Annotated in this window: 103 protein-coding genes and 3 tRNA genes (1 of these 106 only partly in view); 59 read left to right on the top strand and 47 right to left on the bottom strand. The window is 36.1% G+C overall.

Annotated elements, in window-relative coordinates; all coding sequences use genetic code 11:
- The 3 genes in view from HX004_RS03940 to HX004_RS03930 are tightly spaced (at most 6 nt apart) and all read left to right on the top strand, a layout consistent with a single transcriptional unit that may run on beyond the window.
- Positions 1-362, top strand: partial view of a hypothetical protein gene (locus HX004_RS03940; protein WP_286441002.1) — the final stretch only. The gene continues 529 nt to the left of window position 1, outside the view; the window shows 362 of its 891 coding nt (coding positions 530-891); its start codon lies off the left edge, out of view; the stop codon is at positions 360-362.
- A 6-nt stretch (positions 363-368) separates the two neighbouring features.
- Positions 369-2255, top strand: coding sequence for a zinc-dependent metalloprotease (locus HX004_RS03935; protein ID WP_286441001.1), 1887 nt, complete (start codon positions 369-371; stop codon positions 2253-2255).
- A 3-nt stretch (positions 2256-2258) separates the two neighbouring features.
- Entirely contained in the window at positions 2259-3098 is an 840-nt protein-coding gene (locus tag HX004_RS03930) for a hypothetical protein (protein ID WP_286441000.1), read from the top strand.
- A gap of 65 nt (positions 3099-3163) precedes the next feature.
- On the opposite strand, the gene HX004_RS03925 is transcribed toward HX004_RS03930, so the two are convergent.
- Entirely contained in the window at positions 3164-4513 is a 1350-nt protein-coding gene (locus HX004_RS03925; RefSeq protein WP_286440999.1) for a saccharopine dehydrogenase family protein, read from the bottom strand.
- A gap of 420 nt (positions 4514-4933) precedes the next feature.
- On the opposite strand from HX004_RS03925, the gene HX004_RS03920 reads away from it, so the two are divergent.
- Positions 4934-5332 carry a DUF423 domain-containing protein gene (locus HX004_RS03920; RefSeq protein WP_286440998.1) on the top strand — a complete coding sequence of 133 codons (399 nt, stop codon included), beginning with the start codon at positions 4934-4936 and terminating at the stop codon, positions 5330-5332.
- A gap of 67 nt (positions 5333-5399) precedes the next feature.
- Positions 5400-7019, top strand: a complete 1620-nt coding sequence (gene pckA / locus HX004_RS03915) for a phosphoenolpyruvate carboxykinase (ATP) (protein ID WP_502888457.1) — start codon at positions 5400-5402, stop codon at positions 7017-7019.
- A gap of 128 nt (positions 7020-7147) precedes the next feature.
- Here pckA and HX004_RS03910 read toward each other — a convergent pair whose 3' ends face one another.
- Both HX004_RS03910 and HX004_RS03905 read right to left on the bottom strand, forming a co-directional pair.
- Entirely contained in the window at positions 7148-7891 is a 744-nt protein-coding gene (locus tag HX004_RS03910) for a uroporphyrinogen-III synthase (protein WP_182647267.1), read from the bottom strand.
- 14 nt (positions 7892-7905) lie between these two features.
- On the bottom strand, positions 7906-8577 hold the full coding sequence (locus HX004_RS03905) for a DUF4271 domain-containing protein (protein ID WP_286440996.1): 672 nt from the start codon (positions 8575-8577) through the stop codon (positions 7906-7908).
- 103 nt (positions 8578-8680) lie between these two features.
- Here HX004_RS03905 and HX004_RS03900 point away from each other — a divergent pair, with 103 nt between their 5' ends.
- Genes HX004_RS03900 through HX004_RS03890 form a run of 3 tightly spaced genes read left to right on the top strand, consistent with a single transcriptional unit; the run spans position 8681 to position 11269 of the window.
- Entirely contained in the window at positions 8681-9400 is a 720-nt protein-coding gene (locus HX004_RS03900) for a polyprenol monophosphomannose synthase (protein WP_286440995.1), read from the top strand.
- Entirely contained in the window at positions 9400-10737 is a 1338-nt protein-coding gene (locus HX004_RS03895; RefSeq protein ID WP_286440994.1) for a dihydroorotase, read from the top strand. The genes HX004_RS03900 and HX004_RS03895 overlap by 1 nt, the downstream gene beginning before the upstream one ends.
- Positions 10738-10750: 13 nt before the next feature.
- Positions 10751-11269: a DUF4296 domain-containing protein gene (locus tag HX004_RS03890; protein WP_286440993.1), complete on the top strand. Its 519-nt coding sequence runs from the start codon at positions 10751-10753 to the stop codon at positions 11267-11269.
- A gap of 14 nt (positions 11270-11283) precedes the next feature.
- Here the strand turns inward: HX004_RS03890 and HX004_RS03885 are convergent, their stop codons facing one another.
- Positions 11284-12282 (bottom strand): NAD-dependent epimerase/dehydratase family protein, encoded by a 999-nt coding sequence (locus tag HX004_RS03885; RefSeq protein WP_286440992.1) that lies wholly within the window; start codon positions 12280-12282, stop codon positions 11284-11286.
- A gap of 182 nt (positions 12283-12464) precedes the next feature.
- On the opposite strand from HX004_RS03885, the gene tyrS reads away from it, so the two are divergent.
- From tyrS to HX004_RS03865, 4 genes are all read left to right on the top strand, one after another.
- Positions 12465-13757: a tyrosine--tRNA ligase gene (tyrS, locus tag HX004_RS03880; RefSeq protein WP_286440991.1), complete on the top strand. Its 1293-nt coding sequence runs from the start codon at positions 12465-12467 to the stop codon at positions 13755-13757.
- Positions 13758-14182: 425 nt separating this feature from the next.
- The gene (locus HX004_RS03875; RefSeq protein WP_286440990.1) at positions 14183-17278 is read left to right on the top strand and encodes a SusC/RagA family TonB-linked outer membrane protein; all 3096 of its coding nucleotides are present in this window, start codon (positions 14183-14185) and stop codon (positions 17276-17278) included.
- A 4-nt stretch (positions 17279-17282) separates the two neighbouring features.
- The gene (locus HX004_RS03870; protein ID WP_286440989.1) at positions 17283-18800 is read left to right on the top strand and encodes a RagB/SusD family nutrient uptake outer membrane protein; all 1518 of its coding nucleotides are present in this window, start codon (positions 17283-17285) and stop codon (positions 18798-18800) included.
- Positions 18801-18926: 126 nt separating this feature from the next.
- The gene (locus HX004_RS03865; protein WP_286440988.1) at positions 18927-19586 is read left to right on the top strand and encodes a response regulator transcription factor; all 660 of its coding nucleotides are present in this window, start codon (positions 18927-18929) and stop codon (positions 19584-19586) included.
- Between the two features lie 34 nt (positions 19587-19620).
- Here HX004_RS03865 and yihA read toward each other — a convergent pair whose 3' ends face one another.
- Both yihA and HX004_RS03855 read right to left on the bottom strand, forming a co-directional pair.
- Positions 19621-20241 (bottom strand): ribosome biogenesis GTP-binding protein YihA/YsxC, encoded by a 621-nt coding sequence (gene yihA, locus HX004_RS03860; protein ID WP_286440987.1) that lies wholly within the window; start codon positions 20239-20241, stop codon positions 19621-19623.
- Positions 20242-20245: 4 nt separating this feature from the next.
- The gene (locus tag HX004_RS03855) at positions 20246-21010 is read right to left on the bottom strand and encodes an alpha/beta fold hydrolase (protein WP_286440986.1); all 765 of its coding nucleotides are present in this window, start codon (positions 21008-21010) and stop codon (positions 20246-20248) included.
- 719 nt (positions 21011-21729) lie between these two features.
- Here HX004_RS03855 and mraZ point away from each other — a divergent pair.
- From mraZ to HX004_RS03785, 14 genes are all read left to right on the top strand, one after another.
- Complete coding sequence (mraZ, locus tag HX004_RS03850) at positions 21730-22188, top strand: division/cell wall cluster transcriptional repressor MraZ (RefSeq protein ID WP_286440985.1); 459 nt, start codon at positions 21730-21732, stop codon at positions 22186-22188.
- Complete coding sequence (gene rsmH / locus HX004_RS03845) at positions 22181-23092, top strand: 16S rRNA (cytosine(1402)-N(4))-methyltransferase RsmH (RefSeq protein ID WP_286440984.1); 912 nt, start codon at positions 22181-22183, stop codon at positions 23090-23092. Before mraZ ends, rsmH begins: the two co-directional genes overlap by 8 nt.
- Positions 23089-23448, top strand: a complete 360-nt coding sequence (locus HX004_RS03840; RefSeq protein ID WP_286440983.1) for an FtsL-like putative cell division protein — start codon at positions 23089-23091, stop codon at positions 23446-23448. The genes rsmH and HX004_RS03840 overlap by 4 nt, the downstream gene beginning before the upstream one ends.
- Complete coding sequence (locus HX004_RS03835; RefSeq protein ID WP_286440981.1) at positions 23439-25451, top strand: PASTA domain-containing penicillin-binding protein; 2013 nt, start codon at positions 23439-23441, stop codon at positions 25449-25451. The genes HX004_RS03840 and HX004_RS03835 overlap by 10 nt, the downstream gene beginning before the upstream one ends.
- Entirely contained in the window at positions 25448-26902 is a 1455-nt protein-coding gene (locus tag HX004_RS03830; RefSeq protein WP_286440979.1) for a UDP-N-acetylmuramoyl-L-alanyl-D-glutamate--2,6-diaminopimelate ligase, read from the top strand. Before HX004_RS03835 ends, HX004_RS03830 begins: the two co-directional genes overlap by 4 nt.
- Positions 26903-26917: 15 nt before the next feature.
- Positions 26918-28129 (top strand): phospho-N-acetylmuramoyl-pentapeptide-transferase, encoded by a 1212-nt coding sequence (mraY, locus tag HX004_RS03825; RefSeq protein WP_286440977.1) that lies wholly within the window; start codon positions 26918-26920, stop codon positions 28127-28129.
- A 3-nt stretch (positions 28130-28132) separates the two neighbouring features.
- Complete coding sequence (gene murD / locus HX004_RS03820; protein WP_286440976.1) at positions 28133-29464, top strand: UDP-N-acetylmuramoyl-L-alanine--D-glutamate ligase; 1332 nt, start codon at positions 28133-28135, stop codon at positions 29462-29464.
- 23 nt (positions 29465-29487) lie between these two features.
- Positions 29488-30729 (top strand): FtsW/RodA/SpoVE family cell cycle protein, encoded by a 1242-nt coding sequence (locus HX004_RS03815; protein WP_286441131.1) that lies wholly within the window; start codon positions 29488-29490, stop codon positions 30727-30729.
- Positions 30730-30736: 7 nt separating this feature from the next.
- Positions 30737-31831 carry an undecaprenyldiphospho-muramoylpentapeptide beta-N-acetylglucosaminyltransferase gene (murG, locus tag HX004_RS03810; protein WP_286440975.1) on the top strand — a complete coding sequence of 365 codons (1095 nt, stop codon included), beginning with the start codon at positions 30737-30739 and terminating at the stop codon, positions 31829-31831.
- A 3-nt stretch (positions 31832-31834) separates the two neighbouring features.
- Positions 31835-33184 carry a UDP-N-acetylmuramate--L-alanine ligase gene (gene murC / locus HX004_RS03805; RefSeq protein ID WP_286440974.1) on the top strand — a complete coding sequence of 450 codons (1350 nt, stop codon included), beginning with the start codon at positions 31835-31837 and terminating at the stop codon, positions 33182-33184.
- Positions 33185-33188: 4 nt separating this feature from the next.
- Positions 33189-33926 carry a cell division protein FtsQ/DivIB gene (locus tag HX004_RS03800; RefSeq protein WP_286440973.1) on the top strand — a complete coding sequence of 246 codons (738 nt, stop codon included), beginning with the start codon at positions 33189-33191 and terminating at the stop codon, positions 33924-33926.
- Positions 33927-33934: 8 nt separating this feature from the next.
- Complete coding sequence (gene ftsA / locus HX004_RS03795; RefSeq protein WP_286440972.1) at positions 33935-35374, top strand: cell division protein FtsA; 1440 nt, start codon at positions 33935-33937, stop codon at positions 35372-35374.
- Positions 35375-35389: 15 nt separating this feature from the next.
- Positions 35390-37438, top strand: coding sequence for a cell division protein FtsZ (ftsZ, locus tag HX004_RS03790; protein WP_286440971.1), 2049 nt, complete (start codon positions 35390-35392; stop codon positions 37436-37438).
- Between the two features lie 297 nt (positions 37439-37735).
- Positions 37736-38455 (top strand): hypothetical protein, encoded by a 720-nt coding sequence (locus tag HX004_RS03785; protein WP_286440970.1) that lies wholly within the window; start codon positions 37736-37738, stop codon positions 38453-38455.
- Between the two features lie 32 nt (positions 38456-38487).
- Here the strand turns inward: HX004_RS03785 and HX004_RS03780 are convergent, their stop codons facing one another.
- The 7 genes from HX004_RS03780 to HX004_RS03750 all read right to left on the bottom strand — a co-directional run bounded on the left by HX004_RS03780 (position 38488) and on the right by HX004_RS03750 (position 46100).
- Entirely contained in the window at positions 38488-41217 is a 2730-nt protein-coding gene (locus HX004_RS03780) for a hypothetical protein (RefSeq protein ID WP_286440968.1), read from the bottom strand.
- The gene (locus tag HX004_RS03775; protein ID WP_286440967.1) at positions 41217-42242 is read right to left on the bottom strand and encodes a hypothetical protein; all 1026 of its coding nucleotides are present in this window, start codon (positions 42240-42242) and stop codon (positions 41217-41219) included. The genes HX004_RS03780 and HX004_RS03775 overlap by 1 nt, the downstream gene beginning before the upstream one ends.
- Complete coding sequence (locus HX004_RS03770) at positions 42239-43030, bottom strand: fimbrial biogenesis chaperone (protein ID WP_286440966.1); 792 nt, start codon at positions 43028-43030, stop codon at positions 42239-42241. Before HX004_RS03770 ends, HX004_RS03775 begins: the two co-directional genes overlap by 4 nt.
- 18 nt (positions 43031-43048) lie before the next feature.
- Positions 43049-43495, bottom strand: coding sequence for a hypothetical protein (locus tag HX004_RS03765; protein WP_286440965.1), 447 nt, complete (start codon positions 43493-43495; stop codon positions 43049-43051).
- A gap of 95 nt (positions 43496-43590) precedes the next feature.
- Positions 43591-44103, bottom strand: coding sequence for a hypothetical protein (locus tag HX004_RS03760; protein WP_286440964.1), 513 nt, complete (start codon positions 44101-44103; stop codon positions 43591-43593).
- A gap of 218 nt (positions 44104-44321) precedes the next feature.
- Entirely contained in the window at positions 44322-44882 is a 561-nt protein-coding gene (locus HX004_RS03755) for a hypothetical protein (protein ID WP_286440963.1), read from the bottom strand.
- Positions 44883-45182: 300 nt separating this feature from the next.
- On the bottom strand, positions 45183-46100 hold the full coding sequence (locus HX004_RS03750; protein WP_286440962.1) for a helix-turn-helix domain-containing protein: 918 nt from the start codon (positions 46098-46100) through the stop codon (positions 45183-45185).
- A gap of 230 nt (positions 46101-46330) precedes the next feature.
- On the opposite strand from HX004_RS03750, the gene HX004_RS03745 reads away from it, so the two are divergent.
- A complete protein-coding gene (locus tag HX004_RS03745) occupies positions 46331-46783 on the top strand; it encodes a GatB/YqeY domain-containing protein (protein ID WP_286440961.1) in 453 nt (150 codons plus the stop codon).
- Positions 46784-46795: 12 nt separating this feature from the next.
- Positions 46796-46869 (top strand) — tRNA-Arg (locus HX004_RS03740).
- 352 nt (positions 46870-47221) lie between these two features.
- Here the strand turns inward: HX004_RS03740 and HX004_RS03735 are convergent.
- The 6 genes from HX004_RS03735 to HX004_RS03710 all read right to left on the bottom strand — a co-directional run bounded on the left by HX004_RS03735 (position 47222) and on the right by HX004_RS03710 (position 51643).
- Positions 47222-47455, bottom strand: coding sequence for a hypothetical protein (locus HX004_RS03735; protein ID WP_286440960.1), 234 nt, complete (start codon positions 47453-47455; stop codon positions 47222-47224).
- 42 nt (positions 47456-47497) lie between these two features.
- Positions 47498-48232, bottom strand: coding sequence for a hypothetical protein (locus HX004_RS03730; protein WP_286440959.1), 735 nt, complete (start codon positions 48230-48232; stop codon positions 47498-47500).
- A 4-nt stretch (positions 48233-48236) separates the two neighbouring features.
- Positions 48237-48755: an ATP-binding protein gene (locus tag HX004_RS03725; RefSeq protein WP_286440957.1), complete on the bottom strand. Its 519-nt coding sequence runs from the start codon at positions 48753-48755 to the stop codon at positions 48237-48239.
- An 11-nt stretch (positions 48756-48766) separates the two neighbouring features.
- On the bottom strand, positions 48767-49165 hold the full coding sequence (locus HX004_RS03720; protein ID WP_286440956.1) for an ASCH domain-containing protein: 399 nt from the start codon (positions 49163-49165) through the stop codon (positions 48767-48769).
- Positions 49143-50192, bottom strand: coding sequence for a GNAT family N-acetyltransferase (locus HX004_RS03715; RefSeq protein ID WP_286440955.1), 1050 nt, complete (start codon positions 50190-50192; stop codon positions 49143-49145). The genes HX004_RS03720 and HX004_RS03715 overlap by 23 nt, the downstream gene beginning before the upstream one ends.
- Positions 50193-50761: 569 nt before the next feature.
- On the bottom strand, positions 50762-51643 hold the full coding sequence (locus tag HX004_RS03710) for a hypothetical protein (protein ID WP_286440954.1): 882 nt from the start codon (positions 51641-51643) through the stop codon (positions 50762-50764).
- 350 nt (positions 51644-51993) lie between these two features.
- Between HX004_RS03710 and HX004_RS03705 the strand changes: the two genes are divergently transcribed.
- On the top strand, positions 51994-52311 hold the full coding sequence (locus HX004_RS03705) for a hypothetical protein (RefSeq protein ID WP_286440953.1): 318 nt from the start codon (positions 51994-51996) through the stop codon (positions 52309-52311).
- 607 nt (positions 52312-52918) lie between these two features.
- Here the strand turns inward: HX004_RS03705 and HX004_RS03700 are convergent.
- The 3 genes from HX004_RS03700 to HX004_RS03690 all read right to left on the bottom strand — a co-directional run bounded on the left by HX004_RS03700 (position 52919) and on the right by HX004_RS03690 (position 56078).
- Positions 52919-53254: a heavy-metal-associated domain-containing protein gene (locus HX004_RS03700; RefSeq protein WP_286440952.1), complete on the bottom strand. Its 336-nt coding sequence runs from the start codon at positions 53252-53254 to the stop codon at positions 52919-52921.
- Between the two features lie 20 nt (positions 53255-53274).
- Positions 53275-55518, bottom strand: a complete 2244-nt coding sequence (locus HX004_RS03695) for a TonB-dependent receptor plug domain-containing protein (protein ID WP_286440951.1) — start codon at positions 55516-55518, stop codon at positions 53275-53277.
- Between the two features lie 83 nt (positions 55519-55601).
- The gene (locus tag HX004_RS03690) at positions 55602-56078 is read right to left on the bottom strand and encodes an HYC_CC_PP family protein (RefSeq protein ID WP_502888456.1); all 477 of its coding nucleotides are present in this window, start codon (positions 56076-56078) and stop codon (positions 55602-55604) included.
- A gap of 128 nt (positions 56079-56206) precedes the next feature.
- Between HX004_RS03690 and HX004_RS03685 the strand changes: the two genes are divergently transcribed.
- The 4 genes from HX004_RS03685 to HX004_RS03670 all read left to right on the top strand — a co-directional run bounded on the left by HX004_RS03685 (position 56207) and on the right by HX004_RS03670 (position 60489).
- Positions 56207-56668: an XrtF-associated fRMsr-like GAF protein gene (locus HX004_RS03685; RefSeq protein ID WP_286440949.1), complete on the top strand. Its 462-nt coding sequence runs from the start codon at positions 56207-56209 to the stop codon at positions 56666-56668.
- 139 nt (positions 56669-56807) lie between these two features.
- On the top strand, positions 56808-57077 hold the full coding sequence (gene rpsO, locus HX004_RS03680; RefSeq protein WP_002987657.1) for a 30S ribosomal protein S15: 270 nt from the start codon (positions 56808-56810) through the stop codon (positions 57075-57077).
- Between the two features lie 175 nt (positions 57078-57252).
- The gene (locus tag HX004_RS03675; RefSeq protein ID WP_286440948.1) at positions 57253-59433 is read left to right on the top strand and encodes a polyribonucleotide nucleotidyltransferase; all 2181 of its coding nucleotides are present in this window, start codon (positions 57253-57255) and stop codon (positions 59431-59433) included.
- A 117-nt stretch (positions 59434-59550) separates the two neighbouring features.
- The gene (locus HX004_RS03670; RefSeq protein WP_286440947.1) at positions 59551-60489 is read left to right on the top strand and encodes a ketopantoate reductase family protein; all 939 of its coding nucleotides are present in this window, start codon (positions 59551-59553) and stop codon (positions 60487-60489) included.
- 32 nt (positions 60490-60521) lie between these two features.
- On the opposite strand, the gene HX004_RS03665 is transcribed toward HX004_RS03670, so the two are convergent.
- The gene (locus tag HX004_RS03665) at positions 60522-60812 is read right to left on the bottom strand and encodes a hypothetical protein (RefSeq protein WP_286440946.1); all 291 of its coding nucleotides are present in this window, start codon (positions 60810-60812) and stop codon (positions 60522-60524) included.
- A gap of 401 nt (positions 60813-61213) precedes the next feature.
- On the opposite strand from HX004_RS03665, the gene HX004_RS03660 reads away from it, so the two are divergent.
- Together HX004_RS03660 and HX004_RS03655 are read left to right on the top strand one after the other, a co-directional pair.
- Positions 61214-62599 (top strand): trimethylamine monooxygenase, encoded by a 1386-nt coding sequence (locus HX004_RS03660; RefSeq protein ID WP_286440945.1) that lies wholly within the window; start codon positions 61214-61216, stop codon positions 62597-62599.
- A 183-nt stretch (positions 62600-62782) separates the two neighbouring features.
- Complete coding sequence (locus HX004_RS03655) at positions 62783-63646, top strand: sigma-70 family RNA polymerase sigma factor (RefSeq protein WP_002987652.1); 864 nt, start codon at positions 62783-62785, stop codon at positions 63644-63646.
- 79 nt (positions 63647-63725) lie between these two features.
- On the opposite strand, the gene lysS is transcribed toward HX004_RS03655, so the two are convergent.
- The gene (lysS, locus tag HX004_RS03650; protein WP_286440944.1) at positions 63726-65426 is read right to left on the bottom strand and encodes a lysine--tRNA ligase; all 1701 of its coding nucleotides are present in this window, start codon (positions 65424-65426) and stop codon (positions 63726-63728) included.
- Between the two features lie 198 nt (positions 65427-65624).
- On the opposite strand from lysS, the gene HX004_RS03645 reads away from it, so the two are divergent.
- The 4 genes from HX004_RS03645 (at position 65625) to HX004_RS03630 (ending at position 67950) form a co-directional block, all read left to right on the top strand.
- Positions 65625-65789 (top strand): YqaE/Pmp3 family membrane protein, encoded by a 165-nt coding sequence (locus HX004_RS03645; protein WP_286440943.1) that lies wholly within the window; start codon positions 65625-65627, stop codon positions 65787-65789.
- 10 nt (positions 65790-65799) lie between these two features.
- On the top strand, positions 65800-66504 hold the full coding sequence (gene lipB / locus HX004_RS03640; protein ID WP_286440942.1) for a lipoyl(octanoyl) transferase LipB: 705 nt from the start codon (positions 65800-65802) through the stop codon (positions 66502-66504).
- Positions 66505-66575: 71 nt separating this feature from the next.
- Positions 66576-67235 carry a ribulose-phosphate 3-epimerase gene (gene rpe, locus HX004_RS03635; protein ID WP_286440941.1) on the top strand — a complete coding sequence of 220 codons (660 nt, stop codon included), beginning with the start codon at positions 66576-66578 and terminating at the stop codon, positions 67233-67235.
- 100 nt (positions 67236-67335) lie between these two features.
- Positions 67336-67950 carry a pyridoxine/pyridoxamine 5'-phosphate oxidase gene (locus tag HX004_RS03630; protein WP_286441130.1) on the top strand — a complete coding sequence of 205 codons (615 nt, stop codon included), beginning with the start codon at positions 67336-67338 and terminating at the stop codon, positions 67948-67950.
- Positions 67951-68123: 173 nt separating this feature from the next.
- Here HX004_RS03630 and groL read toward each other — a convergent pair whose 3' ends face one another.
- The 7 genes from groL to miaB all read right to left on the bottom strand — a co-directional run bounded on the left by groL (position 68124) and on the right by miaB (position 74916).
- Positions 68124-69752, bottom strand: a complete 1629-nt coding sequence (gene groL / locus HX004_RS03625; protein ID WP_286440940.1) for a chaperonin GroEL — start codon at positions 69750-69752, stop codon at positions 68124-68126.
- Between the two features lie 39 nt (positions 69753-69791).
- Positions 69792-70067, bottom strand: a complete 276-nt coding sequence (locus HX004_RS03620) for a co-chaperone GroES (protein ID WP_060873958.1) — start codon at positions 70065-70067, stop codon at positions 69792-69794.
- Positions 70068-70220: 153 nt separating this feature from the next.
- Positions 70221-70613: a preprotein translocase subunit SecG gene (gene secG, locus HX004_RS03615; protein ID WP_286440939.1), complete on the bottom strand. Its 393-nt coding sequence runs from the start codon at positions 70611-70613 to the stop codon at positions 70221-70223.
- Positions 70614-70615: 2 nt separating this feature from the next.
- A complete protein-coding gene (locus HX004_RS03610) occupies positions 70616-71605 on the bottom strand; it encodes a tetratricopeptide repeat protein (protein ID WP_502888455.1) in 990 nt (329 codons plus the stop codon).
- A 19-nt stretch (positions 71606-71624) separates the two neighbouring features.
- Positions 71625-72128: an LptE family protein gene (locus HX004_RS03605; RefSeq protein ID WP_286441129.1), complete on the bottom strand. Its 504-nt coding sequence runs from the start codon at positions 72126-72128 to the stop codon at positions 71625-71627.
- A gap of 3 nt (positions 72129-72131) precedes the next feature.
- Positions 72132-73430, bottom strand: a complete 1299-nt coding sequence (locus HX004_RS03600; RefSeq protein ID WP_286440936.1) for a sigma-54 interaction domain-containing protein — start codon at positions 73428-73430, stop codon at positions 72132-72134.
- A gap of 34 nt (positions 73431-73464) precedes the next feature.
- Positions 73465-74916: a tRNA (N6-isopentenyl adenosine(37)-C2)-methylthiotransferase MiaB gene (miaB, locus tag HX004_RS03595; protein ID WP_286440935.1), complete on the bottom strand. Its 1452-nt coding sequence runs from the start codon at positions 74914-74916 to the stop codon at positions 73465-73467.
- A gap of 734 nt (positions 74917-75650) precedes the next feature.
- On the opposite strand from miaB, the gene topA reads away from it, so the two are divergent.
- The 12 genes from topA (at position 75651) to HX004_RS03535 (ending at position 90179) form a co-directional block, all read left to right on the top strand.
- Positions 75651-78173 (top strand): type I DNA topoisomerase, encoded by a 2523-nt coding sequence (gene topA, locus HX004_RS03590; protein WP_286440934.1) that lies wholly within the window; start codon positions 75651-75653, stop codon positions 78171-78173.
- A 14-nt stretch (positions 78174-78187) separates the two neighbouring features.
- The gene (locus tag HX004_RS03585) at positions 78188-79336 is read left to right on the top strand and encodes a formimidoylglutamase (protein ID WP_286440933.1); all 1149 of its coding nucleotides are present in this window, start codon (positions 78188-78190) and stop codon (positions 79334-79336) included.
- A 128-nt stretch (positions 79337-79464) separates the two neighbouring features.
- Complete coding sequence (porK, locus tag HX004_RS03580) at positions 79465-80865, top strand: T9SS ring complex lipoprotein PorK/GldK (protein WP_286440932.1); 1401 nt, start codon at positions 79465-79467, stop codon at positions 80863-80865.
- A 55-nt stretch (positions 80866-80920) separates the two neighbouring features.
- Positions 80921-81589 carry a type IX secretion system motor protein PorL/GldL gene (porL, locus tag HX004_RS03575; RefSeq protein WP_286440931.1) on the top strand — a complete coding sequence of 223 codons (669 nt, stop codon included), beginning with the start codon at positions 80921-80923 and terminating at the stop codon, positions 81587-81589.
- Between the two features lie 27 nt (positions 81590-81616).
- On the top strand, positions 81617-83182 hold the full coding sequence (gene porM, locus HX004_RS03570) for a type IX secretion system motor protein PorM/GldM (RefSeq protein WP_286440930.1): 1566 nt from the start codon (positions 81617-81619) through the stop codon (positions 83180-83182).
- A gap of 36 nt (positions 83183-83218) precedes the next feature.
- Positions 83219-84106 (top strand): type IX secretion system ring subunit PorN/GldN, encoded by an 888-nt coding sequence (porN, locus tag HX004_RS03565; RefSeq protein WP_286440929.1) that lies wholly within the window; start codon positions 83219-83221, stop codon positions 84104-84106.
- Between the two features lie 55 nt (positions 84107-84161).
- Positions 84162-85229: an NAD(P)/FAD-dependent oxidoreductase gene (locus tag HX004_RS03560; protein ID WP_286440928.1), complete on the top strand. Its 1068-nt coding sequence runs from the start codon at positions 84162-84164 to the stop codon at positions 85227-85229.
- A gap of 5 nt (positions 85230-85234) precedes the next feature.
- Positions 85235-87154 carry an ABC-F family ATP-binding cassette domain-containing protein gene (locus HX004_RS03555; protein ID WP_286440927.1) on the top strand — a complete coding sequence of 640 codons (1920 nt, stop codon included), beginning with the start codon at positions 85235-85237 and terminating at the stop codon, positions 87152-87154.
- 98 nt (positions 87155-87252) lie between these two features.
- Positions 87253-87822, top strand: a complete 570-nt coding sequence (locus HX004_RS03550) for a hypothetical protein (protein WP_286440926.1) — start codon at positions 87253-87255, stop codon at positions 87820-87822.
- Complete coding sequence (locus tag HX004_RS03545; RefSeq protein ID WP_286440925.1) at positions 87815-88453, top strand: alpha/beta hydrolase; 639 nt, start codon at positions 87815-87817, stop codon at positions 88451-88453. The genes HX004_RS03550 and HX004_RS03545 overlap by 8 nt, the downstream gene beginning before the upstream one ends.
- Positions 88454-88639: 186 nt before the next feature.
- Entirely contained in the window at positions 88640-89668 is a 1029-nt protein-coding gene (locus tag HX004_RS03540) for an SseB family protein (protein ID WP_286440924.1), read from the top strand.
- A gap of 73 nt (positions 89669-89741) precedes the next feature.
- Positions 89742-90179, top strand: a complete 438-nt coding sequence (locus HX004_RS03535; protein WP_286440922.1) for a hypothetical protein — start codon at positions 89742-89744, stop codon at positions 90177-90179.
- A 429-nt stretch (positions 90180-90608) separates the two neighbouring features.
- Here HX004_RS03535 and HX004_RS03530 read toward each other — a convergent pair.
- The 3 genes from HX004_RS03530 to HX004_RS03520 form a co-directional block, all read right to left on the bottom strand.
- Positions 90609-90681, bottom strand: a tRNA-Met gene (locus HX004_RS03530).
- Positions 90682-90802: 121 nt separating this feature from the next.
- On the bottom strand, positions 90803-91420 hold the full coding sequence (locus HX004_RS03525; RefSeq protein WP_286440921.1) for an NAD(P)H-dependent oxidoreductase: 618 nt from the start codon (positions 91418-91420) through the stop codon (positions 90803-90805).
- Positions 91421-91424: 4 nt separating this feature from the next.
- Positions 91425-92378 carry an alpha/beta hydrolase gene (locus tag HX004_RS03520; protein ID WP_286440920.1) on the bottom strand — a complete coding sequence of 318 codons (954 nt, stop codon included), beginning with the start codon at positions 92376-92378 and terminating at the stop codon, positions 91425-91427.
- 139 nt (positions 92379-92517) lie between these two features.
- Here HX004_RS03520 and HX004_RS03515 point away from each other — a divergent pair, with 139 nt between their 5' ends.
- Positions 92518-93348 (top strand): helix-turn-helix domain-containing protein, encoded by an 831-nt coding sequence (locus tag HX004_RS03515; RefSeq protein ID WP_286440919.1) that lies wholly within the window; start codon positions 92518-92520, stop codon positions 93346-93348.
- A 64-nt stretch (positions 93349-93412) separates the two neighbouring features.
- Here HX004_RS03515 and HX004_RS03510 read toward each other — a convergent pair whose 3' ends face one another.
- The 3 genes from HX004_RS03510 to HX004_RS03500 all read right to left on the bottom strand — a co-directional run bounded on the left by HX004_RS03510 (position 93413) and on the right by HX004_RS03500 (position 95119).
- On the bottom strand, positions 93413-94042 hold the full coding sequence (locus HX004_RS03510; RefSeq protein WP_286440918.1) for a peroxiredoxin-like family protein: 630 nt from the start codon (positions 94040-94042) through the stop codon (positions 93413-93415).
- A 205-nt stretch (positions 94043-94247) separates the two neighbouring features.
- A tRNA-Met gene (locus HX004_RS03505) sits at positions 94248-94320 on the bottom strand.
- A gap of 142 nt (positions 94321-94462) precedes the next feature.
- Positions 94463-95119 (bottom strand): CatB-related O-acetyltransferase, encoded by a 657-nt coding sequence (locus tag HX004_RS03500; RefSeq protein WP_286440917.1) that lies wholly within the window; start codon positions 95117-95119, stop codon positions 94463-94465.
- A 162-nt stretch (positions 95120-95281) separates the two neighbouring features.
- On the opposite strand from HX004_RS03500, the gene era reads away from it, so the two are divergent.
- From era to HX004_RS03485, 3 genes are all read left to right on the top strand, one after another.
- Complete coding sequence (gene era / locus HX004_RS03495; protein ID WP_286440915.1) at positions 95282-96169, top strand: GTPase Era; 888 nt, start codon at positions 95282-95284, stop codon at positions 96167-96169.
- A gap of 66 nt (positions 96170-96235) precedes the next feature.
- The gene (gene der, locus HX004_RS03490; RefSeq protein WP_158962402.1) at positions 96236-97549 is read left to right on the top strand and encodes a ribosome biogenesis GTPase Der; all 1314 of its coding nucleotides are present in this window, start codon (positions 96236-96238) and stop codon (positions 97547-97549) included.
- Between the two features lie 61 nt (positions 97550-97610).
- Positions 97611-100370 carry an outer membrane beta-barrel protein gene (locus HX004_RS03485; protein ID WP_286440914.1) on the top strand — a complete coding sequence of 920 codons (2760 nt, stop codon included), beginning with the start codon at positions 97611-97613 and terminating at the stop codon, positions 100368-100370.
- Positions 100371-100417: 47 nt separating this feature from the next.
- Here the strand turns inward: HX004_RS03485 and HX004_RS03480 are convergent, their stop codons facing one another.
- From HX004_RS03480 to HX004_RS03460, 5 genes are read right to left on the bottom strand one after another with little or no spacing between them, the layout of a single operon-like run.
- Complete coding sequence (locus tag HX004_RS03480) at positions 100418-101242, bottom strand: TPM domain-containing protein (RefSeq protein ID WP_286440913.1); 825 nt, start codon at positions 101240-101242, stop codon at positions 100418-100420.
- A gap of 6 nt (positions 101243-101248) precedes the next feature.
- The gene (locus tag HX004_RS03475) at positions 101249-101689 is read right to left on the bottom strand and encodes a TPM domain-containing protein (protein WP_286440912.1); all 441 of its coding nucleotides are present in this window, start codon (positions 101687-101689) and stop codon (positions 101249-101251) included.
- A gap of 6 nt (positions 101690-101695) precedes the next feature.
- Positions 101696-102280, bottom strand: coding sequence for a LemA family protein (locus tag HX004_RS03470; protein ID WP_286440911.1), 585 nt, complete (start codon positions 102278-102280; stop codon positions 101696-101698).
- A gap of 10 nt (positions 102281-102290) precedes the next feature.
- A complete protein-coding gene (locus HX004_RS03465) occupies positions 102291-102620 on the bottom strand; it encodes a MerR family transcriptional regulator (RefSeq protein ID WP_002987612.1) in 330 nt (109 codons plus the stop codon).
- Positions 102620-103597 carry a M23 family metallopeptidase gene (locus HX004_RS03460; RefSeq protein ID WP_286440910.1) on the bottom strand — a complete coding sequence of 326 codons (978 nt, stop codon included), beginning with the start codon at positions 103595-103597 and terminating at the stop codon, positions 102620-102622. Before HX004_RS03460 ends, HX004_RS03465 begins: the two co-directional genes overlap by 1 nt.
- A 218-nt stretch (positions 103598-103815) precedes the next feature.
- Here HX004_RS03460 and alaS point away from each other — a divergent pair, with 218 nt between their 5' ends.
- Genes alaS through HX004_RS03445 form a run of 3 tightly spaced genes read left to right on the top strand, consistent with a single transcriptional unit; the run spans position 103816 to position 108113 of the window.
- Positions 103816-106452 (top strand): alanine--tRNA ligase, encoded by a 2637-nt coding sequence (gene alaS, locus HX004_RS03455; protein WP_286440909.1) that lies wholly within the window; start codon positions 103816-103818, stop codon positions 106450-106452.
- 59 nt (positions 106453-106511) lie between these two features.
- Positions 106512-107468, top strand: a complete 957-nt coding sequence (locus HX004_RS03450; RefSeq protein ID WP_286440908.1) for a GSCFA domain-containing protein — start codon at positions 106512-106514, stop codon at positions 107466-107468.
- A 12-nt stretch (positions 107469-107480) separates the two neighbouring features.
- Positions 107481-108113, top strand: a complete 633-nt coding sequence (locus HX004_RS03445) for a DUF4230 domain-containing protein (RefSeq protein WP_286440907.1) — start codon at positions 107481-107483, stop codon at positions 108111-108113.
- A gap of 1 nt (position 108114) precedes the next feature.
- On the opposite strand, the gene HX004_RS03440 is transcribed toward HX004_RS03445, so the two are convergent.
- Complete coding sequence (locus tag HX004_RS03440; RefSeq protein WP_286440906.1) at positions 108115-109863, bottom strand: aromatic amino acid hydroxylase; 1749 nt, start codon at positions 109861-109863, stop codon at positions 108115-108117.
- 346 nt (positions 109864-110209) lie between these two features.
- Between HX004_RS03440 and HX004_RS03435 the strand changes: the two genes are divergently transcribed.
- Positions 110210-111343: a hypothetical protein gene (locus tag HX004_RS03435; RefSeq protein WP_286440905.1), complete on the top strand. Its 1134-nt coding sequence runs from the start codon at positions 110210-110212 to the stop codon at positions 111341-111343.
- A 328-nt stretch (positions 111344-111671) separates the two neighbouring features.
- Here HX004_RS03435 and HX004_RS03430 read toward each other — a convergent pair whose 3' ends face one another.
- The 4 genes from HX004_RS03430 to hutU all read right to left on the bottom strand — a co-directional run bounded on the left by HX004_RS03430 (position 111672) and on the right by hutU (position 115150).
- Positions 111672-111845: a transposase gene (locus HX004_RS03430; RefSeq protein WP_286440904.1), complete on the bottom strand. Its 174-nt coding sequence runs from the start codon at positions 111843-111845 to the stop codon at positions 111672-111674.
- Between the two features lie 269 nt (positions 111846-112114).
- Positions 112115-112183, bottom strand: coding sequence for a hypothetical protein (locus tag HX004_RS03425; protein ID WP_286441128.1), 69 nt, complete (start codon positions 112181-112183; stop codon positions 112115-112117).
- Positions 112184-112580: 397 nt separating this feature from the next.
- Positions 112581-113141 (bottom strand): DUF4136 domain-containing protein, encoded by a 561-nt coding sequence (locus tag HX004_RS03420; protein WP_286440903.1) that lies wholly within the window; start codon positions 113139-113141, stop codon positions 112581-112583.
- A gap of 20 nt (positions 113142-113161) precedes the next feature.
- Complete coding sequence (gene hutU / locus HX004_RS03415; RefSeq protein WP_286440902.1) at positions 113162-115150, bottom strand: urocanate hydratase; 1989 nt, start codon at positions 115148-115150, stop codon at positions 113162-113164.
- Between the last annotated feature and the right edge of the window lie 193 nt (positions 115151-115343).

Genomic DNA, 115343 nt, shown 5'->3' with positions numbered 1-115343 from the left:
CTACCAAATTCTTCATCGACAATAATGGAAATATTGGAATTGGTACAGAATCACCAGATGCAAAATTGGCAGTTAATGGAGATGTGCATGCCAAAGAAGTTCGAATTGATCTAACAGGATGGCCGGATTATGTTTTTGAAGAGGCTTATGTTTTACCAACAATAGAGGAAGTAGAACGTCATATTAGTGAAAAAGGGCATTTAATTAATATTCCTTCAGCAACTGAAGTGGAAAGTGGCGGTTTGCATGTCAGTGATATGATTAAAAAACAACAAGAGAAAATTGAAGAATTAACCTTGTATATCATTGAATTGAATAAACAACTACAAGAAGTTAAGGCAGCAGTTAATCAAAAAAACTAGATTTAGATGAGAAAAATATTCATACTCTTTGTATGGTGTTTGGGATTATCTGCTCTAGGTCAAGAGAATTTAATTTACCAACAGATACAAAATGAAAAGTTGAACGGAGAAAAATTCACTCCCGTTCACGGGGCTTTTAAGCCTGATAAATTAGATCCTGCTGTAGCGAAAGAGTTTAGAAACAGCAAAGAAGTTGATTTTTTTCAGTTTGATGCCAAAGCAATTTCACATAAAGAACGCTCGTTTAGTTTGGACCTACCGTTACACAATCAAACCATAACCTTAGAATTAGTAGCCGTGGATGATAGTTTCTATGACTATGAAGTGGTTACGGATAAAGGAAAAATTATTTCATCAAATCGAAGCATTAAACATTATCGAGGAGTGGTAAAAGATGATTCGAGGAGTTTAGTAGCGATTAGTTTTTTTGAAGATGGAATAGGAGGAGTAATATCTAATAAGTATGGTAATTTTAATATTGGAACGATTTCCAAAAAAGGAGTGATATTTTATAAAGATAGTAATTTAATTAAAGAGTCTGATTGGACCTGTGAAGAAGTTGAATTAAAAGAAGAGAAAGCAATAGCATCTATTAAGGATATGACTGCTAATACTTTAAATGGGAAAGAATTACTGCCTAATTGTGTAAAAATACAATTAGATGTAGCTTATGATGTATATACGTTTAATCAGTATAATTTTTTGCGTACTGAAAGTTATATGGCAACTCTTTTTAATCAAGTAGCACTTCTCTATCAAAATGAAGGAATCCGTATTGGAATTTCTAATATAAGGATTTGGACCTCGCCAGACCCTTTTGCTACTCTAGATCCCGCTAGTGGGGGACAACTGGATTCCTATCGATCTTATCTCTCTGGAAATTTTTCTGGAAATATTAGTATGTTGTTTACCAAAAGGACAAATGGAGGAATAGCATATCGTACTCCTTATAATTCAACGTTATGTAGAAGCAAATCGTGGAAAGTTGGTGTCTCTGGTATATTGGGAAATGTAAATTTGGTACCTGTTTTTTCTAGACCAGTTAGTGTCATCTCTCATGAGCTAGGACATATTTTTGGTTCTCATCATACACATGCTTGTGAATGGAATGGAAATAATTCAGCTATAGATAATTGTGGTACGGCTTATTTTGATTATTACGGAGAACTTTATAGTAATACTGAAGGATATAATTGTTATGAGGCTAATAACCCTATTTTACCTGCGCAAGGAGGAACAATCATGAGCTATTGTGATCAAGGTTTTTATGGAAGTCCAGGAGTAAGTTTTAGCGAGGGATTTGGACCACAACCGGGGAATCGTATGAGAGCGGTAGTTGCTCGTTCATCTAATGATTGGCTTTCTACATGTTTAAAAGATTGTTCAATTAATTGTATGGAAAATATTGCGGTTACTTCAACAGTATCAAATCTAATTTATGATTTAAAGCAAGCTTCTAATACTGTTACAGCAACTAATCTTATTGAACCAGGCGGAATGGCCGTTTATTTAGGTAATTCAGTTCTATTAAAAAATGGATTTAAGGCAACTGAAGGTGCTGTGTTTTTAGGGAAAGTGCTTCCATGTGCTGGAAATGCAAGAGCAACAAGCGTTGCAGTAAGTTTTACAGAAGATCAAGGAACAAATGAAGAAAATCAATCTATTATACAAATATACCCCAACCCAACTTCCGATCAAGTTACCGTAACGTCCAATCAAGCTATTGTGTACTGGGAGTTATTTAATGAAATTGGACAAACAAGTAGTAGTGCCAAAGTAAACCACCAGGAAGAGTTTAAAGTGAACCTTTCCCATTTGAAAAAAGGATTGTATTTGATTCGATTTACGATGGAAGACGGAACCAGTAACAGTCAAAAAATAATGAAAAAATAAATAATGAAAAAACTATTCCCTTACGTACTATTACTTTTTGTTGTGTTTACCTCTTGTAACACTGACGATACGGCTGTACCCTCTTACAAGAAAATTACCGCGGAGCAAAAGAAGCTTTTATTAGGCAATTGGCAATTGGTTCAGTATTCAAACCCACAAGGAGAACAACTAAATTTGTTTGACTCAGGTGTCTTGATTACGTATTCTTTTTTACCAGAAGAAAAGTTAAAGGTTTATAATCAATCAAATAAAATTGTTGAAACGATGGAGCAAACAGCTGCCTTAACTAGAACAGGTGAGTTGACTCATTTGTTTGATTATGTCAAGCAATGGGATGAAAAGGAGGATAAGAGAGAGAAACTATATATTAATTCATCTTTTAATTCAATGGCTTTTGATCTCAAAGTGACAGATAAAGAATTGATTTTATTTAATGATGCCGGAGAAATATTTGCGTTTAAAAGAATGTTAGGTGGAATGGCGTATCCTACAATTTCCGATAAAGATAAGTTATTGGTTATTGGAAAATGGCAATTGAGAAGTATTCAAGCTTTTAAAGGAACCTCAAGAGTATTTAACGTAAAGGAAGTTGTGAGATACGATTTTACAATGAGCAATAAAGTTGTGATTTACAATAGCTCTGCTGAGAAAAAAGGAGATTATTTTGATCGATATATTCAATCGAGTATTGTTAATTACAACTATCAATATGATTTTTTGTGGAACAACCAGGAGATATTAGCCATTGAGAATATGGGGCAATATGTTGTTCGCGTTACACCTGAGGAACTGATTTTATCTCACTTTGATGGTGATGTACTTAAATTTGATCGCATGGAATAAAATCTCGAGTAAAACGAAGTAATAAAAAAAGGTCTAAAGCATTGCTTTAGACCTTTTTTTATTGATTAGAATCCTTGATATTCTACTTCTTTTTCGTCGAAAACGATGCCGTTTTCTTCTAGTTCTTTTAGAATTGGAGCATACACCTCTTCTTCAATTGGCATTTGTACCCCTGGTGTACTGATGATGCCTTTGATTATCTTTAAGGCTGCAATGGCTAGTGGTAATCCAACTGTTTTAGCCATGGCTGTATACGTTTGATCATCACCAATACAAATCATCGTCGAGTCAATTTGTCTTTTCTCTCCGTTTAATTCGTAACCAATCTTGTGGTACATCACAATCATATCTTTATCTTCCGGCTCTAATGTCCAGCTATCGGCTAAGATTTTTTCTAGGATTTGTGCCGGAGTAGCATTTTTCAGTCCAATGATTTTATCTGGGTTGAATAAATCTAACTCCAATAATTTTTCCCACACAATATCATCTTGATCGATGTTCAACGCCAATCTCAATTTCGTTTCAACTGTATCTGTTGGGTGGTATGGTAAATAAAGGTTGATGAATTCACGGTAAGACATGGTTTCTGAGTTGTCAATTACATAAGTATCATCTGTAATTCCCAATTCAACAAATAAATTCCATGCTCTAGAATATCCCACACGGCGAATCGTTCCTCTAAAGATTGTTTTTGCGTCGTCTAAGCCATACACACTTTGGTATTTCAAGGAATCGCGGTTGGCATATGCTTCGAACTTGCCATATCCCTCTACATTTAAGAATTCAGTACGTCTGAAAACTTTATTATATGGAATGTATTTGTATTGTCCTTCTTGGATAAATTTAGCAGCACCACCTTGCCCTGCTAAAACCACGTTACGCGGATTCCAAGTAAATTTATAGTTCCATAAATTGGTGTCTGATTCTGGAGCCATTAATCCTCCACAGAAAGATTCAAAAGAAATTACTTTTCCTCCTTTAGCTTTTACCTCGTGAATAATTTTCATGGCACTCATGTGGTCGATTCCTGGATCTAATCCGATTTCGTTCATGAATACCAAGTTGTTTGCTTTCACTTCTTCATCTAACGCAGCCATTGCAGGGCTGATATAGGAAGCGGTTGCTAAGTGTTTCTTAAAGCGGATACAGTCTTTTGCCAATTCAATGTGCAAAGCTGCAGGTAACATTGAAATGACAATATCAGCTTGTTGAACCAATTCTTGTCTTTGTGCTGTATTAAATAAATCAAATTCCTTTGCCGTGGCATTCGGATGTCCCATTGCTTTTTTCTCTGCTAATGCCAGAGATAAATCGCAAATGGTTAAATGAAGGTTTTCTGTCGTAGATTTTTCAAGTAAATACTTAATAAGTGAAGAGGCAGAACGGCCAGCGCCTACGATTAATATTTCTTTCATTATTTTGTTTTTGGTTGTTTTACGAGTTACGAAAGTAAGGAATTATATAATGATTGAGATAAAATATTTGCTAAAAAAAGTTTTATAGTATCTAGAACAAGAATTAAATAACACCTTTTTTGAGGCTAAACATTTCAAAGAGAATTTTAGGTATTTGAGGTTTGATTTTTCTTGGTGAAAAATCAACAAAGAAATGAAAAATGACTTTTAATGAATCTTAACTAGAGTGGAAGTAGGGGGGAGTAGAATTTTTTTTGTTTGGTAAAAAACTAAAAAATATGGAAAAAAGAGATTAATATAATATAGAAATCTCAGTTTGAGAGTATTGAATAACTGCCTCGGTATGTGGTGTGTACAATTATTTTTAGGGAATCACTTAGGGGGTTTAGTGGATAAGTTGTATCTTCGGAGGAAAAATAAATGGGACGAAAAATTATTATAACGGCAACATTATTAGGTGCTTTAGGTATTATTTTGGGGGCTTTTGGAGCACATGGACTAAAAAAGATTGTAAGTGAAACGGCTGTCGCTTCCTATGAAGTTGGTGTTCGCTATCAGATGTATCACGTTTTCTTTTTATTGTTTGTAGGTCTTTCTTCTTTCTTCTCTGATGCAGTGAAAAAGAGGTTGTTTATCTTGACTTTGATCGGTGTGACTCTATTCTCAGGGTCAATTTATCTCCTTACCTTCAATGGTTTGTCTGGATTTAATGTAAAATTCTTAGGTCCAGTGACTCCTATAGGAGGTGTTTTCATGATTATAGCCTGGGTGTATGCTGCAATTCAGACCCTTAAAATAGGAAAAAGCACGAAAATCTAGTTTTGTGTATCGTTATATTAAATTTATTTCTAAGTTTGCATATTAATTAAAAAGACAACATAACATAATGAAAATGGCTAATACGCAATCAATTTCACTTGAAAAATATGGTATTAAAGATGTTGTAGAGATTGTATATAATCCTTCCTACGATCTTTTATATAATGAAGAAATTAAGTCTGACCTACAGGGTTTTGAAAAAGGACAAGTAACTGAATTAGGAGCTGTAAATGTTATGACAGGTGAGTTCACTGGTCGTTCTCCAAAAGATAAATATATCGTAAAGGACTCAGTTACTGAGAATACCGTATGGTGGAATTCTCCAGAATCGCCAAATGACAATAAGCCAATTGACCAAAAAACGTGGGAAGCTTTAAAAGCGACTACAGTAAATGAATTGTCAGGAAAAAAACTTTATGTTGTTGACGCTTTCTGTGGTGCGAATGAAAATACGCGCTTAAAAGTAAGATTCATTATGGAAGTAGCATGGCAAGCACATTTCGTGAAAAACATGTTCATCCGTCCTACAGAAGAGGAATTAGCAAACTTCGGTGAGCCTGATTTCGTGGTAATGAATGGTTCTAAAACGACTTTTAAAGATTACAAAGCATACGGATTAAATTCAGAAGTATATATTGCATTCAATTTAACCGAGAAAGTTCAAATCATCGGTGGTACTTGGTACGGAGGTGAAATGAAAAAAGGATTGTTCTCGATGATGAATTACTATTTACCATTGAAGGGAATGGCATCAATGCACTGTTCTGCTAACAAAGGTAAAGATGGTGATGTAGCTGTATTCTTCGGATTATCTGGAACAGGAAAAACAACATTGTCAACGGATCCAAAACGCGAGTTAATTGGGGATGATGAGCACGGATGGGATGATGAAGGAGTATTCAATTTCGAAGGAGGTTGTTATGCTAAAACCATTAGCTTAAGCAAAGAAAACGAACCAGATATTTATGGTGCGATTCGCCGTGATGCTTTATTGGAAAACGTAACGGTTGATGCTAACGGAGTTATCGATTTTAACGATGGTTCTGTGACACAAAACACTCGTGTTTCTTACCCAATTGATCATATTGAAAATATTGTTAAGCCAGTTTCTAAAGCAGGACATGCTACAAAAGTAATCTTCTTAACAGCAGATGCTTTTGGAGTAATGCCTCCAGTTTCTAAATTGACACCAGAACAAACAAAATACTACTTCTTGTCTGGATTTACGGCTAAATTAGCAGGTACTGAAAGAGGAGTAACTCAACCAGAACCTACTTTTTCCGCTTGTTTTGGTAAAGCATTCTTGTCTTTACATCCAACAAAATACGGTGAAGAGTTAGTGAAGAAAATGGAAGAGCACAATGCTACTGCCTATATGGTAAATACAGGTTGGAATGGTACAGGAAAACGTATCTCTATTAAGGATACTCGTGCAATCATTGACAGAATCTTAGATGGTTCTATCGAGAATGCAGAGACAAAAATTGTTCCTATCTATAATTTTGTTGTACCAACAGCTTTGGAAGGGGTTGATACCAATATCTTAGATCCTCGCAATACGTATGGTGATGCAAAAGAATGGGAAGATAAAGCAAAAGACTTAGCTGCTTTATTCATCAAAAACTTCAATTTATACACGAATAACGATGCTGGAAAAGCTTTAGTTGAAGCAGGACCACAGTTGTAATACAAAAAAAGAGAGCTAAAAGCTCTCTTTTTTTTTGGTTATGAGTTATGAGTTAACTGTTATCTGATAACTCATAACTGATAACTCATAACTAAAAAAGCCTTCCACTAGGAAGGCTTTTTTTATAACTATTTATTTACTTTCTGAATGTATTTTTCAAGAGCCATCGTCATCGATGGTGCTTCTGGTGAAGGAGCCATGATATCCACGCGTAAATCGTGATCTAAGGCTTCTTTTTGCGTTGTTGTACCAAATACTGCAATTCGAGTATTGTCTTGAGAGAAATCAGGGAAATTCATGAATAATGATTTGATTCCCGTTGGACTAAAGAAAGCTAAAACATCGTATTTTACATCGGCTAAATCTGATAAATCACTCATTACCGTTCTGTAAAATGTTCCTGCAGTCCAATCTACCTTCAATTCTCCTAAAATAGTAGGTACTTCTGCGTTTAATTGATCGGAAGCTGATAATAAGAATTTTTCGTCCTTGTATTTTTTGATTAAAGGAGCTAAATCAGCGAAATCTTTCTGACCTACATAAATCTTTCTCTTGCGGTAAACCACGTATTTTTGTAGATAAAAAGCGATGGCTTCAGATTGACAGAAATATTTTAGTGTTTCAGGTACTTTATAGCGCATTTCTTCTGCAACGCGAAAGAAGTGGTCTACCGAGTTTCTACTCGTTAAAATAACGGCTGTAAAGTTGTTTAAATCGATTTTCTGTTGTCTTACGTCCTTAGCAGGTACACCTTCAACGTGTATAAAAGGCCTAAAGTCAATTTTTACTTTATACTTTTGTTCGATCTCAAAGTATGGTGAGTTTTCTACTTTAGGTTCTGGCTGAGAAACCAAAATTGTTTTCACTTTCATAGTTTAATTCTTATTTAGGCTCTAAAGTTTTTAAATGCAAAGTATATTATAAAATAAGGAGCTATTTCAAGGGTGCAAAGATACAAAATAAAATAGAACAACTTATTTAATATCGTTTTTCGATTGTTTTTTATAAATATAACGTATAAACCGAGATTTGTTAAGATTAACGTAATTCCCAGTAGGCTAATCGCGAATTGATTGACTATATCGTTGTAAAATAAGAGCAAGTCAATACCCAAAAGATACATTCCGATGTAATTTCGATAGGTGGCTTTTTGCAAATTAAAATGGTCTACAAAGTCTTCTATCTCAAAGGTGATGCCAATAATCTTATCAATTAAATATTTTCCAATGACAAAAAAACAAGTAAAATTCAAAATTTGAATAAACGATAATAAAGTATATTGATCAATAAATCCAAAAGATCTCGCTGCGATTTGTAAGAAGAAGGTGATAGACAATAATTGGATGGTCAAAAAGGAAAGCGTAAAACTATTGCGCAGATTTGTATTGTCTTTGTATATCTTTAAATACTTATCTGAGATAGCCAAACGCGTAAATTCAGCAAATCGAACACTAAAAACAGTTCTATTAATAGCAATGATGGAAAAGCCCACAAAAAATAGTAGGGTAGCCCAATCCTTATTGGCAACAATTCGTTCAGTTAATAGTAGGTTGTCCATATCATTTGCAAAATTAGCAAAAAAATGTATTTGTATTACTTTGTTAATTATTTAAGGGAGAACTTTCTATAAAAAGGTTATTTTTGTATCCAAAGTAAAGACAATGAACGCAGGACTAGTTATTATTCCTACCTACAATGAGATCGAAAATATAACGCAAATTATTGAGGCTGTACTCGAATTACCCGAGTGTTTTCACGTGCTTATTGTAGACGATAACTCTCCTGACGGCACAGCGGCGGTTGTAGAACAATTGCAAAAAAAATACAATAGCTTGCATTTGCTTAAAAGAAGTGGTAAAAATGGATTGGGAACGGCTTATGTAGATGGATTTAAATGGGCGCTTCAACGGGATTATCCCTATATCTTTGAAATGGATGCCGATTTTTCTCACAATCCTACCGATTTAAGTCGATTGTTGGCGAGTTGTAAGGCACAGGGAGGTATGGTTATTGGATCGAGATACGTAACGGGAGTCAATGTTGTTAATTGGCCGTTAAATCGCGTATTACTTTCTTATGGAGCTTCTATTTATGTGCGTTGGATTACGCGAATGCCAGTTAAAGACACTACAGCTGGTTTTGTTTGTTATGCAAAAGAGGTATTAGAATGTATTGATTTAGATAAAATTCGATTTGTGGGATATGCCTTTCAGATTGAAATGAAGTATAGAGTCTATGTCAAGCAATTTCCAATTACGGAAGTACCAATTATTTTTACAGATCGAACTCGAGGAGAGTCTAAAATGTCAAAAGGCATTATCAAAGAAGCAATTTTTGGAGTGATGAATCTAAAAATTAGAAAACTACTAAACAAACTATAATGAGTAACTACTTAATTAAAAACGGAAACCTTGTGAATGAAGGTATCGTGCAAAAGGGAGATATCCTGGTTCAAGAGGGGAAAATTGCACGTATAGCTTCTAATATTGAAGCCACAGTGGATATGCAAGTGATTGATGCAACAGGTAAATATGTGATTCCAGGAATGATTGATGATCAAGTGCATTTTCGCGAACCGGGATTGACACATAAAGGAGATATTGCTTCAGAATCAAGAGCGGCTGTTGCTGGAGGAATTACTTCTTTCATTGAACAACCTAATACAGTTCCCAATGCGGTTACTCAAGAATTATTAGAACAAAAATATGAAATAGCTTCTTCTAAATCCTATGCGAATTACTCGTTTATGATGGGGGGAACCAATGATAATTTAGAAGAATTACTACAGACAAATCCACGTAATGTTGCGGGAATTAAATTGTTTTTAGGTTCTTCAACGGGAAACATGCTAGTGGATCGCCAAGAAGTATTAGAGAAGATATTTTCAAGTACCTCTATGTTAATTGCTGTTCACGCAGAAGATGAAGGAACAATTCAGGCGAATTTACAACGACACAAAGAACAATACGGAGAAGATATTCCGGTACAATGTCACCCTGTTATTCGCAGCGAAGAAGCTTGTTATCTCTCTTCGTCAAAGGCAATTGAATTGGCAAAGAAAACGGGAGCGAGATTACACGTGTTTCACGTGTCTACAGGAAAAGAAACGGAGCTATTCCGCAATGATATTCCGTTGAAAGATAAAAAAATAACAGCTGAGGTTTGTGTACATCATTTGTGGTTTACAGATAAGGACTACGAAACAAAAGGAAATTTAATTAAGTGGAATCCTGCTGTAAAAAAAGAAAGTGACAGAGAAAAACTTTGGGAGGCTTTGTTAGATGGTCGTATTGATGTTATTGCAACAGATCATGCTCCTCATACCAAGGAGGAAAAAGCAAAAACGTATACGCAAGCACCTTCTGGAGGACCGTTGGTTCAGCACGCTTTAGTTTCCTTATTTGAGGCAAAAAAACAAGGGCGTATTACCGTTGAAAAAATTGTCGAAAAAACAGCACACAATCCTGCTATTTTATTCCAAATCGAAAAAAGAGGGTTTTTGAAAGAAGGATATCACGCCGATATTGTTGTCATTGATCCGAATAGCAGTTGGGAAGTGAATGCAGATAATATCTTGTATAAATGTGGGTGGTCTCCATTTGAAGGAGAAACATTTTCATCTAAAGTAACGCATACGTTTGTCAACGGATGTTTGGTTTATGAAAATGAAGAAGTAAAAGAGATTCGCTGTGGGCAAAGATTGCTTTTCGAACGTTAGTAGATTTATAGAAATGAAACAAGTAGTTGTGATTTTTTGTGTGGCTTTGTTGTTGTTGTCTTGTCAAAAGGATATGAACAAGCCCAATCCATTTATCGAACAATCAAAAATGGAGGATATTCTATATGATATGGCGCTGTTGTATGGTATGCAAGCAACAAATTCATTTGCCACAGATACAGTAAAAACAATACAGGTAAACGATGTGTTTGAAAAATATCAGATTGACAGTTTGACTTTTACAACAAATAATCGATACTATGTGATGTTGAAAAAAGGAGTGTATTTGGATATGCAAAATCGCGTAATGGATCGACTTAAAAAAGAAAAAGAACGAATTGATTCGCTATTGCCTAAAAAAGAAATAGAATTACAACCTATTCATGTAGCTACTGATTCTCTTCCTATTCAAGAAGTTTTATACGAGGAGGAATCGAAGCCTGCAGTAAAAAATAAGGCAGTAAATCAGAGTAAAATCAAAGAGATAAGCCCTAAAATGAAAAAGCGTTTGCAAGAGCAAATTGAAATGTAAAAAAGATAAATTTTTTATTTAAAACTTTTACTTAGCTCGGTTAAAAAATCTCGATAAGAGATAAATTGAAAAGACAGTGTTTGCTCAACTTTTGATGTATCATAGTTAAAACGACTTAAAGAAGCTTTCGCAATAGCACGTGTAAAGCTTCTTTTTTTTCTGGTTAGTACAGAAATAAAGGCATCTAAACGCCAGGCTAGGGCAAGACCAAATCGTCCAATTTCAAAGCTAGCTGGCTTTTTGTGGAGTAAAGCTGCAATAAAATGCAAAAGTTCGCGATTGTCTAAATTGTCAGAAACCAGAATATAACGTTCATTTTTGTGGTTGCTACGCATGAGGCGAATCATGCAAGATACGACATCCTCAACAGATACCACAGCTGTAGTTCCCGAAGTGTAAAAAGGAAATCCTTGATGTACTTTATACAAGAGTTCACTGCTGCCTTCTCGGTAAAAACCACGTCCAAAAATTACTCCAGGATTGACAATGATCACGTCAAGTCCTTCTTGTGTACCTCGCCAAACTTCCATTTCACCACCGAACTTGCTCAATGCATAATCACTGTGATACAATTCCGGATTCCATTCTGTTTTTTCCGTAATGGGGGTAGAAGGGTGAAGGGATTCGCCTAAAGCAGCAATGGAACTAACATGGCATAATTTTGCAATCTGATAGGCGATACAAAGGTTTACGATATTAGCGGTTCCTTCAATATTGGTTTTGCGCATCAAGTGTTCATCTTTGGGATCAAAAGAAATCATAGCGGCGCAGTGATATACACGCGTCACTCCTTCAAAGGCTTTTTCTAAGGCGGGTAAATCTAAAAGATCCGCTTGTTGCCACTGAATCTGTTCAAATAACGCTAATGCATGGTAGAGCTCAAATACCTGTTTGGTCTTATTTATACTTTGTGTATTTCGGTAAATAGCACGCACACTACCTTCTTCTTGTTGTAGAAGGTGTAAAAGAAGATGGCTTCCAACTAAGCCTGTTGCACCAGTGACTAATATCATAATGAACAAATGTAAAGGTTATGTTTTAGAAAGTGAAAGAATTGAACTAAAAGTTTGAAAGTAACGCCCGTATTTTCAGTGGATTGTTTTGAACCCTCTGAAAGCGATAAAAATAAAGAAGTAACCAAAAAAAGTTCTAATAGCGTAAGGAATTGAACTATCTTTGCATAAAATATAATTAAATGAAAAATTTTATTGAAGAAGTGACTTGGAGAGGAATGCTCCACGACGTTATGCCAGGCACTGAAGAACATTTGTTGGAGCAGATGCGTGTGGCGTATGTGGGAATTGACCCAACAGCGGATTCATTGCATATTGGACATTTAGTAGGTGTAATGCTTTTAAAGCATTTTCAAATGGCAGGACACAAACCAATTGCTTTAATTGGTGGTGCTACAGGAATGGTAGGTGATCCATCTGGAAAATCAAATGAACGTAATCTATTGTCAGAAGAAGCTTTACGTCACAATCAAAATGCGATCAAAGCTCAGCTAGAACGCTTTTTAGATTTTAATTCAGGTGCAGGAAATGCAGCCGAATTAGTGAACAACTACGACTGGATGAAAGATTTTTCTTTCTTAGAATTCATTAGAACAGTAGGTAAACACATTACTGTGAACTATATGATGGCAAAAGATTCTGTGAAAAAACGCCTAAATGGTGAATTCCAAGATGGAATGTCTTTTACAGAGTTTTGTTATCAGCTGTTACAAGGGTATGATTTTTTACATTTATTCCAAGCAAAGCAGGTTACGTTGCAAATGGGAGGTTCGGATCAGTGGGGGAATATTACTACAGGGACAGAATTAATTCGCCGTACAATTAGCGAAAAAGCCTATGCGTTGACTTGTCCTTTAATCACAAAGGCGGATGGTACCAAGTTTGGTAAATCTGAAGGTGGAAATATTTGGTTGTCTGCTGAATATACATCACCATACAAATTCTACCAATACTGGGTAAACGTATCGGATGCTGATGCTGAAAAATACATCAAGATATTTACTTTTATCGGGCGCGAAGAAATTGAAACGCTTGTAAAAGAACACCTAGAAGCACCGCATTTACGCGTTTTACAAAAAAGATTGGCAGAAGAAGTGACAACAATGGTTCACGGAGCTGAAAATTTAGAAAATGCAATCAAAGCTTCTGGAATTTTGTTTGGAAATTCATCTGCGGATGACTTGAAGCAATTGGACGCTAAAACGTTCTTAGAGGTTTTTGATGGAGTGCCTCAAGCAGAAATTACAAAAGCTGACGTTGAAGCAGGTTTACCTATTATTGAAGCTTTAGCTGGAAAGAGCGGGTTTATGCCATCAAACGGGGAAGCACGTCGTTCTTTGCAAGCAAATTCAATCGCAGTAAACCGCGATAAAGTAACAGAAGAATACGTGATTTCGACACAAGACTTGATTAATGATCAATTTATCCTCCTTCAAAAAGGGAAAAAGAATTACTTTATTTTACATGTAAAGTAATCTATATAAGTACAATAGAATAAAAAAGGTTATCTCTAAACAATGGAGATAACCTTTTTTCATTTAAATCTACCATATACGTGGTATTTACTCCTGTTCTTGTAGCTACTATCTTTGCCTTATCAAAAAACAAATAATTGGCACTGAATGTTTTCTCCCTATCGAAATACAAAAGGCCGTTATTTAAAAAGTAGTAGTATCATGCAGTCAATAGTTTTTTTACCGAAAACGACTTCGTTTCTTTCTTTTAATCTACAGGAAGTATCTTCTTCAATGTCGATGAAGTGCTGCGTGAACTTGTGTTGTTGCTAGCGCAACAATTATCTTATCTCGGATGTTGTATGTTGAACATCCTTATTATTTCAAATCTATCACTTTAGTATTAATGTATTGCTGGAAATAGCTAGCAATCAAAGGAACAATTTATGCAAAAAATTTTACAAATTGTTTTTGTGCTGATGGGAGTTTATCAGCTACAAGCACAAGAGTTTACAGTGAAAGGTACGGTCTCGGATGTAGGAGGAAGTTTACCTGGAGTAAGTGTGACAGTAGTAGAAACAGGTAAAGGAGTGGCCACGGATTTTGATGGGAATTACACCGTTAAAGTGGAGCCGAATCAAACACTTTCCTTTTCTTTTATTGGATATACAACTAAAAAAGTAAAAATTTCCAATCAAACGGAACTTAATATTTACCTAGAGGCACATGCCGAAAATTTAGAAGAAGTCATTATTCAAGTGCCTTATGGTACGGCCAATAAAAAGACTTATACAGGATCAGTTGGATTAGTTAGCGCTAAAACGATTGGACAATCTCAAGTGAGTAATGTTTCAAGAGTTTTAGAAGGTTCGGTAGCAGGGGTGCAATCTTTTGCGGCAAGTGGACAACCGGGTTCGGAAGCGGAAATACGCATCCGTGGGATTGGTTCAGTAAATGCAGGAAGTAGACCTTTATATGTAGTAGATGGTGTGCCTTATGAAGGGGGGCTATCTACTATTGCACCGGCAGATATTGAATCTATTTCTGTATTAAAGGATGCTACCGCTGCAACCTTATATGGATCTAGAGCGGCAAATGGCGTTGTGATGATTACAACCAAAAAAGGAGTGAAAAATCAAGAGCCTCAAATTGATATATCGGCTAAATACGGAACATCAAGCCGAGCGCGTAGTGATTATAAAACGATGAGTACTAATCAATACATGGAAATGTATTGGGAGGCTATGCGCAATGGGCGTATGGATACAGCTGGAGAAGATTGGGCTACCGCTTCTCAATATGCTACCGCAAATTTAGTAAGCTCGTTGGGAATTAATCCTTATGGATTGGAAAACCCTGAACCAGTGGGGACAGATGGAAAATTGCGTGCTGGATTACGCCCGCTTTGGAATGACAATTGGACTGATGCTTTATCGCAAAATGCCAATTATACAGATTTAACAGTTCGTGTATCTGGAGGTGGAGCCAAAACAAGATACTTTGTTTCAGGTGGTTTCTTAAACAATCAAGGGTATGTCAAAGAATCCGGTTTTAAACGTTTCAATTTCCGATCGAATATCGTAATAGATGCTAAAAACTGGTTGGAATTGGGATTGAATACTTCCGCTTCACACTCGATTCAAGATTATCCCAAACAAGATGATAGTGCCATTGGCAATGTGATTGGATTTGGTCGTAATATGCCCTCTTTTTACCCGATTTACGAACGCGATTTAACTACAGGAGCCTATTTATTAGATCCTGAAACAGGAAATCGTATCTATGATTTTGGAAATTATAGAGCAAGCTCGTATGCTCGTCACAATCTAGTGGCTACACTTCCCTTAGACAAGGCAGAAAATAAAACAGATTATGCCTCTGTTCGTACGTATGCTCAAGTGAAGTTCTTAGATAATTTGAAATTTAAAACGTCGTTAAACGTAGATTACAACAGTGTGTATAATCACAATGTAACGAATCCTGAAGTAGGGCCATCTAGTTCTACAGGAGGTGGTGTAAGCATGAGAAACACACGTACAACGGCAATGACGTATAACAATGTCCTGAATTACGATTTGGACTTAGATGATAAAAATAGTATTGGTGTGATGGCAGGACAAGAGTTCTATCAATATAAATCAAACTATTTTGGAGGAGCAAGAGAACAGTTGATTATGTTGGGATACGAACAACCAGATGCTGCCTCTCGATTGGCTGATTTCTACGGAAAAGCAGATGAATATAATATCTTTAGTTTATTTGGAAACTTACAGTATTCATATGATAAGAAGTATTACTTATCTGGATCATACCGCAGTGATCGATCTTCTCGATTTGCTCCAGGAAATCGCACCGCTTCCTTTTGGTCTTTAGGAGCTTCGTGGCGTCTAATAGATGAAGATTTCATGCAGAAGTATAGAGATTCGTGGTTGAATGAATTGATGGTTCGCGCAAGTTATGGTGCACAAGGAAATGATAAAGTGGAATATTATGCGTACCAGGCTTTATTTGATATCTATAATAATCTAGGTGATCCAGGTTTAGTAGCTTCTCGTTTGGGAACACCAAATGTGAGTTGGGAAACAAATATGAACCTAAATTTAGGTTTTGATTTTGGAATTTTCAATAACCGATTAACGGGTACGGTGGAATATTTTGAACGTGCGTCTAAAGATTTATTGTTTAATGAGGAACTAGCTCCTTCTCTTGGATTTGGTTCAGTATTAAAAAATATTGGGAAAATGAAAAATTACGGATGGGAATTATCACTAGAAGGATATCCAATCGTAACAGAGGATTGGAAATGGAAATTGGGAATGAATATTACGACTTATAAAAATAAAATTCAATCTCTTCCTACAGAAGAAATGTACAGTGGAACTAAAAAATGGATGAAAGGTGGATCATTGTATGATTTTTACCTCATTGAATGGGCAGGGGTTAATCCTGAAACAGGAAAACCGAGATGGTATGGAACGGATGCTAATGGCGAGCGTTTCATCACGGAAAATTACAGTGAATTAAAAGACAAAGACAAAGTGAAAAGCGGAAACTCATTACCGAAATTTTCAGGTGGATTCCAAACCGACTTGTCTTATAAAAATTGGCAATTGATTGCGAACTTCTCTTACGCTGTTGGTGGGAAAATATACAACGGTGATAAGTTGAGTTTAATGAAGCAAAATGGAGGAGGAACGTCTTGGAGTGTGGATATGTTAGATCGTTGGACACCAGAAAATACGGATGCTGATGTGGCGCGATTGACTACTTCAACGGCTAATGTATGGACGAATAGCTCAACTCGATTCTTAGTAGATCGTTCTTTTTTAAAGTTGAAAAACTTGTCAGTAGCGTACAATTTCCCACAAGAATGGTTAAAGAAAGTGAATATAGGTCAAGCTTCGGTGTATTTACAAGCAGAAAATTTATTTACACTGGCAAAACAACAAGGACTAGATCCTGAACAAAACTATGATGGAACAACTTATTTCCGTTATCCTGCGATGAAAACGATTTCAATAGGAGTAAACTTAAAATTATAACATGATGAAAAATTATATCCAATATACAAAAGCCTTAGCCCTGTTATTTTTCTTTGCGTTTGTTTCTTGTGATCAAGATACATCGCCAACGGATGCAGTGGAAGAGAAAGAAGTATTTAAAACGGTAGAAGGGAGCGAAAAAGTGTTAAATGGTAGTTGGGGACAATTAATGGAGACCTATTATACCTATGCAAACCCTGGATTTGGATCCTTTTTACGAACCAGTGATGCTATGGGGAATGACGCTGTGTTGCAAACTAATAAATACGGTTTTGGGAATCATTATCAGTTCAGTGCGCTTTATGGAAAAGGAGGGACGAATACACACAGTTGGAATTTGTCATACAAGACCATTAACAATATGAATAATATCTTAGCTTATATTGATAATTCAAAAGGAGATGCAGGAGAAAAAAGAAGAATAAAAGGACAAGCTTATGCCTTACGTGGATTTATGTATTTGCATTTGGCTTCTTCTTATGCCTTTGCGATTGACAAAGATCCCAATGCTTTAGCCGTGCCAATTTATCTGAAACCGACTACAGTTGATACGCAGCCCGCTAAAAGATCTACAGTACGAGAAGTGTATAATCAAGCATTAGCTGATTTAGAAGAAGCACTAGTGCTAATTCCAGAAGGATATGTGCGCAAACAAAAATTCCAAATTGATTACAGTGTGGTATTAGGGTTGCTGTCTAGAGCTAATTTATATGCTAGAAATTGGGAGAAAGCAAGGGATTATTCCGATCGTTTGTTAGCGAAGAATGATTATTTAATGACTGAGACAGAATACAAATCAGGATTTAATGATGTAGCGAATCGAGAATGGATTTGGGGTCATCCACAAACACCTGATCAAAGCAATGCGTCCTATCAATTCCATTATTTGGATGTGACTTCTAAAGATAGTTATTATTATAGTTTTAATGCAGATCCCTACTTTAAAGATTTATTTGAGGATGGAGATTATAGAAAGTCAATGATTAATTGGGCGCCTGATCCAAGTGCAGATATAGAGAAGGCTTCTGTGGTTTGGATGCGTTATGGCAAATTCAAGTTTAAAGCAGGACAGCTTGCGGATATGGTGTTGATGCGTACTTCAGAGATTTATTTAATCAATGCAGAAGCGAAAGCACAATTAAATGACGGAGATGCAATCAATAAATTGAATGAGGTAAAAAGAGCACGACATGCAGCTTTAGTTTCGAATTTAGCCGGAAAGGATTTATTAGAAGCTATTTGGTTAGAACGCAGAAAAGAATTATTCGGCGAAGGATTTGCTTTAGTCGACATCGTTAGAAATCAAAAAGCTGTAGTTCGAAAAAAATACGAAAATAATAAAGTAGAGTATGCTTATGTGGTAAGAGATGCAAATGGCAATGAGGAAACAAAAACGAAAATAATGACCGCTAATGGGCATTATGCGTTGAATTTTCCAGATCAAAGTCCGTTTGTAGCAAATAGTCCTTACTACTTATATCAAATACCAAACGTGGAAGAGAGAGAGAATCCAAACCTATAATAGTGAGTGGTTCATTAGTTGTTTATTTTATTCAATCAGTAATGGTGGAAAAGGCTGTCTAATCGACAGCCTTTTGCTGTTTATTCCTAAAATTATTTCCTTAATTTTGTAAGACAAAGGTAAGCTATGGTGCATATTGCTATTTTAGAAGAGAAAGAATTGGTTCGTTTGGGAATAAAAACGATAGCAGAGCAAGTGATACAAGAAGAAATTGTATGGTGTGATTTACATAGTGTACAAGATATTCGTATGTTCTTGAAAAAGAATAGCTCAGCTTGTGTGTTTTTTAATCCAACGACGTATCAATTGCTCCAACAAGTGGATGCTATTTACGAGTTAAAAAGCACCTATGAGCGAAGCGTATGGGTGATGTGGTTAGAAGAATTACCTGAAATCTGGTTGAAGAAGATACTGCAGATGAAATCCATTAACGGATTTAATATGTTACAGCAAAAAGGAACTTTAGAAGAAATTAAAAAAGGGTTGACTGCGATTAGCAAAAAAGAAAATTATATTGCTCCTTGCGTACAAGAGGTGTTTAATTCATATAAAACAACAGCCTTCAAAGTCGATCAGATTTTGACGAATGCAGAGCGCGAGATTTTAAAAGAAATAGCCACTGGAAAAATGACGAAGGAAATTGCTGCTGATCGAAATATAAGTATTCATACCGTTATCACGCATCGGAAGAATATTTTTAAAAAACTCGAAGTAAGTAGTGTACACGACGCCACAAGATATGCCATTCGAGCGGGTATTATTACCGTAAACGACTATTACATTTAGATACAAAAAAAACTGCCTTGGCAGTTTTTTTGTTTTATATCGGTAGTGGATTTTTGAAGATGTCTTGATTAATCTCATCGATGTAATTCAGTACTTCATCACGTCCTGTTTTGTCTTCTGAAGAAGTAATAAAGTAAGGAGGCATTTCTTCCCAAATTCCATTTAGTAGTTGCTTTTTATAATCCGCTACTAATTGAGGGATTTTGGTTTTGCCCACTTTATCCGCCTTGGTAAAGATAATACCAAAAGGAATTCCTGCTTCACCTAAATATTCCATGAATTCCAAATCAATCTTTTGTGCTTCGTGTCTGATGTCAATCAAAACAAAAGCAGAAACCAATTGTCTGCGTTTTTCAAAGTACTCTGTAATAAATTTTTGGAAAACACTTTTTGTTTTCTTTGATACTTTAGCATATCCATATCCAGGTAAATCGACTAAAAACCAATTAGAATTAATTTTAAAGTGGTTGATTAACTGTGTTTTTCCTGGTCTTGAAGACGTTTTAGCTAAAGATTTTGAATTGGTAAGCATATTGATTAAAGAAGACTTCCCAACGTTGGATCTTCCGATGAATGCATACTCTGGTAAAGGCTCGTTTGGGCACTTACTCACATCAGAGTTACTCATTACAAATGCTGCTGTATTTATTTTCATTGTTTTATATGTTGCGTTCGTTGAACCACGTATTTAATAGTTCATTGAATTCGTCTGGATGTTCCATCATGGCGGCATGTCCGCATTTATCAATCCAATATAGGTTTGAGTCAGGTAGTAATTCGTGAAATTCTACAGCGACCTCTGGCGGAGTTACTTTATCATTTCTGCCCCAAATTAAACAAGTAGGAACATTTATTTTAGGTAAGTCCTTGGACATATTATGTCGAATTGCACTTTTTGCAATCGTCAAAGTCTTAATTAACTTCATACGATCATTTACTGTAGCAAAAACATCATCTACGATTTCTTTTGTTGCTACAGCAGGGTCATAAAATACATCTTCTGCTTTTTTTCTGATATATTCGTAATCACCTCGTTTTGGATAACTGTCCCCCATAGCACTTTCATATAGCCCCGAACTTCCTGTCAGCACCATAGCTTTTAGATATTGAGGATACATTTTGGCAAAATACAACGCGATATGCCCCCCAAGTGAGTTACCCAATAAAATAACATCTTTATAACCAATGCGCTCAATAAAGTCTTTGACAAATTTAGCAAAGGCTTTGACATTTGTTTTTAAAATACTATTGGTGTATAAAGGCAGTTCAGGAATAATAACTTTATAGCCTTTTTGAGGAAAGAAATTTGCAACTCCATCGAAATTACTAAGCCCTCCCATTAATCCATGTAAGATGATAATTGGTGTTCCTTCACCAACTTCCACATATCGGAATTTACCGTCTTCTTTTAAAGTTCGCTCCATTAGCTCTTACTTGCGATTTTTAAATTCTTACAAATATACATTTTTAATAGAGACAAATATTGTAATAAAAGGATAAAATACGGTAGTGGGTGAAAAAGAAAATAACTCACTCTTTATTAAGTGTACAAAATTTTTTTTTCAAGAGGAGTAAGTGTGCATGTTATCAGTGTGTTAGTATTGCTTGTTCTGGTTGTGCCTGGATTTGAAGTTGTTGTGTTTTCTCTCTATTTCTTTTGTATGAAAGGCAATTGGGGCAAAAAAAATGAATCTTTTTGAAAAAAGCGTATAAAGGAGAAGGAGTGAAAAAAAACGGCTGTTTTGAACTGAAAAAAGGTTGAAAATCTGCTTTTTTCCATGTAAAAAAGAGGGAGATTTTAATTAAAATAAAGACTGAAAAACAATCTTTTTTGCAAAAAATAGTTTCGGTGTTTTTTGTAAATAAATACGTATTTACTTGTCTTAAATCGAGGTTTTGCGTTAAAACGATAGTAATAAGATAAAGAGGTGTTTTAAGGTGAAAAAATGCGAATTGTATAAGGATAAGTTAGTTCAAATCAAGGAGTTTGATTAAAAAATGGTTAAGTATAAACAAATAAATCGGCTATTGAAGTCAGTAAATACGCTATTTTTGGAAAACTTATTAACAAAGTGGGTAAAAGTGGGTAAAAGTGGTAAAAAAATAATTACATTTGCTAAGTATATATATATATAAACACATTTTGACGTCAATTATCGGTACATACGAGTGTAAGATCGATACCAAAGGAAGGGTATTGGTGCCTGCTTCTTTGAAGAAGCAGTTGCCTGCTATGTCTGATGGTTTTGTGCTAAAGAGATCGGTGTTTGAAACGTGTTTGGAATTGTGGCCAATGGCTGAGTGGGAGAAGATGATGTTGAAAATCAATAAGCTGAATCCTTTCGATAAAAAAGTAGATACGTTTATTCGCGCTTTTATGGCGGGGGTTAAAATGGTAGATATTGATGATGCAGGTCGTTTGCTAATTGCAAAGGATCTGTTGCAGTTTGGGAATATTACGAAAGAGATTGTAATGGCTTCTAAAGTGAATATCGTTGAAATATGGGATAAAGACCTGTATGAAGCTACGTTAGAACCAGATGATTTTGATTTTGGTGCATTGGCGCAAGAAGTAATGAGTAATATTAGTTTTGATGAGTAAAGATTTATACGCATATCATAGACCTGTTTTGTTAACCGAAACAGTGGATGGGTTAAATATCCGTCCCGATGGCGTTTATGTGGATGTGACATTTGGTGGTGGTGGTCACTCAAGAGAGATATTGAGTCGCTTAGGTGAGAATGGAAAATTGTTTGCCTTTGACCAGGATGATGATGCTGTGAAAAATGCAATTGACGATCCTCGATTTGTCTTGATTAATCAAAATTTTAGATACTTAAAGCGCTATTTGAGATTTTATGGCGTACGTGAAGTAGATGGGATATTAGGTGATTTAGGAGTTTCATCTCATCAGTTTGACGTAGCAGAACGCGGTTTTTCTACGCGTTTTGATGGTGAGCTTGATATGAGAATGAATCAAAATGGTGAACTGTCTGCTTATCATGTAGTCAATGATTATGATGAAAAAGATTTGAGATACTTGCTTAGTGTCTATGGGGAATTGAAAAATGCAGGTGCTATGGCTCATACCATTGTCAAAGCAAGAGAAAATGGAGAAATAAAGAATACAGATCAACTGAAACAAGTATTAGCTCGATTTTTACCCGCACACAAAAGTGCTAAAATATTAGCACAGGTGTATCAAGCCATTCGAATTGAAGTGAATCAGGAGATTGAAGTACTGAAAGAATTGTTAGAGCAAAGTGTTGAGGTACTAAAATCAGAAGGTAGATTGAGTGTCATCTCTTATCACTCTTTGGAAGATCGTTTAGTTAAGCGTTTTATGAAAAATGGAATGTTTGAAGGGGAGCCAGAGCGCGACATGTTTGGAAGATTTGAAGTTCCATTGAAACAATTGGGGAAACTAATTGTTCCATCGGAAGAAGAAATAGCAGTAAATAACAGAGCCCGATCGGCGAAGTTGAGAGTTGCAGAGAAAAAATGAAAAAAACAATAGCAAGTCCAGTAGATGTAATTAAAGCTAAAATTCTCGTCAACGAGAATTCCGCGAAAACGTGGGCCTTTATTATATATGTGATTGTGTTAGGAATGATACTAATTGGAAACACTCAGCGATATGAATCCAAGGTGTTTAAGATTGGAAAATTAACCCACGAAGTAAAAATGCTTCGTGCTGAGTTTGTCGCTACGCGATCAGAACTTATGGAACTGAAGATGGAGTCGACAATCACTCGAAAATTAGAAGAAGAAGGAATATATCCTTCTGAAACACCACCACAGAAGATTAAGGTGTTGAAGGAGGTAGATAATAAAACATTTTGGAATAAACTATGGCCCTAGGGAACAAAAATATTTACATCAATATTTATGTCGTCACTGCAATAGTATTGTTACTGGCAGGAGGGGTAATTTATCGGTTGCTGTTAATTCAAGGAGTCGAGGGAAGTGAACTTCGCCAAAAAGCGCGAAGTGAAAACCGAGTGAAAGAAGAAATAATAGAGGCCAATAGAGGGAATGTTTATTCTGCTGATGGAAGCTTATTAGCCACATCAGTGCCGGTCTTTGAAATACGTTTTGACGGGGTTGCACCCAAACAAGAAAACTTTGAGAAAGAGGTGAAACCCTTAGCGGATTCGCTAGCGGTGATGTTTCGCAAACCAAGCTCATATTATGAAAATATGTTGAGAAAGGGAAGAGCTTCTAAAAGCCGCTATATTCTTATCGCTCGTAATTTGAGCTATGTAGACTATGTGCGAATCAAAAATTTTCCTCTATTTAAACGAGGGGGAAATGGCGGTGGATTTATTTCTTCTCAAAAAACAGTACGCCAACATCCTATTGGAAGAATTGCGAAAAGAACCATTGGTTATGAGCGAAAAAATGAAGATGGTACATTCGGAAGAGTGGGGATTGAAGGAGCTTTTACAGATTATCTCAGTGGTTATGACGGAAAGCGCAAAATGCAAAGTTTAGCCAAGAATCAATGGAAGCCGATTAATGACGAAAATGAGATTGAACCCATTGATGGAAAAGATATTATCTCAACCATTGATGTGTACATTCAGGATATAGCGCATCATGCTTTGTTGCAATCACTAGATAAGTATAGCGCAGATCACGGTTGTGTGATTGTAATGGAGACGAAAACAGGAGCCATTCGCGCGATTTCAAATCTAGGGAGAGATGAAAAAACAGGAGGGTACTATGAAACAGTAAACTATGCAGTAGGAGAGAAACACGAACCAGGTTCTACATTTAAGTTAGCTTCACTTTTAGCTTTGTTGGAAAAGAAGCAAGTAGATACGGCTCGTATTTACGACACCAATGAAGGGGTTGTTCGCTTTTACAATGCAAGAGTGCGCGATTCTAAACGAGGAGGATATGGAAAAGTTTCTCTGGCGAGAGGAATTGAATTGTCTTCAAATACTGTAATTACACAAGCGGTTGACGAGGCATTCAAAAATAATCCCAAAGAATTTACGGATTATTTGAGCACCTTGTGGATGGACAAACCTTTAGGATTAAAGATAAAAGGAGAAGCAACACCTTATATACCTAAACCAGGACAAAAGGGATGGAGTGGATTGGCCTTGCCTTGGATGGCTTTTGGATATGGATTATCTGTGACGCCTTTGCAAACGCTAACCTTATATAATGCTGTGGCCAATAATGGTGAAATGGTGAAACCTTATTTTGTATCGGAAATCAAAGAATTTGATCAGACGATTCAGAAATTTGATAAAGTGGTGTTGAATCCGCAAATTGCCTCTCCAGATGTTATTCATCAAGCGAGAGCAATCTTAGAAAATACAGTGAAAAAAGGAACAGGTAAAAAACTGTACTCACCGAATTTTTCTATGGCGGGAAAAACAGGAACAGCGCAGGTAAACTACGGCAAGGGAAAAGGATATGATTCAGATATGTACTATTCTTCTTCTTTCGCAGGATATTTTCCAGCCGATGATCCAAAATACTCGTGTATCGTTGTGATTCACAAACCAGATCGATCAAAGAGCTATTATGGAGCAGATGTTGCGGGACCAGTATTTAAGCGAATTGCGCAGAAAATTTATACTGATGTTCCGACAACGAAGGAGATGAGAGATTCGAATGAAGTGCCTACCAGTATTGCAGTAAGCTATCAATCTTTTATGACGCAAAATCAATTGGGAGAATCAATTATGCCTGATGTCAGAGGGATGCAAGTCATGGATGTTTTACCACTATTGGAAAATTTGGGACTTAAAGTCCAGGTTAAAGGAGTAGGAAAAGTCAAAACGCAGTCAATACTAGCAGGACAAAAAATAGATAAAAATCAAAAAGTAGTTTTAGAACTATCGTGAAAAAGATAAAAGACATATTATACAAAGTAGAGATACAGTCTATTGTTGGATCGACAGATGCAGCAATAGACCATTTGACTTTTGACTCGCGTCAAGTAAAGTCAAATACTCTGTTTATTGCCATAGTAGGTGAAGTAGCGGATGGGCATGCGTATATCAAGCAAGCCATTGATCAGGGAGCAACAGCTATTGTATGTCAAGTGTTGCCCAATGATTTGGTAGAAGGGATTGTTTATGTTTTAGTTGAAGACAGCAATAGAGCATTAGCCATTATAGCTGCTAATTTCTATGACAATCCTTCGTACAAATTAAAATTAGTGGGTGTAACAGGAACGAATGGAAAAACAACAATTGCAACGTTGTTGTATAAGATGTTTAGCAGCTTAGGTTATAAAGTAGGGTTGTTGTCAACGGTAAATATCCGAATTGGAGCAGACCTTTATGAAACCTCACACACCACACCCGATTCGATTACGATTAATGCGTATTTGAATCAAATGGTAGAGGAAGGATGTGAATTTTGTTTTATGGAAGTGAGTTCACATGGTGTGGTGCAGCATCGAACATTTGGACTTCATTTTGAAGGGGGAATATTTACGAATTTAACCCATGACCATTTGGATTACCACAAAACATTTGCAGCCTATCGCGATGCAAAAAAAATGTTCTTTGACCAATTGGGGAAAACAAGCTTTGCCTTGACAAACCTAGATGATAAAAATGGACCTGTGATGGTGCAAAACACCAAAGCAAAGGTTTGTACATACGCTTTGAAAAATATGGCGGATTACAAAGGTCAAATTCTGGAAAGTCAATTTTCAGGTATGTTGATGAAAATTAATCAACAAGAGTTATGGGTACAACTTATCGGAGCGTTCAATGCGTCAAATTTATTGGCAGTATTTGGAACAACGGTAGCTTTAGGTGTACCTCAAGAGGAAGCATTGATACACTTGAGTAAGTTGACAAGTGTAGAAGGTCGTTTTCAATACATTGTATCGTCTAAAAACGTAACAGCAATTGTTGATTACGCGCATACACCTGATGCATTGGCTAATGTAATTGCAACAATTAACAGCATTCGCACCAACAATGAACAATTAATTACAGTTGTTGGATGTGGAGGAAATAGAGATAAAACAAAACGCCCAGAGATGGGAAAAATAGCATCTGATTTAAGTAATAAAGTCATTTTTACTTCAGATAATCCTCGATTTGAAACGCCTACAGCAATATTAGACGATATAGAAGCAGGCGTAGAACCACAAAATAAGATGAAAACGATTGTGGTGGAAGATCGAAAACAAGCGATAAAACTAGCTTGCCAGCAAGCCGTTGCCGGAGATATTATACTTATCGCGGGTAAAGGACACGAAACGTATCAAGAGATAAAAGGAGTAAGAAGTCATTTTAGTGACTTGGAAATAGTAAAAGAGTTTTTAGAACTATAGTAAAGGAGAAGAGTTATGTTGTATTACGTATTTCAATACTTAGAAAGTTTTTTCAAGATACCAGGAGCAGGAGTGTTCCAGTATATTACGTTTCGTTCAGGTATGGCGATGATTTTCTCTTTGTTGATCTCAATTATCTACGGAAAGCGCATTATTGAGCGTTTGCGAAAAATGCAAATAGGAGAAACCGTTAGAGAACTAGGTTTAGAAGGACAAAAAGAAAAATCTGGAACACCGACAATGGGTGGAATTATCATCATTGTAGCAACCTTAATCCCTGTATTATTGTTTGCTAAATTAGATAATATCTATGTTTTGTTGTTGATTTTGACAACAGTATGGATGGGGGCTATCGGATTTTTAGACGATTATATTAAAGTATTTAAAAAAGATAAAGAAGGATTAAAAGGACGATTTAAAGTAGTAGGTCAAGTAGGATTGGGACTTATCGTGGGGGCTGTATTGTATTTTAGCCCAGCAGTAACGATTCGTGAAGTACCTGCAAAACACATGTTAAGCGAGGTTGCTGTCAGTCAATACGATGTGAAATCTACTGCTACAACCATTCCTTTTTTTAAAAATAATGAATTTGATTACAGCATGTTAATCAGCTGGATGGGAGAAGGAGCACAAGATTATGCTTGGTTGATTTTTATTCCCATTGTCATTTTTATCGTTACAGCGGTATCGAACGGTGCCAATCTAACAGATGGAATTGACGGTTTAGCTGCGGGTACCTCTGCTATATCCACCTTTGTGTTGGGTATTTTTGCCTTTATATCAGGAAACGTGATTTTCGCTAATTATCTCGATATCATGTATATTCCTAATTCAGGTGAAATGACGGTCTTTGTCTCCGCCTTTATTGGAGCACTGATTGGATTTTTGTGGTATAACACTTTTCCTGCTCAAGTGTTCATGGGAGATACAGGAAGTTTAACCATAGGGGGAATTATCGCTGTATTGGCTATTGCTGTGCGTAAAGAATTGTTGATTCCCGTGTTATGTGCCGTATTTTTTGCCGAAACACTATCCGTAGTGTTGCAAGTGAGTTATTTTAAATACACGAAGAATAAGTATGGAGAAGGAAGACGAATATTTTTAATGTCGCCTTTGCATCACCACTTCCAAAAGAAAGGATATCACGAGAGTAAAATCGTAACTCGCTTTTGGATTATAGCAATTCTCTTAGGTGTATTTTGTGTGATTTCATTAAAACTGAGATAAAACATGAGAGTGGTTATTTTAGGAGGAGGAGAAAGTGGCGTTGGAACGGCTTTGTTAGCCATTGAAAAAGGATATGACGCTTTTGTTTCAGATTATGGAATCATCCAAGAAAAATATAAAGAAGTTCTTATAAATAATGCAATCGATTGGGAAGAACAGCAACATACAGAAGCGAAAATATTAAATGCAGATGTAGTTGTAAAGAGCCCTGGAATACCAGATAAGGCGCCAATCGTAAAAAAAATTGTAGCGAAGGGAATTCAAGTAATCTCTGAGATAGAGTTTGCTTATCCTTTTAATGAAGCGTTGTCAGTCGCTATTACGGGAAGTAATGGAAAGACGACAACTACGATGTTAACGTATCACATATTGAAACAAGGCGGACTCGATGTCGGTTTAGGTGGAAATATTGGTACAAGTTATGCGGAGCAAGTGAAGGTGGATCCTGCAAAATGTTATGTTTTGGAGTTGAGTAGTTTTCAATTGGATGGAATTGAAACGTATAGACCCCATATTGCAGTAATCACTAATATTAGTCCCGATCATTTAGATCGATACGACTATAAGTATGAAAATTATATCGCTTCAAAGTTTCGAATTACGATGAATCAGACCGAAGAGGATTATCTGATTTATGATTATGATGATGTAGAGATTCAGAAATGGTTGAGCGAGCATGAGGTAAAAGCACATAAATTACCTTTTTCTATTACACATCAACTAGAAGAAGGAGCGTATGTGGAAGATGATAAAATTATAGTGAATATGAGTGATGAAAAATTTGTATTACCTATTAAGGAAGTGGCTCTAGAAGGGATGCACAACTTAAAAAATGTTATGGCAGCAACAACAATAGCGCAGTTAAAGCGAATTAGAAAAAATGTAATACGTGAAAGTTTATCAGATTTTCAAGGAGTTGAGCATCGTTTGGAGAAAGTGCTGAAATTGGAGAACGTTCAATATATTAACGACTCAAAGGCAACCAATGTAAACGCGACTTTTTTCGCTTTAGATAGCATGAAAACACCAACAGTTTGGATTGTTGGTGGTGTGGATAAGGGAAATGATTACGATGAATTGATGCCTTTAGTACGTGAAAAAGTAAAAGCAATTGTTTGTTTGGGAATTGATAACCAAAAAATAAAAGCGGCTTATGAAAAGGTGGTAGACGATTTAGTCGAAGTACAATCCATGCATGATGCCGTTGTTCAAGCAAAAGCTTTAGCTGAAGGAGGAGATACTGTTTTACTATCACCCGCTTGTGCAAGTTTCGATTTGTTCACCAGCTATGAAGATAGAGGAAGACAGTTCAAAGAAGAAGTAATGAAATTATAATATAGATAAATTAGAGGTAGATGATGAAAAAACTACTTTCATTATTACACGGAGATAAGATTATATGGGCATTAGCAATTTTATTGGCCATGCTCTCTTTTTTACCGGTTTATAGTGCGAGTACGAATCTAGTTTATACCATCGGAACAGGAAAGGCAACGACCGATTATTTGTTTCGACATTTCGTTCATTTATTTATTGGAATTTGCATCATGTGGTATTTTCACAAAAGAGACTATGCACTCTTTCGGAAAATAGCCATTATCGGTATGCCTGTTATCGCCCTACTGTTGCTATACACCTTATTAAAGGGAAATACAATTGGAGGAGCCAATGCTAGTAGATGGCTGAAAATACCCTTGTTGGGACAGTTTCAACCCTCTTCTACTGCAGCGATAATCTTGCTGATGTATGTTGCACAATACCTCACAGGAATTAAAGATGAAGTGGTCACCTTTAAAAAATCCTTTTGGCAATTATGGGTTCCCGTATTAGTCATTATAGGATTGATTTTACCCGCCAACTTCTCTACTGCAGCCCTGATATTCTGTATGGTCTGTGTCTTGGTATTTATTGGAAAGTATCCCTTTAAATACTTGATGTCAATCATCGGAATTGGCGCATGTGGTATTGTTCTGTTTGTATTAGTGGCCAAAGCGTTTCCAGGCGCATTCCCCAATCGTGTGGATACTTGGATTAGCCGTATTGATCGCTTTACAGGACCCGATGATGGAACACGAGATTTGTATCAAGTCGAAAATGCAAAAATGGCGATCGCTAATGGTGGATTATTCGGAGTAGGACCAGGTAAAAGTGTATTAAAAAACTTCTTACCTCAATCGTCTTCCGATTTTATCTTCGCCATCATTGTTGAAGAATGGGGATTGGTTGGAGGATTAACGATCCTAGGGATTTATCTCTTGCTGTTTTATCGCTTTTTGATTGCGGTTCACAAAGCACCGACGCTCTTTGGAAAGTTATTAGTCGCCGGATTGGGATTCTATCTCATTTTTCAAGCGCTAATTAATATGGGAGTCGCCGTTTCTCTTTTGCCAACAACAGGACAAGCCTTGCCGCTTGTGAGTAGTGGTGGAACAGCAATTTGGATGACGTGTTTCGCCATCGCCGTTATCTTAAGTGTAACCAAGAAAGAAGCAGAAATACAAGCCGAAGAGCAAAAGAGAAAAGAAGAAGAAGCCCTAGAGCAAGAAATGTTACACGATTTACATTTAGAACGATTAGAAAAAAATAGTATAGAAGAATAAAAAGCAAATGGAACGTAAACCGAAGTTTATTGTAAGTGGAGGAGGAACAGGGGGACATATCTTTCCTGCATTGGCAATTGCCGATGAATTGAAAGTGAGATTTCCCAATGCCGATATTCTTTTTGTAGGGGCAGAAGGGAAAATGGAAATGCAACGCGTACCTGAGGCAGGATATCCTATTGAAGGATTGTGGATTTCAGGGATTCAGCGCAAATTGACTTGGGACAATTTGATGTTTCCTTTTAAGCTAATAAGCAGCTTGAGGAAATCGAGAAAAATTGTCAACGCCTTTCAACCCGATGTTGTAATCGGAACAGGAGGATTCGCCAGTGGAGCGGTTGTAAAAGTAGCCGCGGGAAAAGGAATTCCCACCTTGGTTCAAGAACAAAATTCCTTCCCAGGAATTACAAACAAACTCTTGGGAAAAGAAGTAGACAAGATTTGTGTAGCGTATGATGGATTGGAACAATTCTTCCCAAAGCACAAAATAATAAAAACAGGAAATCCCGTTCGTCAAGGATTACTGGATGTTGCAACAAAAAGAGAAGAGGCTTTAGCGTATTTTGGATTGGATCAATCAAAAAAAACGCTATTAATCATAGGAGGAAGTTTAGGCGCACGTCGTATAAATCAGTTGATTGAGGAACAACTACCGTTATTTGAAGAAATGGGAATACAGCTGATTTGGCAATGTGGAAAATTCTACTATGAGGAGTATAAAAAATACGAATCAGAAAGCGTAAAGGTTCGCGCTTTTGTCGATCGTATGGATTTCGCTTATGCCGCAGCAGATAGCATTATCTCTCGTGCAGGAGCTTCATCTGTATCAGAATTGGCCTTAGTTGGAAAAGCAGTGATTTTCATTCCTTCTCCTAATGTAGCCGAAGATCATCAAACAAAAAATGCGAGAAGTATTGTTGAACAAGATGCCGCACTTTTGATTAAAGAAAATGAGTTGAATGAAAAGTTTGTACAAACATTCAAAGACTTGTTTAACAACAGAGAAAAACAACTGGAGCTGGGACAAAAGATTAGAACATTAGCTTTGCCTCATGCGACAAAAGATATAGTAGATCAGATCGTAGAATTAATGAAGAAGTAAGAAATGGATATGAATAGCATTAAGAGCGTTTATTTTATCGGAATAGGAGGCATCGGTATGAGTGCCTTGGCTCGTTATTTTAAGTTCATGGGAAAAGAGGTCGCTGGATATGACAAAGTATCTACGCAATTGACACAAGAATTAGAAGCCGCTGGAATTGAGATTCACTATGAAGATAATATGGACTTAATCCGCGCAAATTATAAAGAAGTAGCTTCAACTTTGGTTGTTGTTACGCCTGCAGTTCCTCAAGACCATACAGAATGGAATTATTTCAAATCTCACCAATTTGAAATTAAAAAACGTTCAGAAGTGTTGGGAATTATTACCAAAGATACCTACTGCTTTGCAGTAGCGGGTACACATGGTAAAACGACGACGACCAGTATTTTAGGACATTTGTTGTTTCAAGCAGGATTAGATGTTACCGCATTTGTGGGGGGAGTAGTGGAAAACTACCAAACCAATTTAATCGGAAGCGGTAAAACAGTAACGGTAGTAGAGGCAGATGAGTTTGATCGTTCTTTTTTGCGTTTGTTTCCCAATGTAGCGTGTATCACTTCAACAGAAGCGGATCACTTAGATATATTTGGAACCGCAGCAGAAATGTTGGTTGCTTTTGAAGATTTTGCGAACCGTTTACCTGATGCAAATAAATTATTTGTGACAGAAGCGGTTGGTTTGAATGGGATTCGCGTTGGGTTTGGTTCAGATTGTCGCTATCAGGCGAAAAATATAAAAGTAGTAAACGGTTGGTATGTGTTTGATATCGAAACGCCAAATGAAACTATTCACGACGTTTCTTTTGGTTTGCCTGGAAGACACAATTTATCCAATGCGTTGATGGCTTTTGCCATGGCAAGTGATTATGGAGTAGATACACAAAAGTTGGTCGAAGGGTTAAAAAGCTTCCGCGGTGTAAGAAGAAGATTCTCCTATAAAATTAGACGAGAAGATTTGATTTACATTGATGATTACGCCCATCATCCAACCGAAATCAAAGCCGCAAGCCAAGCCGTTCACGAAATGCATGGAGATAAAAAAATTGTAGCTGTATTTCAACCTCACTTGTACAGTAGAACAAGGGATTTTATGGACGAATTCGCTGCAGCACTCTCCACGTTTGACAATGTTATTTTGTTAGATATTTATCCCGCTAGAGAATTGCCTATTGAGGGAATTACTTCGGCTAAGTTATTAGAACAACTAACATCTAAGGAAAAGCAATTAGTGGCCAAAGAGGAATTAATTACACATTTAAAAGCATCAGATGCTGAAATTATCCTGACTATTGGAGCAGGTGATATCGGAGAAATGGTGCAAGACATAAAAATAGCTTTAGAAGAAAAATAAAAAAATGAAAAAATTGTTGAAGAAAATAAAATGGTCAGACTTACGCATTTTGATGATGCTAGGAGTCTTATTGTTTTTGTATTCTTTTAGCAATGACCGAAGCACACATCGAAATTTAAAAGGAGTAGATATTATTTTTAAAGGAGAAGAAACGCATTTTGTAACTTCGAGTGATGTAAAAGAGATTGTAGCAAATAAAAGCGGTAACATTACAGCTCAGGACCGAACTACAGTAGATTTGAATAACCTAGAAAAAGGGGTTTTGCAAAATAAACTGATTAAAGATGCAGAGGTGTATGTAACTATTGACGGAGTTTTAAAAGTAGAAGTCAACCAAAAAAAAGCGATTGGACGTGTGGTGGGAGAAGCAGAATCGTATTATTTGGATGAAGACGGAAGTCGAATGCCTTTGTCGGACAATTATGCTGAACGCGTACTTGTAGTAGAAGGAAGTGTTAAAAGCGAAACCCAAGGTGAATTAAAACAGATGTTGGACGTGATTAATGCGGATGAATTTTTAAAACAAGAAATCACGGGTATCAGTATTCAACCAGGTGAAGTGATTTATTTGAAAAGTCGAGTGAATACATTTGAAATTCTATTTGGAAGTTTCAATGAAATGGATAGAAAACTGATGAATTACAAGGCTTTTATGCAATATGCAATCAATGAAAAAATAGATATAGATAGTTATAAAAGGATCAATCTGAAATTTACCCAACAAGTGGTGTGTTCAAAATAAAATTGAGTATGGAAAAAGAAAATATAGCTGTTGGTTTAGACATTGGGACAACGAAGATTGTTGCAATGATTGGTAAGAAAAATGAATACGGTAAACTCGAAATCTTAGGATTAGGAAAAGCGAAGAGTTTGGGAGTGAAAAGAGGAGTGGTTAACAATATTACACAAACCATTCAATCCATTCAACATGCAGTGGCAGATGCGGAAACTCAAGCAGGTTATAAGATTAAAAATGTTGTAGTGGGTATTGCTGGTCAACATATCAGAAGTATTCAACACAGTGATTATATTAGTCGTCCGAATCCAGATGAGGTAATCGGAGATAAAGATATTGAACAATTAATTAGTCAGGTACAGAAGTTAAGTATGTTGCCTGGGGAAGAAATTATTCACGTTTTACCGCAAGAGTTTAAAATTGATGGAGAACCGGGAATTAAAGAACCGGTAGGAATGTATGGTAGTCGTTTAGAGGCGACGTTTCACGTAGTTGTAGGACAAGCCGCTTTGATTAAAAACGCAGGACGTTGTATCAAAGATGCAGGACTTGAACTGGCGGGAATTACCTTAGAACCTCTTGCATCTGCAGAGGCGGTATTGAGTCAAGAAGAAAAAGAAGCAGGTGTAGCTTTAATCGATATAGGAGGAGGTACTACCGATTTAGCCATTTTCAAAGATGGAATTATCCGCCATACGGCTGTAGTTCCTTTTGGAGGGAATGTCATCACGGAAGATATCAAAGAAGGATGTTCGATAATCGAACGTCAGGCAGAAATCCTAAAAGTGAAATTTGGCTCTGCTTGGCCAGGAGAAAATAAAGACAATGAAATTGTCTCAATTCCGGGCTTACGAGGAAAAGAACCAAAAGAAATTTCTTTAAAAAATCTTTCTAAGATTATCAATGCTCGTGTAGAAGAGATTATTCAATTGGTTTTCTCTGAAATTAAAAGTTATGGATATGAAAATCCACAGAAGAAATTAATCGCAGGAATTGTCTTAACAGGAGGAGGTTCAGAACTCAAACACATTAAGCAATTAGTTGAATATATTACGGGTATTGATACGCGTATTGGGTATCCAAATGAGCATTTAGCTGGAGATTCTAGTTTAGAAGTTTCAAGTCCATTATATGCAACGGGAGTTGGATTGGTGATGGAAAGTGAAAAACACCGCAAGAAAGGTGCTGTTTCAGTAGAAGAATTAAAAGCTGTTGAAACGAAAATAGAATCAAAACCAGAAGAGAGAAAGATTGCGTATACTCCTCCTGTAGAAGAAGTAGTCAATACGCCAAAAGAGCCTGTTGAGCGCGTGAGTCAACCTCGTGTTGAAACGATCTCACAACCGGAGGAAGAAACAAAAGAAGCGCAACCTAGTACAGCGGATCGCTTTGAAAGTAGTTTCATCGGGAACTTTTTTAGAAAGATTAAAGAATTTATTGAAAAGCAAGAATAATAAAACGATACGTATATGGAGAATACAGATTTCGGAGGAATAAAGTTTGATATGCCTAAGAACCAATCAAACGTTATCAAGGTAATTGGTGTAGGTGGCGGAGGAAGTAACGCGATCAATCACATGTTTAAGCAGGGAATTAAAGGCGTTGATTTCATCGTTTGTAATACGGATTCACAAGCCTTAGAAAATAGTTCAGTTCCTAATAAAATTCAGTTAGGGGTTAACCTAACCGAAGGATTAGGTGCGGGTGCAAATCCTGAAGTTGGACAACAATCTGCTTTAGAAAGTATAGAAGAAATTGAGAAAATGCTAGATACCAATACCAAGATGGTGTTCATCACTGCGGGTATGGGTGGAGGAACAGGAACAGGTGCTGCTCCTGTCATTGCACAACTATCAAAAGAAAGAGATATCTTAACGGTTGGTATTGTAACCATCCCTTTCCAATTTGAGGGAAAAGTACGTCAAGAACAAGCGTTAAAAGGAGTTGATCGATTGAGAAAACAAGTGGATTCTCTTATCGTAATCAACAACAATAAATTACGTGAAGTATATGGAAACTTAGGCTTTAAGGCTGGCTTCTCCAAAGCAGATGAGGTATTGTCAACTGCTGCCCGTGGTATCGCCGAAGTTATTACGCACCATTATACGCAAAATATTGACTTGAAAGATGCAAAAACAGTATTGTCTGATAGCGGTACAGCTATTATGGGATCTGGTACTGCATCTGGAGACAATAGAGCAAAAGATGCCATTATTGATGCGTTAGATTCTCCATTGCTTAATGACAATAAAATATCAGGTGCTAAAAACGTATTGTTGTTAATCGTTTCCGGTACCAATGAAATTACAATCGATGAAATCGGTGAAATCAATGATCACATCCAAACAGAAGCTGGTCATAATGCAAATATCATTATGGGAGTTGGTGAAGATGAGTCATTAGGAGAGGCGATTTCTGTTACTATTATTGCGACGGGATTTAACTACGAACAACAAAAGAGTATTGTAAATTCGGCTGAACCTAGAGTTATTATCCACACTTTAGAAGAAGAGCAAAAAGTAGTACGCGATTTAACGCAAACGGCATCCGTATCTTCTTACGGATTTACTACGCCTGATCAACCATTACGCGTTTCTACTCCAGAAACAACGGAATTAGCTGTTGAGAAAGAAGAAGTAAATTATGAAGTAGAAACAAGAACAGTGTTTACTTTAGAAGATGATTACGAAGAAGGGGATGACAATGATGATTTTGGTGGACCAACTGCACCTGTGCAACCCATAGGGGAAGTGGATGAGGTAGTGTTCGAAAGAAGATCAATGGATGCTTCGAATTTGGATGTATTTTTCGAAATTGTAACACCAAAAGCAGAAGAGAGAACCCAAGATCACCACCAAAATGATCCGATGGCATCGAAGCAGAAAGATATCAGAGATATTCAAGTAATTGATCCTGAATTTGTCATTGTTACGCCTAAGAAACAAGAGGTAGCTACACCGATCGTATATCATTTTGATGAGGAATTGGCTGAAATGGAAGTGACTGCAGCTGAAGTAGTAGGTCATGCAAGTGAAGCAATGAATCAGTCCGCTGCAAAAAAAGAAGAAGTAATTCGCTTTTCTTTGGAAGACTATATGGATAAAGAAGAAGAATTAGCTTCTGCTAAACCAGTAGTCAATCACAAAGAAGAAATTGCAGAAGAGTTTAAATTCTCTGTGCGCGCTGAGGGTACACCCGTTGTAAATAAAGTTGAAGTAGAAGCGTCAACAGAAGATTATGACGAAATGAATCCAACAGAAATGAGTATTGAAGAATTTACATTGAGAAGCAGAGCTGCAGAGCGAAGAAGAAAAATGAAAGACTTCAATTACAAATTCAACAACTCAACGGCTCATTATTCAGATTTGGAAAAAGAACCTGCATATAAGCGCTTAGGAGTTGATTTAGACGAAGTAAATGACGAAAGCAATAAATCTAGAATCTCTTTTGGCGTGGACGGAAATAACGACCCTAAATTGAGATCAAACAATTCGTTTTTACACGATAACGTTGACTAAAGAAGAATCCTAGTCTTTAGGATCTTTACTTATAATTTAAACAGTAGTAGACTTTGGTTTACTACTGTTTTTTTTTGCCTGTATGTTGAGGTATTGGTTTGAAATATAGTGAGTTAGTTTTGAGTGAGACAAGTAATTTTGACTTTAAAGGGAATGGTTTATTATTAAATTCATTATCATATTCAAATAATTATAGGAATTGTTAAATAAAGCTATGTTTTTGTTTGATTCTATTCGGTAATTTTTTTTTGTAACTGTTTGATTTACTGTAAATTGTTTTTGTTTAAAATAATGAAGATGAAAAATATAGATTCCCTTTTTCTTTTAGTATGGATTTCTTGTATCTCTTGTTCTCAGCTTAGTCCAGCTCTTGTAAAATCTAAATATACGGCCGATGAAATCCTTCGAAAGTTAGAATTTACTCAAGTTTATACAGTACATGATCATACACCTGTCACCTTTGGTGAGAAAGTAGTGAGTAATGCGGTTAACAAAGAAAAATTTAAGGATACCCCTTGGGAAGGAGCTACCGCAGGTAGAGAGTTTGTTATTGTGGAGTATACAGATCCTAAACAAAAGACTGAATGGGGCTATTTGTATCAAGTCTACCTTTGGAAGGATCACTTCTTGCCTTTCTTTGTGAATCGAGGAGATGGAATGGGGCTGAACTTGAGTTATAATGGTCAATCACAACCCTATTATCGCGTGAATTATTCTAGGGATGTCCATTTGTTTAAATACCCAACCTTGGTGAAACCCAATCAAATTTTATGTCTGATGTATCTCAAAAAGGAAGAAGTCGTAAGGAAAGATAAGGTAGATGTTGTGTCTTATGATTTTAAGGCAGAGGAAAGTAAAGGTGTAGAATTAATTGATCGGACAGAGGAACCCTATAAAGGAAGTATTCGAATTACCTATACAATTAAAATAGTTGCTGATGATGCTTGGATTGTTGTCAATCAAATGAAGGAAAGTTATCGCTACAATTGTAATACAATTGAAGGAACAGAAAAATAAAAAGACCTCTAGTAGAAGGTCTTTTCTGTAGCTTAAAAGCGAATGGCTTTAAATTTCTTGACCTCTACCTCCTTCGATTTAACTTGAATGTTGAAGTCAATGACTTGATTATTTGTCGTTGTAGTATTAACCTTAACAGTATTGTGGAGTACTTCTACTTGATTAGGTTGATCGGGATATACAGTCACCGTATAATCTCCTTTGGGTAAATAAAGCGAATATCTCCCTTCATCAGACGTATAGGCGGTATAACTCTCACCTATACTATTTTGGGCAACCACGCGTTGACCTGCTAAGTTTTTATTTAATGTTACAGCATGTTCTGCATATTCATAGTGGATCGATCCCGTTATGGTTGTCGTTTGTGTAAGATAAATCGCCTGAGTTAGATTAGAATCTAAGGTTAACTTTACTGCATTCGTAAACCAATGTTGATCATTTTGCACTTGAATGGTATAAGTGCCAGCAGGTAGTTTTTTGTAGTCCAAACTTCCATCAACATTGGTAATAAACGCCTTTTGATTAATGGTTACGATGCGATTACTCGCAGGAAGCAAGTTTTGATTTTCATCTTGATAATACACCATTACTTGTAAGTTGTGTAACTTTTCATATGCCTTATAAGGCGTCAATTGCTTCACTAAACCCACTTGAACGTAATTGGTCTGATTCGCAGAGGAAAAACCACCATAATTGTTGTAATTGCTGACATAGACATCAAAATCTTTCTTGAGTTTGTATTCTACACGTGTATTGAACTGCCAAAAGTCACCACTGGTAGATGTATTGTTGTAATACCCACTGAGTACTACGCCCAATTGATTATTGAAAAAACGCTGTCTGTAGTTCCCCATAACCATAAGGTTGGTATAGGTTTGGATCACTTGCCAATCGTAATAAGAAGCATTGATTAGCTCACTTAAATTACTGTAGTTGTATTGATAACTTACGCCTAGATCAAAATTCTTGTAATTTGCACCTAGATTGAGACGATAGTGTAATCTTTCTTGAATTTCTGTTTGGGTGATATAATTCCCCAAATCAATAGACGCATTGTATCCAAAGCCTTTAGCAAAGTTACTCTGGTGATAGGCTGCATGAAAGCGAACCGCTTGGAGCTTTTCCATGGCCGCTGTTTGATAATTGAATCGCTTCTCTTGTACATACTGTGGACTTACAAGTAGGGTACTCGAAGCCATGCGATAAGAATAGCTCACCCCTAAAGCGTTGGATTGCTGTTGGGCATTAGCCGAATTCGTATAACTGTATTTAGGCGCATAATCAATAAAATGTTGAATCAATCCTACACTGTGTTTGCCCATATTTCTTCTGATTGTGGTAGCAACCTGAGAAACACCCTGACGTACACCCGCATAATATGGACTACTGTAAAAACTGTTGTGTTGGATTTGATACTTGGTGAGCGTAGCATAAGCATTCAATCCGACAAATACTCCCCATTGATTTTTGTCATGGGCCTGAAGGATAGATCCCCCCTCGTTGAACTCAATTTGTAAGGTAGGTTTATTCCACAACGCAAAAGAATTATACTGTAAAATCTTTTTTTCATCATAACGATGATTGACATCATAAAAGACTTGCCCTTGTTTCCAAGCGTGTTTTTGCGATTGAAATCCCACCCAGGTATTATAACCCATAGAACGATTACCAGGATCACTGATTAAATACGTTTTGTCTAAATACCCTGCTTGAATGTAGAGCGAATCTTCAAGTTTAATTTGCGTTTGAATTCCACGTCCCTGCAAAGAAAATTCCCCCGATTGAAAGAGGTTACCTGCTTGTACTTGTAGGTTTTTCGTTTGAAAATCCGCTAAGAAATGACGCAGATTTACTTTGTTTTCTTTGTCCCAATGAATGATATCCGCAGTTAAACCCAATTGACTGTGTTCTGAAAATTGAATGATTCCACTTCCTAAAAGTTGAGTGGCAGCCATTACATTTTTTCCCATTACGCGATTGAGCTCAATGGAGCTATTTGGATTGTAAGTAGATGAATTTTGATTTTCGGCTCTGTATCTTCGTTTGGATTTTAGCGAACTCACACTATAAAGCGTACGTCCAATAAAATCCCCATTTTCGTAAAGTAAGGTGGCACTAATATCAAAGTCTTCGAGTTTAAATGCTTCTTTGCTGATATAGTGCTGGAGCGTAATAAGTGTATCTTGTTGAGGGCGAATAGTAAAATCCAAAACCTCAGTACGTCCTTTGTTTAATTGATTCGGTAATGTGACAATATGATGTACCTTTTCAGCTGTATTTCCTCTATTTTGAATAATCGCCTTGATGAGAATACTGTCGCCTACTTGTTTAAATTGCAATTGATTCTCTGGATTAATCAATAATATTCTTCGATTTTTTTGAATTAATATCGGGTGTTCTACCTGTGAAATTGCAGGGCCACTTTGTGGAATCAACTGTGCTTTAATGCTTAAATTACCAATTAATGCACTACTCTGATCCACTTGGGCAATGATGGGGACATAAATCTTTTGTCCAGGATTCAAGCGCACCGATTTTGTCTTGGCACTAGAAATGAAGATCGATGTATTGTTACTTTCAAGCTGCACGTTTCCTACCCACTCTGATGAACCAAGATTGGATATTTCTAGAGTAGGAGATACATGACCGAGTTCATCTGCTTGGGAGGCTGCCGAGGTGAATTTCAAAAAAACGGAAGTCCCTTGTGCCCAAATTAAAGAACTCAGGAAAAGAAAGAAAAAGACAATACACTTTTTAATCATCAATTCGGAACAATTATAAAGTAAAGATAGGTTTCATATCTCCCATTAGCTTGTTGAAGCTCTCGGGTATTGGGTGGAATACTAAGTTCTAGATTGTAAGACATCGATTGACTCCATCTTGGGAAAGAGGCTAATGCTTGTTCTTGTGCAGATAGCGAAATCGGACCAAATAAGGAGACATCAGAGGCACTACCTCCTTCAATGCGGTTTAAAGTCGCTTTTAACTTTAATACTGAAACGGGAATACTATTCGTTAAGGTGGTATTGTACAGTAAATTATCCGCGGTTTTAACTAAGACCTGATGTCCTTGATAACTGCGAATATATAAAGCATTGTTGATGGTAATTTTTTTCCCTTTGGCAATGTCTTCTGGGGAATCAAAATTGAAAATAAACTCATTGGCTCCATTGCGCAATTCTGCGAGTTGATCTCCGTGATTTCCAACATAATTGATTTGAAATCGCGCTACACCAGGAGCGGAAGTTTTACGTGCTAACAAAACATCTCTTCCTGAAGATGTATCATATAACGAAAATTCGTAGGTACTGCGGTAAATACCATTGGGAATAGTCAATACCTCAACCCCTCCTCGAATTGTCAAATCAAAAGACAAGGTATAATAGTTGCCTTCAGGAAGTGCGGTTGTACTTTCTACAATCGTGCTTTCTTGAAACTTACTCAACGGTAAATTTCGACCAATACTACTGAACGCCAATTGATTGAAATTTCCACTTTGTCTATTCGTGCTAATCGTTGAATTTTCTGCTGGAATACTGTAATTCTCTGCTCGATAATCGTCGAGTAAACGCACCGTAATTTTCCACTTACTAGGTGCTGTAATGCCGTAATTTCTCCTGAATTGTACTGAAATTTGTCGTTCTTCTGTTTTGCCGAATTTTAAATCGTTGTACGAATTCAATTGGAGTTGTCCGCCGTCATACACATTTAAGTCGTATTGTGCATGCGTCCACTGACTTCCCAGTAAGAAAGCAAAAATCAATACTATTTTATAGGGTAAACTCATAAGGTAAAATCAAGTTCGGCAACCTTCACCTGGTTTTCTTTGCCGTAGGTTAATTGGACAATAAAGGTATACGTTCCCGATGGTAGGTCTTGAGGCAAAGCGAAAGACTGTTTTCTACTATCTTGAGGTAGACTGTAAAAATCAAGCGTACTCAGTGTCTGTTTCACACCTGTTTGTTGATCAAAAATAGTGGCAGTAATTTTACCATCACTCCACAAAAGACCTGTATTTTCAAATGAAACATCAATCGCACGTTGTCCATCAGTTGTTTTACTAGGCTCTATATTGACAATATCAACAGCTTCCGTATGGTTTGGAAGGGCGTGATACACCTTTAATCCCATGCGAACCGTTACTTTTATTGCTGCTCCATTCTCATCTACTGCATTTCCTGGATTTAACTGAGTGAAAAATACCATTGCAGTATGCACAGGAACAGCTGGTGACAAGGTGGAAGGGGTATTTAAAATAATATCTACTTCTTTTATTTCATTCGGTTCAATGACAAAATAAGAGTTAGGCAATACCTGAATCCAATTTGCCGCTGAATTTGATAGGGTATTCATTTCTGCAATATGGTTACTTCCTTTATCATCATAGTTCCAATCGCCCAAAGATACTCCTACTTCAACTGCTTTATCGTTGGGATTTGCAATGCGGACTTTTTGCGTAGCAACAGTACCAGCAGCATTTTTAAAATACATTTTCCCAGGTGAAATGGAGAGTCCTGCTTGTGCAAATGAAGCAATAGAACTTAAAATAAAAAATAAAAAAAGTGTTTTTCTCATTGTAAATAAAGCAATTAATTAGTGAGGTAATAGCGTATAGACGATGGTGGTTTGATAGGTTCCCGCTTTCTGATTCAAGGTATATCCAATATTTTGCGCTGGAATGGTGTAATTGACATCCAACTGTTGGCTATTTCCTCTGTTATTCGATTGCAGGAGGAGTTGAGGATTTATAGTCAAATCAACTGTTCTCAATTGCAAAGGAAAATCAACCGCGGTTGAAACCGTCAAGCTCGGTTTGATTTGGACAATAGAAACAGGTAAGGCAGAAAGAGAGTTTTCATATTGAAAAAACGCATTAATCGAACGTACAGTCAATTCATATGGAGTTGAGCACTGAATCAACAAGTGATTTTTTAGTACACCCGTTTCCACTCCTTTGACATAGCCTGTCCCTTTGTTGAGGTTCAAATCTACAGAGGGATGATTGATAATTAAGGATTGTTGTTCCCGGAAATTCAACACAATTTTAGCCTTTGTGGATCCAATTTGTGCCCAAAGGACAGTAGTCGTCCAAAGTAAAAAAAGCGTAAATATAATTTTTTTGTACACGTTGCAAATTACAAAGATAAAATAGTATAAGTAATCACTGTACTATAAGTACCTATAGGTTTATTTAATAACTCTTCTGAGGCATTCATTTTATACGACACATTAAAGGTGCGTTTGACATCTCCGATATTGGATTGGATCATGTTCTTTTCTCTCAAGGAAAGCGAAACAGGAAGGAGTGAAATATTATCTCTAAACTCACCAATCCCCCCTAAACTTGGATTTAATCTAATGTTTTCCAATCGAATCTCATCCGAATCATGCTGCAAAGGACTATTAGCGACTACGCGTATTTCATAAGTACCACTGCTCATAATTTCGATGTGATCTGCTTGATCGCTAATCTTGCCTTTGGTATAATCCTCTACTGTTTCAAAAGACAAATTAATGTTCTGTTGTTGGTCGTTAATTTTAATCGACTGAATAGGCTTCAAAACAACATGCAAGTTACTTTGAGCTGAATTTTGTGCAAAAAGAACAAAACTAAATAACAGGAATAAAGGGGCTAGGATTTTTCGCATTTCATCAAATTATCTAGGTTAAATTTACCACTAATAAATGGATAAATTAAGTAAATTCTGACATTTTTAGCGGGTTTGTAGGTAAATAGAAGCTAAACTTCTCAATGGAGTTCACAACTAAAAACTTCGCTTTTATTCATGCTATAAGGACAAAAAAAATCTACTGTTACACTTGTGGTGTGACAGTAGATAAAAAGGAAGATTCGTTTTTTTTTGTATTATAATGCGTATAAATTGTAAGTTACTGTAGTTGTATAAGTTCCTTCTTTTTTATCTGTATATGCAGCTGTTTGACTTGCTGGAATGGCATACTCTACCGCATATCCCATTTTTGCTGTCCCTGCTGAAGTTGTTACTAAAGGTGAACTCTCTGTAGTTGCCAATTGTGCAATATTGTGTGAAGCAGTGAAGTTACTTGGTGCTGCTCCTTCTGCTAAGTTTGTATTACCTTTAATTCTCACTTCTACTGTGTTTACTGGAATAGTAACCCCACTGTTGTTTAAGTCACTACTTGCAACTACTTTGATCTCATATTTTTGTGTAGCGGTTACTTCTAAGTGGTTTTTCAACTCCCCTGAGGTACTTCCTTTTTGGAATTGCTCCACAGTATTCATTGGAATAGTTACTGACGCATTGGTTACGTTTAGCTCATATACGTCTGACAAATTAACGTTTAGGTTAGTAGTCCCCGAACTTTTTTTGTTGCCCTCTTGAGCAAATGATGTTACACTGATGAAAGATAAAGCGGCTACTAATGCTAATTTGAATGTTGTTTTCATTTTCGAGATATTTTTTTAAGTGTTTTTTTTTATTTGTTTTGATGAGACAAAAGTATAGTAGCTGAGCTTCTCATTATAGGTCAATTCTCTCGAAAGAATGGTCATTTTTATCTAAAATTGCCAAAAAACACTTAAAATCTGTTTTTTACTCTCAATTTGTAAAGTCAAAAAGGAATCTTAGTGGGCTTTTTACGAATATAATAATGAGTGTGGTGGATAAAAAAAACCATAAAACACTGGGTTTATGGCTTTTCAGATGTTGTAATATTCGCAAAAGGCGAAATTTGCTATAAGTTGAAGTTATAAATTGTCCCTGTATTCTTTTGGGCTTAATCCCGTAGCTGTCATGAAAAAGCGTGTAAAATTGCTCGTATCTTCAAAATTTAGTTCATAGGCAATTTCCTTAATTGTCATAGGGGTGTGCTTTAGCAAGAGTTTAATCTCATTGACTACCGCACTAGCGATAATTTTCTTAGGCGTAGTCCCATAGATCTCTTTGCTAATTTCATTGAGCTTTGGTACAGTAATTTTCATTTTATCTGCATAAAACTGCACATGACGCTCTGTGCGAATGTTCGATTTTATCAACTCATTAAACAGAATTACCTTAGACAATTGAGCAGGCGATAGCTTTTCTTTATTAAATTCAACATAAGTATTAATATGACAGGCCATAATAAAGAGTAAGACGCGTTCAATAATATTATGAGTGGTCATATAATTTAAGTTGCTATACTTCTTGTCTTTCAATTTGAGTAAACAATCAAAGTAATATTGTGCAAAGGCCTCTTGTTCAGGTTTGAGTGTTATAGAATTAATCGCTTTTGTGTTGTCAAAAAAGACACATTTATCTAAGAAGTGACGATCTACTTCTGTACGACAATAAAAGTTGTCCGTAAATTGCACATAGGCGAGCGTATAACTTTCATCTGCTGTTAGTCGAAATAGTTCATTTTTACCTAAAAATAAACAATTACCTTCAGTTAGTTCTTTTTTGTTGGTTGACATGATAACGGATACCTTTCCTTTTTGTAGCCAAAGGAGTTGATAAACGTCTTTGTGTTGCTGAAAAAGAGTATCATTTTCAGTCAAGTAAGTGGCTGTGCCAGCATCAAATCCATAGATGGATTTTAGTTCGATAGAAGATAACATTATAAGAAGGGGTAAAATAGTGTTTTCTAAAAATATTTTATTGGTTGTAAAAATAAAATTTTCCATGGAATATGCTAGCTTTACGCTCTATTTTAACGTTTTACCGAGAGTATATAAAGGATGATTGGGTCAAGAGAGATTTTTGCACATGATTCAATGGGCTTAAATTTGGGTAGGATAAGAGGGAAAGATATTCCTTCTGTGGAGAAAAAAAGAGGGAGAATGAAAGTAAAAAAGGTGAATTTTTCTTGTTTTCTCGGCTTTTTTATATCTTTGCAAAATCAAATAAAAAAGAGATGAGTTTACAAGCAAATATTATGGATGCGATGAAAAGCGCCATGAAATCAAAGGATAGTATCGCTTTAGAAGCACTTAGAGCAGTTAAGGCAGAATTGTTATTAGCGCAAACTCAATCTGGTTCTAAGGAAGAAATCAGCGAAGAAGAGGAGATCAAGATCTTGCAGAAATTGGTAAAACAACGCAAAGACAGTGCTGCCATTTTCTCAGAACAAGGAAGAGCAGATTTAGCAGAACCTGAATTAGCACAAGTGGCTATTATCGAGCAGTTTTTACCAGAACAATTATCTAATGAAGAAGTAGAAGCAATTATCGCTAAGATTATTGCTGATGGAAACCATGCAGGAATGGCTGCTATGGGACAAGTAATGGGAATGGCATCAAAAGAATTAGCTGGGAAAGCAGATGGAAAAACGATTTCAACAATAGTAAAAACACTATTGACAAAATAAATTTTTTGGTTGGTCCGCGTAGTTCAATTGGATAGAATATCAGATTTCGGCTCTGAGGGTTGAGGGTTCGAGCCCTTCCGCGGACGCAAACAGGTGATTTACAGTGTTTTATGTTGTCTTTTCAAAACACTGTAAGTCGCTATTGGTAAGGGATTTATGATTCCCTTTTAAAAAAAAATCATGACAGACAAAATCTCAAAAAACCCATATTGTTTCCCAAATAACTTCCCACAAAATTCGATTGGTAAGTTTACGAACAAAATAACCTTCAAAGTCATTGTAAAGAAAGACTATACAAGGGTTGATGGAACCAATGCTTTATATGTTCAACTCTTTTTGAACAAGGAAATGAAGCGAATCCCCCTGCAAATTTTTGTACCGATGAATGACTTCGATGAAAAGAAGCAACGCGTAAGGAAACACAACAAGGGAATTTGGTTACATTGGTGTAGTTGGTATCAGAGTTGACTTGGATACAGCTGTACTTTGTTTGGGTTGTACATCGATATATTTCTTCAATTCATATCGAAGCTTCTGTCGATTCAAAGCGGTTTCATTGCGTCTAAGGTTACGCGTTAAGTTCTTGTTGTGATTGGGTAAAGATTCGTATAAATCTAAACCTTCCATATAGGGTGAATCCTTGGATTCCAACCAAAAAATAATCCTTTCCATAATGCAAAAATGGAAAGGATTGATAGGGTAAAAAAGGACAGGTTATTGTTTATTTAAATCAACTAATAACTCTTCAATTAAGCTTTTAGTATCTTCAATTGTATCAAAGAAACTGGTTAAGTCATTAAGACATTTATTATTTTTGCTTTCTATTTGGTTATCAATATACTCTCTATCATGCGTGAATTTTTCTATATTAATTAAGTCATTTTCTTTTTTTGACTCTTTAAGTTTAGAAAAAGCATTATTACTATATATTGTTAATGTTTCTACGTCATCTTTACAGAGACTTACTATATGAGTGGGAGTATTATCTTTTAAATAATCTAATCTAGTTATTATATCATATAACTTATAGATGTCTGTTTTCTTTTGAATAAAAAGTTTTTGAACTAAATTAAGATCGAAAAAAGACATAAAATCTCGATTTAGAACTAAGAAAAAATCTTTAGAAGGTATGAAATAAATATTTTTTTCAAACTGTTCTAGACTTTCTGTCTTTAGATTTTGAATTAGATTTAATTCTGGTATTATTAGCTTCTCTAATATATTGGTAAAACTAATTTGAATATCAGTTAGAATTTGTTTTTCTTCTTCTTTTTCTTTTTTCTTAGTTATAATTAAAGCATACCGTGCAGCAATTATTCCTCCCACAACTGCCAAAGCTCCTCCAATGATATCTCCTAAAATCTCTTTAAACATAGGTTTATATCCAATTAAAAATGTTATAAAAATTAAAGCCGTAATATTTACGGCTTTGTCTGTATTTGTTAGCATGGAATTAATCCAGATATTTTAATAGGTTTTCTTTATCAAATTCTTGGCTGTCAAGAATTAATAATTCAACATTGAGTATAGAACTTAGTTCTTTAGCAAAATCTAATTCTAAATCTTGAAATTCTTCAATCAAATTGAGTTCATATTTTTTTGAATCTCGTTGTTCAAGCCTTTCCTTGATAATTTGTGGATCTGCAATAACTAATATTAGTTTACTCGGATTAATATCCATAAAGGTTTGTACAGGAACTTTTTCAGGAACTTTGTCTTTGTTTAATAAACAATAATGCCCATCTAATAAATACTCCTGGTTCTCTTTAACAATAGCTCTTAAATTTGTGATTAACCTATCTTGAGTCTTGCTAATATCATCAACCTTTTTTTCTTCCTGAGTACTAAAATCTTCCCACTTGAGTACTTCACTGGCTGTTAAATGTTGTATCTCTTTTTCTTGTACTATTAAATTACAGATATGACCTTTTCCACTACCATGAATACCTCCAATAAAAATGATATTTTTCATAAAGTAAAAGCTTAATTATTAATCAAGATAGAGTTTTCATTAAGGTATCTAAAAGATTGAGGTGGAACAAATCCATCAATTAGTTCATATGGATTAATTGGAGTTTTGTATTCTGTTAATTCTCCTATTTCTAGAGCGTAGGCTTTATTCCTATTTTCAAAGTAGAGATCATAGAAAGTTTTAGTTATCCCTGATTTCTGTTTAGTATCTCTCCATATTTGTTCAGGTGTGTCCATTAATACTTGTGAAATACTAAATTCTCCGACAATTCTGCCTACTGGCATCGTCGAATAAATCACTACAGAACTAACTTCATGGTTGGCAAAAATACTTTTTCTATATTCAAATTTCTTTTTACCCTTAAAAATCTGTTCTACAAATTCCGGTTTAATTGACAATAATATTTTCATATACTTCTCCTCTTTCTAAAATTTGATTGAATTGCTCATCTGTTAAATCATAAAACCCCCAATATCTAGGGTTGATATTTAGGTCTTCAGTGAGTATTTGCTTTGTAATACGTCGTTTTAACGCTATATTATAAGTCATTTTCACAACTGTAAGATTAGGTCTATCGTTAACCCAGTCATTTCGTAATTCTTCCTCATCAAAGATACTGTAAGAATTTGTATATCGAAGAAAATCATCTAAATTATTAAAGTCAGCTCTTGTTTTAACTTCTTCAACTATACAAACAGAGGTAATTACACTTCTATAGTGAGCAGGTCCTAATCCATCACTTGTCCTGTAAATACAGACAATATCCCCTGGTCGTAAAGCATTAACGTTAAACATATAGCAAACATAAATTTTGTGAATACTATTAGTGTGAGAAATGTCTCTAATTAAGTCATAATTTTCATTAACAAGGATTGAATCAGGAAACATTTCGCTATGATAAATTGGATATATAGAGAGTGCTACTTTTCTTTTCCCATTGACTTGCATTAGTGGATAATCAAAAACAACATTACCTGTTAGCCTTCTCATATTCTTGAATAATACTTGTTCAACTCCATTGGCTGTAGTTTTTGTTCCTCCCCTCTCAAAACCATATTTTTCTAATAGTTGAATCAGCCCAATATGCTCTTCAAAAATAGTCACATATATTTCCTCTACTTCACAATGAATAGCAACATCCATTATCTTTTTTATAAATCGCTCTCCTAATCTAGTCCCATGTGGGTTAATTTTAAACGTACCAACTTTTAATCTTGTTGCGGCAGCTCTATTAGGAACGACATCTGTTAATTCATTATCCTCTATTTTTAAAAATAAAAATCCATCAACCTCACCATTATCTGCAAAATGGACTATTGCATTTTTATTTTCCCCTGCTTTTCTGTTATACCAATCTTCAAACTCAGCATAAGCTGCTTTTAATGAATCAAAGAAAGGATCTTGTAAATTAATATCTCTAAAAAAACGTATTTCCATAATTATGTTGTAAAGTGTGAATATCAAATATATCAAACAATTATGATAAATAAATAAGAATTCTGTTATGTTTTTTTATTTAAGCGAATATCGATTAAATAACAAGAGAGAGGCATCCATGTCCCTCTCTAAAAAATTAACACAATAAAATTACTCCCATTTATCAGGATCTACCACCATGGATTCTTTATTTTTCAGCGTATAAAGTACATTCCATCCAAACATAGTATTGAATATAAGGGCTATCTTTTCAATGCTCATGTCGGATATATCATATAACCCATACGTACATGATTCGGATTGCCCTTCAGTTTCATTCCAATTGAAATAGCAATTAGTTTTGAGTTCTTTATACGTTATTTCAATTTCTTCGTAAAAAAAGACTGCCTTTTTATGTGGGACTGTCTGAATTTTTCTCCCTTCTTCTATGTGATTGAGAATCTTTTCAAAATTTATTTTTTTTGGGGGGATGGAATCAAAGAAAACCAAAGGAGTGAGGTTATTTATAACTATAGAATCGTAGATTGGGAAAGTAACGGGTATAATAAAACAGAGTTTAAACTCTGTTTTTAAAATGGAAGACCATCATCATAGTAATAATCTGTTGGATCTAGAAATATATGAAAAGGTAATTGGGTTGGCATTCGTTTATCAGTTGCTTTAATATAAATCACTTGATTCTTAGGATCGAGCCTAAGTATTTCGCCTACTCGCTCTGTATTCCTCATTACATAACCTCCTACATCAATTCGCGTACCGTTTATTATAACCGCTTTATCACTTAATATCTTAAAAATAATTTTACTTGAGGTATTTTCCCTTATGGACTCTTGGATCTGTATTTGTTTGTTCAAGTTAGATAAAGAATCTAAAATTAGCTGTGTATCAGGAGAAATTTCAGTAATTTCAGCAGGTTTAGCAGCTTTAATACCTAATTGTTTAATAATTGAATTTTCAATTGAATCACTATTATGATGTATTAAGGTTTGTATTATAGAGTTAGCTATTTCATCAATTTTGATTTGTACATTATCTATTCTCAAGTTTTCATCATAATCGATGGTTCTGATACCAGATACATCAAATACTCTTGGTGTTTTATTGTCTTTGATCAAGGTGATACTCTTGTCAAAAGCTTGTCTCATACCTAGTTCATAAAAAACGTTGGCGTTTTTTGCACTTAGATCACAAATAACATGATCAGATTCAATGATTTTTCGAATGATATCTAAAACGATATTGTTGGTTTTATATTCGTCATCAGCTCTGACAGGAGTTAATCCCGCTTTAATTACTGCAGGTTTAATCAAATGTTCATAGACTCTTTTAAAATGACTTTTTTCGTATCCCTCTTGGTCTGAAATAGGCATGACCACAAAGCAAATCCTTTCTTTATCTCCTGCGGTCTCTTGTTCCGTAGCTTTTTCTTTTGTTGTGTTTTTTGCACTCATAGTTTTCTTCTGGTTAGGTAGGTTCTAGTAATCGAAAGTAGTTGAAAAGTTAAATAAAAGCAACTTTGTAATTGATAGTAATAAAATATCCCTGCAAACATCTGCTGGGATTTTACAACTCTACGGGAATAAATTACTTCTTGGGATTAATTTCTTCAGCCCAAGAAGATATGTTCTTATGCTGAGTGATTATTCTTCGGGTATTGTTTTCATTTCATTAAACTACTTACTGCTAGTGGGAAGATTTATTTTGGTATAGTAAAAATGTATACTTTGTTAATTGTTAATATTTACTTTTAATAGATGTTAATATCCTTTATTTTTAGATTAATCAATTTTAAATATGTATTATGAAAAAATTATTTTTATTATTAATATTTATGCTGTCAATGGGAGCGTTTGCTCAAAAACCTTTTGACCCATCTCCTCAAGCAAAATGTATGTATGTTCCAGGATTTGTAACCGAATGTCCTCTCAATCTTTATTCTACTGATGATCCTCCTCATCAATATATAAGTTATGTTATTGAAATATGTGGTACGGTTTTAAAAGATCCTATTCCACAAGTGTTACAAGATATTCAAAATTACATATGTACTTATGGGGAGTTTCCTTCTAATGTTAAAGTTGAAGTAAAAAGGTATCTACCTCCGTTTGATATTGATTAATCTTATATTATTGTATCTAAGCATTCTTAATTCTTTAAGAATGCTTCTTTTGTAAATACGCGACGCGGGTTTAAAATCTAATGTTACTTGATAGAATTTTTGTATATACAGGAATTTTAAACTCTAGTTATAAATACTAGAATGAAGTAAAATATTAATCAACCTCAAAGATGAAAACGTATAAGTACATTTTTCTAGGAATTTTTGTATTATTCTTTTTTTAAAAAAGAATGGTAATGTATTGTACAAGTTGTATAATCATAAGAATTAAATTATTAGAGGGTGACCTTTTGAGGTCCCCTCTTTTTTATTAAATTTTACTTTTTTGCGTAAATTTTTCAAAAAGTGATAAAAATCATGTTTTATGCATGCATAGCATCTTACATTTGTCATGTAATAAAATACAGCTATAAAGAGAATTACGTTTCTTTTTATCCTTCAAGTAAATAATGTTTTAGTGTCTTGTTCAAGATGGTTTACTGAAGATAGGGAGAAATGCTATGAAAAAGAAAAAGATATTTTGTAGTTTGTGAGTTTGGCTACAGAATAGCATATTGTTGTTTGAAAAAAAAGCACTAATCGCTAGTTAGTGCTTTTTTTGTTTTTGCTATCTTTCGTACTTACAACAGCTGTGTAAGTTGTTATAAGCCTCATCTGTTGCTTTAATTAAAGCTGTATCATGACCAACTTTAGCGATGGCTTCTTGTACTTCTTTTCCTGTTGTTTTCTTTGGATTTAGATATACTGTCAATTGTTGATCCGCTACAGACCAATCAACAGAGCGTACTCCTTTAACATCTAAAGCTGCCTTTTCGATGCGTTTTTTACACATATCACATTGTCCTTTAACTGCAATTACTTGTTTGGGTTGTTCTTTTTCTTGTGCAAATAGTGCTGCAGTTGTCAATAGGGTAAGTCCTAAGGTTAAAATTACTTTTTTCATATTGTAAGCGTTTGAGTTAATTAATCAAGTTTGAATCGCAATCCCGCATAGTACATAGAACCAGCAATTGGCGCATAAACCATAGAAGTATCAAAATCAGCATCAAAAGGATTTTGTGCACTTACAATTGGATTGCGTTGTTTGTAGTTACCAATGTTTTCACCTCCTACGTAAAATTCAAATCGAGGAGAAAATACTTTGGTGATCTGAAAATTCATTAATGAATAAGGATTCGAAGACGATTTTAGTTGATTCACTTCTGCATATTGTGCGGTGGAGGTCATGCGTTGTTTGCCTAACCAATTGTAAGTGAAATCAAATTTCCAATGCGCTCCATTGTCTTTTTCATTGGTTGTATATTCTAAATTGGCAAAAAAGCGGTGTTTCGGTTGGTAGGCCTTTTCAAATTTACCTGTTTTTTGATCCGTGGCAATGTCATAGTACTTATAAGCCGAACGCAAATTTAAATTGCGAGCTAAGTTATAGTTTACCTCGAGTTGAAAACTATTCGCATACGATTTGCCCTCTAAGTTGTAGAATAACAATTGATGTGCATTATAATCGGCATCTACGACAATTTGATTTTCGAAGTCTGTGCGATAGAAATCAAGCGTTACATCCCCTTTTCGACCAATAAGATGGAAGTTTTGCGTAAAGCTCAATCCGTAGTTCCAAGCAATTTCAGGATCTAAATCGTAAATCTTACCGTTGTTCCCTTCAATTTGAAAATAGCGATTGGTAGCAAAGAAAATTTGATTTTCTGCAAATACATTGGCCAAGCGTTTTCCTCTACCCACAGAAGCACGTAAAACACCATTTTCCCACGGATTATAACGCAAGTGTAAACGCGGAGTAGCAAATACCCCCATGCGGTTGTGATAATCGACACGCATACCCGCTACAACGCTAAAATCTGTCGTGTTATCATAGGTGTATTCATAAAATGCACCTAGCGCATTATCTGTTCGATTGAAATCTCCATCGATACCCGGAACGAGTACCTGTTCGGTATACTGATCTAATGTAAAGCTAAGTCCTGTTGTAAATTTGTGAAGTGTATTGCTAATGATGGAATTGAACACAAAGTTAGAATACAAGCTGTTTTGCTTGATGTCATACATGTTTAATCCAAAATAAGAATCTTGTTTGTGGTAGTTATACGCTACTTGTAATCCCGCACTTTGAAAAGGCATATCGGCAAATACATACCCTAGTTTGGTAGATAAATCAAGTTTCTCAGTGTTGATTTCAGATCCCCAAAGGACTGTAGATCCTTTGTCTTTCTTTTTGTCGAAATCCACTTGTCCAGCCACCTTGTTGTCTTTCATATAGCGGGCGGTGATAAAACTAACCACACCCTTTTCAGGATTGATGTATTGCCAGCGATTCATAACGTTAATTTGCTCTCCTTTAGGCATATCCAAGAAACCGTCGTGATTCTTATCGTGATCACCCGTTCTCAAGTTCCCGTGAATAAAAAGAGAAGAACTCCATTTGTCGCTTAAACGATAATTTCCGTGCACATTGGCCTCAAAACGCTCGTCATTCGATCCGTATAGATTTAAATAGAAAGGACGATCTGTAGCAGGTTTAATGAGTTCCGTATTCAACTGACCTGAAATACTCTCATAACCGTTGATTACCGTTCCCGCTCCTTTAGTAACTTGAATGCTTTCCACCCATGTACCTGGAGTAAAAGTCAAGCCGTAAATTTGAGAAGCACCGCGTACTGATGGGATGTTCTCTTCCGCAATTAGAATATACGGACTCGTCAGTCCCAACATTTTAATCTGTTTGGTTCCTGTTATTGCATCCGTGTAGTTTACATCAATAGAAGGGTTGGTTTCAAAAGCTTCTGAAATATTACAACAAGCGGCTTTCAGTAACTCACCGCTATTCATAGTGAAGCTGTTGGTTGTTCCTTTAATGGAACGTGTTGTATTGCGTTGTTTCGTTTGAATGATAACCTCACCTAACGATTCCTCTGGCTGTAAAACAAGGTGATACGATTGCCCTGCTTGAGGAGAGATCGTTTGTGTTTGATAACCGATATAGGAAACCGTTAAAGGTTCTTTTTCAATAAAATTGAGTGTAAATTTTCCCTGTGCATCTGTTGCTACACCAATAGATTGCTTGGCGTAAAAAACAGAAGCTCCGATAATAGGGGTATGTGTTTCGTCTACGATTTGTCCGGTAATCGTTTGTTGCGCATATAGCGATGTACCTGCCGTTAATACAGCAAGTGTTACAAAGTGTTTAATCATTGTTTACGTGTCTTTGTTCATACAAAATAGAAGCGTTCGACTTCAATAGAGAAGAGTCAAACGAAAATTGTAGGGACAAAGAATTAAGCGTAAAGAACTAAGCGACAATATAGTTGGTAGAGTGGAGGAGCGTGAGCCTCCATATAATAGGCTAAAATCTCCTGTTTTTGAACCGGAGCGTCAACGCCATAGCTGGATAAAGTTGTCCAATTGTAATCCGGTAGAACGAATTCGAAATTAGGAGCATATACATGCTGAATATTGTGATCCGAAGGATTGGATTTAATCACTTCATCCTGACAACATTTTTTATCCGCAAATTTCTTGACTGGTTTTTCAACCGCTTTTTTAGTAGAACAACAAGCTTTTTCTTCTTGTTGAATTTGTTGTTCCATTTCCATGGTACATCCCGTATCGGCATCTTGTTGATGGGTATGGGCATAACGCAAGGGACTGTAGTGGGCTTCGCCTTGACAATAATGCACACTCATTGACCATCCTATGTTTGAAAATAGGAAAATCAATAAAAACCAGATACTGACAAGTCGTTTGCTTAGCATGGAACAAAAATAAGAAAAAAAGCAGGATTTCAATAGAGTAGAAGTTTTTTTGTTCAAAATAGGGGGGTAAAAAAAGAAAAAATGCCTACAAGAGAAAGTGTACCTTTGGTTGATTAAAACAACAAAAGATGCAAACGTTATATTCAACACTTTTAGAAGAATCAAAGCGTATTATAGCAGGAGAAGCTAGTGTTACGGAGAAGTTACAAGCCATTTGTGATGTATTAGAAAACAAAGTACCTCATTATGATTGGGTGGGATTTTACTTTGCTGAAGCAGAAAAGCGTTTATTACACCTAGGACCTTATACAGGAGAGGCAACAGATCACACCGTTATTCCATTTGGTAAGGGAATTTGTGGGCAAGTGGCTGAAAGCAATCAGACATTCTTAGTCGAAGACGTTATGGCACAAAGCAATTATATTGCGTGTAGTATGACTGTAAAATCAGAAATTGTCGTACCTTTATTTGTTGATGGTGTGAATATTGGACAAATAGATATCGACTCTCATACGTTGAATGCCTTTACGGAAGACGACCAAGTTTTCTTAGAAACACTCAATGAAACCATTGCTTCACTTTATATATAAGGTGGTGTTATAGAGGGATTTATTATTTTTTTGAAAAAAAATAAAGAACTGTGATGGTGGTTTGAAAAATAAAAGTACCTTTGCAATTGAATTTTAGAAAACTAGAATTCGTACATAAAAATCATTAAAGAATATTGGCATGTATTTAACAAAAGAAAAAAAGGCTGAGATCTTCCAACAACACGGAGGTGTAGCTGCAAACACAGGATCTGCAGAAGGACAAATCGCTTTGTTCACTTACAGAATCTCTCACTTAACTGAGCACTTAAAAAGAAATCGTAAAGATTACAACACGGAGCGTTCATTAGTTCTTTTAGTAGGTAAAAGAAGAAGACTTCTTGACTACTTAAAGAAAACTGAGATTAACAGATATCGTGAGATCATTAAAGTATTGGGTATTAGAAAATAATCAATATAGGAAAGAGGTGCCTGCGCGCCTCTTTTTGTTTTTTTGCCTTTAGCAGAGTTAGATCTGGTTTTTCATTGGGTTTCATATACTACACAACAACACACACAACACAACACACACAACACATTTTACGTCTCTCTTCGGAGAGACAGAAACCCTAAAGTATTAAATTATTATGATTCCTAAGGTAACCAAAGAAATTATCGATTTAGGAGATGGACGTAGCATCTCAATCGAAACGGGGAAATTAGCGAAACAAGCAGATGGTTCTGTTGTTGTTCGTATGGGAGACTGTATGCTTTTAGCTACAGCAGTTTCTGCGAGAACAGCGAATCCTGGTGTGGACTTCCTTCCCTTAACTGTAGATTACAGAGAAAAATTCGCTGCTGCTGGACGTTTTCCAGGAGGCTTTTTTAAACGTGAGGCTCGCCCGAGTGATCAAGAAGTATTGACAATGCGTCTAGTTGACCGTTGTTTACGCCCATTGTTCCCAGACGATTACCACGCGGAAACACAAGTGATGATTCAGTTAATGTCTCATGACGAAAATGTAATGCCTGATGCTTTAGCTGGTTTAGCTGCTTCTGCAGCATTAGCTGTATCAGATATTCCTTTTTACAATTCAATCTCTGAGGTGAGAGTTGGACGTATCGACGGACAATTTATCATCAACCCATCAAAAGAACAATTAGATCAATCGGATATCGACATGATGATCGGTGCATCTAAAGATTCTGTTTGTATGGTAGAGGGTGAGATGAGAGAAATCTCAGAACAAGAAATGATCGATGCAATTAAGTTTGCTCATGACGCTATCAAAGTTCAAATCGAAGCACAAGAGAAAATGCGTGCAGCTTTAGGTCTTACTTTCCGTGAGTATGAACCAGAAGTTACCGATGCTGAAGTAGAGAAAATCGTTCATGATGCAGCTTACGCTAAATTGTATGACATCGCTTCACATGCAAGTGCGAAAAGCGAACGCGGTGAGAAATTTGCTGAGGTATACGAAGAGGTGAAAGCTTTATTCTCTGAAGAAGATTTAGCTGAAAAAGCTGAACTTATCAGTACTTATTTCAAAAAGACACAAAAAGAAGCGGTACGCAACTTGATCTTAGATCAAAATATCCGTTTAGATGGTCGTAAAACGACTGAAATCCGCCCAATCTGGAGTGAAGTAGATTATTTACCTTCAGTACACGGATCATCTATCTTTACACGTGGTGAAACCCAAGCTTTAGCTACAGTAACACTAGGTACATCAAGAGATGCAAACATCATCGATTTACCGAGTGAACAAGGAGAAGAAAGATTCTATTTACACTATAACTTCCCTCCATTCTCAACTGGTGAAGCAAAACCTTTAAGAGGTACTTCACGTCGTGAGGTTGGACATGGAAACTTAGCGCAACGTGCGTTGAAAAACATGATTCCTGCAGATTGTCCGTATACTATTCGTTTAGTTTCTGAAGTATTAGAGTCAAACGGTTCGTCTTCTATGGCAACAGTTTGTGCGGGTACTTTAGCGCTAATGGATGCAGGTATTCAAATTGTGAAACCAGTTTCTGGTATTGCAATGGGATTAATCTCGGATTCTAAAACAGGACGTTGGGCTGTATTGTCTGATATCTTAGGGGATGAAGATCACTTAGGAGATATGGACTTTAAGGTTACTGGAACAAGAGATGGTATCACAGCTTGTCAAATGGACATTAAAATCGATGGATTAGCTTATGATATCATGGAACAAGCATTGAAACAAGCACTGGACGGTCGTCTACATATCTTAGGATTGTTAGAAGAAACAATTGCTGTTCCTAACGCTACAGTAAAACCGAAAGCACCTAAAATTGTTACTGTTACAATCCCGAAAGATTTTATCGGTGCAATTATCGGACCTGGAGGTAAAAATATTCAAGCACTTCAAGCTGAAACAGGTACTACGATCGTTATTAACGAAGAAGGTGACTTTGGTTTAATTGAAGTATTGGGTACTGATCAAGCAGGTATGGATAGAGCTTTAGCTTCAATTAGCAATACAATCTTCTCTCCAGTTGAAGGAGAAGTGTATAAAGTGAAAGTAGTGAAAATGTTAGATTTTGGTGCAGTAGTAGAATTCGTACCAGGAAAAGAAACTTTACTTCACGTATCTGAATTTGATTGGAAACGCATTGAAAATCCTTCAGATGTATTGAAAATTGGAGATGAGTTAGAAGTGAAATACATGGGTATTGATCCGAAAACGAAAAAACCTAAAGTTTCTAAAAAAGCGCTTATGCCGCGTCCTCCAAGAGAAAATAAACCAGAAGGTAACAAACCAGAAGGAACTCAAGGAGCAAAAACAGAAGAGAAGAAGTAATGCTGATCATCATATAAAAACACCTCATTTGAGGTGTTTTTTTGTTTTTATACCCTTTAGAAATAGCGAGTTTTCTCGGTTTTTGAGTATCTTTAAAACTCAATAAAGAAATACAATATGAGTAAAGTAAATATAGGAATTATTGGTTTAGGAGGGGTTGGTGGATTTTATGGTGGACTGTTGGCGCATCATTTTGAAAGCGAAGAACAAGTGGATATTCACTTTGTTGCTAGAGGAGAGCACGGCAAACAAATCAAAAAACACGGACTGACAGTGTTATCTAAAGATAGTGTTATCGTTGGAAAACCAACTCGAGTAGTAGAACGCGTACAAGATTTGGGTAAGATGGATTTTATCTTACTTTGTACGAAGGAATATGACCTAGATGAGGTAATTGTTGATTTGAAGGCAATCGTGGCTAAAAATACCGTTATTTTACCTCTGTTAAATGGAGTAGAGGCTTTTGAAAAGCTAGATCGTGAACTTGAAGCGGAAGTATGGCAAGGCTGTACGTATATGGTTTCTCGTTTAAAGGAACCTGGGGTGATTGACAATCCAAGTGGCAGGCAAAAAATTGTGTTTGGACGCACAGAAAAAGTAACTTCTTTGATGAGGCAAGTGAATCATTTATTACAAGCAGCTGGAATTAATTCTTTTTGTACTCAAGATATCGCTAAAGAAGTATGGGAAAAGTATATTTTAGTTTCTTCTTCTGCAGTAGCAACGACATTTTACAATTGCTCTTTTGGAGTAGTGATGCGCGATCATACCGCTACGATACATACATTAGTAACAGAAGCGAGTGCAGTAGCTATAGCAAAAGGAGTTCAGTTGACAAAAGACGCTGTTGAGGTAATTATGGAGCGTTTGGCAGCAATTCCCTTTGATTCTACTACGTCTATGCATAGTGATTTTTCTAGTAATAAAGCGCAAACAGAGCTTGAAGTCATGGCAGGATATTTAATTCGAGAAGGAGAACGTCTGCAAACGGATGTTCAAACTTATCAAAAAATGTATGCCGTGTTGAAAGATAAACAAGGAAAATATACCTTATAATAAGCAAAAGAGCCGTTTGTAACGGCTCTTTTTTATTGAGAAATAATCAAATACAATAGGGTAGTAACGGAGAGCATACTAGGTAAAATTAATGTACGCCAAGCTACTTTTTTCTTTATCGCTAATACAAACCATAAAATTGGGATGCAAAATAGGGTCGCTAGTAGTGGAAACCACAACAACTCATATAAAGCACCTATAACAGTATAAGTATAGATTCCATTGGCTCCAATTCGACTCAAAAGTACGAAACTGATAATCAGTAAAGCACTTAAGAAAGAAAGGCTGTGTAACGTAATAGTTAGTTTAGGTGTTTGATTCATCTTAATCTGTTTTTGTTGGTTAGAATAAAGATATTCATTTTATCTTTTCCTACAATTGAATTATTTTGAAATTATAGCTTGATTTTTAAGTAGTTAAAAACGGGCTGATTTGGTCATGTCCTAAAAATTGCTTATATTTGCTAGAACAGCTGAAAAGTGATGCATAAAAATCACTTGCAATTAGACAGTAATAGATAGAGGATTCTCCTCTTTGTCTGCTAAGAACCTTTTGTGGTTCTCCTATTATTAGGTTCTCCTTTGTGAGGACCTATCAAATCACTCAACAAGAGTGTCTGTAAGAATCTATGTACAAGATTCTTTCTTTGATGAAATCTAAAATATCGTTTATTAATTAGCTCCATTTCGCAAGAAAGTTAGGGGCCTAAAAATAGTAGTATATAATGACTAATTTTAAAGTAGGAATTATTGGAGCAGGTCCAAGTGGACTTGCTATGTTGAGAGCTTTCGAATCAGAACAGAAAAAAGGAAATTCAATCCCTGAGATTAAATGTTACGAAAAACAAGATAATTGGGGCGGAATGTGGAATTATACTTGGCGTACAGGTGTAGGGAAATACGGAGAACCTTTGCACGGTAGTATGTATAAGTACTTGTGGTCAAACGGACCTAAAGAATGTTTAGAATTTGCGGATTATACGTTTATGGACCACTTTAAACAACCGATTTCTTCTTATCCTCCAAGAGAAGTCCTTTTTGATTATATCGAAGGGCGAATTAAGCAAAGTAATGCAAGAAATTACATTAAGTTTAATACGGTAGCGCGTTGGGTAGACTATTTAGAAGACAAAAAGCAATTCCGCGTTATTTTTGATGACTTGGTAGCCAACAAAACGTTCGAAGAGTTTTTCGATTATTTAGTATTAGGTACAGGTCACTTCTCTACTCCGAATATGCCTTTCTTTAAAGGCATTGACAATTTCCCTGGAACGGTAATGCACGCACATGATTTCCGTGGAGCAGATCAATTCATCGACAAAGATATTCTCTTGATTGGAAGTAGTTATTCAGCAGAAGATATCGGAGTACAGTGCTTTAAACACGGAAGTAAATCAGTAACGATTTCTTATCGTACCAATCCAATTGGAGTGAAGTGGCCAAAGGGAGTAGAAGAAAAAACCATTGTTACCCATTTTGAAGACAATAAAGCCTTTTTTAAAGATGGGACGTCTAAAGAATTTGATGCTGTGGTCTTGTGTACGGGATACCAACATAAGTTCCCTTTCTTGCCCGATAATCTGCGTTTAAAAACGAAGAACTGTTTATATCCTGATAATTTATATAAAGGCGTTGTGTTTAATGAAAATGAACGTCTAATCTTCTTGGGAATGCAAGACCAATATTATACGTTTAATATGTTTGACGCTCAAGCTTGGTTTGCAAGAGACTATATGTTAGGACGTATTGCTCTTCCTTCTAAAGAAGAACGCGATAGTGATATTGCCAAATGGTTGAAAGGAGAAGAACAGACAACAACAAGTAATGAGCAAGTAGATTTCCAAACGGCTTATATTAAAGATTTAATTGGATTGACAGATTATCCGACGTTTAATATTGATGAAGTAGGGGAAATGTTTAAACGTTACTTAGATTCAAAAGAAATTGATATCCTAACTTATCGAGATCAAGTATATAAGTCGGTGATGACGAATGTAACTGCAGAAGAGCACCATACGGTTTGGATGAAAGAGCTCGATGATAGTTTGGAACGTTACTTGGATGAGGTGGAAGTGGATGAAAAAGAACTGAGTAAAGTCAATTATTATTAATCTTTGAGATTTTTTTAAATAAATTGTTTTTACAAAGCCTTAAAAATCATGTTTTTAGGGCTTTATTTTTTTAGAATGCTACAAAAGGAAAATATTTTTAAAAATATTGTAACCTTTTGATATAACTGTACGTATAACTATTGTAGACCATTAAGGACAAAGACAAATAAGGAGTAAAATACTATGAGACAACTTAAAATTACCAAGCAAGTTACGAATCGTGAAACCGCTTCACTAGATAAGTATTTGCAAGAGATTGGTAAAGTAGATTTGATTACTGCAGATGAAGAGGTAGAATTAGCGCAACGAATTAAAGCAGGAGATCAAAGAGCTTTAGAAAAGTTAACTAAAGCGAACTTAAGATTCGTGGTTTCGGTAGCAAAACAATACCAAAACCAAGGGTTGACACTTCCGGATTTAATTAATGAAGGAAACTTAGGATTGATCAAGGCAGCACAGCGTTTTGATGAAACTCGTGGTTTTAAATTTATTTCTTATGCAGTTTGGTGGATTAGACAATCTATTTTATCCGCTTTAGCTGAGCAATCGAGAATTGTACGTTTACCATTAAACAAAATTGGTTCGATCAATAAAATTAACAAGATGTACGCGTTATTAGAACAGTCTAATGAACGTCCACCTTCAGCAGAGGAAATTGCAGTAGAGTTGGATATGACTGTCAATGATGTAAAAGAGAGTATGAAAAACTCAGGACGTCACTTATCTATGGATGCTCCTTTGGTAGAAGGAGAAGATTCTAACTTATATGACGTATTGCGTTCAGGTGAATCACCAAACCCAGACCGTGAGTTAATCCACGAATCTTTGCGTACAGAGATTGAACGAGCATTGGAAACGCTTACACCTCGTGAGGCTGATGTAGTTCGCTTATACTTCGGTTTAGGGGATCAACACCCAATGACGTTAGAAGAAATAGGAGAAACGTTTGATTTAACAAGAGAACGCGTTAGACAGATTAAGGAAAAAGCGATTCGTCGCTTGAAACACACTTCAAGAAGTAAAATACTGAAAACGTATTTAGGATAAAAAAAAAAGCACTGCTTGAGCAGTGCTTTTTTTATGTACTTGTTTGAATAAAAAAAGGGATGCAAAGCACCCCTTTTTTTTAGTGTTGATAAACAACATATTTTGTTTCTTCTTCAGTCACTATTTTGGTCAAATTGTGTGAAGATAAAGCTTTCATTGCTTTATCCCATTTCTTACCACTCAAAGCCGCTTGTTCTTTTAACGAACCTAGCTCGACTTTGTTTTCGTTTTTCTCTAGAATTTGGATGATGATTTTTTCTTCATCTGATAATTCTACAGCAGGAGCCGTTTTTTCAGGTCTCATTTGTGGGAAGAATAACACTTCTTGAATCGATGGATTATTGGTCAAGAACATGATTAAACGATCCATTCCAATTCCCAATCCTGAGGTAGGTGGCATTCCGTATTCTAATGCACGCAAGAAATCTTGGTCGATAAACATCGCTTCGTCATCTCCGCGATCTGCTAAAGCCATTTGAGCTTCAAAACGCTCTCTTTGGTCAATAGGGTCGTTTAACTCTGAATAGGCATTGGCAATTTCTTTTCCACAAACCATTAATTCAAAACGCTCCGTTAACTCTGGATTATCGCGGTGTGCTTTTGTCAATGGAGACATTTCTTTTGGATAATCAGTGATATAGGTCGGTTGGATGTAATTTCCTTCACATTTTTCACCAAAAATCTCGTCAATTAACTTCCCTTTACCCATCGTTTGGTCTACTGGAATTCCCATGCCTAAAGCCGCTTGACGAATTTCTTCTTCAGTCTTTCCGGTAATGTCAAAACCAGTGAATTCTTTAATCGAATCAGCCATAGTGATTCGCTTATAAGGTGCTTTAAAGTCGATTTCGTGCTCGCCAAATGTTGCTTTTGTCGTTCCATTTACAGCAATCGCACAGAACTCTAATAGGCGCTCTGTGAATTCCATCATCCAGTTGTAATCTTTGTAAGCTACATAGATTTCCATTGCCGTAAACTCTGGATTATGTGTTCTATCCATCCCCTCGTTACGGAAGTTTTTAGAGAATTCATATACTCCATCAAACCCACCAACGATTAAACGTTTTAAATACAATTCGTTTGCAATACGCAAATACAACGGAATATCTAAAGCATTGTGATGCGTAATGAATGGACGAGCCGATGCACCTCCAGGGATAGATTGCAATACAGGTGTTTCAACCTCCATATAGCCAGCCTCGTTGAAGAACTGACGCATAGCGTTGAACAATTTAGTACGCTTAACGAAAATCTCCTTGTGCTGTGGATTGACAACTAAGTCAACATAACGCATTCTGTAACGCAATTCTGGATCTGTAAAAGCGTCAAAAGTATTCCCTTCGGCATCTGTTTTTGGTAACGGTAATGGACGTAGTGATTTACTCAACAAAGAAAGTCCTTGTACACGTACAGTTTTTTCTCCTACTTGTGTAGTGAACAACTCTCCTTCAATACCAATAATATCTCCTAGATCGATTAGTTTTTTGTAAACTTCGTTATATAAATCTTTGTTCTCTCCTGGACAAAGTTCGTCTCTATTGATGTACAATTGAATTTTTCCTTCACTGTCTTGAATCGTTGCGAAAGAAGCTTTTCCTTGAATACGTGAAGACATTAATCTCCCCGCCACAATTACCTTCTTACCTTCTTCAAAACCGTTCTTTATCTGCTTGGATGTATGATTTACTGGAAATAAGTTTGCAGGATAAGGATTCACACCAAGCTCTTGCAATTTTGCGAGCTTCTCTCTTCTGATGATTTCTTGTTCTGAAAGTTGCATAATAATTGTGAATTATGAATTAATTTATAAAGTGCAAATATAGGTAATCTTTAAAAATTACGACCCATTGTATCTCTCCAAATGTCAGTTAATTAGTCAATTGATCTATTTTGAGGGAATCTCAAGAGCGGGTTTAACTGAAATCATAGTCATTATTCATAAAAAATGACGAAATTTGTACGGTATAAATAAGTGATTATGAGTATTTGGAGAGTAATTTTGTCTATTATATTTCCGCCTATTGCCGTGTACGATAAAGGGTGCGGATCCATACTAATTGTTTTTCTTTTAACCTTAGCAGGGTGGATTCCGGGGGTTATCGGAGCTTTAGTCATTCTCAATAATCCGAAATATAACCGCTAAGTTTTTGAACATGAATAAAGAAGTAACCCTAATTGATTTAGGCGAAAAAGACTATAAAGATACTTGGGCCTATCAAGAAGAACTCTTTCAATCGGTTTTAGATATTAAAATCAAAAATAGAAGAGAGGAAACAGAGGAGCCAACACCCAATTATTTTTTGTTTGTTGAACACCCTCATGTGTATACCTTAGGAAAAAGTGGAGACATTGAAAATTTATTGCTCAATGACGAGCAATTAAAAGCGAAAGGTGCTACATTTTATAAGATTAATAGAGGAGGTGATATTACTTATCACGGACCAGGTCAAATTGTAGGCTATCCTATTTTAGATTTGGAAAACTTCTTTACTGATATTCACAAGTATCTGCGTTTGTTGGAAGAAACGATGATTCTTGTACTTAAAGATTACGGTATTGAATCGGGTAGAAGTGAAGGAGAAACAGGAGTTTGGTTGGATGCTGGTACTCCATTTGCAAGAAAGATCTGCGCTATGGGCGTACGTGCTTCTCGTTGGGTGACCATGCACGGTTTTGCCTTGAATGTCAACTCGGACTTAGGGTATTTTGACAATATTATTCCTTGTGGGATTCGCGGTAAAGGTGTGACTTCTTTGCATGTGGAATTGGGCGTAAATTACGTAGATGAAGATGAAGTACGCGCTAAAATTATCAAGTATTTTACTGAATTATTTGAAGCAACTATAAAAGAGCAATAACATAATTTATAAAATCCTGAGAGGACTTTCCTCTTGGGATTTTTTTATCTTTGTACAAACAACACGATAGTATGAAAAATATAAAAATAGCGCCATCGGTTTTGGCTGCCGATTTTGCAAACCTACAACGCGATATTGAAATGATTAATGAAAGTCAAGCGGATTGGTTCCACATTGATATTATGGACGGTGTTTTCGTGCCAAATATCTCTTTTGGAATGCCCGTTTTAGCGGCTATCAATAAACACGCAAAGAAAACGCTAGACGTGCATTTGATGATTGTAGATCCTGATCGTTATATCAAAACATTTAAAGATTTAGGTGCAGATATCTTAACAGTACACTACGAGGCTTGTACGCATTTACACCGCACTGTACAAGCAATCAAAGCGGAGGGGATGCAAGCTGGAGTTGCTTTAAACCCACATACACCCGTTTCGGTTTTGGAAGATATTATTCAAGATTTGGATTTAGTGTTGATTATGAGCGTTAATCCTGGTTTTGGAGGACAGAGTTTTATCGAAAATACATACGAGAAAGTACGCAAATTAAAAGCCCTGATTGAGGCTAAAGGAGCAAATGTAATCATTGAGATTGATGGTGGTGTAAATAGCAAAAATGCAAAAGCTTTAGTAGATGCGGGAGCAGAAGCACTTGTAGCGGGTAATTTTGTGTTTAGTGCTGCAGATCCTATGGCAACAATTGCTGATTTAAAGGAAATCGTAAAATAATCCTATAGAGACGAAAGGCATTTGTTTACTGATAAAGTAAGTACAGCCGAATTTCATATAAAAATGACATCTTTGTTTTTAAAAGCAAAGATGTTTTTTTATTTTTAGGCAAGATGAATTTGAATCTAAAAAAGGTATGAAAGAACCGATTTCTTTATTTCGTCAACTGTTTGAAGAAGAATTAAAAGTAACCCCTGTTAAAATTCCTTCTGCTTGTTGTTTTACATCTATTGGTTTGGATGGATTTCCCAATAGTCGTTTTGTGTCTTGTAAAGAGATAATAGGGAATAGCTTCATTATTACGGGAAGTAAGACGGCGCGTAAAGGACAAGAAGTAGAGAAGAACAACAAGGTATCCCTTGCTTTTTGGTGGACGAGTACCCATGTACAAGTTCGCATACAAGGTGTAATCGAGGAGTTGGATTCGTCTTATAGTCATCGTTATTTTCAGGAGCGTAACAGAGAGAGTCAAGCCGTTTCTATAGTTAGTGCACAAGGAGAGGGTTTACAAGATCTAGCCGAATTAGAAGAGGCTTATACTGCATTATTGCAACAGTATGAAGGAAAAGCGTTGCCTACTCCAGCGTCTTTTGCTGCCTGGGTGGTTCAACCTTTTCGCATTGAATTTCTCCTTTTTAGCGAAGCTCGTTTTCACGAGCGAATTTTGTTTGAATGGGAAAATGGAGCATGGAGTAGCAGTAAGTTAAAACCTTGATATAGCATTCATCTTGACTTTCTCTAATTTTCACTTCAATCAAAAAAGTCAAGAGGAGTTCGTAGATTGAATTTTTTTGAAGTACAATTAAAAAAATTCACAACGCACAACTTACATATAAAAAAACGGCTTGAAGAATTCTTCAAGCCGTTTTTCTTATAATAGGGTAGATATTACATCATTCCTGGCATTCCGCCTCCCATTGGCATTCCACCACCATTTTCGTCTTTAATATCAACTAAAGCACATTCTGTGATCAGGATCATACCTGCAACTGAAGCTGCGTTTTCTAAAGCAACTCTCGTTACTTTTTTAGGATCGATTACGCCTGCTTGTAACATGTCGATGTATTCGTTTGTTTTAGCGTTGTATCCGAAGTTATTGCTTCCTTCTAATACTTTAGCTACAACAACAGAACCTTCTAAACCTGCGTTTTCAACAATGGTTCTCAATGGAGATTCAACCGCTTTCGCAATGATTTGAATACCTGTTTCTTCGTCAGCATTTACTGCTTTAATTGAATCAAGATTTGCCTTTGCACGAAGTAAAGCAACTCCACCTCCAGCAACGATTCCTTCTTCGATTGCAGCTCTTGTTGCGTGTAAAGCGTCATCAACTCTGTCTTTTTTCTCTTTCATTTCTACTTCTGTAGCTGCTCCAACATAAAGTACAGCAACACCTCCTGCTAATTTAGCTAAGCGTTCTTGTAGTTTTTCTCTATCATAGTCAGAAGTTGTAGTTTCCATCTGAGCTTTGATTTGGTTCACGCGGTTTTGAATCATATCTGATGCTCCGCTTCCGCTTACGATAGTCGTATTGTCTTTGTCAATGTTTACACGTTTACACGTACCTAACATTTCCAATGATGTATTTTCTAAAGTATATCCTTGTTCTTCTGAGATTACTACCCCACCCGTTAAGATGGCGATATCTTCTAACATTGCTTTTCTTCTGTCACCAAATCCAGGTGCTTTTACAGCTGCAATTTTTAAAGCTCCTCTTAATTTGTTTACTACTAATGTAGACAAAGCCTCACCATCAACATCTTCTGCGATGATTAATAAAGGTTTTCCAGATTGAGCGACTGGTTCTAATACAGGAAGTAATTCTTTTAAAGAAGATACTTTTTTGTCGTATAATAAGATGTAAGGTGAATCTAATTCTACCTCCATTTTTTCTGAATTGGTCACAAAGTAAGGAGATAAATATCCTCTGTCAAATTGCATTCCTTCTACTACATCAACGAATGTTTCTGTACCTTTTGCTTCTTCAACCGTGATTACACCTTCTTTACCTACTTTTTCAAATGCTTGGGCGATTAGCTCTCCAATGAATTCGTCATTGTTTGCCGAAATAGAAGCGATTTGTTGGATTTTATCCATTGATCCACCTACTTCTTGTGCTTGGTCTTTCAAATGGTTTACGATTACTTCAACCGCTTTGTCCATTCCGCGTTTTAAGTCCATCGGATTTGCTCCAGCAGCTACGTTTTTCAACCCTTCTTTTACAATAGCTTGTGCTAATACTGTAGCCGTTGTTGTTCCGTCACCCGCTAAGTCATTGGTTTTAGAAGCCACTTCTTTTACCATTTGAGCTCCCATGTTCTCTAACGCATCTTCTAGCTCCACTTCTTTAGCTACAGAAACACCATCTTTGGTTACTGTTGGTGCGCCAAATGCTTTTCCAATGATTACGTTTCTTCCTTTTGGTCCTAAAGTTACTTTAACAGCATTTGCTAAAGCGTCAACACCGCGTTTTAATCCTTCGCGTGCTTCAATGTCGAATTTAATATCTTTTGCCATGATTTAGTCTTGTTTTATTTATTCTTCTTCTTCAATTTATTAAACAATCGCTAAGATGTCATCTTCACGCATGATTAGGTAATCCTTACCTTCTAATTTTAGCTCTGTTCCTGCATATTTACCATATAGTACTGTATCGCCTACTTGTACCGTCATGTTGTGGTCTTTTGTACCGTTTCCTACAGCGACTACTGTCCCTTTTTGTGGTTTTTCTTTCGCTGTGTCAGGAATAAAAATACCAGAAGCAGTTTTTGTTTCTGCTGGTTGAGGTTCAATAAGAACTCTATCCGCAAGTGGTTTAATGTTTAATGCCATAGTGTTTATAGTTTATAAAATTGAATTATTTATATTAGTTCTAAATGCTATATAAATAGTCACAAAGTGTGCCAAACCTTGTATTGGCACCTATTGCCAAAAAAAAATGCCAACTTGACAGCTGGCATTCTATAGTAAAAAGTAAAAACTTTCTTATTCTTGTGTAGTTTCTGGAGTTGAAGTCTCGCTAGTTGCTGGAGCTTCAGCTGCAGGTGTTGATTCTGTCGTGTTTTCTGTGTTAGCAGCAGCAGGAACAGTCGCAGGCTGTACGGGCACTTCTGCGTTAGGATCTAAAAGTTTAGAATCTCCAACAGCACCACCACTAAAGCTAATGCTCGACATTAAGATAAGGATGATTAACACCGCTCCTAATGTCCAAGTACTCTTATCTAAGAAGTCATTCGTGTTTTTTACACCTCCTGCAACAGTAGATCCTCCGAAAGATGAGTCTAAACCTCCACCTTTAGGATTTTGTACCATAATAACCACAATTAATAAAAAACATACGATAGCAATCAATACTAAAAATACTGTAAATGTGTTCATGCTTATAAACTATTATGTTGTTGTAACGCTTTTATATCTAATATTTGGTTTGCAAAGAAACTACTTTTTTCTGGATATTTCAAAATTAAAATCTCATAAGCTTGGATTGCTTTTTGATATTTTTTCTGCTCCAAGTAAATTTTAGCCAAAGTCTCCGTCATTAAACTGGTATTCTCTTGTACTGATAATTCAATATTTATGGGACTTACCGTAGCTTTTTTTGTTGGGATAATTTTAGGATTTGTTTCAATGAATTTATCAATTAAAGCCTGTTTTTTCTTTAAACTTTTTTGAAATTTTTTTTCATCTTCCGCAATTATCTCCTCTTTTTCGTCCTTTTCAGGTTGGTTTTCCTCTTTTTTTGTGTCCAATTCACGGACAATTGGCTGTTGTTTGGACAATTTTAGCCATTCTTGAAAAGAGTACTTTTCTCCCACTTCAAATGCTAAAGGTTTGCCAATTTCTAGTTTGTCTTCTAATGCGTCAACAGCTGAAACAGGTCGTATTTCCTCCTCTTCAATTGGCGTAAAAGGTTCAATTGTCGATGCTTTTTCTTGTTTCTCTTCTTCTATATCTTCTTTTATTTCAGCGGTGAAAGCAGGGCTGTCTTGTACAATAGCATAAGCAACTTTAGAAATATTTTGAAGGAGAGTACTGATATTTTGTTCTGGTTCTTTTTCCGTTTCTATCGTTTCTGTTTCTTTTGTTGTGTTTACTTCTTCCATTGCTGGGAGAGTAAGCGGAGTATAGACGGTAAAATTATCCGAAACAATGAAGTTGAATAGAATATCGCGATCTAAAGTATAGGCTGCGGTTTTTTTTAGTTCTTGATTGTATGAGGTACTTTCATTTGAGTACAGGGCTTTGAGGTACAAACTTCTTAAGGCTTGTACATAAGGATACTGTTCCAATAATTGTTTTAATTCTGGAATGTCTGTTCGCTGAATTAAAGTAGGGTCAGCTAAGTAAGTATGTAAAGTCGCTATATTCAAATTAATGTTTGTTGTTATTTTACCATTTTGCTAAGGATTCATTGAATACATCTTGCGTAATTCGCTCGTAAATCTCATCCAAGGCTGTATTTAATGTGGCTCCTACCAATTGTGCATTTGCATCATAGTCATAATAGAAGGAAAATCGCTTTTCGAAATCATCCTCAGCGTTTCTCTTGTTTGTAAAGCGCACGTTAATGGCGATGTACAAGCGGTTCTGCGCAGCTCTTTGATCAGCGGTAGCTGTCATCGGGCTAATGCGATAATCGACAATTTCCCCTTCATAGACTAAATCCGCATCGGAATTCGTCAGTGTCAAACTAGTTTGATTTTGAATCAAATCTTGTAAAGCTAAGGTGAAGGTACGTTCAATTCCCGGTTCAACTAAAGGTGCGTTATTCTGAAAATAATTCACTTGGAAAGAATCGGCATCAATTTTTCCTGTTCCTGTAAAGTTATAGTACTTACAGCTTTGTAAGCCTAAAGTAATAAAAAGAATGACTAGAATTGGTTTCAACTTCATCATTTATAAGTTATATTGTTTAATCTTTCGATATAAAGTTCGTTCTGATATGCCGAGCTCTTCCGCTGCTGCTTTTCTTTTTCCTTTGTTGCGTTCCAGCGATTTGCGAATTAATTCCACTTCTTGCTCTTCTAGGTTAAGTGGTTCGTCTTCTACCGTTTCTGCAATGAGGTAATTGTCGTCATCCTCTTCATTTTCAATAATCGTCGGATGATAGGTTGGATGTACTGGTTGTGAAGGGTGTACAGGATGAGCGTTGTTGTTCTCTAACTGTAAAATATCCGAAGGGTTGACTGGATAATCAACGGATTCATTTTTAGTGCCATAAATGCGTTGAATCAGATGTTGATTGCTCTCTTGTACTTGTCCTTTGTCTTGTTTAAGCAGTTCTAAAGTTAGTTTTTTTAGATCGGTAATGTCATTGCGCATATCGAAGAGAATCTTGTATAAAATCTCTCTTTCCGTACTGAAGTCACTTTCTGCTTTTTTACCCTGTACAACAGAAGGCAATTGTCTATCGTGGTTGGGTAAATAGGCTTGTAATATTGGCAGAGTAATCTCTCTGTTGGTTTCCAATACAGAAATTTCTTCTGCTACGTTGCGCAGCTGTCGAATATTTCCATCCCAGCGATAGCGAATCAAAAAATTAGCCGCATTAGCATCTAAGCGAATAGGAGGCATTTTGTATTTATGTGCAAAATCCGAAGCGAATTTTCGGAATAACAAATGAATATCTTCACCTCTTTCTCGAAGTGGAGGCAATGTGATTTCTATCGTACTCAAACGGTAATATAAGTCTTCCCTAAATTTACCCTTTTGTATGGCCTCCATCATATTGACGTTGGTCGCTGCAATGATGCGAATATCCGTTTTTTGTACACGAGAAGAACCTACCTTAATAAATTCTCCATTTTCCAAAATACGCAACAAACGCACTTGAGTCGTTAGGGGAAGTTCACCTACTTCGTCTAAAAAAATCGTACCGCCATTTGCTTCTTCAAAATAACCTTCACGGGTGCTAATTGCACCTGTAAAGGCTCCTTTTTCGTGTCCAAATAATTCACTGTCAATCGTTCCTTCAGGAATAGCTCCACAGTTTACAGCAATGTATTTACCGTGTTTGCGGTGAGATAGGGAATGGATGATTTTGGGAATACTTTCCTTCCCAACTCCACTTTCTCCTGTTACCAAAACCGAAATATCCGTTGGTGCAACTTGTATTGCTTTTTGGATGGCGCGGTTGAGCTTAGGATCATTTCCTATGATTTCAAATCGTTGTTTAATCGCTTGAACATTTTCCATGTAGTGAACTTTTTCGTGCTATTTTTTAAGGTGATTAATCTTCTTGCATCGGTGAATACCCAACTGCCTTACCGATTAAAGTAGCAGAAGTACAATCTTCTACGTAAACTTCTACGAAATCACCTACTTTATAATTTTCTTTCGGGAATACTACGGTTGTATTTTGGGAGTTTCTTCCGCTCCATTCCAAGTCCGAACGCTTTGACGTTTTTTCAATTAAAACTTCTACCGTTTGACCAACAAAACGTTGTGTACGTTCTAAACTGATTTTTCCTTGTACTGCGATAATTTCGCTTAAACGGCGTTTTTTTACTTCTTCCGGAATGTCATCTTCCAATTTACGAGCAGCTAGGGTTCCAGGACGCTCTGAATAGGCAAACATAAATCCAAAATCATAACGCACATGCTCCATCAAAGACAGTGTATCTTGGTGGTCTTCCTCTGTTTCTGTAGGGAAACCGGTAATCATATCTTGAGAAAGCGAAATATCTGGAATTAAAGCGTAGATTTTGTCTACTAATTCGATGTATTCTTCTCTTGTATGTTGGCGATTCATTTCTTGTAAAATACGCGTGCTTCCTGATTGAACAGGTAAGTGAATGTATTTACAAATGTTTTCGTGACGCGCAATCACTTCAATCACCTCCATGTGCATATCCTGTGGATTCGACGTTGAAAAACGGAATCGCATTTTAGGAAATTTTGTCGCACATAATTCCAATAACTGAGCGAAGTCAACCGCTGTTGCCTTTTGAATGTCAGAAGCTTTGTCAAAGTCTTTTTTCAATCCGCCACCATACCAAAGGTAACTATCTACGTTTTGACCTAATAAGGTAATTTCTTTAAAGCCTCTTTCGTATAAATCTTGGATTTCTGAAATAATACTATGCGGTTCTCTACTGCGTTCGCGTCCTCTAGTAAAAGGCACCACACAGAAGGTACACATATTATCACAGCCTCTAGTGATTGAAACAAAAGCTGTAACTCCATTGCTTTGCAAACGAACCGGGGCAATATCTCCATACGTTTCGTCCTTGGACAAGATTACATTGATGGCATCTCTACCTTCGTCTACCTCTTTTAAAAGGTTGGGTAAATCTTTGTAAGCATCAGGGCCTACTACCATATCAACAATCTTTTCCTCTTCTAGGAATTTACTCTTTAATCGCTCCGCCATACAGCCCAAAACACCCACTTTCATTCCTGGGTTCTTTTTCTTTACTCGGTTGTATTGGTCTAAGCGTTTGCGTACTGTTTGTTCTGCTTTGTCGCGAATAGAACAAGTGTTTACTAAAACTAAATCAGCTTCTTCTAAGTTATTGGTCGTGTTATATCCTGCATCAGATAAAATGGAAGCAACAATCTCACTGTCTGAAAAGTTCATTTGACAACCATAGCTCTCAATAAAAAGCTTTTTGGTATTGTCTCTATTCTGCTCTAGCTGTAAGCTTGTTCCTTGTTTATTTTCGTCAATTACCTTTTCCATACGATTATTTAAAAGGGAGTTTTATTTTAAGTCACAAAGATAGTTTAATTTTATTTGCTGACAAGTTGACAGCTTTATATTTAAGATGTAAGCAGTTGTTTTTGTGAGATTCGCTTTATTAAGGTTTGATTTGGAGCAGTATTTATCTTTAGGGGGATTTGACTTAGGATTAAGAAAGGGGATTATCCTTGTTAGGTTGGTAGAGAGTTCATAAGGGACTTTGTTAAAATCAAGATTTTACAACGGAAGTACCTAAGAACGTCAAAGAAGGTGTTAGTAAACTTTAGAGTAAGTCAGAAAGTAGTTTATTAGTAAGGATAATGTAAATATTCAGTGATTTCTCTTCTAGTCATTCATTGTTGTGTTCGTATAGGAATACACAATTGGCTTTTATTCTAAAGGGATGGACTAAATAAAAATGAAATTGTGTTTTTTATGTAGTTTATCTCCTTTTTTGAAAGAAAAGAGTGTCATTAATATAAGGTAGTCATAAAGGAGATAACAGTAAAATAAATGAGAAGGTAATGTTTATTACTTTTGTTTTTTTACTTTTGAGCCAATTTCTGTTTGTATAAAAAGATTGGTTAAAAAGAGAATTTTTTGGTAATCAACGTTAAAAATGTAGATATTTTTTAAATCATCGGAAAGGATTTTAAGAGAAAGTATGAATTATATCGGTTGAAGTGGAAATATTAAGAAAAAACACATATTTTTGCTTCACAAAAGAATGAAGTATGGCAAAGAATTTAGTGATCGTGGAGTCGCCTGCAAAGGCAAAAACAATTGAGAAATTTTTAGGAAAAGATTATCAGGTAGAATCGAGTTATGGACATATAGCGGATTTGCCTTCTAAAGAGATAGGGGTTAATGTAGAAGATAATTTCAAACCTAAATATGAGGTTTCTAGTGATAAAAAAGCAGTAGTAAAAAAGTTAAAAGATCTTTCTAAGCATGCGGAGGTTGTTTGGTTAGCTTCCGATGAAGACCGCGAGGGAGAGGCTATTGCTTGGCATTTAGCGGAGGAGTTAAAACTAGATCAAAATAAAACAAAACGCATTGTTTTTCACGAAATTACTAAATCAGCAATTTTAAAGGCAATTGACAACCCAAGAGGGATTAATTATAATTTAGTAAATGCCCAACAAGCTAGACGTGTTTTAGACCGTTTAGTAGGATATGAATTATCACCAGTGTTGTGGAAAAAAGTAAAAGGAGGGTTATCTGCTGGACGTGTTCAGTCCGTAGCTGTTCGATTAATTGTAGAGAGAGAAAAAGAAATCAACGAATTTAAAATCGAATCTTCCTATGTAATCACGGCGGAGTTTAAAACGGCAGAAGGCAAGGTTGTAAAAGCGAGATTGTCAAAGTCTTTTAACAGTGAGCAAGAAGCGAAAGATTTCTTAAATCTTAATGTAGGAGCAAACTATGCGATTAAGGATTTAGAAACGAAACCCGCTAAGAAATCACCAGCTGCGCCATTTACTACTTCAACCCTTCAACAGGAAGCAGCGCGTAAGCTGTATTATTCTGTTGGACAAACGATGATGCTAGCACAGCGTTTGTATGAAGAAGGGTATATTACCTATATGAGAACGGATAGTGTAAACTTATCCGAAGAAGCAACCAAAGCAGCAGCAGCGGAAATTGCAAAATCATATGGTGCAGAATACGTGCAATCCAGAAGTTATGTAACGAAAAGCAAAGGCGCTCAAGAAGCGCACGAGGCGATTCGTCCTACGAATATGGCATTGCATACCGTTCCTTTAGATCGCGATCAAGCGCGTTTATACGACTTAATTTGGAAACGCACCTTGGCTTCTCAAATGAGCGATGCTAAATTAGAACGTACCAATGTTAAAATCGGTGCGAATAAATACAGCGACCTATTCCTAGCAACTGGAGAGGTGTTGTTGTTTGATGGATTCTTAAAAGTGTATCTAGAAGGACATGACGATGAGGAAGAAGAAGTAGAAGGAATTTTACCTCACTTAAAAGTAGGAGAGCCTCTTTTGTCTAATGCGATTGTGGCAACACAGCGTTTTAGTAAGCCTGCGGCTCGTTATACGGAAGCTTCTTTGGTAAAGAAATTAGAAGAGTTGGGAATTGGACGTCCATCGACCTATGCACCAACGATTTCAACTATTATTGCGCGTAATTACGTTGAAAAAGGAACGACGGAAGGAAAAGAACGTTCGTACAAAGTAATGACGTTAGCGCAAGCAGCTCTGACTGAAAAAGTATTAGTAGAAAAAACAGGATCAGATAAAGGTAAAATGATTCCTACCGATATTGGAATTATTGTCAACGATTTCTTAGTGAAGAATTTCAAGACAATTTTAGATTATAATTTTACAGCAAAGGTAGAGGAAGACTTTGATGCTATTGCGGCAGGAGAAGAAGATTGGGCGAAGATGATGCGTGAGTTTTACGATCACTTTCACCCAACAGTAAAAGATGTAGAAGAAAACGCAGAGCGCGAATCAGGAGAGCGTATCTTAGGAACGGATCCTGCTTCAGGAAAACCAGTGCTTGTTCGTTTAGGTAAATTTGGACCGATGGCTCAAATTGGAGATGCTGAGGATGAGAACAAACAATTTGCGAGTTTAGCTCCAGATCAAAATATAGGCACGATTACCTTAGAAGAAGCGTTAAAACTATTCTTATTGCCTAAAATGCTAGGAGAATATAAAGGAGAAGAAGTAGAGGTGAATAACGGGCGATTTGGTCCTTATGTACGCGTTGGAAAAACGTTTATTTCTTTGCCAAAAGGACTAGAGCCTTTGGATGTTTCATTTGAAAAAGCGTTGGAGTTTATTCAGGAGAAGGAAGAGGCAGATAGACCAATTGCTACTTATAAAGACTTACCTGTACAAAAAGGTGTGGGGCGATTTGGTCCTTATTTGAAATGGAATAACATCTTTATCAACGTGAATAAAAAGTACAATTTTGACAATCTTTCAAATCAAGATGTCATGGAGTTGATTGAAGATAAAATTCAAAAAGAAAAAGATAAGGTTATTCACGATTGGCAAGAAGAAGGGATTCGTGTAGAAAAGGCAAGATGGGGAAGGTCAGTTATCTTAAAAGGCAAAGTGAAAATAGAGTTGTCTAAAGATGTCGATGCACAAGCGTTAACGTTGGAAGAGGTAAAAGCTATGATTGAAGCAAAAACGCCTGCGAAGAAGACTAAAGCTGCTACAACGAAGAAACCGGCTGCCAAAAAAACAGCAGCGAAGAAAACGACAACGAAGAAATAATTGAATAAGAAAGCATGTTAGAACTTTTACATCCAGTTAGTGTTGAATTTCGAAATTTTATCGATGGGTTACCTAGTCAAAGTTTAGGTAAAAAAGTCTATTTCCATTCTGGAGGTGATTTTGATAAATACGAGCAATACAAGATTGTTATTATTGGTGTGACTGATAATAGGGGATTAGCTTCGGAACCTACTATGGTGGATTTGATGAAAGTTAGAAAAGCTTTTTATACGTTATTTCCTGGAAATTGGAATGTTCGTATAGCGGATTTAGGCGATATCGCACCGGGTGAATCTTTAGAGGATACTTATTTCTTATTGAGAACAATTATAGAGAATCTGGTAAAAAATGGTTCGATACCCGTAGTAATAGGAGGCAGTCAAGATTTAACTTATGCTTTGTATCGCGGTTACGACAAGCTGGAACAGATGGTAAACCTCGTTTGCATCGATCCTAAATTAGATGTCGCAAAAGATGGGGGATATGCTGCAGAAAGTTTTATATCGCGAATTATTCTAGAAGAACCGAATAATTTATTTAATTTCTCAAATTTAGGCTACCAAACGTATTATAATTCTCAAGAAGAAATCGATTTAATTGAAAATTTATACTTTGAAGCTTATAGAATTGGAGAAATTATTAATAATATTGCACTGGCGGAACCGGTGTTGCGAGATGCTGATATTGTGAGTGTTGATATCAATGCTGTAAAATCAAGTGATTCAGGGAATTTTTCAACCTATAATCCCAATGGATTTGATGGAAGAGAAATTTGTTCTTTGGCGCGATATAGTGGATTAAGCGATAAAGTTAGTACTTTTGGTATATTTAATTATAATAATCAAACAAATGAAACGTTATTAATAGGACAAATACTATGGTATTTCATTGAAGGGGTTAATTACCGATACAATGAATATCCGTTTGCCTGTAAGGATAATTATATCAAATATATAGTGCCTTTTGATGCGTACGAGAATTTGATTTTTTACAAGAGTGATATTTCTGGTAGATGGTGGATTGAAGTGAATGTGGGTGGGGGTGTTAACGAAACGTTAACAAAAAGAACTTTGTTGCCTTGTAGCTATGAAGATTATGAAAAGGCGACCGCTCAGCAATTACCTGATAGATGGTGGAGAGCATTTAAAAAGAGTTTAGTATAGGCTTGAAAAATTTAACATTTATATATGTTAAATATAAACTAAATTTTTTTTAGCTTTGTTTTTGAAAATTAAAAATAATTGAATACGTTTACATTTTTAAGAAGTATATAAGAAAACCTAAATAATATATGAAGAAGATCATTACGTTAGGAGCAGTTTTAGCTTTGGTATGCAGCTGTGGTACTGGAGATCGAGGTGAGTTGTTAGGCGGAGTAGAAGGGAAGAGATGGTCAACTACGAAGCCTCATGGTATGTCTTTGGTTCCAGGTGGGACTTTTACAATGGGACAATCAAACGAAGATTTCCTTGGTGCACAAGATGCTCCAACAAAAACAGTAACTGTTGGTTCATTCTATATGGATGAGACTGCTGTTACAAACAACCAGTACAGAAAATTTGTGGATTGGGTAAAGGATTCGGTTATCCGAACTCGTTTAGCTATCGCAGCAGATGATATGGGATTGACTCCAGATGGTGGTGGTATTGGTGCTTATGCGTTTTTAGATAATGAAGAAAATCTAGATCGTATGACGCCTTATCAAAGATATATGTACGAAAATTACTACAGCATGGATACAAGCGATGATATGTATGCAGGTAGAAGATTAAATAAAAAAGTAAACTTACCTGTATCCGTGGATCGTTATCCAGACGAATACTATGTGGAAGTAATGGACTCTTTATACATTCCAGCTTCTGAAACATATAACGGATTAGGGATGTTTGATGCTTCTAAAATTAAATTCAAGTACACGTATGTGGATTTAGAGGGAGCAATGAAAGACAAAGGAAATGATCCTCGCGGAAAACGCAGCCGACATTTAAAAACGGAAACGTTGTTGATCTATCCTGATACAACACGTTGGATTAAAGAATTCCAATATTCTTACAACGAGCCAATGCATAATGATTATTTCTGGCATGAAGCTTTTGGTGAATACCCTGTAGTAGGTGTGAACTGGCATCAAGCTAGAGCGTTTGCAGCATGGAGAACCTTGTATAAAAACACATTCTTACGTTCAAAACGTTTGCCTTCTGAAGTACATGAGTACAGATTGCCAATGGAAAGCGAGTGGGAATTTGCTGCTAGAGGTGGTTTAGAAGGAGCTATGTATCCTTGGGGAGGTCCTTATACTACAGATGAAAAAGGGTGTTTTATGGCTAACTTCAAGCCAAGCCGTTTTGATTATGCAGCAGATGGAGCAACTTATACTGCAGAAGCACGTGCATATCCACCAAATGGATATAACTTGTACAATATGTCAGGAAACGTAGCAGAGTGGACAAGTTCACCTTATGATTCATCATCGTATGATTTCATGTCAAGTTTAAAACCAAAAAACAGAAGATCAGATACGCCATTAAAAGTTGTTAGAGGAGGATCTTGGAGAGACCCTGCTTATATGTTACAAGTTGCTACTCGTGATTCTGAATACGCAGATTCAGCTAGATCTTATATCGGATTTAGAACTGTACAGTCAGTTTCAGGTTCTATGTCAAGAAGCAACGTGTCAAAAATGGCTAAATAATTCGAACCAAAACAATTATAGATTATAGACAAACAATTAAAACAATTAAAAAATTATGGCAATACCTAAAAAAGTGATGAACTTCTGTTATGGAATGGGGGCTTCAGTTGTAATTATCGGTGCATTATTTAAAATTACGCACATGGAGTTGGGTCCAATTAATGGAAATAATATGCTAACTTTAGGATTGGTTGTAGAAGCTCTTATTTTTGCAATATCTGCTTTTGAACCAGTTGATGATGAGTTAGACTGGTCTAAAGTATATCCTGAATTAAAAGGAGGTGAACCGCAACAAGTTAGAGGTGGTAGTGCTGTAGGATTTGTTGGTGGTGGATCAACAGAAGAACAAGGTATGTTATCTAAAAAATTAGATGATTTATTGAAAGAAGCTAAAATTGACGGTGAGTTAATGAATAGTTTAAGTAAAAGCATCAGAAACTTTGAAGCAGCATCGAAAGAGATTGCTCCAACAGTTGATTCAGTAGCTTCGACTAGAAAATATGCTGAAGAAATGTCAATGGCTGCAGCTCAATTGGAATCATTAAATTCAATGTATAAAGTTCAGTTAGAGAGTGCTACTCGCAATGCTGAAATCAACAAAGAAGTTGCTGAAAATAATATCAAATTAAAAGAGCAAATGTCTGCTTTAACAAGCAACTTGTCTTCTCTAAACACAGTTTATGGAGGAATGCTTTCTGCAATGGGAAACCGCGGTGCTAATTAATTTATAATCCATATAAAGTTATAAATAATGGCAGGAGGAGCAAAATTGACACCTAGACAAAAGATGATTAACCTTATGTATCTTGTGTTCATCGCGATGATGGCACTTCAGATGTCAAAGGAGGTTTTATCAGCTTTTGGAATGGTAAACGATAAATTTGAATCGGCGAACGTTTCGGCGATGACAAATAATACAAGCTTGCTAGAGAGTTTAGAAGTGAGAGCTTCTGATGATCCAGCTCGCTTTGGAGAACCTTACAAAAGAGCAAAACAAGTATCGGCTATCACAAAAGAGTTTTTTGATTATATTACTACTGTGAAAACGATGATTACAGAACCTCTAGAAGAGCAACGCATCGATGGGAAATTACCTGCTGAGCGTATGGATAAAGGAGACGTAATTGATCAAGCTTGGTTTAACGGTGATAAGTATTCTGCGCAAGGAGAAGAATTTATTGCTGCAATTGAAAAATATAAGAAAGATATTGCTGCTGTTCTTACAGAAGATACAAAATATCAACTTATCACAGTTGAATTGCAAAATAGATTTGATTTAGCTGATGTAAAAGATGGAGAAGGTGTTGTAAAGCCTTATTTAAATTACAACTTCCAAGGGTTTCCAGCAATTGCATCTTTGACTAAATTGTCTACGATGCAAAATGATGCAAAAGTAATTGAGCACGACTTCTACAACCTATTATTAGGAAATACATTAAGTCAAGCGGCATCAATGCGCAACTATAAAGCAATCGTTATTTCTGAGAAATCAGCTTATTTTGCTGGTGAACAATTTAAAGGAATGGTTGTTTTAGGACGTTATGATCAATCGACTGTACCAACAGAAGTAATCGTAAATGGACAAAAAGTTGATTTATCAAAAGCATTAGATAATGGACGTGTGAATTTAGGATTTAGCACTGGAAACGTAGGAGAACATGAATTTAAAGGTAAATTTACTTTCATGGAGGACGGACAAGCTATTCCAGTTGACTTTACAGGAAACTACGTGGTAGTTCCGAAGCCTAATCAAGCGAATATCTCTGCAGATAAAATGAACGTTGTTTACCGTGGGGTAACAAACCCGATGACAATCTCTTTTGCAGGTATTTCTGATGATAAAGTAGTAGCTTCTGCTCCTGGTTTATCTAAAGGTGGAAAAGCAGGACAATATAATATGCGTCCACAAGCAGGTAGAGAAGTAACAATCAACGTAACAGGTAAATTACCTGATGGAACATCGGTAAGCGATAAAAAAGTATTTAGAATTAAAGATATTCCTGCACCTCGTGGTACAGTTCGTGGTGAGTACGCTGCGAAAGGACCTAAGTCTAACTTAGAAGTGGTAACCATCGGTGCTAAATTAGAGGATTTTGATTTTGAATTAGGGTTAACAGTTACAGGATTTGTTTTGCAAGTTCCAGGACAACCATCAGTGGTGGTTCAAGGAAATAGAATGAATGACAGAGCGAAAGCTACGATTTCTAAAGCAAGACTAGGAGATGTAGTTGTTATTTCTGATATCAAGGTACGTTTAGACGGTGCAAGTGATTATGCATTGAAGAAAACTGCACCTTGTACATTCGAAATCATGTAATTTCGAAATAAATAATAGAAGAAAACTTTGAATAATATGAACTGGAAAAAAATTTCACTATTTGTAGCATTTTCAATATTCTCATTGCAAGCATCAGCACAAAAAAACTTGTTAAATGCTCAGTCTGCGGAAGAAATTGGAATTAAAAGTATTCAAGATATATACGTACAAAGCGAAGGACCAATTCCATACGGATATGTAGCAGATAAGGACATCTTGTTTGGTATAAAAGTGTGGGAAAATATTTCTCTAGAAGAGAAAGCGAATGAGTCTTATTACTATCCAATCGAAGAAGTTTCGGGAGATGGAAGAAAATCTATGTTCCAAGCGTTGATTGATGGTATTAAGTCTGGGGCTATCACAGAAGTATACGATGATAGTGACTTTAAAAGAAAAAGAACATTAAAGGAACTTGAAACATCTTTCGTGAAAATTGATACTACAGATGCTGGTATTGAATACTATAATGCTGGTGAAAGAATTCCAGAGGAATATATTCAACGTATCGAATTACGTCCATCTGATGTAAAATCGTATCACGTGGTTGGATTGTGGTATTTTGACCGCAACGAAGGACAGTTAAAATACCGTTTGTTGGGAATTGCTCCAGTAGTAGTTGACCTTTATACAAAAGGTGCTGATGTTGAGAATGCAGTTGAACTTTTCTGGATATTCTTCCCGAATGCTAGAAATACGTTATTCGATGCTCAGGTATTTAACTCTAAGAACCCAATGAATCCAATGAACTTTGATCATCTGTTGAATGCTAGACGTTTTAGCTCTACGATTTATAAAGCAGATAATCAATACGGGGATTCTAGAATCAACGATTATATCAAAGGTGGAGAGTTAAGTCAATTATTTGAAGGCGAACGCATCAAAGAATTGATCAGAAACCTTGAAGATGATTTATGGAATTACTAATTTTGTAATTACTAATTTATAAAGCTCTTATCTAAATTAGATAAGAGCTTTTTTTATGATGTCAAGTATGGTGGATTATATTGTTGTAGGAACTGGATTAGCAGGAATTGCTTTTACAGAAAAGTTAGCGCAAGAAGGCAAAACGTTCGTTGTTGTTGATTCAGAAGAACGCTCTTCTTCTTTAATCGCTGGTGGAATGTATAATCCTGTCGTTCTTAAACGCTTTACAGATGTATGGAAAGTAAATGAACAGTTGGCCATAGCTGAAGTATTTTATCCTGCTTTAGAGGCTAAATTGCAACTTAAATGTTGGTTTCCGATGGATTTATATCGACGTTTAGCTTCGATTGAAGAACAAAATAATTGGTTTCAAGCTGCAGATCGACCAAATTTAAATGCCTTTTTATCTCCGGAAATTGAAAAGAAGAGAATAGATGGGGTAGATTTGTCCTTTGGTTTAGGAAAAGTTCGGTCTACCGGTTATCTGGAAACAGATGAATTGATTCCAGCCTATCGTCAACATTTAACTCAATTGGGGTGCTATAAGAAAGAAAATTTTGACTATGCCCTATTGAAATACGACAATGATGGTGTTTCTTATAAGGGAATTAGCGCCAAACATATTGTGTTTGCTGAAGGTTTTGGTTTGTTGCAAAATCCGTTCTTCAAAGAATTACCCTTAGATGGCACCAAAGGAGAATTAATGATTGTTAAGATTCCAGGTCTGAATTGTGATTTTATGTTGAAAGCAGGTGTGTTTTTGATTCCAATCGGAGAGGACAAATATAAGCTTGGAGCAACATATAATTGGGAAGATAAAACAGATGTTCCTACAAAAGAAGGGAAAGCAGAATTAATTGAGGGATTGAAGAGTTTTGTTCATTTGGATTTTGAAATTGTAGAGCATATCGCTGGGGTTCGCCCTACAGTAAAAGATCGACGACCTTTGTTGGGAAGAAGTCTAGAATCAGATCGTATTTTTGTATTAAATGGATTGGGAACACGTGGTGTTTTACTAGCTCCTTATTTAGCAGAACAATTGTATAATTATATAGAGAATAACATAGCGTTAGAGGAAAATATTTCCATTCATCGCTATAAAAAGTTTAAATTAAAGAAGTAATATTTATGTTGAATATACATAATTTGTCTGTATCGTTTTCTGGCGAATACTTATTTGAAAACGTTACATTCAGAATTGGTGCTGGTGATCGCGTTGGATTAGTTGGGAAGAATGGCGCTGGAAAATCAACAATGTTGAAACTTTTATCTAGGGATATGGAACCGGATACGGGGAGTATTGCCATGGAGAAAGAACTAAAAATAGGTTTTTTACGTCAGGATATCGAATTTATTCCAGGGAGAACCGTTTTAGATGAAGCTTATCAAGCATTTGAAGAGATAAAAGCTGTAGAGGCTACTTTAGATAATGTAAATAAAGAATTAGCTGAACGCACGGATTACGAGTCAGAATCCTATTCGGAACTGATCGAAAAACTAAGCGACTTAACCCATCGTTTTGAAATTATCGGTGGATATAATTACGTAGGTAATACAGAGCGTATCTTACAAGGATTAGGGTTTAAACGTGAGGATTTTGAGAATCTTACGGATACCTTTTCTGGGGGATGGCGTATGCGTATCGAATTAGCGAAATTGTTATTGCAAGATAATGATGTGCTTTTACTCGATGAGCCGACCAACCACTTGGATATTGAAAGTATTATTTGGTTGGAGCAATTTCTAAGAAGTTATCCTGGAGCAGTGGTGATTATCTCCCACGATAAAATGTTCTTAGATAACGTGACTAATCGCACCATTGAAATATCACTAGGGAAGATTTACGATTTCGATAAACCGTATTCGGAGTATTTGATTTTACGTGAAGAATTGCGCGAAATGCAATTGGCAGCCCAAAAGAATCAGGCTAAGAAGATTGAAGAAACCGAAAAGCTTATTGAGCGATTCCGCTATAAAGCAACAAAAGCCTCCATGGCGCAATCTTTAATCAAGAAATTAGATAAAGTAGAGCGTATTGAGGTGGATGAAGATGACAATGCGGTGATGAATATTTCTTTTCCAGTGAGTATCGACCCAGGTAAGGTTGTATTGGAAATGGAAGGGGTTACAAAACGCTTTGGTGATAAAGTTATTTTTAAAGATGTCAATTTCTTGATAGAGCGTGGTAGTAAGATTGCTTTTGTAGGACAAAATGGTCAAGGAAAATCGACGTTGATCAAAGCTGTGATGGAAGAATTTGAATACGATGGTTCTATTAAATTAGGGCATAATGTTCAAATTGGATATTTTGCTCAGAATCAAGCAGACTATTTAGATGGAGAGAAAACGCTTTTAGATACGATGTTAGATGCGGCAACGGATGGTAATCGCGTGAAAGTACGCGATATGTTAGGTGCATTTTTGTTTAGAGGGGATGATGTAGAAAAGAAAGTGAAAGTGCTTTCTGGAGGAGAGCGAAACCGTTTGGCTTTGTGTCGTATGTTGTTATCTCCAATTAATGTATTGCTAATGGATGAGCCGACCAACCACTTGGATATTAAATCTAAGAATGTGTTGAAACAAGCATTGTTAAACTTCAAAGGAACGTTGATTTTAGTTTCTCACGATCGTGATTTCTTACAAGGATTGACGAATTTAGTCTATGAATTCAAAGATCAAAAGATCAAAGAGTATCTAGGTGATATCAATTACTTCTTAGACGAACGCAAAGCACAAAATATGCGTGAAATTGAGAAGAAAAGCGATAAGAAAGAGCCTCAAGTAGAAGTGAAAGTGGAGGAGAAGAAAGTGGTTGCGTTATCTTATGAAGATCAAAAGAAGCAAAAAACGCTTCAAAATAGATTGAGTAAAATCGAAAGTGAAATCAGTGAATTGGAGAAAAAAGTCGTAAAAGACGATGCGCGATTGGCTGAAGATTACGAAAAACTGATGCAAGATGAGAGCTTTTTTAAAGCCTATGAGCAAAATAAAAAGAAAATAGAGGCTTTGATGCAGGAATGGGAAGATGTGGCGGCAGAGCTCATGTAAATAGAGTAAATGAAAGGTTTGTGTGAATAACACAAACCTTTTTTTAGTTTGAGGTTTAAGCTATGCAGTTTTTGTTTACATTTAATAAAAAAAACAAAATGAGAGTATTTCAAACATTGGGAATATTGGGGATGATGGCCCTTGGATTGACAAGTACTACTATACTTGCCCAACAAAAACAAAAAACAGATTTGTCTGCAGCAATGCCATCCCAAGTCAAAGCAAAGGATTTAGATAAATTGACCTATACTTACGCAATAGAAGTCGAAAATAAGTTGTATAGTGGTTATAGTTTACTCGGTATTAATCCCAAGAGTATTGAAGAGGTGAAAACCGATACTGGTTTATTTCAGGTTGGTATGATGAGCTTTGATAAAAAAGTAACCTTGACCTTTAAAGGAGGATATAAATCAGATCTAGTGGTTTTAGATCAATGGACAAAAGGGAATATCAGTTTTAAAGGCAATTTAATTTACATGATTGATGGTGTTATTGTGAATGCATCGGCGAGTACGATATTGTTGGATAAACATTATATCGTTGATTACACGGTAATTCCCTTGGATCAAGTAGGATTAGATCAAGCAACAGCTGTGGTTCAATTGAGAATGAAGTCAGCGGCTAATTTTAAAGCTATTGCCGGCGAAAAAAAGAAAAAACGTGAGTAAACTCTATGTGTTAAGTGGTTTAGGTGTAGATAATCGTGTTTTTGATACTTTTGAGTTTAAAAATACAAATATGGTCTTTATTTCTTGGATAACCCCTTTACAAAATGATACTTTACCCTCGTATGCTGCTCGTATCGCAGAACAAATTAAGGAAGATTATTTTATGTTGATGGGATTGTCATTCGGTGGTATGGTAGCAGTTGAAATCGCTAAAATCCGCCATGTGAAAAAGGTGATTTTACTTGCCTCTGCGAAGGGAAGAAAGGAACTGCCCCCATTGTATGCTTTTATAGGAAAATATAAGTTGCATCAATGGATGCCTACTTTTTTACTGAAACGTTGTAATGGTATAACGTATTGGTTTTTTGGTGTACAAACTAAGGAGGACAAGTATTTACTTAAAGAAATTTTATCTGATACAGATTGTACATTTCTTACCTGGGCAATTGATGCTATTTTAAATTGGAAAAATGAAGAATTTCCATCCAATTTGATTCATATTCACGGTAATAAAGATCGAATTTTACCTTGTAAATATATTGCATATGATTATTTAATTATGGGAGGAAGTCATTTCATGACGGTGAATTTTTCTAGAGAGATTGAATGTATATTGGAAAAACACCTATAGGAATCACTTTTGTATTGCATATTTATTTTATTTAAGTTTCATGCTGTTTTCTTTTGCAATAAATACAAAGCGTTTGGAAGGAAGGTGAAAAGAATTGTATAGTAGAAGTTGAGAAAAGTGTAGGCTCTAAATTTAAATTGAAGAGTATAGTAAAAAGGGTTTGATGCGTTACGTAGAAGTTAAAAAATGAAATTATTCGATATTTTTAAAAAGAAAAAAGAAAAAGAATCAACATTCCCTGAAAATGAATTGGAACGTTACTTGATGGAAGGAGCGTCAGATTTGGATGCGCGAAAGTACTTTTATCAAAAGTTACTTTGGAATCAACTGGTAGTATTAACGCCTTCTTTTCTAGATCAAGAGGAAGGACTTCAAGATGTTGAGGAACATACAAATGTAAAGTTGGTGTCTTATGATGATGGAGTAATCCCTGTATTTACTTCTTTGAATCGTATCTTTGATCAAGATATAATCAAAGAAAAAGTATCCTATATCAGTTTGGAGGGGAAAGATTTATTTGGGATGACCAAGGGATCTACTTTTGTTTTAAACCCTTATTCAGCTTATAGTAAAGAATTAGTACCAGAAGAGATTGAGCAGTTGTTGAACGGAACCATTTACAATCAAATTGATGCTGATGAAGCGGAAAGAAAGCATATGGAGGATTTTAATGCCTCTTATGACTTAGCTTGTGAAAAGCAAAAAGACCTTATTTTATTGGGTGATTATCGCACGAAAAAGTTAAATTCTACTGATCGATTGAAGTTAGAAGAATCGGTTCATTACTTTGAACAATGCTTGGCTCTAATTGACGATCATTGGCCGAGTATGGTTTTGATGGCTAAATCGCTACAACGTCTAGAAAGACACGAAGAAGCTTTAGCGTTATTAGAAAAAGCCTTTGTAATAGATATTGAAAATCATTCCATTCCTATGGAAGCAGCCTTAGAAGCGATTCACGTACAAGATTTAGAAAAAGCATTGTATTATTCAAGGGAGTCCATGAAGCGCAAACCAGATGACTTTGCTTTGATGGGCAATCACGCGATGAATTTACTATTGGCAGAACGCGATGAAGAAGCCTTGGTATTGATTGAAGAAGCCTTAGTGTTAGAACCCAAGGATGAAGTCAATGAAAATATAAAAAGCTTAATTACGGAAGTGATGGTTGGTACTCGTAAACGACCTACAATGGAAGAGTCTGTAAATGGTTAATCGCTTGCAGGAATCTCTAGTTAAGGATATGTAGTACATCCCACTCCCACCCATTATGATGAATAAAAATAAGATGAACATCAAACAAACTTTCCATATTATCAGCTATTTGCAGTATCCGTTCCTCGTTATGGGGGTATTGGCAATTCTTAAAACCCCTTATGATGAGTCCTATCTTGGTTTAAAAGATACTTTTTTGAGTAATTTTAATCTATCGCTTATTTTTGTGGGAATAGGTGTTAGTTTTTCTTCTTTGCAAGATGTGACTAAAACGCAGAATGATTTTTCTAAAAACATTTGGCGAAGCAGACGAAAAGGGAAAATTGCCTTATATGGCTTGACTATCTTGATTTTCTTTCTGTTTGTTATCGCAGGGATTGGATATTTTGGGTCAGACAACAAAGTGTTGAATGAAGTAGCTACGGGTTTGGTTGTATTTGCAATAGGATTCTTAGGGTTACTTAAAGTAGCAATCGAAATGTATGAATACAATCAAATGAGTAAACAATAGGAGACCGTTGTTTATAAACAGTCTCCCTTTTATGTTAGAACTTATAGTCAATCTGTGCACCAAATCTTGCGACTTGGTCATGGTCTGTTTTCTTTGGATTAAATAATAGTTTGCCCCAGCTAATATTGGCTTCAAATGTAAATCTGCTTTTGGTTACCCATTTGTGACCTAATCCAACAGATAGATCAATTATATCTGCACCTCTAGTATAGGTCGTTCGCTCAGGAGGGGTATGTATTTTCTGCCATCTATCGAGCTTAGTATTTCAAAACTTTAAATCTGAAATACCCAATGTAGATTTGTTGTTTAGGCTTTTCTCATAAGTAACCTCTACCGTTCCAACTTTTGCACCTGATCCGAAAAAGCGAGTTAGCTTTAACTGGTTAACAAAAAAAGACCTAATCGTTAGATTAAGTCTTTTTGGCTTAGTAGCGGGAACAGGACTCGAACCTGTGACCTTCGGGTTATGAGCCCGACGAGCTGCCTACTGCTCTATCCCGCGCTATTGTGGTGCAAATATACAAACTAATATCAATACAAAACAAGTAAAAAGAAAAAAGAATTTTGGATGTTGTTCTTTTTTTAAGGATAATTCGTTGGTTGTTAATGTTGTGTGATTTGTTTTATTTTTGATTTTGAGAGTAAATGTTTTGATTTTGATACTTTTTGATGTCTTCTTGAGCGTTTTGCTTCACTTGTTCAAGTAAATTTTTAATATCAGATGGGCTATAATCATTTAATGGACCTACTACTTCGGTCTGTTGAATCTGCACTCCGCAATAGGTTAATATGCCCTCTTGTAGTGGAATTAATCCGCTAGATTGATAAGTCGATTGATGGATTTCTGGAGATAAATCTCCCATCGTTACTAAAATACGTGCTGTTTTACCTTGTAAAAGACCTTCTGTATGCGTGGTGGAATGATGTTTAAATACTAATCCAGGTAGAAATAGACGATCAAAGAATCCTTTCATAACGGCAGGCATGCCCATCCACCACATCGGATGGATCCATACTTGGTGTGTACTCCAATAGATATCGTCTAAGGCGCGTAACAAATCAGGTTCTAATTCCATGCGTTGCGCATAACCATATTGTAAATTGGGATTAAAGTCTAATTCGCCAATAGCGAGATAACGAACCGTAGCGCCTAGGGATTCTGCCGTTTGAATATAGGTTTGTGCTACTGTTGCATTGAGACTATTTGGATTTGGATGTCCGTTAATAACTAAAATGTTCATGTGATTATCGGGTAAAAATGGTTCTTAAATAGGAGATTTGTGTTTGCCAAAATTCTCTCGCCATTCTGGTAGGAAAAAAGTCAAAGACATGAGTGGCTCCTTTTACTTCAAAAATTGTTGTAGAAACTTTGGCTTGTTGTAGGCGTTGACCATATTGAAGGGCTTCATCTTTGAGGGGGTCATATTCAGCAACGACAATGGTCGCTGGTGGAAGTTGACTTAAATCTCCTTGCAATGCTGGTACAGCATACGGTAGAGGGGTACTTATATTTTTTCCTAAATAATGATACCACATCCAAGTAGCTGCCTCCTTGCTTTGCATGGGAGCATTACCTAATAATACCATAGAAGGAGTTTGTAAGCGATGATCCATTGGAGGATAAATCAAATACTGATGGCGAACGGTAACTTCTTTTAGATCTAAGGCATATTGTGCAAGAGAAGCAGCAATCGTTCCTCCTGCGCTACTGCCTCCAATACTGAGATTGTCGGTATTTCCACCTAAGGTGTGTGCTTGTTTGGATAACCAGCGCAATGCATCATATCCATCGTGTAAAGCCGCAGGAAAGGGATGTTCTGGCGCTAGGCGATAATCCACCGAAACGATTAGTATTTGAAGGGCAGATGCTAATTCAAAAAAAAGGAAGTCGTATTGTTCAGGTGTTCCGTAGATAAAAGCTCCACCGTGAAAATACAACAGCACAGGTAGATTATTTTGGCTTTTTGGGCGATAAGTTCTTAATCGAATGTTACGGTTACTATCGCGAGAAGGGATTTCAATATCAGTTACAGTTAAGTCTTGGGGAATAACCAAAGGCTCTTCCGTTTCTGCAATTTTTTGCTCTTCTAGGCGAATTTGTTTAGGGTTATGAGCCAACAAATAGTCGTAATCAAGCTGATTGTATGGACTTTCATTTATGGCTTGCATCAATTCGATGGAAATGTCTTGCTGTATCATAAGTATAAATGTAAATTATGGATATACTATAGAAAAAGTAGATATAAAATTACCGTATTCTTCTATGTTTGTGCAAAAATAGACTGATTTAATCGTGTTTTTTAGGTATAATTCAAGTGTAAATCAGTATCTTTACAAGATGGCAAGAGAAAATATATACCAAGCATTAGAGGTATACTATGAACAAATAGACAGTTGTCCGTTGCGCGATAGACAATTTAATTTTTTCGAATTGGTTTATGTGCTTTCGGGTAAGGGGAGTCATAAGGTGAATGGAAATTGCATTCAATTTCAAGTTGAGGATTTGTTTTTAATTACCCCTCAAGATTGTCATGAGTTTGATTTAGAGGGAATGTGTGAGTTTATGGTAATTCGCTTTGGAGAATCCTATGTCAAAGAATATCAATGGAAGAGTATTGATCATATTGAATGTTTATTGCATTATGCTTCTCAACTGTCCGCTTCTGTTTTAGTGAATGAAGAAGATAAGGAATTGATTGTACAAGGTATGCAAATGTTGAGAAAAGTAGTAGAAATGGAAGCCATGTATCAAGAAGATTTGATTCGCCATTTGGTCAATGCTATTTTAGTGATAGCTGCACGAAATATTGCTATGATTCAATTGGAACCTCTGTCGAATCATGCTGATACGAAGATTATTTCAATCCTAAACTATATACAAGAACATATTCGCGAACCAGCATTACTGAAGATAGCAGTAGTGGCTAATCAATTTGGCATGTCTTCCACTTATTTTGGTAGCTATTTCCGCAAGCATAGTGGAGAGTCTTTACAATCTTATCTGTCCGCCTATAAGATTCGCTTACTAGAACATCGATTGTTATTCAGCGAAATGCGAATTAATGAAATTGTCGATGAATTTGGTTTTGCAGATGAAAGTCACTGCAATAAGTTTTTCAAACGGCACAAAGGAATGAGTATGTCTGCTTTTCGCAAAGGAAAGGTGTGAAGGCTTTTCTATTTAAAAATAGAAAGAGTAAGGGGCGGATAGTCATCCGCCCCTACTTTATGAGTTATGACAATTCATTGACATCCATTCGGTTCATGTAATTTGCATCTACAAATTTATATGTCACTCGGCCTGTTGAATCTACTACGAAAACAGCGGGAATAGGTAGTTCTTGTTGTATACTGCCATTATAAGTCGTCAAGTCAATTCCTAAGCTTTGGTAAATTGGACGAACGTAGTCTTGTAACTCAAAAGCAATTCCGATTTGTTTGGCTAAACAATTGTCTTGATCCGTTAAAAGTTCAAATTCCAAGCTTTGATTTTCTTTTAATAAAGCGTTATAAGTGGGGAGTTGAGGAGAAATGGCTACAAGTGTAGCTGTTTGATTTTCCAAACTATTTAATTTTTGTTGTAAGGCACGTAATTCTAAATTGCAATACGGACACCAGCTACCGCGAAAGAAACTAATTATGACAGGTCCTTTTTGTAGTAAATCGCTTAATTCTACGATTTGATTGGTGGTATTTTGAAGTTTAAAATTGGGAAAAATCGCTCCGAGTTGAATACAGTTGTCTTCGAGTTGTAATTTCTTTATATCTGCAATAGATTGACCAAAACTAGTTAAAATTTCAGTGGGGACTTGTTGGGCTAAATTTTGATTTAGTTCGTCAATTTGCTGTGCTAATGTGTTCATAATTGTCGTATTTTCCAGCAAAGGTTTAAAATTAAAATCACAGGGACAATACCGCATATTTTTGTCTCTAAGGGATAAAAAAGTCACTATTGGATAGATAAAGCGGTACAACGTCAAAAAATATTTTATTGAAGATGTAGAACAAGAGGGAGAATTTGAGCAAAAAAAAAAGACTCAATCGTTAGATTAAGTCTTTTTGGCTTAGTAGCGGGAACAGGACTCGAACCTGTGACCTTCGGGTTATGAGCCCGACGAGCTGCCTACTGCTCTATCCCGCGCTATTGTGGTGCAAATATACAAACTAATATTAATACAAACCAAGTAAATCAATGAAAAACTTTGTTTATATCGGTTTGTATGTCCCGAATTGTGATGTAATGTGTTGGAAAGCAGTTGGATGGTAGGGAATGTTTTTTTAAGTTATTTCTTAACTAGGACGGATTGGTCGTATAAATAACTCTGTTCTTCTAACATGTCAATATCATTTGCTGTAATAAATGATTGTAATGCTTTAAATTTAGACTCTTCCCAATCGTAAATATTCAATTGTCGTAAACGGGCAATGGTTGCCTCGTCAAATCTAGTTTTAATGGGTTTTGCAGGATTACCTGCAACTAGCGTATAAGGAGCAACGTTTTTCGTTACAATAGCGCCAGAGGCAATGACAGCGCCTTCACCAATGGTAATACCAGGCATAATCATTGCACGCATACCAATCCAAGCCCCATTGCCAATAACCGTATCTCCTTTTCCTTCGTAAGATTCTACAATCGTTTCGATAAATGGATATAAACTAAACCAATCCGTGCGGTGTGTATTATTTCCTCCCATTAGAATCACGGCTTCAGCAGCGATGCAAACATAAGATCCAATATACAGTTGGTCAATAGGCCATGCGGGTTCCCATTGGCTGCTACTATAAGCATCTCCGTATAAATAACGCACTACACTTTCTTCAAATGTCCCACTCCACGCAGCGCTGTAGTAACTTGTTGTTCCTTTAATGTGAATGTTGGGATTCTTTACAGTTTCATGTAAATATTCTACTATGGACCAATGTTTCTGGTTTGTATGCATAAAATTGTATTCGCTTTAAAAGGATAAAGCTAGTAAAATCACATCTAAATCAAAATCTTGGCGTTGAAAAAAACTTTTAGGAAGGATTTAAGTCGAGTTCTTACATTTTTTTTAAACTATCTCAGGGATTAAAACTACCTTTGTAGCGAAAAATATATTTTTATGGCACATAAAGCTGGATTTGTGAACATTATAGGTAATCCCAATGTAGGGAAATCGACTCTAATGAATGCGTTAGTAGGAGAGCGATTATCGATAATTACATCAAAAGCACAAACAACAAGACATCGTATTCTGGGAATTGTAAATGAAGAGGACTATCAAATTGTATTTTCGGATACGCCAGGTATTATTAAACCAGCGTACGAATTACAAGAATCGATGATGGATTTTGTGAAATCTGCTTTTGAAGACGCAGACGTCTTGATTTATATGGTGGAAGTAGGAGAAAAAGAATTGAAAGACGAAGCCTTTTTCAATCGTATTATCCATTCCAAAGTGCCAATCTTATTGTTGTTGAACAAAATTGATAAATCCAATCAACAGCAATTAGAAGAACAAGTAGATTTATGGAAATCTAAAGTTCCCAATGCAGAAATTTTTCCGATCTCCGCATTAGAAAAATTCAATACACAAGCGGTTTATGATCGCATTATCGAGTTACTTCCTGAATCACCTCCCTATTATTCAAAGGATGCCCTGACAGACAAATCAGAGCGTTTCTTTGTAAATGAGATTATTCGTGAAAAAATCCTATTGAATTACGATAAAGAAATTCCATACGCAGTTGAGGTAGAAACAGAAGAATTCAAGGAGGAAGAGGAAATTATTCGCATCAAGGCTATTATTATGGTAGAGCGTGATACACAGAAGGGAATTTTAATCGGACACAAAGGAGCAGCTTTAAAGAAAGTTGGAATTGCTGCCCGTGAAGAGATGGAGAAATTCTTCTGTAAAAAAGTACACTTGGAATTATTTGTCAAAGTGAATAAAGATTGGAGATCGAGCGATTATCAGTTGAAACGCTTTGGATACAATCAAAAAAAATAGAGAAATTAAATAATAGCGTCAAATATTGCATTGAAATATTAACTTTGCGAGATATTTAAATAGTATATGAGTAGTATAGTAGCCATAGTTGGGAGACCAAACGTAGGAAAATCCACTTTCTTTAATCGCTTGATTCAAAGGAGAGAGGCAATTGTAGATTCGGTTAGCGGAGTAACCCGTGATAGAAACTACGGCAAATCAGAATGGAATGGAAGAGAGTTTTCTGTAATTGATACAGGAGGATATATAAAAGGTTCTGATGATGTTTTTGAAGAAGAAATCAGACGTCAAGTAGCATTAGCTATTGAAGAGGCTGATGTTATCATATTTGTAGTTGACGTAGAGGAGGGAATTACTCCAATGGATGCTGAGGTAGCTAAATTATTACACCGTGAAACAAAACCTGTTTTTGTAGCAGTGAATAAGGTAGATAGCGGAAAGCGTATGGAAGATACTTATGAGTTCTACAATTTAGGATTGGGTGAAATTTATCCAATTGCAGGAATGAGTGGTAGTGGAACAGGTGATCTATTAGATGAAGTAATCAAAGTATTGCCAGAAGAGGAAGTAAGAGAAGAAAGCGAAGATGGGGAACTACCTCGTTTCGCGGTAGTAGGACGTCCTAACGCTGGGAAATCTAGTTTTATCAATGCGTTAATTGGTGAAGATCGTTATATCGTAACAGATATTGCGGGAACTACAAGAGATGCTATTGATACGCGTTTTACTCAATTTGGATTTGACTTTAATTTAGTTGATACTGCAGGTATCCGTAGAAAAACAAAAGTAAAAGAAGATTTAGAGTTTTACTCTGTTATGCGCTCTATTCGCGCCATCGAGCACAGTGATGTTTGTATCTTGATGGTTGATGCTACGAGAGGGTTTGAAGGACAAGATCAAAATATTTTTTGGTTAGCAGAGAAAAATAGAAAAGGAATTGTTATTTTAGTAAATAAGTGGGACTTGATCGATAAGGAAACACTAACGTCAAAACAATTTGAGGATAAAATTCGCGAAAGCATTGCTCCATTTACGGATGTGCCTATTGTATTTACGTCAACTATTACAAAACAACGTTTGTTAAAAGCATTAGAAACGGCTGTTCAAGTCTATGAAAATAGAAAAAACCGTATTTCTACTTCTAAGTTTAACGAAACAATGTTACCAATCATTGAGCATACTCCTCCTCCTGCAATCAAAGGAAAGTATATTAAGATTAAATATTGTATGCAGTTGCCAACACCTTCACCTCAGTTTGTGTTTTTTGCTAATTTACCTCAATATATTAAGGACCCATATAAAAGGTTTGTTGAGAATAAGTTACGCGAAATTTATGACTTTAGTGGTGTACCTATTGACATCTATTTTAGACAAAAATAATTGTAATTATACTAAAATATACGGTCTTTGTTTGTGAGAACAAAGACCGTTTTTTATTACTATGAAGAATGTAATTTTTATTTTAATTGTTTTATTAACCCAGGTTGTTTGTAGTCAATCAACGGTTCAATTCAAAGGATTAATAACAGATTCTGTCAAAAATCCGTTAGAAGCGGTTACCGTTTATTTAGTGAAGGAAAAGGACAATACGGTATTGGAATACAATATGTCAAATGCGGAAGGAAAATTTGATTTAAAGATTAAAATGCCTGATGAAAAAGTACTCTTCAAAGCGAGTATGGTTGGATTTAAGCCTTATACGAAAGCGATTGAAAAAACGAGTGAATCAAACTATGACCTAGGGATAATACGCCTACAAGAATTGGTAACCAGTTTAGATGAAGTAGTCATCAAGGCAGATGTACCGCCAATTCGAGTTAAAAAGGATACCTTAGAATTTAATGCTTCTTCTTTTACCGTTCGTCCAGATGCTAATTTAGAACAATTGTTAAAACAGTTACCCGGATTTCAGATTGATGAAAATAAAAAAATCACAGTAAACGGAAAAGAAGTCAAGGAGATTTTAGTGAATGGTAAACCTTTTTTTGGAGAGGATGGTAAAATTGCCTTAGAGAATTTACCTTCAGAGATTATCAATAAAGTGCAAGTAACAGATAAGAAAACAAAAAAAGAAAAATTTACGGGAGAACGGGCAAAATCAGAAGATGCGAGTATTAATATTACCATTGATGAAGAGAATAATAAAGGGTATTTCGGAAAAATAACAGGAGGATATGGGTCTGATAAACGCTATGAAAGCAGTTTATTCTTCAATACATTTTTCAAGAAAACCCAATTGAATGTGATTGGTTCGGCCAATAATATCAATGCCATGGGATTTTCTATGGATGAGGTATTTGATAATATGCGAATGGGGAAGAGCTCGGGTGGAATTACAGAATCGCGTATGCTAGGATTGAATTTTGTGCAAGATATCAATACCAAATTAAAAGTAAACGGCAGTTATAATTACAATTTTTCAGATACGGAAAGTAAAAATAGATCAACAGTAAGGCAATTTTTACCTTCGGGGGAGTTTGTGAACAATTCAGAATCAGGAGCAAATAGTGATTCTGAAGGACATTCGGCTAATGTATCCATCGATTATATCGGAGAGAAAGATTCCTTTTATATTATGCCTAATTTTCAAACGAATTATTCGCGTTCCATAACAAGTTCTAAAGATCAAGCACTCAATGAAAATGGAGAACTCTTGAATGATAGCGAATCTCAAGCTACCAGTAAAGGGGATAGTAATAGTTTTTCTAATGCCATGCGTTATATGCGTAAATTGAAGAGAGACCGTCAGTTTTTTACACTCGAATTTATGAATGCCAATAGCGTTAACTCAAGTGACGCTCTACAAGAATCAACTACGCGCTTTTATAAATCAGAACAAGAAGATGATATTCGTCGTCAGTTTCAAAGACAGAACAATACCAACGATACGTATCGTTTTACTATGGAATATAGCCAGCCTATTACGGACTCATTGACCTTGTTGATAGGAAGTAATTGGGATAGAAATCAAACGATTACAGATGCCAAAGTATATGATTATGATGAGAGCACACAAGCGTATTCAGAGTTGAATATGCTACAAACGAATCATTATAATACGGTTCAGACTACAGTGGCTCCTTATGTAGGATTCAATTACAAATACAAAAAGTGGTTCGCTGATTTTAATACATCAACTAATATTGTTAAGAACAGCGTAACAGCTCTTTATAATAGTCAAAACTATTCGTTGGATAAAAAGTATATCGATCCTAATGTTCGTTTTAATGTTAGCTATGCAGCTACAAAAGGAAGTTATTTTTGGATGACGTATAATTACAATGTCAGTTATCAAAGTGCAACGCAATTGTTGGAAATTGTAGATGTAAGTAACCCACTACATACTTTTGTTGGAAATCCAAATTTGCGTCCAACAGGTAATCACGGTATTAATTTGAGCTATCGATCCTATGATTTTCAAACGCGATCGGGCTATTCTCTTAGTGGAAATATTAACCTGATGAACAATAGTATTGTCAATGCAGTTGATTACGATGAGGACAGAAAGAGTATATCAACCTATAAAAATGTTTCAGGGGCCTATAACTGGTCTTTGTATGGTTCCTGGTATCGATCAGAGAAATGGGAGGAATTGACCATGCGTTATGGAATTAATGTGCGTTACAACCAAAATGTAAACAAAGGGTATATGGATGGAGTGACCTATGATGCCATCAACAATGGAATTAGTCCGAGGGTATATGTAAACTTAGATTATGGAGAATTATTCCGAATCTCACCTTCTTATAATTACAGCAGAAACTGGTCGAGTTATAAGAATTTCAGTGTAGATCGCGCGAGCAATTTTGTGCACAATGCTGCATTAGAGACGGTGTTGTATTGGCCGAATAAGTTCACAATAGGAAATGATTTTACCTATACGTATAACTCGCAAATTGCATCAGGATATAATCGTGATTTCTATATGTGGAATGTGAGTTTGGCCTATGAGTTTTTCAATGATCGATTCAAGGCAAAAGTCAAAGTGTATGATATGTTGAATCAGAACACGAGTTCTAGGCGAACGATTGATGCAACTTCGATTGTTGATTCGGAGAGTTTAGTGTTAAAGCGCTATGTTATGTTTTCGTTGACTTATAGTTTAAAAGCTTTTGGATCGAAAGAGATGAGAGGAAATAGAGGGGGGAGAGGAAATTACGGAGGAGGACCTCGTGGAGGTATGATTCGAACAATGCGATAGCAAATAAAAAAGGGGTAGTTTAAACTACCCCTTTTTTATTTGCTTGGTTACCAGCTTCCACTAGATCCACCACCAGAGAATCCACCACCTCCGAAGCCGCCGCCAAAACCGCCGCCGCCTCCAAAGCTTCCACCCCCGCCAAAGCCGCCACCGGAGCTTCTGCCTAAGTTGCTGAGGATAACCATACTGGTTAAATCATCTAAGAAACCACGATGGCCTGAATTATTTCCAGGACCACCCCCGTTGTTTTTATTTTTGTTGAATAGAATGGTTCCTACAATCAAAGCGATAATCGCTATCAAGCAAAATAACCCTCCAATTTCGTTATCTCCATCCATTCGAGCGTCTTTATCCGCTTGATAGGTGCCAGCAAGCATTTCCATGATTCCATCTACACCTTCATTTAAGCCCGCATAGTAATCCCCTCGTTTAAACTCGGGAATAATTCGATTTCGAATCAATTCCCCTCCTTGTCCTGCTGTAATTTGAACTTCAGCACCGTAACCGGGATAGATTCCAATTTGCCTTTCTTCAGCAGCCATTAAGATTAAAACACCATTGTCTTTCCCTTTTTGACCAATTCCCCAAGTTTGCCCCCATTTAGGGCCTAGAATACCAATGCTTTCTCCTTGTAGAGAGGGAATTGTGATAACCACAATCTGCGTTGAGGTTGTATCACTATAATGGATCAATTTTTGTTCTAATGCTTTATTTTGTTGACTACTGAGAATCTGAGCATAATCGTAAACCGCTGTTTGTTTGGACCCCGTTGGCTTAGCTGGAATATCAAATTGTGCGTAATTGACCTGCGACCAAAGTAAAAGGAAGGCAAATACAATAAAGGATAGGACGTTGTTCTGTCTTTTTTGCATGTTGTGTTAAGCTTTTGATATTTCGTTTGATAGTTCATTTTTGTTTTCTCCAACCATGGGGAAATACACTTTTAATTGACTACCTGCCTTGAGAATCCCATAAATAAGTCCTTGTTTAAATGCTCCTTGTTTAAAGTGATTGATGACAAGTTCTTTGGTTCCTTCCCAAAAATTTTCTGCCTTTACGCGTTGATCAATTCCCTTATCACCCAGAATAACAAAAGCTTTAGAGCTTAAACAGATATAGAATAAAACTCCATTGGCATGGGTTGTTTTGTCCATCCCTAGTTCAAAGAATACCTCTTGAGCTCTCGTATAGGGTTCTTTTGTTGCTTGTGTTTCAATGTGAACCCTGATTTCTCCTGTAGTATTTTTCTCTGCTTGTGTGATAGCCTCTATAATTTCCTGCTCATCTGCAGGACTTAGAAATTGATGTATCGGTTGCATAGGCGATTAGAATTTTACTTTTGGTGCGCTTTCAGCTCCAGCTTCCGCTTTGAAGAATGGTCTTTCGGCATAACCACTTAAGAAAAACTTATTCGGTACTTTTAGAACATATCCGTTATATACTTGTACAGCATCATTGAAACGCGAACGTTGAGTGAAAATTTGATTCTCTGTACTTGCTAATTCGTCTTGTAATTTCAAGAAGTTTTGGTTTGTTTTTAAGTCAGGGTATTTCTCAACCGTAACTAATAAACGCCCTAACGCACTAGAAACTCCAGATTGTGTTTGTTGGAAGTTTGCTAATTGTTGTTCTGTCATATTGGTTGGGTCAATCGAAACAGAAGTAGCTTTTGCTCTTGCGTTTACTACAGCTTCTAAAGTTGATTTCTCAAAATCAGCAGCTCCTTTTACGGTTTCAACTAAGTTTCCAATCAGGTCATTTCTTCTTTGGTAAGCTCCTTCCACATCTGCCCATGATTTATCTACGGCTTGTTTGTGTCCTAAGGCTGTATTTTGATAATTCATGGATAATAAGAAGTATCCTCCAATTAATACAACTAATACGATGATAATAGGTAACGCTTTTTTCATTTGTTTTGTTTTAAAGTTCGTTTTTTATACTTATTAATGTTTCTTTGATGTATTCCAATCGCTTGATAATTTCTAGGTTGTCAACAGCTTCTTTTGGTTTGAGTTTGAGTTGTTCCTTGGCTCCCTCTAAGGTGAATCCTCTTTCTTTCACAAGATGATAAATCAATTCAAAATTTTTGACATCTTGTTGAGAGAACATGCGATTGCCCTTGGCATTTTTTTTGGGCTTGATGATATCGAATTCCTTTTCCCAAAAACGGATCAAAGAGGTATTGACGTCGAAAGCCTTTGCCAATTCGCCAATGCTGTAATATCTTTTTTCAGGTAAATTAACTTTCATTAGTCTAGCGATTGATTTTCATGGTTAGCTTCTTGTAATAATAATTCAAATTCTTTGGCAGAAATATCGCCATAATAATAGTTCAATGGATTGACAGGATTTCCTTTGTAATGCACTTCATAGTGTAAATGCGGACCAGAACTTCGCCCTGTACTTCCTGCATAGCCAATAATATCTCCTCTTTTTACAAGTTGTCCTTGTTTGACATTGTATTTACTTAAATGCGCATAACGCGTTTGATACCCATAACCGTGTTCTACTTCAATCAAATTACCATAACCCGAAAGTTGATTGTTGGCTCTCGTTACGCGTCCGTCTCCAGTTGCATAAATTGGCGTTCCTATATTGACAGAAAAATCCATACCCGAGTGAAACTTCTTGATTTTGGTAAAGGGATCACTTCGATATCCATACCCTGAAGCCATGTGTTTTAAACTTTCGTTTTTTACGGGTTGAATCGCCGGGATTGCTGCTAATAATTTCTCTTTTCCTTTTGCTAGGTTGATGATATCGTCCAAGGATCGCGATTGTATAGCTGTTTGCTTGGCAATGATATCTATTTTTTCTGTCGTTAGACGCAATAACTTTTCGTTTTGTAAATTTTTAAATTCTTTATAACGATTAATTCCTCCTAATCCCGCTTTGCGCTGTTCTTCTGGAATAGGGGCTGTGTTGAAATACGCCCTGTAAATTTCGTTATCGCGAATCTCAAGCTCATCTAGCACTTCTGCGATAAGGTCAATTTTTTTATTGAGTAATGTATAGTTGGTTTTAAATTCTGCAACCTCTCTTTCTAACATCTTTTCTTTCGGAGTCGTTAGAATATTGGAGTTAATTAAAATAAATAATCCCAGTAAACCAAAGACAGCCGCAGATAGGAGGAACAAGAATACATTTACGATTCGCTTAGAAGATTTGTGACGTATTCTGTGAAACGCTAACTTTTCGGAATCGTAATAATATTTTACCTTAGCCATAATTTAAAAAACACTATTTTTGCACTAATTTTGTAAACACCCTTGTTTGGTTTAAAAAAGGCATTAAACAACAAATTTAAACAATGTTTTGGTTTAATACTTGGTTAAATAACAAATGGAAATAAAAAATTAACAGATTTTGTTGGTTAAAAAGAGAGGGTGGCGTGCAATTAGTAAGTTATTTAAATGTTGGATAGAAAATATTAGTTTCCGAAAATATGAAATCACAAGAAATTCGTCAGAAGTTTTTAAACTTTTTTGAAGAAAAAGGACATTTAATTGTTCCTTCAGCACCGATCGTTTTAAAAGACGATCCAACTTTAATGTTTAACAACTCTGGGATGGCCCAGTTTAAAGAATATTTTTTAGGAAACGCCACGCCGAAAAGCAAACGTATTGCAGATACACAAAAATGTCTACGCGTTTCTGGAAAGCACAATGACTTAGAAGATGTTGGTTTTGATACCTATCACCATACCATGTTTGAAATGTTGGGTAACTGGTCATTTGGGGATTACTTCAAAAAAGAAGCAATCGCTTGGGCATGGGAATTCTTAACGGAAGTTTTGAAATTGGAGAAAGATCGTTTGTACGTATCTGTTTTTGAGGGAAACCCTGCCGAAAATGTTCCTTTTGATCAAGAAGCTTTTGACCTGTGGAAACAATATGTGTCAGAAGATCGCATCATCTTAGGAAATAAAAAAGACAACTTCTGGGAAATGGGAGATCAAGGACCTTGTGGACCTTGTTCTGAGATTCATATCGATTTGCGTACCGATGCAGAAAGAGCAGCTGTTTCTGGTTTTTCTTTGGTTAATGCAGATCACCCTCAAGTAGTAGAGATTTGGAATAATGTATTCATGGAGTTCAACCGTAAAGCGGATGGCTCTTTGGAGAAATTGCCCGCGCAACACGTAGATACAGGAATGGGATTTGAACGTTTGTGTATGGCAATGCAAGGGGTTACGTCAAATTACGATACGGATGTATTCACACCATTAATTCGCAAGGTTGAAGCCATTACAGGGCTGAAGTATACAGACAATACCGTAAAAGATATCACAGAACAACAAAATAAAGTAAATATTGCTATTCGCGTTGTGGTGGATCACGTGCGTGCAGTTGCTTTTGCTATTGCAGACGGACAGTTGCCATCAAACAACGGTGCAGGATATGTAATTCGTCGTATTTTACGTCGTGCAATTCGTTACGGGTTTACATTCTTAGGAACAAAAGAGCCTTTTATCTATCAATTAGTTGAAGTGTTATCGGTACAAATGGGCGCTTTCTTCCCAGAAATCGTATCTCAAAGAAACTTGGTTGAAAATGTAATCAAAGAAGAGGAAGCTTCTTTCTTGCGTACGTTAGAACAAGGATTGCATTTGTTGGATCAAGTAATTGAAAAGACTGAAGGAAAAGTTGTAGATGGAGCAAAAGCTTTTGAGTTATACGATACTTTTGGATTTCCAATTGACCTTACAGCATTAATCTTAAGAGAAAAAGGATTTGAATTAGATGAGAAAGGATTTGAAGCAGCAATGAATGAGCAAAAAACGCGTTCAAGAGCTGCATCAGAAGTTTCTACTGACGATTGGACTCTTTTAATTGGAGGTAATGTGGAAACATTCGTAGGGTACGATCAATTAGAAAACCAAGTAAAAATTACGCGCTACAGAAAGGTAGATAGCAAGAAAGACGGGAAGTTATTCCAATTGGTATTGGATGCCACTCCTTTCTATCCAGAAGGAGGAGGTCAAGTAGGAGACTGTGGATTAATCGTTTCTGCTAATGAAGCAATTCAAGTAATTGATACGAAAAAAGAGAATAATTTAATTCTACATATTGTAAGAGAGCTGCCATCTAATGTAGAGGGGACTTTTACAGCGAAAGTTGATGTAGATGCTCGTCAACAGTCGATGGCGAACCACTCAGCAACGCATTTATTACACCAAGCTTTGCGCACAATTTTAGGAACGCATGTGGAGCAAAAAGGATCTTTAGTCTCTCCAACGCATTTGCGTTTTGACTTTTCGCATTTTGCTAAGGTGACAGAAGAAGAATTGCAATTGGTGGAAGAGTTTGTAAATAATCGCATTCACGAACAATTGCCTTTGATTGAGAGACGCAGCATACCTTTTAACCAAGCGGTAGCTGAAGGAGCCATGGCGCTTTTCGGTGAAAAATATGGTGATGAAGTTCGCGCCATTCGCTTCGGTGAGAGTATGGAATTATGTGGAGGAACTCACGTGCAAAATACAGCTGATATTTGGCAGTTTAAAATTGTGAGTGAAGGAGCAGTTGCAGCGGGAATTCGCCGTATAGAAGCAATTACCAATAAAGCAGCAAGAGCCTTCTTTGCAGAGCAAGAAAATACGCTGAAAGAATTAAAAGCAGTATTGAAAAATCCTCAAGATACGCTGAAAGCCGTTGTCGCTTTACAAGAGGAGAATGCAAAACTGAAAAAACAAGTGGAGCAATTGTTGAAAGAAAAAGCTAAAAACCTAAAAGGAGAATTGAAAGGACAAATTCAATTAATCAATGAGGTTGCTTTCTTAGCGGTTGAAGTGGACTTAGATGCAAATGGAGCAAAAGATTTAGCTTATGAACTAGGAAGCGAATTGACAAATCTTTATGTTGTATTGGGATCGAATGCCAATGACAAACCCATGTTGACTTGTTATGTTTCTAAAGAAATTGTAGAGGCAAAAGGATTGAATGCTGGACAAATTGTTCGCGAATTAGGAAAATACATCCAAGGTGGTGGTGGAGGACAAGCTTTCTTCGCAACGGCAGGAGGTAAAAATCCAGAAGGAATGAAAGAAGCAATCAGTCACGCGATTGATTATTTAAAATAATATATTGATTTAAAAAGATTCCTATTCGTAGGGATCTTTTTTTCTTATAGCTAATAGATATGAATTTCAGTACCGTTGTGCCTTTATCGTATACAGGAAAGAAAATCACTTATGACGATAAAATCCTTTGTTTAGGATCTTGTTTCGCTGTTAATATTGGAGAGAAGTTTAAAGCGTATCAGTTTCAACAAACGATTAATCCTTTTGGTATTTTATTTCACCCTAAAGCAATAGAGAGGTTGGTGGACTATGCTGTCAAAGGATATGAGTTTACAGCACAGGATGTTTTTGAACACCAAGAAATTTGGAGTTCTTTTGTTGCGCACTCTGATTTGAATGAATTAGAGCAAGAAGATATTGTGACGAAATTAAATGTCAAATTATTCGACCTACAAGTTGCCTTACGCGAAAGTACTTATATTACGTTGACTTTTGGTACCGCGTGGGTGTATGCGTTGAAAGAAACGAGTGAGATTGTAGCCAACTGTCATAAAGTACCCAATACGCAATTTGATAAACGTTTACTCTCCTATGAAGAAGTAGTTGATAGTTATAAAAATATATTGAGTTTGATTCGTACTGTTAATAGCGAAGCACAGATTTTGTGTTCTATTTCCCCTGTACGTCATATCAAAGATGGTTTTGTTCCTAATCAACGAAGTAAAAGTATTCTACATGCAGCATTGCAAGAAGTAATAGAAGAGTTGGTGGATGAAAAAGTAAGTTATGTTCCCGTTTATGAAATTGTGATGGATGAATTACGCGATTATCGCTTTTATACAGCAGATTTAATTCATCCGAATGACATAGCGATACACTATATTTGGGAGCGTTTTGTTTTTCACTATATTGATGAACAAATGTATGGAGTAATGAAAAAGGTCGATGAGGTTCAAAAAGGATTGAATCACCGCCCTTTTAATCCAACAGCCGAACAACATTTGAAGTTTTTAGATACGTTAATTGAAAAAATTGACGATTTATTAGAGCGTTATCCATTTATGAGTTTTAGATAATCTATTGAAACGATGAGAACAATCTTTAAAGTTATCTTTTCTTTTTTTATTGTGCTATTCTTCATGTTTATGGGGGTAGTGATTTATCAATATACGTTTGGTAAATCGAATAGTAATGTTGAGTATAATTCGGACTTGATTCAAGAACAATTGAAAAATGTCAGTAAGTTGATTGTAACAGAAGCCAATTATACCCAAGTGATGACGTATCAAGATCAACAAAAGTATTTGCTGAATTTGGTTTCCTTTACCAAAAAGGCCGTGGTAATTGTCAATGCAAAAGCAACCGTGGAATATGATTTAACGCAATTGCAATATCAAATTGACGAAAAAAATAAAGTGGTTCAATTGGTGTATATACCAGAACCGGAAATACACATTTATCCCGATTATAAACTATATGATGTAGAAACGAGTACATTTAACCCATTTACTGGAGCAGATTACAATAAGATTAATGCAAAAATTAAAGAAGATTTACAGCGCAAGATTGAACAATCGAGTTTAAAGTCCAATGCAGAAAATCGCTTAACAAGTGAATTAGGGAAATTATTAGTAGTGACTACGATGTTAGGGTGGACATTAGAATATCAAGGAAATACCATAAAAAAAGAAAGTGACTTATCTGTCACTTTCCCTTTGTAATTTATGCTTGTTCAATAATGCTTACACCATCTAGAATCAAATGAGCAACTTTAGGACGTTCAACCTTGAGTTGTTCTAGGCGATTCATTGCTTTTTGATATAAAGCGTTATCTTGATTCTTTTTCGCTAGTTCTAAAATCTCAACCGTTAACAACCAGTCTGAGGCATAAGAAGCGATTAAAGTATCTAAAATTCCATGTAGATCTGTTGTTTTATTTTCTTCACGCATTAAACGTACCGCTTGATATAGCCCCTCTAGTTTGATTTTATCTTCATCGCGTACTGCCTTGATTGTTTTGGATGAAGGGACGTGATTGACTAAATCAAAACTTCTGTAATCCGCAGGCCCTGAAAAGGCAGAGATAACATCCGCACCTACCGCCATATCATAGGTTCCCCATTCCGGTTGGAATAATACCGTATCACCATGCGTAACCGTACAGTCTTTAAAGCTGATTAAGATAATTTTGCCGTGAATATTTCTGATTCCTGTAATATTCGTTCCTGAAACTGTAATGTCCCCTTCGAATTCTAGTGTTACAGGTTGTCCTTCGAATAAGTTGTATGCTTTTAAATCGCGTGGACTCATGTCTTCAATGGCTAAATTAATTCCTTTTAAGCGACCTAAGGCTGTGCCAAATCCGTGTGGATGGGTTTCGGTTCCATGTCCAACTAATTCTTTTTCTCTATAGGATAAAGCAGTAGCTCCTGTAGTTTGTACATAAACAGGTTTTCCTTCTTGTTCAATTACGTTAGTGAAATGCCCGGAAATTTGAATACCTGTATTTAACTCAATGGTACCTAGAGCTTTGGAATCAATTAATTTTTGAATTCCTTCCAACCCACCTTTGCGCAAAGCCATCTTATTGGCAAAGTTCTCCAATACTTCACTTAAATATGCGAAATCAGGAGTGACATAGAGTTGAGGTTGAGGTTTTGTAATATCAAACCCTTGATTCGCTGCTTCAATAGTATAAGGAAGCTTTTCCACATTATCCGTCATACACCAAGCGCTCTCTCCGATAGAAGACAATAAACCAGCGCCGTAAATCTTTGGATTGTCTACTGTGCCAATTAATCCATATTCAACGGTCCACCAATGTAGGTTTCGGATCAATGCCATTTCAGATGGAGCAGAAGTAATAGCTTGCAAACGATCCACTTCATCCTCTGCCTTTTTGATATCTGTTTCAGCTACACCTTCTGCTTCTTTTAAGATTGAAAGCAAGCGGATAGCCTCGTAAATTTCATAATCGTGAGCGGATGAAATAGCTTTACATCCAATTTCTCCGAATCGTCTTAAGTATTCTGCATATTCAGGATTGGCGATAATAGGAGCATGCCCAGCACCTTCGTGAATAATATCGGGTGCGGGAGTATATTCAATATTCTCTAATTGTCTAATATCAGATGCAATTACCAGTACTTTGTAAGCTTGAAATTCCATAAAAGCATTGGGTGGAATAAAACCATCTACTGCGACAGCTGCCCAGCCAATTTCTTTTAAAATTCTATTCATACCATACATACTAGGAATAGATTCTACCGAAATACCTGTCTTGCTTAACCCTTCTAAATAGGTGTCGTGTGCTACTTTAGATAAGTAATCTACGTTTTTGCGCATCACATAGCGCCATACCGCTTGGTTAATAGGCGTGTAATCTTCATAGTCTTGCGGCTTGATAAATTGCTTTAAGTGAGGAGGTAATCGGTCGATTAATTCGTTGCTTTCGTATTCTTTTGCGTTCATAGTATTCTAAAAGTAGTTTGGTTGCGGTAAATATAAGGAAAAAGATGAATCTATTATAAGCTCTCGTTCTTTAGTAGTGGAATGATGGGAATAATGAAATAATAGGAGAGGAAGGTCTTTTTGTAAATGTTAAAATAGTTTATGTGTATTTTTGTAGTTAAATATTTTATTTTTATGTATTTTTAGTGTTAAATATTGTGATTGAAAGAGGAGTTTATTCTATAATATTTGGTTATTATTGTAGGTTATTAGGGAACATTAAAGATAATATTAACTAATTTTTTTTTTAGTTTCAAAAATGTTTTTATATTGCAACACAATTATTAACTAATTAAAGCAAATATTTATGAAAAAATTATTTATGTTTTTGGCTGTAGCTGGTTTAGCTACATTCGGAGCTTCTTGTGGTAGCGACGACAGCAAAAATGATGATCCAAAGCAAAAGGACTTGGCGTTATCTGCTGATAAAACTTCTGTAAAAGAAGGTGATGCAGTTGCTTTTACTGTAAAAGTTGATGGAAAAGTTGAAGCAGGAGCAGAACTTTACATTGGAACTGAGAAAATCTCTAGTCCATACACTTTTGCTAAAGAAGGTAAATACGAAGTAAAAGCTAAGAAAAAAGATTTTAATGATAGTAATGTTGTAACTATTACTGTTAAAAAAGATGAGATTCCAACAGATCCTTTAAAATTAACTTTAACTCCAAGTAAAACTGAAGTATTCGTTAATGAAGCAGTTACTTTTACTGTAAAAGATGAAAACGGAGCTAATGTTACTGGATTTACAGTGAAACAAGCTAATGGTACTGCAGTTGCAGGAGGAGTTTTCACTTCAACAGCTGCTGGAACGTTTAAATTTGTTGCTTCTAAAGATGGATATGTAACTAGCGATGAAGTTTCTGTTGTTGTAAAAGAACAAAATATTCCTGAAAACTACGTTAAATTAAATGGAGAATATACAGAAATTACTAACCTTAAAAGAGTTTATATCAACGGTATAAAAAATGCTCAAGGACAATTCCAACCATATATTTACACTGATGAGGGGACTTACTCTATTGTAACTTATGAATTAGGTACTATTGATGAGCAAGCTCAAGCATATGTTACTAGAAGTTCTACAATGTTTGTAACTAATCAAGTTATTGGTCAACCATACCAATGGCCAGCAAATGTTGGTGAAGATACATTTATTGCTAGTTCAGCTGTTGCTGATTTTGAAGCAGGTCGTTTTGTTCCATTTGATTTAAGTAATGAGTTAGTAGATGTAGCTATTGCTGATAGTGATACAGATTTCTTATTAACATTACATGTTGAGAATGATGCAAACGGAATTAAATTTGATGGTACACTTGGAACTGGTTACTACTGGAGAGAAGTTGATGCTGATGGAAATTTAGTTCAAGGTGCAGCAAGCGTTAAAATAAGCGCGAAATTCCTTAAAAACTCTGTTTTCGGAGGAAGAAAATCAGTTAAATAATTTTTTATCAAATAGATAAGAATTAATTAAATAAAAAAAGGACTGTCTCAAAAAGGCAGTCTTTTTTTTTATTTTAGGGTGTTTTTTATGCTTTAATTTTTTTTTATATTTAATTAAGTATCAGGAGTTAAGTGCGGAAGTTGGAATCAAGCGAAAAAGTTGAGGACAGTAAAAAATATTTTATTTTAGTCAAGTCTTCGGTTCGTATGTCACCTCGACGCAAGAGAGGTCGCATCCTCTAAATCAGTTTTCGTTTATTGGATTACTACGCAAAAAAGTTTAGTCAATCTAAACAGGAAAAAGAACTTGTCTCTTACACCTCTATACATCATTCTAAAGTACTTAATTTTAGCATTAAAGGATTCTGCAGATGATTGGTACTTCTATCATTGAAGTAGTTTAATATATCCGCGTAGTATAACATAAAGGTTTTAGTTACCGTATTAAATTGTTCAAGGTTAGTATTTTCTACTTGAATGAACCAATAGGTAAGTTTAGTCATAGCGACTTCTTTTGGAATAAGTTGATTGTATATTGCTCTTAACTTGTTTGTTAAGCCATATGGTTACTCAATTTCCGGGTATAATTCAAATAATAGTTTAGCTCTATCTTGTTGGCCTATTGTCCAGTTATTAGGGCTTTTGTATAGTAAATGTCTAGATTGGGCTAATAATTGTTTTTTGTATCTCCATTGGATAAGGTATCAGGAGTATAGGTTTTATTTGTACCCTTAGCCTGGATAATAGCATTATTTTCGTTGTCCATTTCAATCTAACGATGTTTAATTCGAATATTCGGAAGTGCTTCGCTAGCAAGTTTTTGCACGTGGAAACGATTGATAACTTGTATAGCGTTCGTGAAGCATTTTTTTTGCTATCTGTTTCATAGAACCAGCCATATCAAAGGGTGTTTCTTTTACTTTATTTCTATTGAATTTCCGTAGTTTTATTATATAGCCTATAACGGTTTCAGATTTTGTTCCTTTTTAATAGTAGTAATATTTTTTTCTTTCATTTCCCAGCTTTAAGGTGATCTTTTGGAGCAGACTCTAATTGATAATGTTATTATTTTTTAAGCAATCTCTATCTTTTATTGGTGTGGTAGTATAGAATAAAAATAAAGAGATAAAATAAGAATATATTGGTTCTTATTTTACCTCTTTATTATTAAACTATATTTTAATTCTTAAAAAATGATTTGCGATTGTTTTAAGATTAAAAAGTTAAGCATAAAATTATTACTTCTTCACCTCAGGTGGATACGTACTCAATATCTTCTGTACAAAATCCTGAATTTTAGCCTCTTTCTTTTCGGGTGTGTTGGCGTTGTCTATATAGCCCGTTCCAATTCCTTGCCAGATTAAAGCTTTTTTAGTTGTATCAATGAAATCGATGTATAATTTCCCTTCAATTGATGTGGATACTGTGGTGGAATTAGGTCCCCAATAAGGAGCGTACCCCCATCCATAGTAGCCGTATCTCGAGTAGAAGTAATCGTTGTTGGTTGTTACGTTTACTTGCTGTTGTGATTTAGTAAAAATGTTTACTAATAGTTGAGGATTACTATCTGTTTTAGTAAAGCCTTTAGCCGTCATTTCCTGGTCAATCGCATTTAAAATACGCTTTTTATCCAAGTCGTTTAATTTTACATTGTCAATCCCTTCTTTGAAAAAAGCATAGGTTTGATAAGCTGTAAAATTGGTGTTTTTGTCGTAATCGGCACTAACACGCACACTACTACAAGAGGCTGAAAAAATAGTTACAGCCGCAAGAATTAGAAATTTGGATACAGTTTTCATCGCTTACTTATTTTTGTGAGTTAATTTAATAAACTATCGTCAACGATATTTGGTAGGGTTACTTTTAAAAGTGGTTCAACCTCCATTGCACGTTTAATTGCAAAGGTAGCCTCTTTATTTCTAGCCCAATTGCGTCGCGCAATACCGTTGTTTACATCCCAGAATAACATGGATTTTAATTTTTCGTCAGACTCTTTACTACCATCTAAAAGCATGCCAAATCCTCCATTGATTACTTCTCCCCATCCAACGCCACCGCCGTTGTGGATAGAAACCCAAGTAGCGCCTCTAAAGCTATCTCCAATCACGTTGTGAATGGCCATATCAGCGGTAAAACGAGATCCATCGTAAATGTTGGATGTTTCACGGTAAGGTGAATCTGTTCCTGATACATCGTGGTGATCACGACCTAGTACTACCGGACCGATAATCCCTTCTTTAATCGCTTGATTAAAGGCTTCTGCTATTTTAATTCGCCCTTCTGAATCTGCATATAAAATACGCGCTTGTGATCCAACGACGAGTTTGTTTTCTTGTGCGCCTTTAATCCAACGGATGTTATCTGCCATTTGCTGTTGAATTTCAACAGGAGAATTTTGCATAATTTCTTCTAATACGCGACAAGCAATTTCATCTGTCTTCGCTAAATCCTCTGGTTTTCCAGAAGCACATACCCAACGGAATGGCCCAAATCCGTAGTCGAAACACATGGGACCCATAATGTCTTGGACATAGCTTGGATATTTGAAATCAATGCCATTAGCAGCCATAATGTCCGCGCCTGCTCTGGATGCTTCTAATAAGAAAGCATTCCCGTAGTCGAAGAAGTAAGTTCCCTTAGCTGTGTGTTTGTTGATTGCAGCTGCCTGTCTGCGTAAAGACTCTTGTACTTTCTCTTTGAATAAAGTAGGGTTATTAGCCATCATATCGTTTGCTTCTTCAAAAGACAATCCTACTGGATAGTATCCTCCAGCCCATGGGTTGTGTAATGAAGTTTGATCAGATCCTAAGTGAACGAAAAGGTTCTCTTCTGCAAATTTTTCCCATACTTCCACAATATTACCTTGGAAGGCAATGGAAACTACTTCTTTGTTTTCTTGTGCTTGTTTTACTCGAGGAACTAAAGCGTTGATATCTGTAATTACTTCGTCTACCCAGCCTTGAGAATGTCTGGTGTGTACAGCTTTCGGATTGACTTCTGCACATACAGTAATACAACCTGCGATATTACCTGCTTTTGGTTGAGCTCCACTCATTCCTCCTAATCCTGAAGTTACAAATAGTTTACCAGTTAAGTCTTCTCCGTTTTTAGCGATTTTTCTACCACCGTTTAAAACAGTAATGGTCGTTCCGTGTACAATCCCTTGAGGACCAATATACATATAACTTCCTGCCGTCATCTGACCATATTGAGTAACACCTAAAGCATTGAATTTTTCCCAATCATCTGGTTTGGAGTAATTCGGAATCATCATTCCATTGGTTACTACAACGCGAGGAGCTTTAGCATGAGAAGGGAATAATCCCATCGGATGTCCAGAATACATCACTAGCGTTTGCTCATCAGTCATCGTTGCTAAATAATGCATGGTTAGTAGGTATTGTGCCCAGTTTGAAAAAACAGCACCATTACCACCGTAAGTGATTAATTCATGTGGATGTTGAGCAACAGCATAATCCAAATTGTTTTGAATCATCAACATAATTGCTTTGGCTTGTGTAGAATTTCCTGGATATTCCTCGATTGGTCTTGCATACATTTTGTAATCGGGTCTAAAGCGATACATGTAGATGCGACCGTATGTTTCTAATTCTTCTTTAAACTCTTGGATTAACTCGGAATGATGTTTGGTATCAAAATAACGTAAAGCATTTCGCAAGGCAAGTTTCTTTTCCTCTTCTGTCAATATTTCTTTGCGTTTTGGAGCGTGATTAATTGCCGGATCATACTCCTTTTTTGCCGGTAGCTCATGTGGAATTCCTTGTAAAATTTGTTCCTTAAAAGTCATTTTCTGAGTTTTTTGTGATTAATTATTTATGTGTTTTTTAAGTGTAAACCTAAAAACTATTAACTAGTTTTGTCTCCTAGTTTAGCTTTGGATTTTGACTCAAATTTCCGTAGGTAAGTTACTAAAAACTCTTGTATTATTTAGTTTAATATTTATACAAAAAAAAGTGATTTTAGTTAAACCTATCGTAAAT

The organism is Myroides sp. 1354 (assembly GCF_030324495.1).
In the GTDB taxonomy this organism is placed as follows: Bacteria; Bacteroidota; Bacteroidia; order Flavobacteriales; family Flavobacteriaceae; genus Flavobacterium.
Note: the sequence above shows the minus strand (reverse complement) of the source record. Positions and strands in the feature narration are given on the sequence as shown.

What these genes read in the sequence shown, in the direction of transcription:
- HX004_RS03935 (WP_286441001.1), top strand. Translation starts at nt 369, where the DNA reads ATGAGAAAAATATTCATACTCTTTGTATGGTGTTTGGGATTATCTGCT.
- HX004_RS03930 (WP_286441000.1), top strand. Translation starts at nt 2,259, where the DNA reads ATGAAAAAACTATTCCCTTACGTACTATTACTTTTTGTTGTGTTTACC.
- HX004_RS03925 (WP_286440999.1), bottom strand. Translation starts at nt 4,513, where the DNA reads ATGAAAGAAATATTAATCGTAGGCGCTGGCCGTTCTGCCTCTTCACTT.
- HX004_RS03920 (WP_286440998.1), top strand. Translation starts at nt 4,934, where the DNA reads ATGGGACGAAAAATTATTATAACGGCAACATTATTAGGTGCTTTAGGT.
- pckA (WP_502888457.1), top strand. Translation starts at nt 5,400, where the DNA reads ATGAAAATGGCTAATACGCAATCAATTTCACTTGAAAAATATGGTATT.
- HX004_RS03910 (WP_182647267.1), bottom strand. Translation starts at nt 7,891, where the DNA reads ATGAAAGTGAAAACAATTTTGGTTTCTCAGCCAGAACCTAAAGTAGAA.
- HX004_RS03905 (WP_286440996.1), bottom strand. Translation starts at nt 8,577, where the DNA reads ATGGACAACCTACTATTAACTGAACGAATTGTTGCCAATAAGGATTGG.
- HX004_RS03900 (WP_286440995.1), top strand. Translation starts at nt 8,681, where the DNA reads ATGAACGCAGGACTAGTTATTATTCCTACCTACAATGAGATCGAAAAT.
- HX004_RS03895 (WP_286440994.1), top strand. Translation starts at nt 9,400, where the DNA reads ATGAGTAACTACTTAATTAAAAACGGAAACCTTGTGAATGAAGGTATC.
- HX004_RS03890 (WP_286440993.1), top strand. Translation starts at nt 10,751, where the DNA reads ATGAAACAAGTAGTTGTGATTTTTTGTGTGGCTTTGTTGTTGTTGTCT.
- HX004_RS03885 (WP_286440992.1), bottom strand. Translation starts at nt 12,282, where the DNA reads ATGATATTAGTCACTGGTGCAACAGGCTTAGTTGGAAGCCATCTTCTT.
- tyrS (WP_286440991.1), top strand. Translation starts at nt 12,465, where the DNA reads ATGAAAAATTTTATTGAAGAAGTGACTTGGAGAGGAATGCTCCACGAC.
- HX004_RS03875 (WP_286440990.1), top strand. Translation starts at nt 14,183, where the DNA reads ATGCAAAAAATTTTACAAATTGTTTTTGTGCTGATGGGAGTTTATCAG.
- HX004_RS03870 (WP_286440989.1), top strand. Translation starts at nt 17,283, where the DNA reads ATGAAAAATTATATCCAATATACAAAAGCCTTAGCCCTGTTATTTTTC.
- HX004_RS03865 (WP_286440988.1), top strand. Translation starts at nt 18,927, where the DNA reads ATGGTGCATATTGCTATTTTAGAAGAGAAAGAATTGGTTCGTTTGGGA.
- yihA (WP_286440987.1), bottom strand. Translation starts at nt 20,241, where the DNA reads ATGAAAATAAATACAGCAGCATTTGTAATGAGTAACTCTGATGTGAGT.
- HX004_RS03855 (WP_286440986.1), bottom strand. Translation starts at nt 21,010, where the DNA reads ATGGAGCGAACTTTAAAAGAAGACGGTAAATTCCGATATGTGGAAGTT.
- rsmH (WP_286440984.1), top strand. Translation starts at nt 22,181, where the DNA reads ATGAGTAAAGATTTATACGCATATCATAGACCTGTTTTGTTAACCGAA.
- HX004_RS03840 (WP_286440983.1), top strand. Translation starts at nt 23,089, where the DNA reads ATGAAAAAAACAATAGCAAGTCCAGTAGATGTAATTAAAGCTAAAATT.
- HX004_RS03835 (WP_286440981.1), top strand. Translation starts at nt 23,439, where the DNA reads ATGGCCCTAGGGAACAAAAATATTTACATCAATATTTATGTCGTCACT.
- mraY (WP_286440977.1), top strand. Translation starts at nt 26,918, where the DNA reads ATGTTGTATTACGTATTTCAATACTTAGAAAGTTTTTTCAAGATACCA.
- murD (WP_286440976.1), top strand. Translation starts at nt 28,133, where the DNA reads ATGAGAGTGGTTATTTTAGGAGGAGGAGAAAGTGGCGTTGGAACGGCT.
- HX004_RS03815 (WP_286441131.1), top strand. Translation starts at nt 29,488, where the DNA reads ATGAAAAAACTACTTTCATTATTACACGGAGATAAGATTATATGGGCA.
- murG (WP_286440975.1), top strand. Translation starts at nt 30,737, where the DNA reads ATGGAACGTAAACCGAAGTTTATTGTAAGTGGAGGAGGAACAGGGGGA.
- murC (WP_286440974.1), top strand. Translation starts at nt 31,835, where the DNA reads ATGGATATGAATAGCATTAAGAGCGTTTATTTTATCGGAATAGGAGGC.
- HX004_RS03800 (WP_286440973.1), top strand. Translation starts at nt 33,189, where the DNA reads ATGAAAAAATTGTTGAAGAAAATAAAATGGTCAGACTTACGCATTTTG.
- ftsA (WP_286440972.1), top strand. Translation starts at nt 33,935, where the DNA reads ATGGAAAAAGAAAATATAGCTGTTGGTTTAGACATTGGGACAACGAAG.
- ftsZ (WP_286440971.1), top strand. Translation starts at nt 35,390, where the DNA reads ATGGAGAATACAGATTTCGGAGGAATAAAGTTTGATATGCCTAAGAAC.
- HX004_RS03785 (WP_286440970.1), top strand. Translation starts at nt 37,736, where the DNA reads ATGAAAAATATAGATTCCCTTTTTCTTTTAGTATGGATTTCTTGTATC.
- HX004_RS03780 (WP_286440968.1), bottom strand. Translation starts at nt 41,217, where the DNA reads ATGATTAAAAAGTGTATTGTCTTTTTCTTTCTTTTCCTGAGTTCTTTA.
- HX004_RS03775 (WP_286440967.1), bottom strand. Translation starts at nt 42,242, where the DNA reads ATGAGTTTACCCTATAAAATAGTATTGATTTTTGCTTTCTTACTGGGA.
- HX004_RS03770 (WP_286440966.1), bottom strand. Translation starts at nt 43,030, where the DNA reads ATGAGAAAAACACTTTTTTTATTTTTTATTTTAAGTTCTATTGCTTCA.
- HX004_RS03760 (WP_286440964.1), bottom strand. Translation starts at nt 44,103, where the DNA reads ATGCGAAAAATCCTAGCCCCTTTATTCCTGTTATTTAGTTTTGTTCTT.
- HX004_RS03755 (WP_286440963.1), bottom strand. Translation starts at nt 44,882, where the DNA reads ATGAAAACAACATTCAAATTAGCATTAGTAGCCGCTTTATCTTTCATC.
- HX004_RS03750 (WP_286440962.1), bottom strand. Translation starts at nt 46,100, where the DNA reads ATGGAAAATTTTATTTTTACAACCAATAAAATATTTTTAGAAAACACT.
- HX004_RS03745 (WP_286440961.1), top strand. Translation starts at nt 46,331, where the DNA reads ATGAGTTTACAAGCAAATATTATGGATGCGATGAAAAGCGCCATGAAA.
- HX004_RS03735 (WP_286440960.1), bottom strand. Translation starts at nt 47,455, where the DNA reads ATGGAAAGGATTATTTTTTGGTTGGAATCCAAGGATTCACCCTATATG.
- HX004_RS03730 (WP_286440959.1), bottom strand. Translation starts at nt 48,232, where the DNA reads ATGCTAACAAATACAGACAAAGCCGTAAATATTACGGCTTTAATTTTT.
- HX004_RS03725 (WP_286440957.1), bottom strand. Translation starts at nt 48,755, where the DNA reads ATGAAAAATATCATTTTTATTGGAGGTATTCATGGTAGTGGAAAAGGT.
- HX004_RS03720 (WP_286440956.1), bottom strand. Translation starts at nt 49,165, where the DNA reads ATGAAAATATTATTGTCAATTAAACCGGAATTTGTAGAACAGATTTTT.
- HX004_RS03715 (WP_286440955.1), bottom strand. Translation starts at nt 50,192, where the DNA reads ATGGAAATACGTTTTTTTAGAGATATTAATTTACAAGATCCTTTCTTT.
- HX004_RS03710 (WP_286440954.1), bottom strand. Translation starts at nt 51,643, where the DNA reads ATGAGTGCAAAAAACACAACAAAAGAAAAAGCTACGGAACAAGAGACC.
- HX004_RS03705 (WP_286440953.1), top strand. Translation starts at nt 51,994, where the DNA reads ATGAAAAAATTATTTTTATTATTAATATTTATGCTGTCAATGGGAGCG.
- HX004_RS03700 (WP_286440952.1), bottom strand. Translation starts at nt 53,254, where the DNA reads ATGAAAAAAGTAATTTTAACCTTAGGACTTACCCTATTGACAACTGCA.
- HX004_RS03695 (WP_286440951.1), bottom strand. Translation starts at nt 55,518, where the DNA reads ATGATTAAACACTTTGTAACACTTGCTGTATTAACGGCAGGTACATCG.
- HX004_RS03690 (WP_502888456.1), bottom strand. Translation starts at nt 56,078, where the DNA reads ATGCTAAGCAAACGACTTGTCAGTATCTGGTTTTTATTGATTTTCCTA.
- HX004_RS03685 (WP_286440949.1), top strand. Translation starts at nt 56,207, where the DNA reads ATGCAAACGTTATATTCAACACTTTTAGAAGAATCAAAGCGTATTATA.
- rpsO (WP_002987657.1), top strand. Translation starts at nt 56,808, where the DNA reads ATGTATTTAACAAAAGAAAAAAAGGCTGAGATCTTCCAACAACACGGA.
- HX004_RS03675 (WP_286440948.1), top strand. Translation starts at nt 57,253, where the DNA reads ATGATTCCTAAGGTAACCAAAGAAATTATCGATTTAGGAGATGGACGT.
- HX004_RS03670 (WP_286440947.1), top strand. Translation starts at nt 59,551, where the DNA reads ATGAGTAAAGTAAATATAGGAATTATTGGTTTAGGAGGGGTTGGTGGA.
- HX004_RS03665 (WP_286440946.1), bottom strand. Translation starts at nt 60,812, where the DNA reads ATGAATCAAACACCTAAACTAACTATTACGTTACACAGCCTTTCTTTC.
- HX004_RS03660 (WP_286440945.1), top strand. Translation starts at nt 61,214, where the DNA reads ATGACTAATTTTAAAGTAGGAATTATTGGAGCAGGTCCAAGTGGACTT.
- HX004_RS03655 (WP_002987652.1), top strand. Translation starts at nt 62,783, where the DNA reads ATGAGACAACTTAAAATTACCAAGCAAGTTACGAATCGTGAAACCGCT.
- lysS (WP_286440944.1), bottom strand. Translation starts at nt 65,426, where the DNA reads ATGCAACTTTCAGAACAAGAAATCATCAGAAGAGAGAAGCTCGCAAAA.
- HX004_RS03645 (WP_286440943.1), top strand. Translation starts at nt 65,625, where the DNA reads ATGAGTATTTGGAGAGTAATTTTGTCTATTATATTTCCGCCTATTGCC.
- lipB (WP_286440942.1), top strand. Translation starts at nt 65,800, where the DNA reads ATGAATAAAGAAGTAACCCTAATTGATTTAGGCGAAAAAGACTATAAA.
- rpe (WP_286440941.1), top strand. Translation starts at nt 66,576, where the DNA reads ATGAAAAATATAAAAATAGCGCCATCGGTTTTGGCTGCCGATTTTGCA.
- groL (WP_286440940.1), bottom strand. Translation starts at nt 69,752, where the DNA reads ATGGCAAAAGATATTAAATTCGACATTGAAGCACGCGAAGGATTAAAA.
- HX004_RS03620 (WP_060873958.1), bottom strand. Translation starts at nt 70,067, where the DNA reads ATGGCATTAAACATTAAACCACTTGCGGATAGAGTTCTTATTGAACCT.
- secG (WP_286440939.1), bottom strand. Translation starts at nt 70,613, where the DNA reads ATGAACACATTTACAGTATTTTTAGTATTGATTGCTATCGTATGTTTT.
- HX004_RS03605 (WP_286441129.1), bottom strand. Translation starts at nt 72,128, where the DNA reads ATGAAGTTGAAACCAATTCTAGTCATTCTTTTTATTACTTTAGGCTTA.
- HX004_RS03600 (WP_286440936.1), bottom strand. Translation starts at nt 73,430, where the DNA reads ATGGAAAATGTTCAAGCGATTAAACAACGATTTGAAATCATAGGAAAT.
- miaB (WP_286440935.1), bottom strand. Translation starts at nt 74,916, where the DNA reads ATGGAAAAGGTAATTGACGAAAATAAACAAGGAACAAGCTTACAGCTA.
- topA (WP_286440934.1), top strand. Translation starts at nt 75,651, where the DNA reads ATGGCAAAGAATTTAGTGATCGTGGAGTCGCCTGCAAAGGCAAAAACA.
- HX004_RS03585 (WP_286440933.1), top strand. Translation starts at nt 78,188, where the DNA reads ATGTTAGAACTTTTACATCCAGTTAGTGTTGAATTTCGAAATTTTATC.
- porK (WP_286440932.1), top strand. Translation starts at nt 79,465, where the DNA reads ATGAAGAAGATCATTACGTTAGGAGCAGTTTTAGCTTTGGTATGCAGC.
- porL (WP_286440931.1), top strand. Translation starts at nt 80,921, where the DNA reads ATGGCAATACCTAAAAAAGTGATGAACTTCTGTTATGGAATGGGGGCT.
- porM (WP_286440930.1), top strand. Translation starts at nt 81,617, where the DNA reads ATGGCAGGAGGAGCAAAATTGACACCTAGACAAAAGATGATTAACCTT.
- porN (WP_286440929.1), top strand. Translation starts at nt 83,219, where the DNA reads ATGAACTGGAAAAAAATTTCACTATTTGTAGCATTTTCAATATTCTCA.
- HX004_RS03560 (WP_286440928.1), top strand. Translation starts at nt 84,162, where the DNA reads ATGATGTCAAGTATGGTGGATTATATTGTTGTAGGAACTGGATTAGCA.
- HX004_RS03555 (WP_286440927.1), top strand. Translation starts at nt 85,235, where the DNA reads ATGTTGAATATACATAATTTGTCTGTATCGTTTTCTGGCGAATACTTA.
- HX004_RS03550 (WP_286440926.1), top strand. Translation starts at nt 87,253, where the DNA reads ATGAGAGTATTTCAAACATTGGGAATATTGGGGATGATGGCCCTTGGA.
- HX004_RS03540 (WP_286440924.1), top strand. Translation starts at nt 88,640, where the DNA reads ATGAAATTATTCGATATTTTTAAAAAGAAAAAAGAAAAAGAATCAACA.
- HX004_RS03535 (WP_286440922.1), top strand. Translation starts at nt 89,742, where the DNA reads ATGAACATCAAACAAACTTTCCATATTATCAGCTATTTGCAGTATCCG.
- HX004_RS03525 (WP_286440921.1), bottom strand. Translation starts at nt 91,420, where the DNA reads ATGAACATTTTAGTTATTAACGGACATCCAAATCCAAATAGTCTCAAT.
- HX004_RS03520 (WP_286440920.1), bottom strand. Translation starts at nt 92,378, where the DNA reads ATGATACAGCAAGACATTTCCATCGAATTGATGCAAGCCATAAATGAA.
- HX004_RS03515 (WP_286440919.1), top strand. Translation starts at nt 92,518, where the DNA reads ATGGCAAGAGAAAATATATACCAAGCATTAGAGGTATACTATGAACAA.
- HX004_RS03510 (WP_286440918.1), bottom strand. Translation starts at nt 94,042, where the DNA reads ATGAACACATTAGCACAGCAAATTGACGAACTAAATCAAAATTTAGCC.
- HX004_RS03500 (WP_286440917.1), bottom strand. Translation starts at nt 95,119, where the DNA reads ATGCATACAAACCAGAAACATTGGTCCATAGTAGAATATTTACATGAA.
- era (WP_286440915.1), top strand. Translation starts at nt 95,282, where the DNA reads ATGGCACATAAAGCTGGATTTGTGAACATTATAGGTAATCCCAATGTA.
- der (WP_158962402.1), top strand. Translation starts at nt 96,236, where the DNA reads ATGAGTAGTATAGTAGCCATAGTTGGGAGACCAAACGTAGGAAAATCC.
- HX004_RS03485 (WP_286440914.1), top strand. Translation starts at nt 97,611, where the DNA reads ATGAAGAATGTAATTTTTATTTTAATTGTTTTATTAACCCAGGTTGTT.
- HX004_RS03480 (WP_286440913.1), bottom strand. Translation starts at nt 101,242, where the DNA reads ATGCAAAAAAGACAGAACAACGTCCTATCCTTTATTGTATTTGCCTTC.
- HX004_RS03475 (WP_286440912.1), bottom strand. Translation starts at nt 101,689, where the DNA reads ATGCAACCGATACATCAATTTCTAAGTCCTGCAGATGAGCAGGAAATT.
- HX004_RS03470 (WP_286440911.1), bottom strand. Translation starts at nt 102,280, where the DNA reads ATGAAAAAAGCGTTACCTATTATCATCGTATTAGTTGTATTAATTGGA.
- HX004_RS03465 (WP_002987612.1), bottom strand. Translation starts at nt 102,620, where the DNA reads ATGAAAGTTAATTTACCTGAAAAAAGATATTACAGCATTGGCGAATTG.
- HX004_RS03460 (WP_286440910.1), bottom strand. Translation starts at nt 103,597, where the DNA reads ATGGCTAAGGTAAAATATTATTACGATTCCGAAAAGTTAGCGTTTCAC.
- alaS (WP_286440909.1), top strand. Translation starts at nt 103,816, where the DNA reads ATGAAATCACAAGAAATTCGTCAGAAGTTTTTAAACTTTTTTGAAGAA.
- HX004_RS03450 (WP_286440908.1), top strand. Translation starts at nt 106,512, where the DNA reads ATGAATTTCAGTACCGTTGTGCCTTTATCGTATACAGGAAAGAAAATC.
- HX004_RS03445 (WP_286440907.1), top strand. Translation starts at nt 107,481, where the DNA reads ATGAGAACAATCTTTAAAGTTATCTTTTCTTTTTTTATTGTGCTATTC.
- HX004_RS03440 (WP_286440906.1), bottom strand. Translation starts at nt 109,863, where the DNA reads ATGAACGCAAAAGAATACGAAAGCAACGAATTAATCGACCGATTACCT.
- HX004_RS03435 (WP_286440905.1), top strand. Translation starts at nt 110,210, where the DNA reads ATGAAAAAATTATTTATGTTTTTGGCTGTAGCTGGTTTAGCTACATTC.
- HX004_RS03430 (WP_286440904.1), bottom strand. Translation starts at nt 111,845, where the DNA reads ATGACTAAACTTACCTATTGGTTCATTCAAGTAGAAAATACTAACCTT.
- HX004_RS03420 (WP_286440903.1), bottom strand. Translation starts at nt 113,141, where the DNA reads ATGAAAACTGTATCCAAATTTCTAATTCTTGCGGCTGTAACTATTTTT.
- hutU (WP_286440902.1), bottom strand. Translation starts at nt 115,150, where the DNA reads ATGACTTTTAAGGAACAAATTTTACAAGGAATTCCACATGAGCTACCG.